Here is a 115343-nt window from a genome sequence, read left to right on the forward strand (position 1 = left end):
ATATTGATTGATGAGCCGGATGCTCATTTGCATACAAATTTGCAATATACACTTGTTCGTGCCTTACGAGAGATCCAAAACGAGCTTGATATCCAGATTATTATCTCGACCCACTCTGTACCTATGATCGAAGGAGCTGAACCCTCTGAAGTTGTGCCTGTTTATGCTCAAACTCAGCACTTGGAGCCTTTGATAAACAGATCACATGTTGATGAGGCAATTTCTGATCTGATTGACAACTACCATCTAGCAAAAGCCAAGATCAGCAAAAAGCTTGCATTCATAGAAGACTCAAACACACAGATCCTAGAGAGATTTGATGAGGTATTAGAAACGAATTGTTTTCGAGGAATAAATACTATTCCTATTATTCCAGGCAATGGTAGAGATAACAAAGCGCCTTCAATTGCAAAAAATATGCTAAAGAAATATCTTGGCAAAGATATTCAAGTTTACTTCGTTATAGATGGCGATGGAATGAGTCAGCAGTGGAGAGAGAGGATTGCTGACTATGCTCATCGTAATGAAATTGTATTGCATCAACTCATCAGGCATGATATTGAAAGTTACTTACTCAGCCCTGAGTTATTCTTAAGAACACTCCAAGAAGTTTATCCTAACAAAAAAATACCCACTATACAAGAAATTGAAGCAAAGATGCTCCAAATTATGAAGGATACTATTTCGCTAAATAAGTATGGTTTTGATCGAAAAATAGAAGGGCACATCTATAAGTCTGCTATGCTTATTGGGCTCGATGAATATCGAAATCCGCAAAAGTCTATAAGTGAGGCGATAAAGATAAGAGAAGTCTATGAAAATTCTTCGGATTTTGATCAACTAGTCGAGGTTGCTATAGGGAAAAAAGCTTATAGAGCAGTGCTCAATTGGTTATGTACCGAAGAAAAACTGAATATATCCGAGAATGATTTGTTACGCTATGTTAGGCAAAGTGACATACCAGAAGAAATCAAATTTATATTAGAAAGCATGCAAGCTGAGATTTAGAAAATATTATCTGCGTACGATGAAAGAAATCTAAGCCTTTAATATTTTTCGCAATAAGGCAATCTCTTCCTTCAATCTGAGAATCTTTTCATTATGAGGCCGTAGTTCATTCACGATCTCTTGCTGCCTTTTTTTATCAGGAAGAGGAAGAGAATGGTTTTTCACAGCCTGGAGGGTGAGATCCTGACGCCCCCCTGTAACCTCACGTCCCCAACGCCTTCTCATATAGGTTAGATAACAAAATAGATAAGAATGGTCAAGGGTATCTTCCTGAGGGTAGATGCAACAAACAGCCTGATTTATTGCAGCCGGGATGCCTAAAACCGCTGTTTTGCCAACAGTGCTTCCTCCTCCACAGATAGCAAGCACTATAGTGTTTATAGGTCGAACAGCACGCCTGGAACAAATATCATTTCTTGTTAGTATCACTGGAAGACGTCCTTCTGTCTCCAGAATATACTCCTGTTCTAAATCGCCTGCCTTCACCCAGGATATATACTCTCCCTCAGTCCACAATTCTGCTGCTTTTTTTTCTTTTTTTGTCGGTGTAAAACCACTATAAATATTAGCACATTTTTTTAAAGGAATTCTTTCCACGTCTAATGCAAAGAGCAAATGGGAAACCCTTTCCCTCCGTTCTATCTCCAAGGCGAGTTCCTGTCCTCTGCTCTTCTCTGAATTCTCCAGCAGAGCACGCAGATCCTCATCCAAATTATCCTTGCTCATATCAGATAGATAAATCTTGAGAATATCATCTGAGTGAACAGGTTCTTCAGATGGATAGTGAAGATGTTCCAATATCTTTAAGTCATTAGATGTTCGTATTTGACTGACCTCAGCTAGTTCCCTTTCAATAACATGCTGACTGCGATAATGGATATTTATCTCTTGGGAGACATATAAAACAGGGCGAAGATCATAATCGTTGGAAGATATTGCCTTGAGCGAAGCAACGCAACAGAAATCTTTAATTGTTTTTCTTAGGTTATATGCCTCAATTATCCTGTCACGTTCTTCCTTTTGGAGGTCTATTTTTCTACTAGTTCTAGATCTTTTCATGTAATTCAGAGCGTCAATAAAAAGAACTTTCCCTTTGTATTCTTGCCTTTTGTTAATATCGAAGATTAAAAGACAACACGGTGCCGCAGTGGTATAAAACAGGTTCCTTGGCAAGGAAATGATAGCATCGAGGATATCGTCCTCAATTATTGCCTTTCTTATGTTGCGCTCACTTTCAGGTGACTCGCTACCAGAACCACGAGATAAAGCTCCCAGATCGAGAATGACTGCTGCTCGCCCGTGATCTTTATTTAGGGATGCCAGTACATGTTGTACCCATCCCCAATCAGCATTTCTTGTAGGTGGTATGCCGTACGGAAAGCGATCGGGATCATTTATGTAAATTTCTCTATCGCATCCAGATAAGTTCCAAGGAGGATTAGCCATGACGTAATCAAAATTCTTGAGTTTTCCACTATTGCCGCGAAGCGGATTACGCAATGTGTCTTCCTGATAAAGTTCAACTGTCCATGAAAAACCTAAGTCCATTTTTGCTAGAGCTGATGCAATAGAAATTTTATCTTGGCCTACAAATCTTTTATCGGCCTCCTGCCCATTTGACAATCCTTTTAGATAGTGAGATAGTCCACTCAAACATCCTGACCCACAGGCAGGATCATAAAAATTGTCATTACCATTATATGTAGGCTTTATCATTTCTACCATCAAGCGTGCTACATCTCTAGGAGTGTAAAATTGATTCTGAGCAGCATTATGTGGATCAGGAAGATGCTGTAGTAAATACGCATACGTATTATCCCAAAAATCTATGTTTTTCGTGACATGAGCTAAATTATAGCAACTAATGATTTCAATCAGTTTCCTTAAGACTGTATCGTTTACTACACGCTTTCCATCTTTATATTCCCCATAATGTATAAATCCTAGAATTCCTTTAAGATTAGGATTGAGCGATATAGCTTCCCGTGTGATATTGGTTATAAAATCTCCTAACGTTCCATCCACTGGATGCGTCTGAACAGCCTCCCATCGACACGCTGGTCGTACGATATAGAACTCGTTATCTAGCAGAGATGGCTCGGAAAGATCTGAAAGATATTTATAGAAAAGCAATGATAGTATAAGCTCTTTTCCCTTCATAGGACTCACTACATTTTTAACAACACGAAGCATCTCATCTAGCCAACGCTCAAGCACACTTGCATCTGTAAGATCAATGGAAAGCAAAGGATTTAACAAAACTTGTTTAACTTCGCCGCTCAGATGAGATTCTCGTTTGTTATCTATATTCTTATTAGGCATTTTTGATCCACACCTTTTATCTGATAATCTTCTATCAAGTTCGATGCCAAGGAGACTATTTCCACATTTAATATGATCATCAAGAGGAAAGAGCGGTTTATCTCGCTCTAGAGTCTGTAACCATATGCAAACTTTGGATAATCCTACCGCCTGAGGGTTGAGATCCACACCATATAAGCTTTTTTTCGATACTTCTCGAAGTGCTGTGCGTTCAACATCTTTCTGCTGTTTCCTTCTATCTGAACGGATGGTGTCTAGACACTCAGCTATCCTTTGTGCAGCGGCAATTAAGAAAGTGCCGCTACCACATGCAGGGTCACAAACCTTTAGGTCAAGGAGTGCCTTCTCTGGGTCTAACCTAGCACAAGCGTTATCTAATATAGGATCAAAAGTCAAATCAAGAAGGAATTCGACCAGGCTAGACGGTGTATAGTATGAGCCAGACAATTTGCGCCCATTACTTCTAACTGTCTGGAAGCCAAAAGTCACAGATTCATCCTCCACTAAGGGTTGTGCTTCCAGTAATGACTCGTTGATATTACCTATTTCTCTTATTTTTTTGTTATCCATAGATATATCCTGTTCTTGCACAGAATCTAGCTCTTCTTGGAGCCTGTGTCAATGCTCTCGGGTTCTTGCTCCAGATATTGATGACAAAGTACTATAAACTACCCGATCTAGTTAAACGTCCCTCAGAGAATCTATCTAAAGACTCTACAGAGCAAGTTAAGGTAATCGTTGATTCTGCTTAGCTTTTTCAGGCTCTAAATGTACCTCCAGCAACCATCAAAATACTAGAACTAGTGTACCAATCTGCGAGGATAAGGTCAAGCAAGATATATAGCGAGGGATGATAGACATAGGATAATTGGACGTACGAATTAATTTTTATTCGGTATATATCTATAGTCAGGTGAAACAGCAAAGATTTTTCTGCAAAACTATACTGCCTCTATTTAATAGTCAATCCTGCTGGGGCAGGAAATTGTAGAGAGAGAACTTTTCCTTCAAGCTTATTTCTTCATAACTTTCTGCAAAACTATGCGTCCTCTACCCTGCAAAACCATGGGTTAAGTTACAGCGCTGTCATTAATACCGTAGTTTTGCAGATTCTGCAAAACTATGTTTCCTATTCGTAGTAAAGAAAAGATGAATTTTACTATTATGCAAATATGATCAACGAACTATGCAAACTGTGGAAGGGATATGGATATTTTTTCAAATGATCTGTCGGATAGCCCAATTCGTCCAGTGCTGGAATCTAAATCTTGCGTGCTTCCTTTAGTCGTAGTATATGCGAGTTGTTTAGCTGTTTCGCAACCTGGATAGAGCGAGGATAAATACCTTGTTGATGCAATACCACCACTACCTGATGAATCTCCTCCGTGCAGATTCGTGCCATGCGCTCTGCATGCTGTTTCCTCCGCTCCGCACGATTACGTAATGCAATCTCCTTATCTCCTGCGAGGGCTCGCTTCGTCAGCAGTTGATTGACAAGCATATGCGACAGGTTCACTCTTTTGGAGTGTTGAACGTGATGATCCATGTTCCTTTCTCCTGTTGTTTCTCTTTCACCAAAGTGCGGGAGCTCCTTATGTTGTTGAAGGTGTAAGTGAATTGTATAGGATCAGGCCAATTGCTATGACCGAACCCCGGATAATCTGGGGAGGTCAGGTGATAACGGTCAGACAGGCGCTGCAACAGCGGCTCATACATCCACGAAGAGGATGACAGGCCGTGAAGCAATAGCAGGGCAGGTGCGCCTTTCGGCCCGGCCTCTCGGTAGAAAATGAACGGGCTATCGACCTGCACGCTGCGATAAGACACAGGGTTGTTTATAGAATGTTCCTTAGCCTTCTTTCATTTGAAGGACGCTTACGCCTCGCATATCCAGCAAGTAGCGTCCCCTGGCATGTACGATGCGGATGAGCGCCATGTCACAGGAGGGGCAGCGTACGATGGTTCCCATCCCGTGCATGTAGGCTGCGGTCGCACCAATCACATTGGTGGTGCCGCAGCCTGTGCAGGTGACCTGCGCGAGCGTCATTTCAAAGGGGAAGATCTCTTGTAGCATGCCAGCGGCAGCGTTGCCATCCAGTGTATTCTCCATTATGCTTCTCCTGTCGGTCCAAAGCGTTCCGTCTTGATGCGTCCTGGTTCGTGTCCCAGTTCCACCAGACTTGCCGCCGCCGTTTCAACGAAGGGGGTGGGTCCGCAGATAAACGTCAGCGGGCGCTGCTCGACTAACCAGGCTACCTCACGCAGCATCTGGGCATCGATACGGCGAGAATAGCCCATCCAACCGGGCGGCTGCTTACGGGTCAGCGTCTGCACCACCTCCAGCATCGTGCTGCTCTTCATCAACTGGCCGAGTTCGTCACGGTAGATCACGTCCTCAAGGGAGCGCGATGAGTAGAGCAAACGGGTCGCAACAGTGCTGCCCATGGCGGCCCGGTGGCGCAATATCGCCATCAACGGCACAATGCCCGACCCTCCGGCGACCAGCAGGAGCGGGCCACCCATCTGCACCTCCCAGACGAAGTAGCCCCCTATCGGGCCACGTAGTTCCAGTTGATCACCGATGCGCAGTTCCTCGGTGAGGTATGGTGAGACCTCCCCATCATCGAGCCGTTCGACGGTGAGTGTCACGCGCGGTGCCTCCTCTGGTGGCGAGGCAATTGAATAGCTGCGCTCGGCCTGGTAACCGTCTTCTGCCGTGAGGCGCACATCCACATGCTGCCCCGCTCGATGCCCCATCCAGGCAGGGAGATCAAGCGTGATGCTTCTAGTGCGTCCCGTTTCTGGTCGGGTGGCGATCACCTCACCGATCTGCCAGTTCAGTCGCTCCAATAGCGTTCCTCCTTCCACGGATCACCATGATTGTTGTAGCCTAGCGATTCCCAGAAGCCTGGTTCATCGTGATCGAGCAGGCGCAAGCCTCGCACCCACTTGGCGCTCTTCCAGAAGTAGAGATGAGGCACCAGCAGGCGAGCCGGGCCACCATGTTGAGGTTCCAGAGGTTGGCCTTCATAAGTATCGACTATCCAAGCCTTCCCTCCCGCCACCTCTTCCAGGGGCAGATTGGTGGTATAGCCTCCATCGCTGAAGGCGAGCATGTAACTGGCCGCAGTATTGACCTGCGCGAGGAGGGTATCAAGGGAGACGCCTTCCCAGTGCGTGTCAAACTTCGACCATTTGGTTACGCAGTGGATGTCCTGGGTGATCGTCTCGCGTGGAAGCGTATGAAACTCGTCCCAGTTCCAACGTTTTGGCTGATCGACCTCCCCGGTAATGGAAAAATCCCAGTTTGCGAGTAGTGTGTGCGGTGTTGGCCCTGCTGAAAGGACAGGAAAGCCACGTTCGAGATATTGTCCCGGCGGGATTCTTCCGCTGATCTCACTCTTCTGGCGACGACCGCGAAACCCTCGTGAGATGAAACCTTCACTCATATCTTCACCTCCTGTATCGTGGATTAGCCGAACGTGAACGCGAAAGCTTCCACGTCCGCATCAAGAAACTCGATCTCAAATTGTCGATCGGCAATGGGCCCGGGTTGTCGGATCAGTTGATACATCCTCTGTTCGGTCACCATGCCGTTCCCCTGGTCGTCAATGTCAATGCCGTGAGCCTCGCCCGGCGACTCTCCATCGATGAGCACGCGAAATTGCACGGACGTTCCTCGCACTGCCGCTCCCATGATGAGATGAAGATCACGGGCGTGAAAGCGGTACACGATCTGCCCGTTGGCTTCGTTGAGCAGCGTAGCCTGTTGCCCCACCGTCCAATCCCCAAACAGTGCCCAATGATTGAGCGAGAAGCGCGTGGGGACAGTATAGATGTGACGCTGGTCCACGACTGTGCCACCGGGAGATGCAAAGTTCTCGGTGCGCTCATAGCCGACGTAGGTTTCTGGCGACATCAAGTTGCTCCAATCGGCGGCAGCTTCAGCCGCCTTCCCCTCGACCGCAACCAGTTCATGATCGAATCCGCTGCTTTCAGCCTCGGCCAGCAAGTGTTGAATGACCCGTTCCGACTGCTCGTATTCGCCCTCGCCGAAGTAATGATGTCGAAGCTGCCCCTGCGCATCGACGAAATAGAGGGCAGGCCAATAGTGGTTATTGAATGCACTCCAGATCGCATAGTCGTTATCGACCGCGATGGGATACTCGACCCGCATGTCCCTGGCGGCCCGGCGAACGTTCTCGATGTTGTGCTCAAAGGCGAACTCAGGCGTGTGCACGCCGATCACCACCAATCCATAATCCTGGTATTTCTCGGCCCACGCCCGCACATAGGGAAGTGTGCGCAGCCAATTGATGCAGGTGTAGGTCCAGAAGTCGATGAGCACGACGTTTCCGCGCAGGTCAGCCGCCGAGAGTGGCTGCGAATTGAGCCACGTGGTCGCGCTGTCGAGTGAAGGCAACTCACCTTCAAAGGGGAATGGAACCGCTGCCGGGTGTCTCGTCGCGAGCAAGAGTTGGTTTCTTTTCATCATGCATGCCTTTCCTCTGTTTGGATGTCTCAGCGATGCACGTCTGCACCATGCGGGACGGCAGCATCGATGTGCGTACGCCTCGCCACGTGACCTGGGAAGCGACCAGCCAGGTGAGAGGCCCAGCAGCGCTGGGAGGTGTCTGAGACATGAGCGTTCCTTTCCTGGATGCGTGTCGACCAATCTGTCAAGGAGATCGTTGACAGATCGGCCAACAAGTACATCTTTTCTGCTGTGCTGTAGGACGACGGGCACACATTATGTGCTTATCGCCCTCCTCTCCGATTAGCGCAGGGATCTGAAGCCCGCGCGAACCTCTTCTGAAAAGAGCTGCGGCTGTTCCCACGCCGCAAAATGCCCGCCTTTGTCGACCTTGTTGTAATAGATGAGCTTGGGATACGCCCGCTCGGCCCAACTGCGCGGAGCTTCATAGAGCTCTTTAGGAAAGACGCTCACGGCAGCCGGGATGGAGACGTTCTTGATGTCGAAGAAGCCCAACTTATTTTCCCAATAGAGACGACCTGAAGAAATCCCCGTGTTCGTCAACCAGGTGAGCGTGATGTTGTCGAGGACCTCGTCTCTTGTCAGTTCGCCTACGGGGTGTCCATCAAAGGCTGCTGAGATGTCCTCGTAACTGATCGCGTCGTGGTCAAGCATCCAGGCTGCTAGGGCGATGGGTGAATCCGCCAGTCCGTATAACGTTTGAGGGCGCAACCCCATCTCAACTGCGTAGCCGATGCCCTTGGTATAGACGCGGCTCAGCTGCTCGTACGCGTGGCTTTCGTCGACTGAGAGACCCGATGGCGGCGGGTCGCCGGACGGGAGCGTCTTTACAATATCGGGTGGAACAGCGCCAGGCATGTTGGTGTGAATGCCGAGCAGCTCCGCAGGCGTCTGTGCAGCCATCACATCCGTGATAATCGCCCCCCAATCGCCGCCTTGCGCCACAAAGCGCGTGTATCCAAGGCGCTTCATCAGCACGACCCAGGCACGTGCGATGTGGTCAGGGTCCCAGCCGGTCGTGGTCGGTTTGCCTGAAAACCCGTAGCCGGGTATCGACGGAATCACCAGATGGAAAGCATCCTCGACGCTGCCGCCGTGTGCCGTCGGGTCGGTGAGCGGGCCGACGACCTTGAGCATCTCGATGACCGAGCCAGGCCAGCCGTGCGTGATGATGAGCGGCAACGCGTTGTCGTGACGCGACTGGACGTGGATGAAATGGATGTCGAGGCCGTCGATCTCGGTCATGAACTGCGGGAGGGCATTCAGCCTCGCCTCGACCCGCCTGAAGTCGTAGTCGGTGCCCCAGTAGCGCGCGAGTTTCTGCATCGTCGTCAGTTGCACGCCCTGCGAAGGATCCGTGACGGTCTCCTTGTCGGGCCAGCGCGTCGCGGCGATGCGTCGGCGCTGGTCCTGGATTGCCTCTTCCTCAATGCTGATGTGGAAGGGGCGAACGTCGGTCGCTGTCGTTTGGGATTGCATAATAGTTCTCCTTCGTTGTGGTGCTTTTCAGCCTGGTTGTCGACGGGTCGGTTTCCCTTCTTATTGATAGGCATCCTGCTCATTCTATACTCGGGGTGCTGCCCCGCTCGCCCGACCCCCTCCTCTTACTCTGCTCCTCCTCCACAACCCGGTAAACCCATTCATTTCTACTCTCCCCATTCTCCGACCAGACCGCACTCACTTCAAAGGCGTCTTTGCGTGTATGGGGCGCGCCCGAAGAAACGAGCGTGGGTGGGTAAAAGCACGCGCTTTCCGAAATCCCATCAAGGGAAAAAGTGCATGTGCTGACGGTTCTCAGGCCCCTCACGCATGAGAGTAACAAATTTCGTCGAAAAGATTCCTCCAGGCGGCATTATCAAGTGGTAAAAAGCATGAATGGTGTGCCAGATGAGCAGTTCAATGGAACTCCAGAACTTGGAATGCCATTCAGGGTAAGTGCATATAGGAAGGTAATGTAGAGGTTAATTGCTACTATTTCTGAAGTTTTTCTGCAAAACTATGCTTCCTTACCAAGAGGCTCACGATGTGAAAATGCAAAACCGTCGTGAGCTGTCTTTTTTCTCAAGCTCAAACAGCACCAGTTCCCTGCAAAACTATGGCCTCACTAATCTGCAAAACCATGAGAATAATGACACGCGCTCGGCCACATCCGTGTGGTGAATGATCGTTCTTCCCAACACGACAATCCCGCTGTCCTGGTGCAGGACCAATCCTCTCACTTCTCGGCGCTTGAGATAAGCGTTGTGACGGTTCCGTCAGATGACCAGCGATAGACTCCCCCATTGAATCCAACAAACTAACGCATCCTGCCCCAAAAGCGGGGCAGGATGCGTTAGTTTGTTGGATTCAAGGAGCAGCTAGGACGAGACAAAGATTGCTCCTTTGTCTCCCACGGCGACAAAGCGCGAGCCGGACCAGACCACGTTATTCAGGCTCTGTGAGATGCCCGCGTTCTGATCGGTCCAGGTGATCGCATCTGGCGAGGCGAGGATCTGTCCACCCCATCCCACTGCCACGAACTGCGAGCCTGCTCGGATCACATCGGTGAGGTTGAACAGGTGGCTCACGTTCTGGGAAGTCCAGGCGATCCCATCGTGCGAAGTGAGAATAGCCTGGCCCACTGCCACGAACTGGGAGTTGGCCCAGGTTACGCTATTCAGGCTGCTCGAACTGCTCGTGCGCCGAGGCGTCCAGGTGATCGCATCTGGCGAGGTGAGAATGGTACCTCCAATCCCTACCGCGACAAATTGCGAACCGGACCAGGTTAGATCACCCACGTCTCCTGAAGTGCCATCGGAGCGGGTCGTCCAGATGTGTCCATCGGGCGAAGTATAGATACGGCTGAAAAAGCCCAGGACCACGAATTGCGAACCCGCCCAGATAATCTTCGTAAAGCTTGAAAAATTAGCGTCCACTGAACTGGCGAACTGCGCGTTCAGATTTGTCCAGGTGTGTCCATCGGGCGAGGCGAAGACCACGCTGTTGTGAGTAACATGTCCTACTGCGACAAATTCTGAGTGTGCCCAGATCACATCCGTCAGATAGGGGAGATTGGCAACATGCTGGAGAGTCCAGGTATGCCCATCAGGAGAGGTCAGGATGACGCCAGTACTTACCGCATCGCCCACACCATTCCCAGTGTCGTAGGTGCCTCCCACGGCCACGAACAGTGAACCGGACCAGGCCACGGCTGTCAGATTCTGCGAGATACCAGAGGTTGCAGCCTGCCATGCACCACCGGGCACGGAGGTACTCCCTGGCAGATTGTTCGGGAAGAATGTCGTCTCTGGTGTCCTGCCGGAAGCAGACGCGCCCCACGGCCATTGGCCTGTGAGCATACGAAACGTGCCCAGATATCCTCCTCCCAGCAGTAGCAGCAATGACAGCAGAATCGACATCATGACACCAGACGAGATTCGGAAAGCAGGAGACGGCGGCGGAGCCTGGTAAGCAAGCGTCGGCGTCTGGTGGAAGGGAGGGATCTGGTAAGCAGACAGTGGTGGAGTTCTATCGACCTGCACTTCTCCTGGCGTTTCAAGCACCATAAGCTTGAGGTAGAGATTGTTTCCTGCCGTGCTTTGACTGGGCAGCGTCAACACCTGGCCGGAGATCGCACCTGGAGGGATCTGGACGTTAATTATATGCCCATTGAGCAGGGTCAGGACGCGGATGCCGCCGTTACGCGCTTCCCACGTACTGATCGCCAGGGTTGTATATTCATTCTCACCTGGTGGCGGTGGAGGCGGAAGCATACGCATGACAGTTGTCCTATCGACTGCCTGGAAAGCCTCCTGAAAAGCCTGGGCGAACGCGGCTACCGAGGGGTAACGCTGTTCAGGCTTCTTCGCTAGTGCCCGCTGGAGTACCTCATCCACTGTTGACGGCAACAGCGGATTGCTCTTGCGCACCGCTACGGGCTGGGCCTGCATGTGGGCGAACATGACCTGCATAGGTGTGCCCAGAAAAGGAGGTTTCCCGGTGAGCAGTTCATAGGCCATAATTGCCAGGGCGTACTGGTCGCTGGCGAACACGGGGTGGCCGATACATTGCTCCGGGGCCATATAAGTGGGAGTGCCCCGCACCGACTGGCTGCTCCCAGAAGTCGCGCTGCTCAGGCGGGCAATGCCAAAATCGGTGAGCAGCAGATCAGGTGCCTCGTCAGCATCTGACCGGCTGCGGATCAAAAAATTGTCGGGTTTCACATCCAGATGCATAAATTGGTGATCATGCGCATATTGTAAGGCTCTGCCAGCTTGCTGAATGATGTGTGCCACCTGTTTCAGCGTCAACTGCCGGGTCTGGTGTGCTTGTGCTCGTTTGTGTAGCCAGGAGACCAGCGATCCTTCGGGGCGATAGGGCATAATCAAATACGCCTGGGGCAAGCCATCAATCGCAGCTTCACCGTGGTCGTAGAGTGGCAGTATGTTGGGGTGATCAAGCTGAGCAATGGCCGTCGCCTCCCGCCAGAAGAGGCGCATCGCGCTGCTCCCCGTCTCCTGGTTCCACCCCGTCGTCTCGATCCTGATAACCTTGACCGCCACCTGCCTGCGGACCTGGGTATCCTCCGCTAAATAGACCTCGCCCATGCCGCCCCGGCCAATGAGCTGAAGAATGCGGTAGTGGCTGAACTGTTTTCCTTCAAGTGCCATAAACTCTCCCTGCCTAGCAAATTACATCTCTTCTTTATAGCCTCTTCTTTCTAGTACGAAGACAGGTTGCAAGTTTAACGCCAGAGGGAGAATGTGTATTGATGCCAATGAAGGTTTCCAGGGAAAATGCCTTATTTCTCGGTCAACGCTGTATGTTCTTCGATAGCCTGCAAGATCTCCTGACAATACTCCTCGCAGCGGTAACGCACATCGGCTGTGATATTCTGTATACGAATATGCATGACGGGATTTCTTACCTCGGCGATCAGGTCTGCCCGCTGCTTCCAATACGTTTTATTTTTCAGATCTTTTTGAAAAATGGGACGAAAAATAGGCCAGTATTTCTCGAAGATAATGTCAAATATCATTCCTAAATAGGTGTAGTCCAATAAATTATCTGATGTGCCAGCTTTTCCTTTATCCTGGTCTTTCGCCTGAATATTTGTGTAGGTCTGGAAATCTTTTGGATAGCGTTTCTTTAAGTCTTCTAGCCAGAGATCCTTATATACTTTCTGTAATTCCTTTTTGATGAGCGTACGTAAGGTCAACTCTGTCTCTCCCAGAAGCGGAAACAGCTTGACTTCGCGCCCCAGATCATCTAAATATGCCTGGAAGCTCTCGGAAAAGCAGATATAGGCAGGAGCGAGCTTCGTTCCCAGAAGCGATTTCTGAGCGGCATTTTCTTTTATGAGTCCGTACGAGCGTAACTCGTTGATATCCTTCTGTGTGATATCGATTTTGGGGCCAAAGATTACCTGAAACAAGGAATTGATATTCTGATCTTCGCGCAAACGCTGAATAACATTATCAAAATAGTGATCACACGATGTCTGGATCCGATCGAGAATTTGCTCAATAGCCGGTTGCTGCTCTTGATAAGAGGCGGCGACGAGTTCACAACCAAGCATGCCCAGCAGGTAGGGATGACCGCCGCAATAAGAGAGAATCTGCTGCTTCATTTTCGAGGTAATCTGGATAGGAGTCTGTGCAAAAAGACCAAAATATTGTTGTAGGTCCTCATCATTAAAAGGCGTGACGTAATGTTTCGCGAAGATACTATCCAGGGTTGATCCCGCCATTGTCTGCAATTCGATATGCTTGACCGTTCGTCTTGAAAGCGTGATATAGTTCACGCCGCACTCTTGCGAAAGTTGCCGTAAACTCTCAAAACCCTGCTCATCTTTAGCAAAGAGAACACGGGCATAGTCGAACTCTTCCAGGATAAAAAGAAGGTGGATACCGGCGTTTTCAACTTCGGTAAAGAATTTCTTGATATTGCCAGGAAAAAGGAGTTCAAAAGAAGCCGCATCCGGTTGGTATGCTATCAGGCGCTCAATGCTGGCTGTGTCGAGATATTGGGCCTTGTTGATCTCTTTTAAGGCGGCATCGATCAAATGGCTGAAAAAAGCAAGGGAGTTCCTGTGATTCTTGAGGTTGATCCAGACTGGCACCCGCCGTTTGACAAAGAGGTCCACTTCATATGTCTTCAAAACATGTTTGACCAGACTGCTTTTCCCGATCCGGTGAATGCCCACCACTGCAATATTGCTAAGCGGCTCATCTTCTTCGGGGCTGACAAGCATGCCTGCTATTTTGATCATATCTTGCCTGCGCCCGAGAAAGTGTGGGCCGGTGACGATCTGAGTAAAACCGGAAAATGGATTTTTAAACTCTAAGGGCATGGATGCTTTCCCCTCTTCTTCAAGCATTCTCCAAAAGCCATTCTCTATAAAGATCTACCATAATCTTATATTGATATTGATTCTGGCCCGTATGCTTCACAAACGTCTCTCTTTTCTCAAGCACCTTTCTCATTACCAGATCCTCTAATACGTCGTTGAGATCGCACTTTGTCTGGCAATTGATATCCTCACGAGCGCAGAAACCGTCGCGGCTCTCCTTCGCAATATTTTTTAGAACCGCTTCTGCATCTTCAGGTGGAATAGCATCGGCAGAAACATCTCCTGATGTAATGAGGTTGTCAAATTGCGTATCCAGCCTTTGAACGCCTCTCACCATTTCTTCCTGGATGTTTTTGACCTCCGCCTGCGTGATGAATGGTTTCCGCTTGTTATTCATATATTCAACCAGACGTTTGCAAAGAATTTGAATGTAATAAGGGTTGCCTGCCGTTAATCTGAGAATATAATCAACGGCGTTTTCGCGGTAGCGGGTTTTCCCATCAATAAAGATCGGTTCTTCAATTAACAGTTCAGCATGTTCTTTGCTCAGATAGGTTACGAGGAACTTTTCCATGACGCCAAACTCATTAGAGAAACGGTCAATAAATTTTGGCATCACATCTTGCCCAACCAGGATAGCGCTAAAGAGGTTTTTCTGAAGAATAGCTTTCCAATACTGCATGAAATTTTCGGAGAGGCGTCCCTTAACGATATAACTATAAATATACTGGAACTCGTCGATACAGACGATGATTTTTGTCTGTTGCCACCCTGGGGTTTGGGTAGCCTGCTGGAGAAAGGTTTCCAACAATTGAATAAAATAGCGATGGGGTGTTGGATGGTCATAGAAGTCCCGCACATTTTTTGGCAGGTCAATCTGAAGGGGAGAGAAGCCCCGGCTGATTTTGGCGAGAATGGCGGCCTGGACCTTTTCAAGGATCACCCAGAGAATCTGGTTGAAGATAGAAACCTTTGTCTCCATGTCCTCGAGGCGGTATTCACCGATGCTCCCTATGTTCGCAATCAGAAAATTTGGGTCGGGTTTGAGCCTTTCCATCAGATGATACAGGATCGATGATTTCCCAGAACGCATTTGTCCATAGATGACAAACGATTTGCTCTGGGTTTCTGAAGCGTGGATTGCCGCAATCACATTGTCGATAAAAGTATCGCGCCCATAAAACATCTTATCCTGTTTAACAACGGCTCCCTCTGCATAAATGTAGGGATTACGAATAGGCTGAAATGCTCCAAGCTGAATAGAAAAATCAGTTGGTTCTGTCGTGCAGGTTTCCCCAGTATACGCTCGATACTGCACATGTACCGATAAAGAGAACACTTCCGCTTCAATGGCTTGCTCAGTAACCAGCAGAGAAACACATATTGGCTCGGATTCACCTCCGCGCAATAATCCTTCAAACCTCATCTCTTTGCAATGCAGTTCAAATAAGGCTGGATTGGGCTTCACAATCAGTTCCAAAGTATCAGCCGGGCCACAGCTAGCTTTGTTGGTCAGGAAAATCGGCACTTCGATGCTATGACCGAGCAGCGTAGGAGCATTCATACCATCCGGGATATGCAGGCTGATCTGAGGCATAAAGTTGATCTGGATCTCCTGACGACGAATTCCCGTTTGTTGCTGAAGCTCAGCGACAATTGGATAGATCTGCTCAACTGAAAGAATGGTCGGTCCCTGCTCGATATCCTTGAGCATCATTTGACACAGCGCCTCAATTTCATTACAAAAGCGCTCCTTTGTCTCAAAGGTTGTTGCTCTAGAAAGATGGTGCGCATGGTCCAGGATTTTCTGGAGCTGCTTGAGGCGCTCTCCATCCAGGTGAAAAGAGACTTTTGGCATGATTTCACTGATCAGCTTCAAAGCGTCCTCGATCAACGAAATAGCGGTGAGTTTTACCTTTTTGATCGACTGGAAGTGAGTAAAGATTGCCCGATTAATCTGGATTCGCTCTGCTTGCAAATCTTTCCAGTATTTCGTGAATGCACCGTAATCATTAACAGCAACCGGTTGCTGTTCTCTTTGTTGTAAAAACTGTAACGCCCTTTCGAGTATAATTGGAGAGTCGTACATGATGGGGAGTAAGATCTCAGCCGCATATTGACTGCGCGCAATCAGATAGGTAATAGCGTGGAAAATCCGCTCTGGTTCCTGGTGAGACGAGAGGGTGTATTCGAGTGCCATTGCGACTTCGGGAACGTCCTCCTTTTCCATTGGAATCTCTTCTCGCTTGCCAGTGCTGGCATAGAGAAAGCGCACCAGCGTAAACCTCGCTCCCTCGTCGTTGCCACGCGTCTTGTCGCCGCCATAGACACGCAATGCTTCACCATACCATTCGCAGGCGGTTTCCAGTGACTTTTGATTGATGACAGCATCATCTCCCCACGAGCTAAAGCTGCGGCAGAGATCCCTATATGCTCGATCAAGATCGGGTTTCTCTTTGCTCTCGAAAAGGACTTTCGCGGCAGAAAGAAAATATTCCGCGCGTTCCTGGGGACGCCTGATCCCTCCCGACCGGTTGCCCAATTCTTCTGGACCAAATGCATCGTTATTGATGAAGCTTTTCTCGCGGACCTTTTCCGGGGCAACACCTTTATACGAACATCGTTCCAGGAAGAAATCGGTAAATGTGTTGATCTCATTAGAAATCTTGACATCGCTAAAAATCTTGGCGACCTCCTGGGGAGTCATACCGAGGGTTCGGGCGTTTTCAATCTTTTCCAGCAGTTCCGTGACCCCTGCATCAGGGGAGAGGCTCTGGAGTCTTTCCGTGGCTTCGTCGAATTTTCCTTGCTTTAAGAGGCAGAGTGCAATGTTTCTGGTTGCTCCAATATGAGCTTCATTGATCTCAAGGATGCGTTCAAACCAGGTTTTTGCCTCTTCCAACTGATCGAGCTGCATGTAACAGATACCCATCTGCTGGTACATATATGCCTTTTTGCTTGGTGAGGCTTTCGTATCGAGATTTTTAATGCACCATCTCAACGGTTTGATTGTCTCTTCGTAGCGTCTCGTTTGCCAGTAGGCTTCAGTGAGAATCGTGTTGCGATATTCACTTTTCATTAAGCCTTTATAATCTTCTAACAGTTCGATAATATGTTCATGCTGGTTAATCTGAAAATAGAGTGATACTAACTGGCGAATGGCCTGCTCTGGTTTCTCGATCTTGTCGATTGCTTCGCGGAGGAGAGGAATCGCGCTTTCTCGATCCTTGCCTCGATTGATAATCTGTCTGGCCTGTTGTAAAAGAGCGGCCCCCTCGACAAAGCGGGCCTGTTGGGCAGGAGTCACTTTTGCCGCTTGATTGGACGATCCGCGCGCCGATTTCGTGGCCTCTTTTTTCTTCTGACCGCTCGCTTTTTTCGTACCTTGAGATGAGGTGTTTCCTGGTTTTTCTAAGCGTTGGATCGAACCTGTTTGGTCTGGCGCTGCTATACTCTGTGCCTGTTGCTCGCATGGCTGCCAGGTCGCGATCATGTCGAGAATGCAGGAAAAGGGAATACCTGATGAGTAGCGCTTGAGCGTTAGATGGGTTACACTGATCTCTTCGAGGCTCCCAACAACCTTCTCGCCATTTTTCAGCGAAATCTCAACACCGCTGCCCAAAGGAATATACCTCTGGATTGAACGGGCAATGTCACTCACCTATGTCAACCCCTTCATTACAGAACATCATAAGAGCTTGAAGAATATTGCTAGGTTTGTTTTTTCGGAAGCATGCTCTATTTGTGGATTGGTTGTATCTGTACGCAAAACTTCAATCACCGTTATAGTAGCATAGAGATTAAATTCTTGTAAAGCGTTCGTGGTACTTTTCTCTGCGAAAAACGGGTTGCTAACAGGCAAGGGCACAGGCGAGGAGTCTCTGGTTGCAGCTCGCGACGTGCCCGATAGCAAGGAGTATGTATTGGAGCATCTTACTCATCGAGTGCCTGGGAGATGGCCTGTTCCAATGTCATCGCGCGACCTTCAGTCCAGGCTGTATGGAAGGTTGCTTCATCGAGTTGAGTACGGATGGTGGCGATCATGTCGTCTATCTCTCGCTTGTCGTTGGGCTGGTGAAAAGCTCCCAGGCGTTCCAATGCTCTTTCTGATGCACCAAGTAAGCGCACGGCCTGTCGTGGTTGATCCAGTGCGCCGATTGCCCCGGCAAGCGTTGCCAGAGCTTGCGCTAGTTGCAACTGGTTGTTCGTGGTGTGGGCTAACCGTAAACCTTGTATCCCCAGGTCGCGCGCATGTTCTGCCTTGCCTTCGTGGAGAGCGATGAAGGCAAGGTTCTGATAAATAAAAACAATCCGACGCGTTTCACCGGTCTGCTGAGAGGCAGCGAGACATTCTTCATAAGCACGCTTTGCATGTTCATCAGCGCCACTGGCGCGCGCTATTTCCCCAACGATATTGAGAGCCTGCGCAATTCCTGGCAGATGATTCATTGAGTGGAATAGCGTCAGACTCTCCTCAACAAGAGGCATAGCGGCATGTGGCTCTCGCAGCATTGTATAGCCCAGCAAGGCAAGTGCCCACGCTATCTGAAGCTGATCTCCTAAATCACGAGAAATAGCAAGTGATCTGATAAAAAAGGGAGTCCCTGCATCAAGATTATAGAAGAGGGCCAGATGCCCGGCACTGAGGAGGAGCCTGGGATGATATATACGGGGAACTTCATTAAGCCGCTCCAGCAGTTGTTGCGTCCAGCGATGGCCTTCGACATGGTGTCCATTACCATACCAGAACAGGCCAAGTGCGCCTGCTAAGCGCACACCGAGCGTCACATCTCCATCGTTTAACGACCATTCCAGCACTGCACGGATATTCTCCAGGTCGAGTTCCAGTTGCCGGGACCAATGATTGTATCCTGCTAACCGCAGTTCTGGCTCCGCACGTTCAGCCAGAGAGACAAAATACATCGCATGCCGCCTTCTTATGGTTTCCTCTTCACCGTTGGTATGCATTTGCTCACGCGCGTACTCCTGAATCATTTCTAGCATGACAAAGCGCAATTCGTTGCCGGGCATCTCTTTCTGCTGCACGAGGTTTTTATCCACGAGCGAGGCCAGCCCATCTAGTACGTCGATAGACAGTCCTGCGCTACAGATGTCTTCGATTGCTTCCAACGAACGACTGCCTCGAAATACGCTCAGGCGGGCCAGTAATCGTTTCTCATTCTCATCAAGCAGGTTATAGCTCCATTCAATGGAGTCGCGCAGGGTCCGCTGGCGTGGGGGAGCATCACGTGGGCCGCCTGTGAGGAGGCGCAGAGGAGAGGTTTCCCTCGTTCCTTCCAACCGCTTTAATAAGGCCTGGGGCGTGAAGAGTTTGCAACGTGCCGCAGCCAGTTCAAGCGCAAGGGGTAATCCATCGAGGCGGGTACAGATTTGTCCAATAACTGGAGCTGTCAGTTCATTTGGCATAAAGCGAGGCGAAATCATTTGTGTATAGCGTACGAATAACAGCCCCGCCTCAGATTTGATGAGGCCCTGAACAGAGGATACCTCATCAGGCGGGAGTGAGAGCGGTGGTACGCAATATTCCTGCTCCCCGGCAAGGCGTAGTGGCTCTCTGCTGGTGACGAGTATTTTTAGATGTGCAGAAGCGGTCAGTAATTCGGAGATTAGTGGAGCTGCCTTGATAACATGCTCAAAGTTGTCAATCAGGAGCAACAATTCTCGTTGAGCGAGGACGCGTTTCAATGTATTCAACAGTGGTTCTGTAGGATGTTCAAACACGCCAAGTGCCCCGGCAATCGTTTGAGCTACCAGGATATGATCGGACAGCGGAGCAAGATCGCAGAAACAGACGCCATCAGCGAAGCTTGTGGTGATCTCTGTTGCCACGCGCAACGCTAGCTGCGTCTTGCCTGTCCCTCCGATACCGGTGAGCGTTAACAAGCGAGAAGTATGCAGCAGGCGTGTCACTTCAACCATTTCACGGTTACGTCCAACAAAAAGACGGGTTGGTGCTGGCAGATTGGACGTGGGTATCAGCGGTGGTGACAGAACGCTTCCGTTATCGATGCTCTTTACATATGTGATAGCCTGGGTTCGGCTTCTGACCCCCAGTTTGCTGTAAATCTGGCGATTATACCATTTGATGGTGTTCAGGCTCAGGAAGAGAGCATCGGCAATTTGTTGATCAGACAATCCCGCAGATAGTTGTTTCAAGATCTCTTTTTCTCGCTCATTCAAGAGATCTGAGGATGCCGCCTTTCCTTTCATAGTCCAACTTTCATTCAAATGATACGCCTATAGAAATAAAATACTGCTTTTGATAATATATTGCTAATTTTGGTTCGACTTGCCCAATATTTGCAGGTTAGATTTATAGTATTAACGCAGCAAGGGAGCTTTTTTGCCATGCTTTATTTCCATTAGAAAGAATGGAGACTTCTTCCCTGATTTTGATTATGCTTTAGGAAGATGAAACGAATAGAGATTTGAGTCTCTATCTTAAAAAGAAAGGTGAAGCATTATGACAATACATGGCAACGAACAAGGAAAGGCGGCAAGCCAGATTGTAGCCGAAGCACGCAAAGCCGTCCCCGAAATTACCGTTGCACAGGCAAAGGAGGAGCTGGAACAGGGACAGGCTGGCTTGCTACTTGATGTCAGAGAGCCATCTGAGTGGGAGCAGGGACATATTCCAGGTGCGGTACTGGCTCCACGCGGCATGCTTGAATGGTACGCCGATCCGACAACGCCTTATGCCAAACCAGAACTGACAACGAAAAAGGATGCTCACATCATTGTGGCGTGTGCATCTGGCGGTCGCTCGCTGCTGGCTGCTCAGACGCTGCAATCGATGGGGTATACAGATGTCGTGAGTATGGCAGGGGGCTTTAAAGAGTGGAGCAATAAAGCGTTTCCAGTCGAGGAGGAGGCTGGAGAGAGATAACACATCTGTAACACAAACAGAACAACAAAACATCATAGAGGCTGGCGATGGTAAGCATCCATCTGCCAGTCTCGTCTGACATACCGAGGCGTTATATTTTGCTTTGTTCGTCGCGTACTTACAGGTACGTGGGAACCGCAAGGGGATTACGCTCGGCGAAAGGCCGTTGATGCCAGTAAGGGTAGATGGTCGGGATTTCGCTGGCCTTGTCGAGTCTGGCTACCTGTTCGGCGCTGAGATTCCAGCCAACGGCACCCAGATTTTGCTTCAATTGTTCCTCATTGCGCGCACCGACGATGATGCTTGCCACCGTTGGACGCTGCAACAGCCAGTTCAGGGCGATCTGAGAGACCGACTTGCCCGTCTCGCTGGCAATCGCATCAAGGGCATCGACGATCTCATACACTTTCTCGTCGGGAATGCGTGACCCTTCGGAGCCTATCTGCTGGACGCGACTGCCCTCCGGGGCCGGTTGCCCACGCCGGATCTTGCCCGATAGCACGCCAGAAGCCAGAGGACTCCAGACAATAGTGCCCACCTTCTGATCGAGCGCCAGTGGCATCAGCTCCCACTCATACTCGCGGCCAACCAGAGAGTAAAACGCCTGATGCGCTACATAGCGGGTCCAACCGTAGGTCTGAGAGGTGGCAAGAGATTTCATCAGATGCCAGCCAGAGAAATTGGAACAGGCGATATAGCGTACCTTGCCGCTCTGTACCAGCGTATCGAGTGTGCGCAACGTCTCTTCAACTGGGGTCAGAGCGTCGAAGCCGTGCAGCGTATAAATATCGATATGATCTGTATTCAGTCTGCGCAGACTATCCTCACAGGCGCGAATCAGGTGATAGCGTGAGGAACCCAGATCGTTTGGTTCCTCGCCCATCCGAAATGTTGCCTTCGTTGAAATCAGGAGCTGATCACGCCGCCCAGCAATAGCTTTGCCCAGCACTTCTTCAGAGACCCCCCCTGAATAGACATCGGCGGTATCGAACAGATTGACGCCAGCTTCCAGGCATATATCAATCAGATGAGATGCTTCAGCCACGTCAGTTTTTCCCCAGGCGCTAAAGAAATCTCCCCGGCCACCAAAGGTTGCTGTTCCGAAGCTGAGCGCAGAAACTTTCAGGCCAGAGCCACCCAGTTGCCTATATTCCATTTGATTTTTCCTCTCTTCTCTTGCCTTTTAAATGGATGTTACATTAAGGGTGAACAGACGGCCCATCGTCGTTGCATCTTCCAAGAAATAGAAAATGCCCATTGAAAAATGACAATGGGCAGCCTGTTCTTTTCCCTAAAAATGAGGCCACTACATTGTATCTTACAACAAAATGAGACGACCCGCTTTATCGCATCTATTTAGTTATGTAGGAGATAGATGAAGCCTTATTTGTAACCGCATATCTCTTCCTTAGCTGGAAAAATATGTCAACCTTCTACAATAGAAGCTGAAGAAAGAAAAATTCCCTTTTTCTTCATGAGTTACATTATTCTTCTCTTCTTCGTGAAGGTATCACGGTATGCAATTTTTCATGTAGTTTTGCTGTGGTCTTGAAAGGAGTAATCCATATGGAGTGGACGACAAACCGTGTCATCGCCTTGATTATTGGCGTTGTCTTTACGATCATAGGGATCGTGGGCCTCTTTGTTACATCCAGTATGAGAGTTGGGAGTCTGATGGGGTTTGACGTGGATATTGTTCACAATCTGATCCACCTGATAACAGGTCTGATGGCCCTTGCCTCCGTGTTTCTGGGCTGGTTCCGGCGTTTCAACCAGGTCTTCGGGATCATTTACCTGTTGCTTGGTCTGTCCGGGCTGATCTATCCGGGACTCTACTTTAACCATCTGTTGATGGGCATAACTCATGTAAATGCTGCCGATCATGTCCTTCATCTCGTCGTCGGTGTTGTAGCAGCAGGCGTCGGGTTCTTTGCTCGCGACTATACCACCTCCCGTGCAACCCCAACTTTCTAATATAGTTGAGAAGGGATGAAGCAAGCTGCACTCATCCCTTCTCATCATATAGCTCCTTCTTTATTTATAAGAGCATACGGTTCTTGCCTGAAAACTGAGCGCGGCTTGCATCTTCTTGAGTAGTTTTTGAGGCGATGAAGGATATACTGAGGACGAGAGAAAGAAACTTGAAGCGAAGCACCTTGATAGATAAGGCTGCTCTTCACCAATGATGTTTTCTCTTGAAAAGGAGCATACGTTGATGCAAGCGATAGAACGTATTCCTCAGCTAGAAGCGCGGGCAAGAGTCCACCGGCAACAGATCGTGGTTGATAGCCTGCTGGCAATTATAGGTGTATTGCTCATCACAGGTTTCATGGTCGTTCTCCGGCTGTATCCTGCGATCTCCACCGTCTCGATTCTTTACCTGTTGCTCATTCTGCCGTTGGCGATGTGGCGTGGGCGTTATGCTGCTATACTTGCCGCCATTGTCGCTGTGCTGGCCTTTAACTTCTTTCTGGTTCCTCCTCTGTATACTTTGATCATGCCTACAAGTGAATGGCTGGCACTTGGCGTTTTTCTGCTGACGGCGCTTGTGACCAGTCAGCTTGCCATTATCAGCCGTAAAAGTGCAGAACAGGCCTGGTCGCGGGAACGAGAAACGCGCATTCTCTACGAAATGATGCACGCCGTCAATAGCCAGATGACCCTTGATGAGCAACTTGATGTGATAGCGCTTGCCACTGTCCGCATTTTTGCCGCCTGGGGCATGCGTGAATGCGCTTTGTTGCTTCCTGATGAGAAGGGACGCCTGCTGATCCGGGCCGAGGCTCCCATACAGATCGAATCTTTCACGCTCTCTCCTGAGCATCTGACGATTGCGCATCAGGTCTTAGTGGAAGGAAAAAGGAGAGTAGTATCTAATGTCGTGTTCTCTTCTGGAGAAAAGGGGTACTTGCACTTGCTTCCTCTGCAAATCGATGGACGTATTCTAGGCGTACTTGCGCTGCATATCCAGGCCGAAAAGAGGTTTCTCACGTTGGAGCAGGCGTTGGATGAGCAGGGACCCTTGGATGATCAGCGCGCATTTTTCTGGATATTCCTGGATCAGGTGGCTTTAACGCTTGATCGAACGCGTTTGCGGACGGCTACCCTGGGTTTATAGGTTCGTCATACAGGCGTCACGATGACGATGTAATGCCTGTATGACAGTCAGGCTAGCGACCAAACAGACGAGCAAATACCTGCTCTAAAGCCTCGTTTGCGGTTCCTGATCGCCAGGCAATAAAGCCATCGGGACGCGCCAGTACGGCACCATTGCTGGGGATATCATAGACATTGAAGGAGAATTTTATAAAAGATCAGGGAACAGAGAACGGTGTTCGTGGTCCTATGAAGAGGCAAACGGAGGGCGAAGGGTGGTTGTAGAGAGCAAAGTGATGGCTTTTTGCAAGGGAAGTGGATCGAGCAGCTGTATCAGGTTGTAGAGAGTGGATGTGTGCGTGGGGCCGCGCAAGACTCGCGCACCACGAGCGAAGTCGAAAGCTCTACATGGTTGGAGTCCAGAGGCAGACCTGCGATCAGACGCAGGAGCATACCGGTTGCCATGCGTCCCATCTCGATCAATGGTTGATGAATTGTCGTCAGTGGTGGTGCCATCTGAGCTGTATACATCACATCGTCGAAGCCGATCACGCTCATATCGTCGGGGATACGGATATTGCGCTTGTATAACGCCTGATACACACCGGCTGCCTGAGCATCATTGCCGGTGAAGATAGCAGTGGGAGGATCAGGTTGGTTGAGCAGCGTGAACGTTTGCTTAATGCCGTCACCCAACAAATAGTTTCCTTCGCAAATGAGCGCCGGATCGATGCCAATACCAGCACGCTCAAGCGCCTCCCGGTAGCCAGCAAGACGTGCGCGTGAAGTGGTCAGGTGTAGCGGACCAGTAATAATGCCGATGCGTCGATGCCCGAGAGAGATCAGATGTTCCGTTGCCGTATATCCGCCCAGCCAGATCGTCGAACCAATCGTCGGGAACGTCGTGGTTGGTTCGTTACGGTCCCCAATTGCTACAAAAGGGATATTTTGCTCCATCAACGCATTAGGAATTCCCACCCGCTCGTAGGGAAGTAAAAGCAGCACCCCATCTGTGGAACGATCAAGCAAACGGCGCAGCCAGAGACGCTCCGTGTCCTCATTTTCATGAGTGGCAAAAACTGTCAGGCGGTGTCCGCTTTCTTCAAGCGCATCCTGGACGCCGTGCATGATACCCAGATCATAGCCACCCTCCAGGCGCATAATCACCAGATCGATCGATCCACTCTGTCCCTTGCGTAGATGGCGAGCGGCATGATTTTGCACATAGTCGTTTTGCTCTATTAAGCGCTGGATACGTGCACGTGTCTGCGCACCAACCCCGGGAAGTTGATTCAAGACCTTCGAGACGGTTGTTGTAGAAACCCCCGCCTCCTTAGCGATTTCGACCATGGTTAAACGTTTACTCTGTTTCGACTCCTGCGCCATGCGCTTTCCCCCTGATGTTGGTAAACAATCACTCAAAGTGTTGTGTCAATCGTACCATGTTTTTTTTCAAATTGTCAACATTCTTCCCGCTAAAAGAGCTTATTCATGCGCTATTGAAGGAAGATGAGGCAGGAATTCGGGTGGAGAAACAACATTTTGGAAAAATGGCGCTCTACCCTTGACATTTGGAAATTTCTATGCTACCTTTTTTGCAGAAAGACAAGGTAAACGTTACCCTTAATTAACCTTTCGTCAGTGTTCGACGAGAATATCTTTGAGGAGGTGAACAAGCTATGGCGCTGTTTCCTTCAATGCAGACATACTACGAATTTCCCAACATTTTCTCGTTTCCCTCTGGCGTAATTGTCCGCACAGGCTCTGATTATTTGTGTCCTGTCCGCAGGTGATGCGCCTTTTCGCCGTTTTTTTACCCTTACTTCCGTCGTTTCGTCAGACCTGGAACTCATCACGTATTATCGATTACCAGCTCGTCATATCGGTGTTTTTATTTTTAACATACTCACGACATGACGTAAGAACGACATGCTCTTTTTAAGGAGGATTTTCATGAGTACGAACGCAAAGGCTGGACTGTTTCTCAATCGGCGACGTTTTTTACAGGGGGGCGCAGCTCTCGGTCTTGGAGCAATGAGCCTAGATGTGCTGGCAGCTTGCGGAGGTTCTGCACCAGCAACTCCTGGAGTAGTAACCGCAACGGTCAATACGCTGCCTCCCAATACCAATCCTGGAGCGCAGTATGTCTTTAAGCAAGTCATCAAGCAATTTGAGCAGAGCCATCCAAACGAAAAAATTGTGGGCAAAACCGCTCCCTATGATCCGGCAACCTTTTTCACTAGAGTAGCGGCTGGTCAGGCAGAGGATGCGACCCAGACCTATTTTACTGAACCTCCGTTGATGATCTCCAAACATGTGGTTGCAGATATTACCAGTCTGGCGAAGGGTTGGCAGTATTGGAGCAGCTACAATCCTGGCATTGCCTCGATTGTCAGCGATCCTACAACGGGGAAAATCTATGGCCTCCCTCAGAACGGGTATGCGCTGGGCCTCTTCTACAACCGCAAACTGTTCACGGCAGCTGGACTCAATCCCGATAAGCCCCCTGCTACCTGGGAGGAGTTTCGCAGTGCAGCCAAAGCTTTGACCACATCATCAGTTGCTGGTTATGCTGAGCCGAGTATCAGCAACCAGGGTGGGTGGCGCTTCACCAACTGGATGTACTCGGCTGGTGGTGATATGCAGTCTTCGGATGGCACGAAGGCGACGTTCAATAGCGAGAAGGGCACCTCTGTGCTGCAATTGCTCAAGACGATGCGCTTTACTGACAAGTCCTTGACCAAACAACAGGGCTACGTACAGGACAATATCCTTCAATTGCTGGCTACCGGGAAAGTGGCGATGGCGATCATGGCCCCTGATCAGTTGAATGCTATGAAGACGGTCTACGGGGCGGATCTCACCAGTTTTGGGATCGGAGCCATGCCACAAAATGGCGGTAATGCAGCCCTGACTGGTGGAAATATTTTCGTGTTCAACCCTAAATCGTCTCAGGAAGTGATTAAAGCCGCCTTCGACTATGTTATCTATAGCAACTTCGATCTGAACCTGCTGGAAAGCAGCCTTGCGCAACAGGCGGCGAGTGGGCAGGTCGTGGGCGCTCCGACCAGCGTTCTCTTTACTGGCGATTTCCAGAAGCAGATCCAGGCATTGAATGCTAAATACGCCACCGTGCCGCTGCAAAACTACACCTCGTTTATCAACTCGACTGTTGCGCTTCGTTCTGAGCCGCGCAAGGAGACGCAGAAGATGTATGCTGCGCTTGATCCTGCGGTGCAGGCAGTGCTGAGCGACCAGAATGCTGATCCGCAAAAGCTGCTAAACCAGGCCGCACAGCAATTCCAGCAGGTTCTCGATCAGGCTGCTTCCTGACGAGAAATGGTGAGGGGAAGCTGTATCCTGCTCAGCAGAATGCAGCTTCCTGAGAAGGAGCTTCGTATGCAACGTTCATCGTCCTCGCCATTCCCTTCGTCTCTACGGGAACCGGAATCTCTGGAACGGAGGAGTGAAGCGATGGCTTTTAAAGAGCGGCGCACCACTCAGAGGTGGAAGCAGGGTATTCAGCGCAGTCTCAGCGGCTATCTCTTTTTGCTGCCTGCCCTGCTGATCTTCGCGCTCTTTGTCTGGTATCCCATCATCTATGGCTTTTTGATGAGCTTTCAGAATGTGGATCTCATCAACTCTTCGCACTGGGTCGGCTTTGCCAATTATAAGCGCGTCTTTTCAGATCCGCTTTTTGGGATAGCATGGCGCAATACGTTGGCGTTTACCCTCTATGCGCTGCTCTTCGGCTATTTTATCCCGATCATTCTGGCCTTACTGATCAATGAAATGCGGCATGGCAAGGGCTTTTTTCGCCTGGCGTTCTACGTGCCGGTAATGTTGCCGCCGATTGTGACGGTCTTTCTGTGGCGTTGGATCTACAATCCCGACTCCGGCCTCTTGAATGCATTGTTGAGCCTGGTTCATCTGCCCGGCGGTTTATGGCTGGAGACGCCTGGAAGCGCGCTGCCTTCGTTGATGGTGATCGCTACCTGGAGTGCGGCGGGTTCGACGATGCTGATCTATCTGGCAGCTTTGCAGGGTATCTCGGCCTCGCTCTATGAGGCGGCGGAGATCGATGGCGCTGGTCTCTGGCGGCGTCTCTGGAATATTACGCTGCCAGGCATTCGTCCGATCATGTTGTTGATGCTCATTTTGCAGATTATCGGCACCATGCAGGTCTTTATTGAGCCATTTACGATTACCAGTGGTGGACCACAACACGCGACGATGAGCATCCTCCTCTTGATTTATAACTACGCGTTCCAGTATGCCGATTTTGGAGGGGCGAGCGCAGTTGGTGTGATCCTGTTTCTGGTGCTGGCCGTTTTTGCGCTGATTTATATGCGCATGACCAATCAGTTGATGCAAGGAGATTAATGTATGGCTCTCTCCCTCAAGCCAGGGGCGACACCACAGGACGAGAAGCCGGGGCGTCGCAAGCAAGCGCCTCTTGAGAATGCCGGCGAACGCACGCTCGTCTCGCCTCTATCATTGCGTCGTCCATCCGGGCGTGTTATCTACTGGCTGGTGTTTGCCTTGCTGTTGCTCAGCACGTTAATAACGCTGGGGCCGCTGTACTGGATGTTTAGTGGCGCTTTGAAATCCAGCAGCGAAATCGTGCAGACGCCGCCGACCTTCTGGCCAGTGCATCCCGGTTGGGAAAATTATGTCAATGCCTGGAATGTGCTGAATCTCCCTCTCTATTTTATCAATACGCTGCTGCTGGCAGGAGGGGCCGTACTCTTTCAATTCCTGGTATCAGCTACGGCGGCTTATGCGCTGTCAAAATTGCGCCCGGCAGGAAAAAATATCATTCAATTTGGTTTCTTCTGCACGCTGATGGTGCCGCCAGTCGTCTATCTGATCCCACAATTTGTGAATATCAGCTCTCTGCCCTTCATTCATGTTTCGCTGATCAATAACTGGTCCGGCGTCTGGCTGCCTGAAGCGGCGAATGCTTTTAATATCCTGGTTCTCAAAAGTTTCTTTGATAGTATTCCCAATGAGCTAACTGAGGCGGCACGTCTGGATGGGGCCAATGCCTGGCAGTTGTTCACACGAATCATTCTCCCGCTCTCACGTCCGGCACTGGCTGTGGTGACGATCTTTACCGTGATTGCGACCTGGAAAGACTTTCTCTGGCCGCTACTAGTGTTGACTGAGCCTGATGTGCAGTCATTGCAACTCGCGCTCTATTATGCGCAGGTCTCGAACGCAAATATGCCATTTGCCTATCTGATTGCAGGTCTGGCACTGGCGAGCATCCCTCCAATTGTGGTGTTCCTGCTTTTGCAGCGCCAGATCTTGCGCGGTATTAGCCTGACCGGTTTGAAAGGGTAATGATCCAGTTAGAGGTATATGCAATGATGTGAAGAGATGACGGGCAGGGAAGCACGTCTCTTATCTTTCCCTTCGCTCCCCTCTCTTTTCATGAAAAAAGCTGGTAGGTTGATTCCTGGCTGTTTTGAAAGGAGGAATGCGCTTTCTCTAGTTGTTGTGGCAGAGCTGCATAGCGGCGAGCTATGATACCGAGATTGTAGGCTACATACGCTGACAGGCTGGCGATGTGGCGCGTCATGAAGAGAGCCTGGAAAGGATTGATACAATGCAGGATGCAAAAAGTAAAAGGTGTAGCAGGATAGGAAGGGCATTGATCTTGCTCATCCTGGTGATTGGCACGGTAGGTATGTTTGCGCTGGTTTCTCGTCCAGTCAGCGCCGCGAACGTGAAGAGCGATGCGACGACAAATGCCGCGCTCGGTGGCACGGGAGCCACGCTTCCCTTTACCGAACTCAAAGCGCACGATGCCAGCACCAATGGCACCATTATTGGCCCATCCTATACACTGGGCAGCGTCGCGTTTGATGCTGTAGATCATAAAGCAGTGCAGTTGACCAAAGGGCAGTATGTCCAGTTTACATTGTCAGATCAGGCCAACGCGCTCAATCTGCGCTACAGCATTCCCGACTCGTCCAGTGGTGGTGGCATCAGTGCCTCGCTCAGTATCTATATCAATGGGACAAAGCAGTCGAAGGATCTGCAATTGACCTCGCAATACAGCTGGGTCTACGGACCGCCTGATTTCTCCAATTGTAACGGAACCGTCTGGTCGAACACACCTGGAGGTACAGCGGCTCATCAGTTTGATGAAATGCATGTGTTGCTGCCGCAGATGGCGAAGGGCGCGACGGTGAAGCTGCAAGTCGATTCGGAGAACACGGCTCCCTGGTATGCGATCGATGTTGCCGACTTCGAGCAAGTAGCAAACCCCCTGACACAGCCGTCTGGCTCTCTCTCAGTTACCGCCTCGCCATATAATGCCGATCCGACCGGTGCGACGAATGCGACGCAGGCTATCCAGAACGCTGTCAATGATGGCAAGGCGCAAGGGAAGACCGTCTGGATTCCACAGGGGACGTATTTAGTTACCAGCCATATCCTTGTTGACAATGTGACCGTAACGGGCGCGGGAGTGTGGTACTCGATTCTCACTGGTGCTCCAACTGGCGGCGGAAACGGCAATAACGTAAACAACGGGACCGGTGTTGGAATCTATGGCAACGATGCCTACGATGGCAGCACGAGCTCGAACGTCAATCTGTCGAACTTTGCTATTGAGGGCCAGATTTCCAACCGCGTTGATTGTCTTCAGGACAACGGCATTGGTGGCTCATTGAATAACTCGAAGATCTCCAATGTCTGGATCGAGCATACAAAGGTTGGCATGTGGTTTGATGGACCGTTTAGCGGCCTGACGGTGAGCAATGTGCGTATCGATAGCATGCTTGCCGATGGTCTCAACTTCCATCGCAACATCACCAACTCCAGCGTCTCTCAATCACTTATACGTGGCACCGGCGATGATGGCCTCGCTATGTGGTCGTCCTCCGATAACGTACCTGCAACCGGTGATAGCAACGATACGTTCGATCACAACACGGTGCAGTCGCCCTATGTCGCCAATGGTATTGCTATCTATGGTGGCAATGGCAACACTGTTACCAATAATGTTGTGAGCGGCTCACAGTATCGTGGTGGCGGGATTATGCTGGATTACCAGAATTTCGGCAATACTACAGTGCCTTTTGCTGGCACAACAACGGTCTCCAATAACACCATTCAGTACACCGCAGGCAATGGCGATCAGGGTATTCAGCAATTTGGTGGCCTCATGTTCTGGTCTGCCAGTGGCTCCATCAATGCGCCTTTTACTGTGACGGGCAACGAGATTGATAACAGCCAGTATGTTGCAATCTCCTTTGATGGCGGCAATCCAATCAGCACCATTGCCATGAATAATATCAACATCAGTGCCTCAGAGTTTGCCTTTTCCAATAAGGTCAGTACTATCACCGGATCGGCCTCCAACGTCACAGCGAGCGGGCTGTCGGTTGGTGGCATGCAGAGTTGTGAGGGATCGGGGTCGTGGAATGTGACGATGGGATCTGGCAATACCGGTTGGAGTCCCACTCCGCAAACCTGTGGTTTCCCGACGACTCCTCCGCCCTCGCCGACGCCAACAACTCCACTGCCGACGCCAACCCCCATCACACCAACGCCAACTCCGACGCCAACGCCCCCTCCCAGCGGCACCTTGATTACCGCGATTAATGCAGGTGGATCGGCGACAGGGAACTATGTGGCCGATGTGGACTTTAATCAGGGGAACAGCTTCTCGGATACATCAACCACGATCAATACCAGTGGCACCAGCAGCCCGGCACCGCAAGCGGTGTGGCAGACGTGTCGCTGGAATGCCTCTTTTACCTACACCATCCCCAACCTGACTGCTGGAACCACCTACACCGTTGCGCTGGATTGGGCCGAGTTGACCTGGCAGGCAGCGGGACAGCGCAAGTTTAACGTGGCAATCAACGGCTCAACGGTCTTGAGTAGCTTCGATGTCTACGCGACAGTGGGGTATAAGACAGCCTTGCGCAAGCAGTTCTCGACCACCGCCAATAGCAGTGGGCAGATCGTGATCGCTTTCACGCAAGGAGGAGCGGACAATCCCTTTATCAGCGGCATTGAAATCTATCAACCATCGGGAAGCGGGACGCCAACCCCGACGCCGACCTCGACTCCGACGCCAACATTAGTGAAAGCAATTAACTCTGGCGGTTCAGCGACGGGGAGTTTTGTGGCAGATACAGGCTTTGATCAGGGAAATAGCTATTTGGATACATCAACCGCGATCAATACTAGTAGCGTGAGCAATGCCGCGCCGCAAGCGGTGTGGCAGACGTGCCGCTGGAACGCTTCGTTCACCTATACCCTGACCGGTTTAACTGCCGGGAATACCTATACGGTGAAACTGGATTGGGCTGAGCTGACCTGGCAGGCGGCGGGACAGCGCAAGTTCAATGTGGCAATCAACGGCTCGACCGTTTTAAGTAGCTTTGATGTGTATGCCACCGGTGGCTATAAAACAGCTGTCCAGAAGAGTTTCACTGCAACAGCGAACAGTAGTGGGCAGATCGTGGTCGCTTTCACGCAAGGGGGAGCGGACAACCCCTTTATCAGCGGTATAGAGCTGTATAAGTAAGACAGGGAAGTCATCATTGAGGAGAGTATGCAAAGCGGAGAAAGGAGCGAGAGCTTTGCATACTCTCTACTTACATGGCACGCTCATCAATGCCGACTGCAACGGGTCGAGTAACATCATACGAAAAGTAGCCCCTCATGCTTTCCAACAAGTGGAGGGGGTAGAGGATGGGAAAGGCCACAAGCCAGTAGTCCATCCAGTGAGGTTGTCATTCCCCTCACGAAGCCAGAAGACTAGCAATGGTGGAAACAGCAAGCGATCAATAGAACGCTAGAAAACGCTATGAAACGCTATGTTTTTTGGAACTATTTTGACGCTCTTCTTTTCTTGAAAGGACTGTACACGTATGGAGATGGCACTGCCAGCAAGCGCAACCAACTGTAGATTTTCGTCTCTCTTCACTGGATATCAAGCTTTTGACGATGCGAGGATCATAGCAAAGAGCGACTCGCACGTGTGCTTGCGTGCTGGCTCAGCCACGATTGAGGTGACTGTGCTGGCTCCAGATCTATTTCGGGTTGGGATCTTCCCTGATGGGCGCACCGTCAATTATTATTCGGAAGCTGTTGTGGAGCGGAATTGGGATACAGGAGTTGTGAGGATAGAGGAAGGGGATGAGCAACTGACCATTATCACAGCGGAGGCCAGCGCGCATATCGCGCTCAACACTTTGCGTCTCAGTTTTAGCGATAAACATGGGCGCATCTTTGCCGCCGACGATCCTGAACTGGGGATGGGCTGGTTTCCCGAGTCTCCGACAGAGAAAAATGTTGATATGGTCAATCCTGGGGCGATCCTGGGAACGCCGGTACGTGTGTATAAGCAGCATCTTCCGGGCGAGCATTATTTTGGTTGTGGTGAACGCACCGGCGATCTGGATAAGACTGGATCTCATCAACTCTTCTGGAATATTGATCCCCCACGTGGACATACAGCGCTTCAGAACAACCTGTATGTTTCCATTCCGTTCACCCTGGTTCTGGATGATGGACGGGCCTGGGGATTGTTTCTCGATAGTACAGGTCAGGTTGAATTTGATCTGGCACGTGAAGATCACGAGCGTTCCTGGTTTGAGGTTGCTCATGGCGATCTGGTGTACTATGTGTTTTGTGGACCGACGCCGCGCGAGGTTGTGGCACGATATACCGATCTCACGGGCCATACGCCACTCCCGCCGTTCTGGTCGCTGGGCAATGGGCAGAGCCGTTTTAGCTATGAAACCGCTGAAGAGGTGCGCAGTCTGGCCCGGACGTTTCGCGAGCGTGATATTCCCTGCGATACCATCTATTTAGATATCGACACCCTTGATGGATACCGCGTGTTCACCTGGGATCAGACGCGCTTCCCTGATCCAGCGGGCCTCTTTGCGGAACTACGTGATCTGGGATTTCATATAGTAAGCATTGTCGATGCGGGGGTCAAGGTTGACGAGCAGTTCTCGATTTATACGGAGGGACGCGAGCGCGACCTTTATTGTAAGACCGTGCAGGGCACGGATTATGAAAATGCCGTCTGGCCCGGCGTCTGTGTATTTCCAGATTTTACCAACCCAGAGGCGCGCAGGTGGTGGGGCGAAAAGCATCAAGCCTTGCTCGGCGTGGGCGTTGCTGGTATCTGGTCCGATATGAACGAGCCGGCGCTCTTTATCCCTTTAAACTCGACCATGCCAGCCGAAGTAGTGCATCCGGGCGGCGGTCGCACCAGGCTCCATCTTCAGGTTCATAATGCCTATGGATCGTTAATGGTGCAGAGCGCACGCGAGGGACTCTTGCAATTGCGACCGGAACAGCGCCCGTTCATTATCACGCGCGCTGGATATGCAGGAGTACAGCGTCATGCCCTGGTCTGGACAGGCGATAACTCTTCAACCTGGGAGCATCTGGCTTTGAGCCTGCCGCAGTTGCAAAATCTGGGCTTGTCCGGTGTCAGCTGGTGTGGTGTTGATATAGGTGGCTTTTATGGAGATGCGACCGGCGAACTGATGGCGCGCTGGACCGAACTGGGCATCTTCCAGGCCTTTTGTCGCAATCACTCGGAGAAGCAGACGTTGCGCCAGGAACCCTGGGTCTTTGGCGAGCCATATGAATCCGTGTGCCGGGAGATGCTGAAGCTGCGTCAACGCTTGCTGCCCTATCTCTACAGCCTGTTTGACGAAGCTCATCGCACGGGCGCGCCTGTGCTGCGTCCGCTCTTCTGGGCGTACCCGGCAGATACGACGACCTATGCACTAGATGATCAGGTGTTATATGGCGATACGCTCTTGATTGCTCCCATTTTGCGTCCTGGTCACGAATACCGCTCCGTCTATATCCCAGCTGGCACTTGGTTTCACTACTGGAGCGGCGAGCGCATTGATGGTCCCGCGCATATCCTGGCGCATGCACCTCTAGGCCAACCAGCTCTCTATGTGCGAGCGAATACTGCATTACCTCTCTGGCCTGCCACCAGTTACGTTGATCCGGCGGCCTCCGACCTGTTGACGCTGCTGCTCTTTCCTGCTGAGGGGAGCGGTCAGGCGATGCTGTATGAAGATGCAGGGGATGGGTATGAGTATCAGCAGGGGGTCTATGCACGTCGCACGATTACCTGTGCGGTTGAAGCAAACGAGATCCGTGTGAGCATCAGTGCGCAGGAGGGGAGTTTCGTTTCGCCTCGCCAGCGTGCGCGGGTGGAACTGCACGCTATGTCCACCTCTCCGCAGAGTGTGCGCATCGATGAGCAGGAAGTTGCCTGGCAATATCACCCGGATCAGCGTTGTGTTGTGCTTGATCTACCTGCAATAGCAGACGAGCAAGAATTGGTTCTTTGCCTGGAAAAAGAAGCGTAGAGAGAAGCTGTTAGGCGGTTTCATAACCGCCTGCCTGTCTAATGAGATCCCTCTCTGATGTCTCGATATCAAAGAGAGAGTTCTACGTGACTTGCTGAGGCTGTCGCTTCAATGGATGTTTGTTTCGCGGCCCGTTGCTGTTTGTAGACCATCGCTACATAGATCATGTCGTAAACAAGAATGGATACATAAAGAAATGGCAGCAGGACCGAGTTATGAGAAATGGTTGTGTAGAGGAAAAAAGCGAGCGATGCCAGCGCTGTGCCGAGCAACTTGGTTACGGCTATGGCTATCGATTGACCGCGTAGCGAGCCTCGACGATAGAGCATCAAAATAAACAGTGCTGACATCATGAGATTTTGACCAAAGGCCGAATATGCTCCGCTGTCGTGGAATTCAAGTGTTACAAGCAGAACCGCGCCAAAGCTTGTTGCCAGCGTTAGACCAAAAGTGGTAAAAAATATCCATTTTGACAGATTTGCAAATTCGTTTCGCCCATATCGCAAAAAACATACCAAAATACCAGCATCCAGCACAAACCAGATAATATTAACGATCCGCTGGATGCTAGAAGAGGGTAAAATGAACGAGAAAATGAATTCCCATGAAATATTGGCACATAAGGCCGCCAACGGCATCCCATATGTGCGATCAAGAATGCTTCGGCGGATAATAAGGATATAGGTTATTGTCCAAAACAACCCGGAACCAAGCATAAGGAGTACAAACATACATCTGCCTTTCAAGATACATTATCTGTGAGCTTCTATTTATTACGACTTAAACTATGAAAAATCGTAACATCGATTGAAGCCAGTGCTGTTTGGGTATCATCACTGAACGGGCCTAGCCGTTCTGGATGGTTCTTCCTCATCATTAGTTCACAGGTGAAGTCTCTCTTTGAAAATTTGGGACTCGTCGAGGCTGATCGAAGAGATCAGCTCCAACAGCGCGCCCTGAGCGATATGCTGCGAGAAGACTTTGCTGCTGTAGGGCAGATGATGGATGCGAGTGATTGATATGTCCTAACTGGTTACACGGAACTTGTAGATGGCTTCGGGAATGGTAAACCAGACCTCGTTGGTCCATCCCGCGTAAATCATGTCATTGACAATAGAGCTTTCGGGCATCTTGAACAACTGCACATCGCCCTTCTGTGTCAGGATGCCTATTTGTGCTGTCGGGTTTATACTGGAGAAAGCGATGGCTCCGTTGCTCAGGCGCGCAAGTTGGTTGGGAACTACATGATTTGGCAGGTAGTAACGGGTGAGTTGACCGGATGTGGTAATACGACCAATACTATTGTTGCTTGATGCTCCGAGAGAGAACCAGACATCGTTTTCTGTTCCTGCGATGACATCGCTATTCAAGATCTCGGGTACAGCGTAGAAGGTGTAGTCGCCGGAGGTGGTGAAGCGCCCGATCCCATTCTGGTTTCCATTCGCGCCGACGACATCAAACCAGAGCGCCTCATCTGGCCCAAGTGCAAGGCTGTATGGTCCCCCATAGACGCTGCCGAGCGTGTACATGGTGAGATGCCCATCGGGAGTCATTCGGCCCAACGTTCCACCCGTCGTTGTCCCATTGCCAAACCAGAGGGTATCGTCCGAGCCTCGTACGAGCGGGCCGATTGCGATAAAGACGACCAGGTTATTGGGCAACTCATAAAGCGTCACCTTCCCACTTCCTCCAACAATGTATCCGATATAAAAGGGCGCGAAGAATGGAGTTTGATCAGTGAGCGGGTCATACCCGAACCATATTGCGTCGCCGGGACCATTGGCAATCCCGCGATTGGGCGAATAGCCTTCCAGAGGGAGGAGGTATTCAGTAATGGTCCCTTGCGTCGTAATTTTGCCGATGCGATTTGCGCTGGACTCCGTGAACCAGAAATCGGAACCGGTGTCCCCTTTGGCAAGACCGAACAGCCCGGGATTAGAGGTAGTTTTGACTGGATAGCGCGAGAACGCTGCTTGGGCATTGGCGCTCATAGGTGCGGCCTGTGTGTTCATTTTGAGTGGATAGGATTTGAGCGCAGCTTTGCCTTTCTTGCTTGTGAGCCATTGCTTCTTGATGGCGACCTGCGAAGTCTTGATTGTTGCCTTCAAATTTTGGGGTGGGACCGTCTGGGCGAAGGTTGAGAGGGCAGTGGCAAAATCGATAGATAGCCCCGCACCTGTCGCCAGAAGGCCCGAAAGTATTTTGCGCCTGCTGATATACATGTTATTTAGATCATTTTGCATATAGTAGTCACAGCCCTTTCCTTAAGATCAGCAAAATCCTTTTTCTTTCCCAATAAGTATACGACACTAATGTTGAAAATAGAGCGTTTTCTTGATTTTATAGCGTTTTATGACAGGGTTCCACCCCTAAAACTACCACCTGAGAAGTGAAGCTTTAGGGGTGAAGGGAAGGTTACTAGGATGAGCGTTTTGCTTTTGATTTCTGACGTTGCTGAATTGGCTCCGTTATCTCTCCTTCACTCCTTCCTGTAGCAAGAGATTTGGATGCATCAGTATCATGTAGAGAGACTTATTGAGAAGAGAAAGAGAGTAGTGGTATGCAGTTAACAGAGAGACACGTCATTAACCGAGATGATCCACGCTATCAGGTCATTGACGACGCAGCCTTTGCGTCGAAAAATCTGTATAATGCTGCTCTGTACCTCATTCGCCAAGCCTATATTTTCGAGGGCAGGTATCTTTCCTACACCACGACATACAAGCTCATGAAGTCGCATGAGGCCTATAAAGCACTCCCAGCAAAGGTCAGTCAACAGGTGCTCATGCAACTGGATCACGATTGGGACAGTTTCTTCAAAGCCTGTGATGCTTACCGTGAAGATCCCTCCAAGTTCACCGGGCGTCCCAAACTCCCGAAGTATAAGCACAAGACAGAAGGCCGGAACCTGCTGGTCTATACTCTTCAGGCGCTCAAGGGAGGACAGAGCAAGAAAGGGATACGAGGACGTATTCAGCCATCTGGTTTACCCATCATGGTGGAGACGAAACAAAAGCATATCGATCAGGTTCGTATTGTCCCTCGCAAGGGCTTTTACGTCGTGGAGGTCGGTGCGCCGCGTCACGCGGATAAAGATCGCCCTCGCAGAGGGCAACAACTAGGGAAACGTTGTTGGCTTCCGCATCTAACGTCAGAGGGAAACCAATGGCGGAAAGCAGCATGATGTGAAAGCGGATAAGATACAAAGGCATTGCGTATCGAAGGGCCGCAAAAGCCGTTGTCTAAGGTTAAAGCTAAACTGCTTAAAGTCTAGTCCTGTCCATACGCAGAACGACGTTGCTGGAAAAATGCCTGAAACCAGTTTCACCGTTTACCATCGGGTTGACGACTTGCCGGGGTAATCCCTAACGGTGATGGAGCTACCAACGGGGTACTTGAAGGACAAACGGACGACCTACGGACGACTCGAAACGTCTTTATCCAACGGAACGCGGGATGGCCTAAAGGGGGCGACCCCCAAGGTCACGGAAACCCCATAGTAATCGCGGAAGTCACGCTCCGCCACGGACATCGGGAAAACCGATGACAGGGTGAAGGGGGTTAGGTAGTTCAGATTGAAAGGAAAGAGGAAACGCGAGATGCGTACTGCCGAAACGATCCTAACAATCATCCAAGAACGCGGAAAACAAGGGTTGCCACTGGAACGAGTATATAGACTCTTGTACAACAAGGATCTCTACCTGCGTGCCTATGCACGCCTTTACGCCAATAATGGCGCAATGACCAAAGGAAGCACCGATGAAACTGTGGATGAGATGTCACAGAAGAAAATCGAACAACTCATCGTCTCACTCCAGGCGAAAACCTTTCGATGGACTCCTGTACGCCGGGTACAAATACCCAAAAAGAATGGGAAAATGCGCCCGCTCGGCATTCCATCCTGGTCGGATAAACTCTTACAGGAGGTCATACGCAGCATTCTCGAAGCGTATTACGATGTACAGTTTTCCGACTGTTCCCACGGCTTTCGGCCCGAACGAGGATGTCATAGCGCACTCCAAACGATACAACATCAATGGACGGGAACACGGTGGTTCATCGAAGGGGATATCGCACAGTATTTCGACACCATAGATCATGGTATTCTAATCGACATACTAGGCAAAACCATCAAAGATGAGCGGTTCTTGTGGCTGATCCAGGGGCTTCTACAGGCAGGATATTTAGAAGAATGGACGTACCATCCTACATTGAGCGGTTCACCACAAGGAGGGGTGGTCAGCCCGCTCTTATCGAATATCTACCTGAACGAACTGGACCAATATATTGTCCAAACACTCATTCCGGCATGCACACGGGGGAAAACCCGCAAGGAACACCTCCAATGGAAAAAGCTGACCAAGCAAATCGGGCGTATGAAAAAGGAAGAGAACCGAGAGGAAGTGAAGCGGCTCAAGCAGCAACGAAACCAAATCCCGGCGAAAGATCCGAATGATCCAAATTACAGACGACTCCGATATGTGAGGTACGCAGATGACTTCTTACTAGGATTTGCAGGTACAAAAGCCGAAGCAGAACAAATCAAGCAAGCCATCGGAGCATGGTTACATGAACACCTCAAACTAACCCTCTCCGAAGAAAAGACGCTCATCACGCATGCGGTAAGCGGGACTGCGCGATTTCTCGGCTACGACATCGTAAACCAACAAGAAAACAACCAGCATACCGCTGGACGCCGCCGAATTAACGGACGCATTGGTTTACGAGTACCAACAGACGTTCTCAAGAAGAAGATCGCCCGATACATGCGCAAAGGAAAAATCGTAGACCGCCGAGAACATCTCGTTCAAAGTGATTACACGATTGTAGCCCTTTACCAAGCGGAATATCGGGGCATCGTGCAATATTATCAACTGGCATACAATGTCTCGACCTTGTATCGGCTCCAGTGGGTGATGTGGGGATCGTTGCTGAGAACGCTTGCGAACAAGCACAAAATCAGCAGCAAGAAAATCCACCAGCGATATGTTACCAAAACAACCACACCAGAGGGGAAAACTCTCAGATGTTTGGAAGTCAAGGTCGCCCGCAATGGAAAACCTCCACTTATTGCGCGCTTTGGGGGTCTGTCACTGATACGAAAACCCCTGGCAATTCTTAATGACCAGCCGCCTAAAACCTGGAACCAGAGGACCGAACTACTCGAACGGCTACTAGCAGACACCTGTGAACTTTGCGGGAGCCGGGAGAAGGTTGAAGTCCACCATGTCCACAAACTAGCAGATCTGAACCAGAGAGGGCGAAAAACAATGGAGAACTGGAAACGCTACATGATAGCACGCCGGAGAAAAACCATTGTGGCCTGCCGGACCTGTCATCTCGCGATCCATCAGGGAACAATCGATCAACGACTGACGGAACGAGGCACATCTTGGAAAGAACTACTGGAGAGCCGTGTACAGTGAAAATTGTCAGCACGGTTCGGAGGGGGGCACACGGAAAAGGGCTGATACAGTACCTCGCCGGGGTGCCTACCCTACTCTACACAGAAGAAGAGAAGCAAGCGGAAGTGAACCTTGCCTCCTACGCTGGCATTGACATTGGTATGAACAATCTGGTAGCGCTAACCTCAAACAAACCCGGCTTTCAGTCGGTACTAGTTAACGGGCGTCCAGTGAAGTCTATCAACCAATTCTACAACAAGCGGAAGGCAGAACTCCAGAACCAGCTTCGACGCAAAGGGACAACGAAGCGGCTAGAGCGCATGACGAACAAGCGCAACAGACGTATTGACCAGTATATGCATACGACTAGTAAGCGGATTATTGACCTGTTGCTCAAAGAGGGAATTGGGATGTTGTGCATCGGGAAAAATGACGGGTGGAAGCAAAAGGTGAACATGGGCAAGCGCACCAATCAAAACTTTTGCCAGATCCCTCATGCACGTTTCATCGCCATGTTAACCTACAAGGCAGAATTAGTAGGCATCACCGTCAAGATCACGGAAGAGTCCTATACGAGTAAAGCGAGCCTGCTCGACCTGGACCCATTGCCAGTACGTGACCCAAACAAGAGCAATGAGAAGTACCGCTTTTCCGGGAAGCGTGTCAAGCGTGGACTGTATCGTGCATCTGATGGACGCGTGATCAATGCTGATATTAACGGTGCTGGAAATACAATCAGAAAAGTAGCCCCTGATGCCTTCAGGCTAAAGGCGGTAGAGGGTGGTAAGGCGGTGCTAGCATCGCTGGTAGTCCACCCAGTGAGGTTAGTCGTTACCCCCTCACGAACCCAAAAAGGGAAATCCTAGCTCGTGCTCTAAAACGCTAGAGATCACTATACTTTTTGGAACTATAAAAGCAATTACAGAGAAATACTATGATTTGAGCCTGTTGTATCGCAAATTGGATACTAAAGAGATATTGTAAATTTTACAGTTTCTAAGCAGGTGATCTTTCAGAGTCCACTTCACACGTATACCTTCATCCCCCAACTCGAGTTGCCTGCTGCTTGACAGGTGGGGAAATTACTGTATAGTGCGAGCTATGGAAACAAGCCAGTTTATGGTGCAAGCAGACCAGTGAAAGCGGGAGAAAGTATTTGATGGACGAAAAAAAAGAGACGACACGCGTTGAAGCCTTCAGCGATGGGGTTTTTGCTATTGCTATTACGTTGTTGGTGCTGGAGCTTAAACCTGCTATCGATCACGTGCTTGAAAGTCATCCCGAAATAGGGCTGTTTGGTGCAATGTGGGAGCAATGGCCGATCTTTTTAGCTTTTGTTATCAGCTTTGCCACTCTGGGTATTATGTGGCTGAATCATCATCGCCTCTTCAATCTTATTATCCGTATTGATCATACATTGCTTGTACTGAACCTCTTTGTGTTGTTTGCGGCGACGGTGGTTCCCTTTCCCACAGCTCTGCTTGGAGAGTACAGTAAAGACCCGATAAGTTTTCGCGATGCAACCTTGCTTTATGGTGGCGCCTTTGTACTGGTCGCTATTGCTTATAACGCACTCTGGCGTTACGCGACCTATCGCCATCGCTTATTGGAACAACATGTCGATGTGCAAATGGTTAAACGCATCAATCGACAGTATCTGCTCGGTCCCCTCTTGTATGTGATCGCCTTTGCTTTCGCCTGGTTGAGTCCAGCGCTAAGCCTGGGTATAGAGGCGCTGCTTGCCGCCTTTTACCTGCTGCCCGGTATTGAGTTGAAGAGACCAGGTGCAAAACAGAAGAGCGCGCAAGAAGTAGCATAAACTTGGCGGCAAGATTGCACACTTCTGGTCTGCAAGCGGTGACGTTTCTGATCGCTTCATTATGATCAGAAACGTCACCGCTTGCACTGGTTTTCCTGCATGGGAGAGGACGAACCCGGCTTCTTTTTCAAGAAGAAGAGCGTTTAGAAGGTGACTGGCAGGCTTCTGAGACCACGCAACATAGGATTGCGGGTCCACATAAGATCTTCGGCCTCGCTTGCTAGACGCAAATTGGGCAGACGTTGGATTAGAGTGGAGAAAGCGATCTGCCCTTCCAGACGCGCCAGTGGCGCTCCCAGGCAAAAATGAATGCCTTTCCCAAATGCCAGATGCTGGTTTTCACGGCGAGTAATATCGAGTGCGTCCCCGTTGTGAAACTGGTGGGAATCGGCATTTGCAGAGATGAGAGACGCTACCACTATCTGGCCTTTGCGAATGAGCTTCCCATGTAACTCTAGGTCCTCGTTGGCCCAGCGCTCATCGGAGAGGCTGACTGGAGCTGTGTAGCGCAGAAGTTCTTCGACCGCTGTAGGAATGAGCGAAGGATCATCCCTGAGCAACTGCAACTGATCGGGATGTTGCAAAAGTGCCAGTGTCCCGTTGCCCAGGAGATTGACCGTCGTTTCGTGACCGGCAACAATCAATATGAAGATCATTGAGACCAGCTCGATCTCATTCAGTTGATCCCCATTCTCTTCTACCTGTACCAGACGGCTGGTCAGGTCGTCGCCAGGATGGACCCGCTTCTCTTCCAGCAGCGCTCTGATGTAGCTGAAAAATGCTTCGAGAGAAGTCTCCTCCTCTTGCTGATTGACGATTGCCTGCGTCCAGGCGCGAAACTTCAGGCGATCTGTAGCGGGGATACCGAGCATTTCTGAAATCACCGTGATGGGCAGAAGGTAGGCAAAATCGGTGATCAGATCCATTGATCCCCGCTCTTCTACAGCGTCCAGAAGCTCTGAAGTTATCTGCTGGATGCGTGGGCGCAACTGCTCGATCATGCGCGGAGTAAATGCCTTTGAGACGAGCGAGCGCAGGCGGGTATGATCGGGCGGATCAACTTGCAGCAGCGTACGCATGCCCCCGTCCCCCCCTTGAGCAACCTTGCGATTATCTTTGGTGAAGCGTGGATCTTTCAAAAGCAAGAGCGCATCTTCATAGGTAGTCAAAACCCAGCTATTCATCTCTTCAACATAAAAGATCGGCTCTGTAGAGCGCAGGTGCGCGAAGAATGTATGGGGATCTCTTTTGTTTTCTTGTGAGAGCAGGTCATTCATAGTAATTTCAGTCATGGAAAAACTCCTTCAGCGAATAGGTCTTAGATCGGTTCTTCTTTGTGGATAGAATACAGCTATTAGAGGCTGTTGCCATGCTCATTTAGGGGCATTGGAGGGAGTATTTTGGCAGCAGTTAGAGCAGGTGAAGTTCGCGGGCGCGGATCACGGCCCCCAGGCGGTTAGGAACGGCAAGTTTGGCGAGAATATGTTTCACATGTCGTTTTGCCGTGTTGAGGCTGATCACTAACTGGTCCGCAATCTGCTGGTTAGAAGCGCCGGTAGCCAGCAGTCCCAGTACTTCTCGTTCGCGTCCACTCAGGGGATCAGGAAGTTTCTGAGACACTTGTGGAGGATTGAGCAGTGCTTGATAGCCAGATGGCAGCGCGCTCTGAATACGCTGAATATAGGCTGGTGAGGCGGTAGTATATGGAGAAATGTGGGCCAGCAAGTGCATCATGGGTTGACCTTCATCTGCAAAGAGGCGTATATAGCCCTCCGGTTCAGCCAGGGTAAGAGCGGCCCCAAGCGTGTTCAGCGCTTGTCTGGTATGGCCCTGTGCTTGCAATGTGAGTGCGGTAAGCATCTCGATTTCAATCAGCCAGCTCTGGAAATCGAGGCGTTGGGCAAGCTGACGCCAGTGTTCTAACAGGGTCAAGGCTTGAGAGAGCGTCTTATCTGTGGGATTCCTGCGTCCTTGTGCGATCAGGATGCGGGCCAGCGTTAGATAGGAGAAGATGCGTTCTCCTTGCTGAAGCGTCTCAGGAACATCATCGAAGTGGAGTCCGCAGGTTCTTTGCCAGCGAATAGCTTCATCAGTCTGTCCGTAGAGCAACTGGAGGCGAGCGATCAGCGCTGTCAGGTTGATCGGAGTTTGCTCTTTCTCATCTGGCTCTTGCAAGATCTCTGGCTGACTTTGTACCATCTCAAAAAAGGCTCTTGCTGCTTCAGAGCTGCCTTGCGCCCATTCGATACGTGCCTGTGCCCAGAGTCCGAAGATCAGCAGTTTTGGCCTGCTGGAGGATGGAATGATTTCCAGGGTGGCCGAGGGAAGAGCTTTTTGCACCTGCTGCATTATGCTAGTGGCAGCATCCAGGCGGTTCCATTCGTATAGTAGTGCTGCTTTGCGCATGAGTGAGTAACTGATCACAAGCAGCGGCATCTGTGGAATCTCTGCGTGCGACTCAAGTATCTTGTCTGGATAGTCATAGAGCGCTTCCGCCCTGTGTAGTTGCCCTTGCGCTTTGTAGAGTTCACCTAACAGAAACAAGGCTGCCAGATGGACGACAGAAAAAGGTGTCGTTGGGAGCAGCGTGCTGAGATCGAGCAAGGTCTGTTCCGCACTTGCCAGATCGCCGCTCACGCCATACATAATGCTCAAGGAGATTTGAAGGAAGCGCGAGATAAGCTGGCTCAGTGCGGTTTCGCGCTGCGTCAATGCGCGCAATGCTTTGCCAATCAGTGAGAAAGCATGTGAGAAATTATTGTGTGATATTGCTGTTATCGCATGAAGCAACGTCAGCACGCTCTGCGGCTCGACCCAGGAAGCAGCGTCGCTCTGCTGATGCTTCTGCATATGTCGCTCCATGTGTTTGAATGCCTGTTCCATGTGGTCTGATGATCCCTGGTGAAAGGGATACATCCAGGGCATGGCAATGGAGAGTTGAGGAGAATTGGCAATCAAGGCGGGTGGCAGTTGATCCAGCCAGTGGCCCAATTGTCCAAAGTACCCCTGCTCTATTAACTGAGGGAAAAGTTCTGTGAGCAGGGTAGCCGCACGTGGAAAATCGCCTGCAAGCAAGGAGTAATCGCAAGCCTCTTCCATATGCCCCTGTCGCTCATACCAACGACTGGCTCGCAGATAGAGTTCTGGTATCACGTCAGGTTCCAGTTTTTGCAGGCGCGTTCGCAACGTTTCGGCAAAGAGGGCATGATAGCGATACCAGATTTCAGCGTCATCGAGTACACTGACAAAAAGATTGGCTCGGAGCAATTGTGCGAGGCGGGTCTGGCCATTTGATAGCCCTGTGACGGCATCGCACAGCGGCCCGGTCATCTGCGCCAGAATAGAGGTATACAGGAGAAAGCGTTGTGTCTCAGGCGTTTGTTGTGCCAGCACCTCTTCACTGAGATAGTCCAGAAAAAAGCGGTGCGTGCCGCGAAATGTGTGCAAGAATGCTGAAGCATCCGTCTGTCCGTGCAGGGCCAGCGTCAAGAGCTGGATACCAGCGATCCACCCTTCTGTATGCAGTTCTAGCAAGTCTATTGCATCGTGTGAGAGCGCAAGGCCCATCGTGGTTGTTAGCGCTTCCACCTCATTTGAGGCAAAGCGCAGGTCTTCCGTGCGTATTTCGCTTAATTGACGTTGCATCCGCAGGCGTGCCAGAGGGAGAGGGGGATCAACACGCGTTCCAATCATCAGATACAGATATGCTGGAAGATGATCGAGCAGGAAGCGTAGCAGCTGGTGGACGGCATCGCTGGTCAGGAGATGATAGTCGTCCAGGATCACAACTGCCTCGCGCTCAAGAAGACGGCTGAGATCATTGAGAACGCCAGCGAGCGCCTGTTCAGGATGGTGTGCATTTGTTGGTTGATATACTGCGTCGATACGCTGGTCGAGGCTCACCAGGGCTGCCAGGAGATATGCGAGAAAACGTGCTGGATCGTTATCTGCTGTATCGAGCGAGAGCCAGGCCACCGGGAAATGAGCCGTGGCAGCCCATTCTGCTAAGAGCATCGTCTTGCCAGAGCCTGCTGGAGCCGACACCAGTGTTAAATGCCCTTGCATGCCTTGCTGTAAAAGTGCAAGTAGACGGGGGCGCGAAACATATTGCATGGGCAAGCGTGGAAGATGCAGCCTCGTTAGCAGGAGTGGTTGAGAGTGAGCACCCTCATTGATTTGTTGGGTATGAGATACTGTATGCTTCCTGGTAGCGAAGGGAAGATCTGACCCGGAGAGTGCTTGTTTCTCGTTGAGGATGAGCGCAACTTCTTCCAGGCGAGCAGGGGTCAGTTCGGTAGTGCGGGTGAGATAGCGCTTGAGCATTCGTCCATTGCTGCGCCGATAGGCATACCAGTAGGTGCCTCCTCGCTGGACAGCCTCTTTGCGAACTGTGCAGTTTGCCCCAGATCGGCTCTGAAACGAGAAAGAGGAGACCGTTTCTAGCCAGGCTAACCAGCGCTCGCCAAAGGGTTCGAGGTCCATCTGTTTTCCATCAAGAAAGACAGTATACATTTGTATTGAATCGGACCATTGCAACTGGTAGGGTATGCGTCTGGGCATGTTTCCCCCCTCATAAAGAAGTCGTTTGTTCTCCATGCTGCTACCTAACACCACACCGCTGTTGAATATTACGCTTGTTTTGACGCAAAGTTGTATCTCAGGAGGGATGTTAGGTAGCAAAATTCCCGAACGCAATAGAGAACAGGTTGCGACTGATTGGTATGCGCGTTCTGTTCACCGGGTTGGTACTATTCTCCCCATCACAAACAAGCAAGCTGGGAAATGACTACGCACAGGCTGATCTTCCGTCATAGAGAATAGAGAGATTTTTGCCCTCTTTCATCCGAGCGCCTGCACAGATTATATGAATCCGTTGATTGAGAGGGAACCCTGATGAAGCGTACAATTATTATAGGTAGCGTCTCCGTGGTTATTTTGCTGGGAATCGTCGCTGGTATTTTCATATTGCGTTCCGTGCCAACATCTACTGGCTACAAAGGGTTGCCAGCTACAAAGTCCACAACGCCAGTCAGTTCTCCCACTACCGATTGGTCTTTTGCGCCCCATCCAACGGGAACAACTCCTGCGGGTGCTACTGCAACGCCTATTCCCACCCCCAGAACCACAACCATTGCAACACCTCCCGCTGCCTTTCCCAGTCCGACCAAAGCTCCAACTCCACCCACTTCAGTTCCAGCCACACCTACTTCCAGTGGGGCCAGCAGCGGCACGTCGCAACTGGTACAAAAGCTCTTTCAACAGATCAATAGTGATCGCGCGGCTCAGGGGTTGCCGCCCTATACATGGGATGACAAAATAGCAGCTGTCTCTACAACCCATAGCAAGACAATGGGGCAAGGATGTGGACTCTCTCATCAATGTTCTGGCGAGCCTGCTCCTTGTGACCGTCTGACAAATGCAGGAGTGAGCTGGATGGCTTGCGGAGAAAATGCAGGGTTTACGTCACCAACGCCGGATCAGTGGGGTGCTGTCAAAGCCAATATCGAACAAGGAATGCTTGGTGAGCAGCCTCCCGATGATGGCCATCGTCGCAACCTGCTTAGTACAAGTTATCATCGCATTGGTATAGGTGTATATATTGATGTAAAAGGCCTGATCTGGGTGACTGAAGATTTCACCAACTGACGAATGTCATTAGAGCTGTGAAATCTGACATTCTAATAATCTCTATCCTCTTTTCCGAAGCGGTTGTCGGGCAGTTTGTGTATCATGTGGCTTCTTTTGATGATGGTGGTTTGCTGTAGATAGCGGAGAGCCAGACATTAGTGAGGACACGAATGACCTCTTGTTCGTCGCGAAAGTCCGGGTGTCCAATGGCGGCAAGATAGTAAATGCGTTCGCTCATCCAGGTCAGTGTGCTTGCGAGGGTGGAGGCATCCACTGATGTTTGAGGGGCGCGCCCATTCGCCCGATCGCGTTCGATACGCCGCGTAGCAGCTGCGGTAAAGCCATCCATCATTTCCATCCAGAGCGCCGAGAGCTGTTCGTTAGAGCGCCAATGCTCGACAATGGCCCGCAAGACTGGAGCATGGCTAAGCCAGAGGTGTAATCCCTGGCTCGTGCCTTCTTGTAGCGTCTGTTCTGGAGAGACATTCTCCTGCTCGACCCAGGGTTGGGCAGCACTTTGGGCCTCATTGACTGCGCGCCGAACCAGCTCTGCAAGAACCGCATATTTGCTCTCAAAATAGAAATAGAAGCTGGCGCGAGAAATCCGGGCAGCGCTCAAGATATCGGCGACACTCAGCTCGTCAAAACGCTGTTGGGCGAGTAACTGTTCGGTTGCGTCCAGGATAGCTTCCCGGATGTCGCGTTGCTCTTGCCCTTCTCGCCCCTGATGATCATCCCTTCTGCCAAAACGTCGTGACATAAAAGCCATCCTTCAAGATATTTCATGTACTGTACAACAGCTCTATGCCTTGTGGCAAGAAGCTGGACGAAGGAAACAGAAATTGCCTCTGCCTTGACATCTCTTTTAGAGATAGTATACACTGTGTCTGAACATTATGTATGGATTGAATGTATGCTTTAGTTGCGCTATGCGGAAAAGAGAGGAACACAATTAATGACTCAGTCTGAGATACAAGCGATTCCAGAGGGGATGCATACCATCACTCCGCATCTGGTTGTGCGAGATGCAGGGCGAGCTGCTGAGTGGTACAAAGAAGCATTGGGGGCGCAAGAGCGAGGGCGCGTACCCCTGCCTGGTGGAAAATATATGCAGATAGCCTTGTGGTTCGGCGACTCAGCGGTGATGCTAGCGGACGAGTTCTCTGAAGCTGGCATTCTTTCACCATTGGCAATAGGTGGCACTCCGGTTGTGCTGCATTTGTCTACTGAAAACGTCGATGCTCTCTGGCAACGTGCTGTTGATGCTGGCGCAACCGTGTTGCAACCCTTGCAGGAGCAGTTCTGGGGCGACCGGTATGGTCAACTTGTTGATCCGTTTGGATATCGTTGGGGGCTTGCCCAGCATGTTCGCGATGTTGACCCGGACGAAATTGCTCGTCAGGCCGCAGCTATGTTTGGCAGCGAGGCGTAAATGTCAGGTGAGCCGCGTAGTTACCATTAAGTAACCCTATCACTTTTTAGTGCCTTCTTATAAGATTGAGCTTCTTCGGATATAGTAGTGACAAGCTATATGTTTTCTGTTCCTTTCGGAGAACATCTATGAAGAGCAGCAATATATTATGAAAGAAGAATAAAAAGGAGAGCGTTACTATGAATGGACATGTAGAAGATCAGTCTTTTGATTCTACCTTCAGACCGGATTGGGTGGGGGCGTGGTATGCTGCCCCTATGGGAATGCAGCCAGCGCATTTCACAGGTCGCACGCTATACCAGATAGTGCAGTTGCATGCTGGTGGACGACAGATACGGCTCCGCCTGTCGAACCGCTACGGAGATCGTCCACTTGTTCTCGCTGATGTCTCTGTTGGACGCCCCCTCTTTGGCCTCATACAAGAGGGGGCCGCTTATCCCGTCCTCTTTGGTGGGCAGGAACGCGTCTCGATTGAGGCTGGCGCCGATGTGGTGAGCGATCCTATAGATGTGCGGGTTGAGGCATTTAGCAACCTTGCGATCAGTTTTGCGGTTGTGGAGGGAGATATCTACACTGGACATTTCATTGCTTCACAGACCTCATACGTGTCAACGCCAGGAGCCAGTAGTGCAAGTCGTATTGTGGCAATTGAGGAGCTACTCCCAGCCTATCCGCTTATGACGACCTCCTGGTGGGCGCTCACAGCTGTTGAGGTTTTGCCGGAACAGCCGATCAATGTAGTCGTGGCTCTGGGTGATTCGACGACGGACGGTGCTTTTTCCAGTACCGACGCAAATAGACGTTATCCAGACGTATTGGCTCGTCGTCTTGCTGCTTCTGACAAGGCTCCATTAACGTCTGTCCTGAACATGGGCATCAGTTGGAACGAATTGCTTGCGGCACGGTTTCCCCAAGCTGGAGAAAGCACGCTGCACCGTTTTGCCTGGGACGTATTGGGGCAGGCCGCAGTGACGGACCTGATCGTGCAGATTGGCATCAATGATCTACGCAATGATACTCAAGCCCCGGCAATTATTGCTGGTCTGCAACAGCTTGCCACCTTAGCGCGAGAAAATCATCTGCGCGTCTTCGGCTCAACGATTTTGCCCGGTTCGTATACGCCTGAGCAGGTAGTCCAATGGCGTATCGTCAATGCCTGGATTCGCGAGCAGGGAGCGCAATGGTTTGACGGCATCTTTGATTTTGCAGCCGCGTTGCGCCATCCAGAGGACGAGACCAAACTCAATTCTGCATTCAATTCTGGCGATGATATCCACCCGAACGATGCCGGATATCAGCGCATGGCTGAGACGGTGGATCTCACCCGACTGGCTGGCAACTCTGTTCTCTAATCAGGCTGAAAGGGAGAAGCTGTACAATGCAGCCTCTCCCTTAACTTTCCTGCTATAGCATCACGCAACGGTTGATCTGCAACTATGAAGCGTACAATGACGGTTTTTTGATGCCTTCTGTCAGTTCCTTAACTGGTCAAAGAGTTCCGTTCATGCCAAAATGGGCGTACATACATTGTTTCCATTCAGATGGACGGACAATGGAGCAAACAGGCCAGTAAACAACAGGAGGTTTTTCTTGAATACCTTGTTAGAACGTGTGCAAGCTGTCCTCTCTACCACCCCTGAGCGCTGGCAACGATTAGTCAGTACACTGCCCGATGATTTGTTAACCCGTGTGCCGATGACAGGGGAGTGGTCGGCGCTCAATTGTCTACAGCATTTGTTGGACGCGGAACGTTCGCTCTTCCCGGTCCGCTTCCGGGCGTTTTTAGCTGGACAGGATTTCGAGGCATATGATCCTCGGAAGCCTCACCCGGACCTTGATGCACAGCATCCTGAGCAACTGGCGGTAGCCTTTGCACAACAGCGTCGAGAAAGCCTTGTGCTGCTAGGTCAAGTGAGGGATGACGATCTGGAACGGACCGTCCAACATCCACAGTTCGGCACCGTCACCCTGGCGCAGTTGCTTCATACGTGGGCGGCACACGACTTGATGCACACCGTCCAGGCGGAACGGGCGCTGATGCAGCCATTTATGCTGAACTGCGGTCCCTGGCGCTCGTTCTTTCGCGATCACGAGATTGCGATTCAGAAACAAGAATCCTGATGCGCAAACAGAGATGGCCTGATAGGTTTTGAGCGTTCCTGCTAAAAACGCTCCTCCATAACAATTGCCATTGCTTTTTTTCTACTTTTCAGAGATTTTTTCCCTCCTTCCCTCTTTTAATTCGCTGCTATTCTGTTACTATTATCTCTGGACCTGGAAAATATCGCCTGCTTTTAAGCATTATATTTATTTTCATGTCACTCCATAATCTTATCCCTTTGTCGTCATGTTGTTATGTGGTCGTGATGAACTGGAAAAGGGACATATCAGGAGATAATGATGCAGAAAGTTTCCTGGAAAGGCCGACTCCGTCAGAAACGTGTTATCCTATTTATCCTGGCTGTTGTTGGTGTCAGTTGTCTTGTCAACCTTGCTCTTCTTCCACGCCTTATTTATGCCTCCACTCTACAGGATGACTCGCAGCCTATTTCGCGCAATCGCCCGGCTATTGCGTCATCAACGTTGTCAGTTACACGTTCTCCACAGGCAGCGGTTGATGGCAACTCTAAGACCCGCTGGACCAGCGCAACAGGCGCTGTACAATGGCTGGCAGTCGATTTTGATACCAGCGCAACGTTCCAACGCGTTGTGCTGCAATGGGATACCTCTTATGCTCGGGCGTATACATTGCAGGTATCCGATGATGGCTCTCGCTGGACTGTGATCTATACGCAGAACAATGGGCAGGGCAATACTGAGACGATGGATGTTGTTGGCAAGGGACGCTATATTCGTCTGGTGGCCACTAACGGTGTCACTAAAAATGGATATTCTTTGTGGGAGTTGCAAGTCTACGGTCAGGCAGGCACAGCAACACCGACTCCTACGGTGGAGGCGACCCCCACCGTAGAGCCAACGCCGACCGTAGAAACGACATCCACGCCAGATGTAGAGCCAACCGCCACATCTGGGACGGAACTGACCCCAACTCCAACGATCCCCGCTGATAGCAATGCATCTCCTTCGGGGGAAGCAATGCCAAAGGGGGATCTTCCAGGCTGGCATCAGGTCTTTACCGAAGATTTTTCTACAGATGTGGCGATTGGTGGCTTCCTGAACGCGTATGGCAAAAAGTTCACGGTCTATGATGATGGTTGGCCCGACACCGCCGGTTCGTATCACGGCGCACCCTCGCGCTACTATCCCTCAAAGGTGTTGAGCGCGAAGGGAGGGCTGCTTGATCTGTATCTCCATACCGAAAAAGGCACGCCGATGGCCGCTGCGATTTTGCCGATCCTGAAGGATCATATGTATGGCAAATACACGATCCGCTTTAAATCAGACTCGCTCAAAGGCTTTAAGACGGCCTGGCTACTGTGGCCAGATAGTCAGAATGGCGGAGAAGGGGCCGCTGATGGCGAGATCGACTTCCCAGAAGGACCGCTGGATGGAAATATTAACGCCTTTATGCATCCCAAAGGTGGCGGTCAGCAGGACGCTTTCGATTCCGGGGTTGCCTATACCTCCTGGCATACCGCAAGCCTTGAATGGTCGCCGGGCAAGGTGAAATTCATTCTTGATGGCAAATCAATTGGCACATCAACCAAAGGTGTACCGAATACGCCAATGCAGTGGGTGATCCAAACCGAGTCTTGTCTGGATGGTTGCCCCTCCCCCTCAACTGCTGGACATTTGCAGATTGATTGGGCGGTGGCCTACACCCCTGCATCTTGATTGTTAAGCATGGAGCTGCCGGGTGTGTTACCACCCGGCAGCGATTCCCTCCGCGCGCGGGTCTGATCCGCCCTGCATGACCCCTGTAGAGGGATCGAAAACGATGCCCTGCGCATATCCCATCGCCGTGAGCCACGCGTCTCCTTCTTGCACGAGATGGCCCATCTGACGCAACGTATGGATCGTTTCTGTAGGAAAGCGGCCTTCCACAAGGAGCGTCTCGGCACCAGTTGCATCGTATGCGTGACCATGTAGCCAGCGTGGTAGTTCGATGGCCTGCTGAATATTCAGCCCGAAGTGTGCGGCCGCCGTATAGACCTGAAGATGCGTCTGGGCCTGACCATCTCCTCCCATTGTCCCGAAGACCATTGCAGGTCGCCCATCTTTGAGCGCCATAGATGGAATGAGAGTGTGTAGCGTGCGCTTCCCGGGTTCCAGCCTGTTCGCGGCATTAGGATCGAGCGAGAAGTACGCGCCGCGATTTTGCAGCACAATTCCGGCATCGTCTACTACTAGCCCGCTACCAAAGCCCATATAGTTGCTTTGAATGAGCGAAACGACGTTGCCATCTTTATCTGCGGCACATAGATAGATGGTATCGCCAGTGAAACTGCCAGGGGCAACTGAGGGTTGCGCCTGCTCTGGATTGATCAGTGAGCGTCTTTGCGCGAGATAGTCCAGCTCAACCAACTGTTCCGGATGTATGCGCATGTGGAGTGGATCAGTCAGGTAAGTGGCACGGTCTGCAAAGGCCAGCTTCTTGGCTTCTACCGCAAGATGGACCGTTTGGGGAGAGAGTGGATCGTCGCCGAGCGGTAATGTGTCCAGAATACCGAGCATCTGTAGTGCTGTAATGCCCTGAGTATTGGGCGGCAATTCATAGATCGTGAGACCTTTGAAGGGAACGCTCAACGGCTGCACCCATTCGCTTTGATGTGCGGCTAGATCCTCGCGCGTGATCAACCCGCCTTCTCTGGCAAAAAAAGCTGCTATCTGCTCCGCAATTGCTCCCCGGTAAAAGGTCTCCGGGCCTTCCTTGACGATGGTGCGCAAAGTGTGAGCCAGGGTGGGAAAGCGCATCACGGCACCAATGGGCGGCACAGTGCCATCAGGGAGAAAGTGGGTGTGCCAGGAGCGATGCGTCTCAGGGTGGGCGCTGACGCGGGTGAGGGCAGCGTGCAGACCCGGTCCGATAGCGAAGCCCTCTTCTGCATAAGCGATGGCTGGAGCCAGAGCCTGTGCCAATCCTAAACGACCAAAACGCTGCGCAGCTTCATTCCATCCACTCACACAGCCAGGAACAGTGATGGTGTGGACGCCGTACGTGGGCATCGTCGTATAACCCAGTTCACGGTAGCGATCGATAGTCGCGGCCTGTGCTGATCGTCCGCTGCCATTGAGTCCATAGAGCTTGCCGCTGCTGGCTTCATAGATAATCATAAATATGTCGCCGCCCAGACCGCAGACAAAGGGAAAGACGACCTGAAGCATGGCATTGGCTGCGATGGCGGCATCAAGTGCGTTGCCCCCGGCTTTCAGAAGATCCAGTCCGGCTTCGGCGGCCAGATAATGCGGTGCGGCAACTATGCCTCGACGAGCCAGCGTTACCGGACGATGTTGAGGAAATGAGCGTCCTGCCGTTGATGGAGTCACCAGAAATCTCCTTCTTCAAAAGTGCTGAATGAGAGTCAATATTTCAGTATATCATTTTACTCGTGTAGGGCACTGTGCAATCATTGTCTTCAACGCCGTCAATGTGGCGTGTTGATGAAGCTTTCAGAAGAGAATGCCCCGGTTTGGCTCATTCTCTCAATCCGATCTCATTTGTCGGGAGAAGGGCTGATGAGGTGGATGTGGGTTCGCAGACGTGTTACCATGAAAGAGCATCAAGGTGTTTTTATGCGGAAGTGAGCAGTATTGCACGGGGGGAGAGTATTATGAAAGAAACCAGGACAAACACACCGGTCAGCGGTGATATTGAGCGCTATCGTGAATTTTATCTTTCTGAACAAGAGGGGGTCTATCTCTATCGTAAGCTTGCCGAGGTTGAGGATGATCGTCATCTGGCGGAACTCTATCGGCGTATTGCAGATATTGAACAGCGCCACGCCACCCTCTGGAAGGGTTATCTGGAGGAAGCTGGCATGGCCGTTCCAATGTATACACCGAACTGGCGAGTGCGGGCATTATTGTGGCTTGCGAAGCGTATGGGAACGGGAGCGGTCCTGTCTACTATCTCCTCTATGGAAAGAGGGGCTGTTCATGTGTATGATAACCAGCCGGACGCCGTGCAAGCGGGTCTCCCAACTGATGAGCGTTCGCATGCTCGTCTCTTTCGCTATTTGCAATCTTCGACGAAAGGAGGGATTGCTGGTCCACTGCTGGCCCAGTTTGAAGGTCGTCACCGTAGTGCTGGTGGGAATGAACTGCGTGCTGCCGTACTGGGGGCAAGTGATGGCCTGACCTCCAACCTGAGTCTGGTAATGGGCGTTGCAGGAGCAACATTGGCAGGTCAGGCTGTGCTTATCTCCGGTCTATCGGGGTTGCTGGCGGGAGCGTTTTCTATGGCTATTGGTGAGTGGGTCTCAGTGCAGAGTTCGCGCGAACTCAACATCCATCAGATAGCTATTGAGAGCGAGGAGTTGAAACATGCTCCCGATGAAGAGCGAGAAGAACTGGCCCTGATTTATCAATCGAAAGGGATAGATGAGAAAACCGCGCAGGAACTTGCAACCAATTTGATGCAACAGAGCCATACCGCGCTCGATACGCTGGCAAGAGAAGAGCTGGGGATTGATCCAAAGGAGCTTGGTGGTTCTGCGTGGGGGGCTGCCATCACCTCATTCTTCCTCTTTGTGATTGGCGCGATCATTCCCGTTCTCCCATTCATTTTCACTGGTGGATTTGTCGCCGTTGGTATCAGTTTACTGCTGAGCGTGCTGGGTCTGTTTGGGATCGGTGCTGGTGTGAGTTTGACAGCTGGTTCTCCACTTTGGCAAGCGGGGATACGGCAAATGGTGCTTGGCCTGCTGGCAGCTGGTATCACGTTCGGGATTGGTAGGTTGCTTGGCTCAGCAATTGGTTAAGGACTAATTCCACTCGCCAGCAATTCCAATGATCGCATCTAGAAAAAACGGCCAGGATCGAAGGCTTCTCAATGAGGGGACCATCTCCACAGGCGGAGTTGTAGGTCGCGTCTGTGGAGAGGAAGACTGTGTTAGCTAGCGGAGGATACACTCTTCAGCGAACAGGCGAACGCTGTCCAACTGTGCGGCATCCTGAAGGTAGATAATCACTTCTTGCGCACCCGCCTCTTCCAACTCGCGCAGACGTTGGCGGATGGCGGCAGGAGTTCCAACCAGTCCTTTCTCTGGCACGATGTTGCGTGCCTGGGCCTTTCGTAGTGCCTCATCCTCATTGCGATCAATCGCCACGCTGTACTCGACGGTGCGGCGGATCTCGTTGTAGTCGCGCCCCACACGCTCACAGTGTCCACGTAAAATATCCAGTTTGCGAACCAATGCCGCGTTGTCGTGGTTATTGATATTGCAGGCATCTGCGTATTGCGCCACCAGTTTGAGCGTGACCTGTTCGCCGCTCCCGCCGATGAGCAGAGGAATGTGTGGCTTTTGCGCGCCTTTGGGCTGGTTAATCGCGCCATTGATCTGATAATATTTGCCGACGAAAACAGCCTCTTCCTCGGTCCACATCTTGCGAATGATCTGTAGAGCCTCCCGTAAATAACGTAACCGTGTTGGTGCGTCGGGATAATCATAGCCATAGGCTTTATATTCGTGTTCGTACCAGCCAGCGCCAATTCCGAAATCGAGCCGTCCATGCGAGAGGACATCAACCGTACTCGCCATTTTTGCCAGCAGTGCCGGATTGCGGTAGCCGTTACACGTCACCATCTGGCCGATACGCACCCGTTTGGTGTCGCGTGCGAGCGCGGCGGTGCTGGTCCAGCATTCAAAGGTCAATTCCTGAGTGGGAGTGGGAACGGTATGAAAGTGGTCATAGAGCCAGATCGAATCAAAGCCGACTTCTTCAGCCAGTTGAGCAACCCGCGTCATCGTCTCATAGGCTTCCACCGGGTCTGCGATCCCAACTAGATCCATACGCCAGCCCTGGGGAACAATCAAGCCATATTTCAATGCCATAACTGTTGCTTCCTGCTTTCTAGATGAAAGAGACTATCGAGGATGAAAATCCCCATCCATTGTATTCAATGCGCCAGAAGATAGCAAGCTTGCTTCTCAGTACTCACAATAGCTTTAGGGAATTTTCGTTACCACCTCGATCTTCTCTGAACCTGCGCGAAAACTGGCGGAAGCATCATCTGGCACACTTTTGCTAGTGGATAGTGATCGACTCGTGCGATGGATACATACGAGCGCGTCACTCTCCGCGTGAGCGACGCATCTCGTTCGGGATCGATAGCCTATTGTTTCTTGAGTCGTACCTCTATGCCGAGTCCACTCGTAACAATTGTGCATTCGCCAAAGGCGCTCGCGGCGGCAAGGTGTTCGAACTGTTCTCTCGTGTAAGCGCGCCGCCTGAGCGACTCCAGCGCCTTCCGCGTCATAAAGGCGTTCAGAGGGTTGAGTCTCATCAGGGCCACTTCGTCGCGAATCGTTGCATTGGATGTATCTTTCCACATATCTTGAATGATTGCTGTGCCTCCACTGCGTAGCACCCTATGCATCTCGTTGATCGCCTTTCCAGGATAACTGAAGTTTTTAAACGCCGCCTGACAGATGATCAGATCGAAAGAGTCTTCGTCAAAGGGCATGTTGGCTGCGTCTCCCTGTTGAAAATCCACGTTCACTCCCATCTGTCGAGCGTTTTCTGTGGCGATTTCTACGAAGGTGTGGCTGATATCCAGTCCGGTCACATGGAACTGGTTGAGTCGTGCCATCTCGATTGCAAAGTAGCCTGGACCTGGGGCCACCTCAAGCACCGCAGCCCCTTCTGGCAAACCATTGGTGAGATTCTCAGCCTGCTTCTTCCTATCTTCGCTCTGATTCCCAGAGCTGCGAATCTGTGTATACCAACGAGCGATGATACCCTCCATCGCAATGCCTTTGTAGCCTTTCTGTTGCTTCGTCGTCGCTTGCATGCTGATTCCCTTTCGCAAGAATATATCATTGTGATCTATCACTTTAAGCTGTATCCTTGAAAGAGTATAGACGATGATTTTCGCTATGTCAATGGTTTTTGTCGTAGATTTGGAGATATTTAGCACTAAGAATGGAGATATTTTTTGAAAATCTGATGGAAATTTACCCTGTGAAAAATAATTGTTAATGATATGACGTTTTTTATAGATAGCTGCGACCTTAACCAGGGAATACCTTTATTGTTAGTAGCGCTGTCTGATAAGATGAACGGGCTATGGCTTTTGTCTTTTTGGCAAAAAGTGAATATAGTTTAGCGTAGACATATTTCTCTCAAGAAGGGGGAAGACGTTCATCCAATGAAAGAACAAAAGCCGCCCACTAGTGGCCATACCCGATGGATGGGGTGTCTTTTGCTCTTCCTCTTCCTGCTGGTGCTGGGCCTGCTCGTCGCTCATCGCTTCTATTATTTCCAATTGGACAGAACGTATGCTCAAGGAACCTGTACTATTGAGGCCGCGAGGATATACCATAAGAATTACGGCGATGGGCAAAATGAGGAGGCGACCCTTCCTGACTTCACCTATCAGGTCAAGACCCGGGATGGCCGACTGTTTGAGGCCAGCGGCTATAGCGGCCCACTTCATTACTATACGTTTCAACCACAAGAGGCACAGAAGATTGTCAGCGACTATGCCATTGGCAAACAGTATCCATGCTGGTACGATCCTTTCTTGCCTTCCCAGGCGGTTTTAGCATTCAATGGCCTCGATCAGTTTGCGCAAGTGGTGGTGCTCGGCAGCCTGATAAATCTCCTTGCGGGCTTGTTGATCGGGCTTGGGCTGCTCCTCCTCTTCAGTGTGTACCAGGATCTCATGGAGAGAAGAGGCAAGGTCCAGAGGCGAGGCAAGGTGATGAGATACCAGGATGTAATAGAGTGGGAGCAAATCTATACCGTTTCAGTCATTGTATTTCGTCTCTTCTGGCACCAGAAGACGTTTGAGCTTCCTGGTGTGCTTCCTCTCGGGAGTCGGGTGCCACTCATCTATCATCCCAGGAAAGATAGTATCCAGGTCGGAAGACTCCCTTCGCTGTTCAGGTTATTCTGCCTGCTGATCTGTGGTTGCGGCCTCATTCTCCTGACGATTGTGGGCTTTCGACTGTTTAATCTTACAGAGATGGACAGGAACTTCTGGGGATGGTCCTCCTCCCTCTTCAAGGAGATCACCCAGTATTTGCCGCTTGTGGGAGGCAGCCGGATACGCCTTCCTTGACGCACCCGGCCTGACTCATCCGTTTATCTCACTCCTGGCTGTGTCCGCTAGGGTGCGATGCTCCATTCCTGGCAGGTATTGTTGAGCCCCTGCCACAGGCGGGCCGGAGTTCCATTGGTCGTGACACAGTTCTGGTCGTCAAGCACCATGCCGCTGTTTTCGACGACAAGTTCATAGTGCCCGCCACCAGTTGGGATAACCTCCCACTCCTGGCAGAGATTGCCCAGTGAAGACCACAGATCTACAGATGTTCCGTCTGCCAATCCACAGTTGACAGCGTCGAGAACTTTACCGCTATTGACGTTGGTGATGGTGTATTTGCCGCTGCCGACGCTGGCAAACTTCCATTGTTGGCAGGTGTTGCCAAGCGACGCCCACTGATCGATTGCGGTTCCGTTGGCCGTTCCGCAGTTGACAGCATCGAGGACTTTACCGCTGTTGACGTTGGTGAACCGATATGCGGTGCCCGTGACCGGGAAGCTGATGCTGCTGCTATAGCCAACGGAGACGATGTTGGCCTGAACAGCATTATCAGCCGCGTCGGTTGGGTAGCCAGAGGTCATGACCCCTTCAAAGAAAGAGCCGACCGAGCCGTCGCTGTTGTCGCCACCAGTTCCCAGGACGATGGCTCCTTCCTGATGCATGGGCGAATAACCGCCAAGATTCGGCTCCGCTCCGCTGTACCATGTCGTCAGGCTGCCCGATTGCGCATTTCCCCCTTTGATGGCGTAGGTGGTCTGTCCGTTGTTTTTGAGGAGGGCTGTGACAAATGCGCTGGAGTTGCCCTTGTTGCTTGTGTTGGACCCATTTCCTCCAGCAAAGAGTCCATTTTCAAGATCGGCCTGCACCCAGGGACCAGACCCTGAACATGGAGAGAACCAGCATTCGGTGCCGAAGTTGATCGCATCCATGTGCCCGTTGCCGTTATCTTTGCTATTCGTCTCGGCGTTGCCGTAGTCAAAGCAGCAGCGATTGTTGACATGAGTGCCACTCGTCACCATGTACATTCCCTCGGGAGCACCATTCTTTGCGACGCCCGATGTGGAGTTGTCGCGGTAGCCGACGCCAGCTGAGACGTAGAGGCCGTAGACCTTATGTCCGCCAGCCGTAATAGGGAGCGCGGCGGCGTTCGCGCCGTAATCCTGGGCACCGTTGCCGCCCGGTCCCTCAATGGTGAGATGGTTGCCCTTGCCTGACTGGTCATAGATAATTGTGATGGTACATGAGGTGCCGGAGCAGAAAGAATCTTGCGCGGCGGCGTTGGCGTACCCTCCTGTGCTGAGGGTTCCGATGTCGGTAGTTGCGGAATCCGACCAGCGCTTGACCTGGTAGAGCTTTCCACTGTACGAGGAGAGGAGCGCGCGCGTTGTGCTATGTGCGGCGACACACGGCATCCCGGCAGCCGCATAAATGTCGCAGGGGAGCGATGCTGCTAGGGCAGGTGAGCTGGAAACGCCAAACGCGCCTGTGGTTATGATGATACCCGCAACGGCAATCAATGCCAGTACGAATCTCCATCCACGCAAACGCAGACAGTGAATGTATGAGGTAGATCGTTTCATAGAGTCCTTTCTCCATAGCGGATGTGCAAACATCAGTGTTGTCTGCCTCAGTTCCTCTGAAGCTTGAGCCATAAACGAGGTGAAAATACATGGAACAACGTTGCGATGGGCCTGCATAAGCCAGGATGCGAGAGAAACGAGCAACGAAAAGACATACACAGCTTTGAGAGAGCAGCTAGAGGGGATGTGATGAACGCTATTAAGATGCTTCCCTGCCTTAGCTGTTCTTCACGTGGTACGGGCGGCTCCATCCTCCCAGGATGATAAGAATAGTATAATGCGTGTTTCGCGCAATGTCAATGCGTGATTGGCTATTTATTTTCACGAAATATGCCTGTTTATGCATTTAGCATGTGCGTTTGGGCATTCACTGGTTGCTATGTCTCATGACCAGGTGAGAGTAGAAGGCGACGCATCACCTCCATAGTCTGCTCCACATTGACACGGTGATCGCTGAGGATGGACTGCATCGCTCTTCACTCTACAATGGCGAGTATAACCGTGACCAACCCTTATTCGAGCAGGGAGAATTACATCCCGTCGAAAGGAAGTCAGGACGCACGCCTAACTTTCAAACAATGAAGGTGAGAGAATGCAACGTAGCTTCTTGCGAGCAACTGCCAGTGATGCCCTCAGCAGTTGTTTATCAGATATATTGTCAGGCCAACAGACTTTTGCAACGTCTACTCCTTGCGCTTCTAAAGCGGTTAAGAGAGGCTCTGCATCTGCAAACCGATCTTTCAGGGCGCATACTATCGCCAGCTTTTGACGTGGAGGCAGCATGAGTATTGCTTGTGTTGCAATTTGCACAAAGGTTGCCATTGTCTCCATGTGTTCGATATGGCAGGCAAGATCCTGATGCTCTTGATCGTCATAGAGATCATCCACCCCTTGATCGAAGTGAGTGTAGATGGGTTTATAGCGGCGTTGTCTATCGATACAAACACTTGATACGATGGTAGTGGCATAAGCAGCGGGATTGGCAATATGGCCTTTCTGCAATGCTCGCCAGAGTTTGATAAGAGCTTGCTGGGCCATATCATCAACCTCATCAACTCTCTCTTCCAGAGGGTAACGGGTCATATTCCTCCTGGTCAAATCGGTAATATGTTTCATTTCCTGTTCCAATATTTCGATGATATGAGGATCGTTGGTTGTTGGCATGTGAAGCTCCTTTGCTTTTATATGCGAGGACAGGAAAAGATGGTATATGGGGACGCGATACAACCAGGAGAAATTTTCAGTGATGAAGTAGTGGTGGGAGGGAGGAGAAATCGCTTTTTCTCTCCGTATCTTTGTTTGACACACAAAACTCTATCAGGCATATATGTAATAAGAAGGACGTGTCCCAGCGGAGGAATCTTCAGACAAGATTGTGATTGCAATACAACATAGCTGCACAGGCAACATATAGAATTGCCCGCTAGCAGCGAATGATAAACCATATTCTTTCTCTCCCTATGCTAAAGACACTCACTAGGCTCACAAAAAAGCAGTGAAACTATGAATAGATATATGAGCCAAATATCAGTGAGCCAGTCGTCATAGACGAGATAAAAGAATATGTTTGATACACTATCGCGCCGAAATCTGCTATCTGTATGTTGTTTTGTGTTTTTGTTAGTTTGTTTTGTGTACAATAGAACTATACCATGAAACTCGTGAATATAAAGGTTAATTTTTTGCAAGAATGTGAGGCTAGCATCGCTGTATTTTCAGTAGGGGTATATCAGATTTTGAAGGCGTGCGTCCCTAAAAAATGGGATAATAGGATTTTTGTAGGATTAGCCCATTGTTTATGGTATAAATAGGTGGGAGGAGGATTTTCATGGGTCGAAAAGACAAAAGCGTGCGCGTAGGTGAGGGGGAAACGCTGCGCATCGGTCAGAGGATGAGGCTTGCACGGCAAAACAAAAAATTATCTCTCACCACATTAGCAAAACAATTGAACTATTCTAAAAGCTATTTGTCCACTGTCGAAAATGGGAAGGGCGTGCCTCCGCTGGAACTGGTGGATAAATATGAGCGTGTTTTGCAGTTGAGGCCGGGCATCTTGACAACTGGAAACGGCATAGGTGAGCCGCTTCCAGAGGATGCTCATACCGCCGTGCCCACGTTGAGCAAGGAGGTTCAGATCTTACCAGGCGATAGGAAAGGAACGAAGGAAGATAGAGGAGAGGCTCCAGGCATTACAAGCGTACGCGGAAGAAAACAAGAACTGGCCACATTAAAAACCTGGATCATCGATGATCGCTGTAAAATTGTTGTTATTTATGGACTTGGAGGGATTGGGAAAACAACGCTTGCATCATTAGCGAGAGAACGATTCAAAACAGAGTTTGAATATGTATACTGGCGTTCTCTCCAAAACGCTCCTCCCGCTGAATATATATTAAGAAACGCCATTAACTTTTTATCAGATCATCAGCAGGAAGCCATTCCTGAATATCTGAACGAACAGGTAGTGAAGTTTATTCAGTATCTACAAAGATACCGCTGCTTAATTATTTTTGACAACGTAGAATCAGTTCTAAAAGATGATGAACGTCCTACACACACGCAAATAAATTATGAAGCATATCATGCATTAGTGGAATATCTAGGAACAGCAGAACATCAGAGTTGTATTATTTTTACGAGCCGAGAAAGACCCAGAGAAATCATTCCTTTGGAAGGAAAAGAACAGTTAGTGAAATCCATGCAATTGCGTGGCCTGAATTTAGAGGAGGCGCGTGAAATCCTGGAATCAGAGAAGGCAATTCGTGGTAGTGATGAGATATGGGAAAAGTTCATCCGCTTCTATGATGGTAATTTGCTGGCCTTAAAGCTGGTCTCCGAATCTATTTACCAGTTATTTGAAGGGGATATAGAAACATTTCTCAAAGAAGAGAAAGGCATTGTTGGAGATGTTGATGAGTTGTTGCAAAAACAGTTTGCGCAACTAGCACAACTAGAACAAGCAATCATGTACTGGCTCGCAATTGAGCGAGAGCCAACTTCACGTAGAAGTTTGCTGAACGATATCATTGATGTAGAGCCGAAAAAGATATATGAAGCCCTCTCTTCGCTGTTACGCCGTTCGATGGTTGAAAAACATGAGAAAACAGGCCACTTCTTCCTTCAGCCCGTTATTGCTGAGTACATGACGAACAAGTTTCTTGAGCAAATCTATGATGAAATCAACAAGGAACAAATAGAGTTGCTGGCAAGCCATGCACTGATCAAGGCGCAGACTGACGACTACATAAGAATGAATCAGATCCATTTTGTACTTGAGCCACTGGCAAAACGTTTGCAAAACACATTAGGAAAAGAACAGTATAAGAAGATTGAACATATTCTTACCTTGCAAAGGACAATGGGATCTCAAGCCCACAATTATGTTGCGGGAAACATGCTTAATTTGCTGATCTATTTAAGGGCTGATCTTTCAAAGTACGACTTCTCTTCTCTCAATATTCGGCAGGCATATTTGCAAGGCACCGCGCTCCATGATGTGACATTTGCTCATGCTCGTTTTGAGCGGTCAATCTTCAACGATAACTTCGGTAGTATTTTTGTTATTGCGGTAAACGCCGATGGGAAACAATTGGCAGCTGGAACAACTGATGGTGAAATTCGACTATGGGATCTGGCTTCTGCAACTCCTATCGCCACTTTGAGTGGTCATACAGATTGGGTTCGATCTGTTGCTTTTCATCCAGATGCCACTCGACATCTGCTGGTGAGCGGCGGTGAAGATCAAACGGTACGCCTGTGGGATTTGCGCACGCAGACATGCCTCAAGGTATTACAAGGGCACGAGAGCCGCATCTATTCAGTTGCCTTCAGCCCTGATGGGAAGATAATAGCGAGCGGCAGTTATGACACAACGATTCGTTTGTGGGATGTTGAAACTGGGGACTGTCTCAAGGTGCTGCGAGGGCACAAGAGCCGCATCTATTCAGTTGCCTTCAGCCCTGATGGGAAGATAATAGCGAGCGGCAGTTATGACACAACGATTCGTTTGTGGGATGTTGAAACCGGGGGATATCTCAAAGCGCTAAGAGGCCATAAAGACGGGATCAGGGCTATAGCATTTCATCCTGATGGTTCAATGCTCGCCAGTGGCAGCGAAGATCGAACTGTACGCCTATGGGATAGTCATACAGGTAGATGCCGCAGCACGCTACAACTCCATGATGATAGAGTCTGGACAGTAGCCTTTGATTCATCAGGCAATGTGCTTGCCAGTGGGAGTGACGATCAAACGCTGCGTTTATGGAGTACTGCAACCGGGGAATGCCTCAACATTTTGGAAGGAACAGGGAGCAGAGTTTATTCAGTGGCTTTCAGTCCTGCTGATACAACTACGCTGGTGAGTGGCAGCGATCGCCAGATTATTCAGATATGGGATACAAAGACTGGAGTCTGCCTCAAAACATTGAGAGGATATGGGTGCAGAATCTATGCACTTGCTTTTAGTCCTCTTGAGAATACGCTGGTGAGCGGGAGTGAAGATCAGAGCATTTGCTTTTGGAATGTTGGTGCTGGAAAACAACAGAATATCTTATCGGGCCATACTCATTGGATCTGGTCAGTTGCCTTCAGCGCAGATGGTTTACGGCTTGCTAGTGGGAGCGAAGATTGGACTATTCGATTGTGGGATGGAACGGAAAGAACATATCTTGGTATGCTCAAGGGAGAGAAGAGCTATCGTGTGTACTGCGTGGCCTTTCATCCTGATGGAAACTTCCTCGCCAGCGGGAGTACAGATCAGGCGGTGAAGCTTTGGGATCTTTCGCATCAGCAATGTGTCAGAATGTTTTCAGGGCATACAAACAGAGTGAGATCAGTAGCTTTTCATCCAGGTGGGCATCTGCTGGCCAGTGGGAGTGATGACCAGACGATTAAATTATGGAACGCGGAGAGTGGAAAATGTCTTGCCACGCTTTCAGGGCATGCAGATAAAGTGAGATCAGTAGCTTTTCATCCAGGTGGGCATCTGCTGGCCAGTGGGAGTGATGACCAGACGATTAAATTATGGAGCCTGACCAGCAAGATATGTCAGAAAACACTCACTGGTCATACCAGCAGAATTACATCTATTGCCTTCAATCCACAAAACAATATACTCGCCAGTGGGAGCGAAGACGGGACTGTTCGCTTGTGGGACAGCGTAACTGGAGAATGTTTTGTCGTATTTCCCTGTGGAGCTGCGGTGTATAGTGTTGCCTTTAACTATGATGGAACGTTGCTTGCCAGCGGAAGTACCAACGGATTGATTGATATATGGGAAGTTGACAGGAAGACCCATATACAGAAGCTCAAAAGCGAGGGGCCATATGAGAGGATGGATATTACAGGGGTGGAGGGGATAACAGTTAGCCAGCGAGCTACATTAAAAGCACTTGGGGCAGTTGAAAAGCAGGAGGGAGAAAGCAAGCAGCAGAGAGAGTACGATCTATCTGGAAGATAAGCTCCTCTGGCAATATATCCAGGATATATTGTACTCTCCTACTTGCTCTTTAGAGCATTTCTGGTTGTGCAGCCTTTGTTTTGTCCCTGTAAATAGAAATATTTTTGAGTCCGAGGCGGTAAGCTTGGAGAAAAATATCAACGACATCGCTCACACGCGTATCATATGGCAGATTCACTGTTTTTGATGCCGCTTCATCTACTACACCCTCTACACCGGCGATCTCTGCTGCCATTTGTAGATGGGCCATTGGCTCTATTTCTTTTGCCGTTTTCAAGCAAGCGCGAATAGAAGCTGGTAACAACTCGCATTGCTGGAAACTTCCAGAGAGCGTAGCCATTTGACATACCTGAGCTACTGTATCGGCGTTTCCATTCAACTCGTCCATGAGAAAATTGACTATTCTTGGTTGGATTGTTCCGTCATGTGAGAAAATACTGAAGAGGGGTTCAATCGAAGATGTCGCGTCTAGCAAGAGAGAAGACCTTCCTGATGGTGCCAGCGCTGTAACAGATAGATTGCGCAAATTTTTGCTGTTGCGAATGTCACTGGCTAAGCATGCCCAATCGTGGGCTGAGACAGTGTGGGTGGGTTTCTGCGCATATTTCTCTTCCAGGAAAGATCCATGCACATATTTATTGGCGGGAAACTTCATAGCCGGGCACGACTCCCGTTGACGGGCCAGATCTATTGAGGCACATTTGGCTGCATAGGTAATGAAAGAGAGAAGATCTCGTGCAAGTGTTCTCGCTTCGGCTGAAGCGTAGGGCAGTTTATAAGCAAGAAAAACATCTGCTAACCCGCACACGCCTATAGCGATACGTCTGGTCGTTCGAGAAATAGAGGCGCTGAGAGGTGATGGATAACGCGAGAGACTATATTCAATGGCGTTATCCAGCGCTCGTGTGAGTAGGTGAGTGATTTCCCTCATTTTGTTGTAATCAATATGAATATCTCCTCTCCTTCTCAGGATAAAACTTCCCAGGTTGATATAGCCAAAATGACACGTTTCTTCTTTTGCCAATCCTAGCTCTGCGCATGGCGGAGTTGTGACATACGCATATTCCTCTCTATCTGCTAAGGGGTTATCGCGGTTCATTCGATCTAAAAAGATAAGACCCGGGTCTCCATGAGACCAGGCATTTTCTGCTATCGCGTACAAAAGGGCGTCAGCCTGTACTTGCTTTCCATTCGAGAGTGAGAAGAGATCTTTATTTGCCGCTCTTTCCATAAATGTCTCCGAAACATTTATGGAAATATTGAAGTGCTTCATCTCTCTATCTCTCTTTGCTTTAATAAATTGATGGATAGAAGGGTGCGTGATAGGTAATAGCCCCATATTACCTATATAGCGGTCATAGTTACCTGTCGCGGTTTCTCTCGCCGCGAGGTTGTTGATCTGGGTGAGTAGAGCGACTGGATCGTTGCAATCGTTGAAATCGAATCCGGCCCCCATATTCTGTTTGTAATGAGAGAGAAGCTTTGTTTCTGTTGCTTCATCTAATGTGGAACCGATCACTGGTATCATTGCGCATGAAGATAATGAGCGGTTCTCGTCGCGCCCGGCATTGGTAAGTAAAGGTGTTCCTGGTATGGCAGCGCCGGAAACGATACATTCTGCGAGTGCTGTTGCATACTTTTTGCTGTCGGCAGGTGGTGTGCCAAACATTTGCTCTTCTACAGAGAAGAGCGTGGAAGTGACCCTCTCGATCAAATGCTGTGGAGTCTCTCCTTTAGAAAGAATCCCGCCTTGTACTAAAACGTGTAATGCCCTCTGAGATGGTATGTAGGCAGGAAAGTCACTCCCTTCGTGTACCCCTTGCTGGTCATTGATTATCATTGTTGCACCACTCTAACGCAGTACTTGAACATCTGACATGAAATATACTCTATATTAGATGTTTGAAAAGAAATAAAAGTAAGATGGGTGTTTTCGCTGAAAATAAGATTGATAGACAGCACTGTGTAAAGCTGGCTGTCTGACAAAGTGGCTTATGTTATGGCACCAATGTTTTCACATTGCATTGCAAAACCATAGCGTGAATTTACACCCCCTCCAACATCTTAGCAACAATGTAAATCTATGTCTATAAATAACCGTATACAGCGGCTAAATGGCTAATGGGAACTGGCTCGTAAAGCCATTTGCATTGATGACTTAAAACAGGGCTAGGCAGTTTGAGCAATGATGTAAAGTAGAGAGGTGGTCAGCAATGGGGTGGCGAGTAAGGGCAAGATCATGTCAAATTCTCTGCTGTTAGCCATCTCTCCCACTTGTTCTTTCTTCTCTAATAAAGTGTACTCATGATAAAAAGCTCTTGAATAGATCAGCGCTGGCTGCTCATTGCTCAGGTCGCACCATCGTGAAAAATCGTATGGTAGAGCATCGTGGTCATGGAGGTGACGACGGCATCGGACTCGTGCAGCGGAACATCTGCCAGTCGCCAGAACAACACACTGACGATTCCGGCCAGTGGCGCGATATCTACATCCTCTCTTGCCCCGGGCGTTTGCAGCAAGACGTAGAGCATTTGCTCGATTTGCTGCCCTGTCCATTGCTCGATCTGCTCATGCAAGGTGCGCAACGCTCCATTAAGCGCTGTGGCCTCTCGCCATGCCCGGTATGCTCCAGCATAGGTCCGGTCGATGAGCAGCCCTTGACGAACCACCCGCTCGATAGCGCTCCGAACCTCTTGCGGATTGTCTAGCGGAGTACATTGTTGAGAAAGATCTGCAACTCCATCCAGTAAGCTATCCATCAACACAAGCAGGAGTTGCTGCTTGGAGGCGAAATGTTGATAGAAGCCTCCGACAGCTACCCCTGCTTGATGGGCGATCTCTTCGATGGTTGTTGCTTCATAGCCTCGCTCTGCGAAGAGGCTCAGTGCCGCTTGCAACAACGCATCTCGTTTTTGCTTACTCCTCAGTTGTTGTGGGCGTGGTGGAAACTGCTGACCCGCCAACAAATTCGGACGCAACTTCGCTTCGCTCTTGTCTATTGGACCCGAATGCACGTGACTCACCTACAAATTCACGAATTTTTTGAGCAAGGAGGATCGGTTGATCTTCCGGTACGAACGCACGCGATTGCGAGACAAATTCCAGTCTCGCATCAGGAAATTCCTGTTGAAGCCGCCTGGCGTTGCGGGCCGAGAAGAACAGGTCGTTCTTGCCCCAGAGAATCAATACAGGATGCTGGAACTGTGGAAAACTTTTTGCGGCTTCTATTGTATAACGGTTCGAGACTTGCTGAAGGAACTGGGTGAGGTCGCGTCTGATTGCCCTATCGCCACTGCTAAGAGCGGAGAAATAGGCGTCAAGTGTCTCGTCTTCGGCGCGCCGAAGAGAGACCGTCGCCATAAGCAGTCGTTGGGCGCGTTTCGTCTGCAATGTCCAGGTGAGCAGATCGGCGAAACGCGTTCCTAAGAGTCGCGCTCCATAGCTAAACGGGAGCAGCAGCGGCGGAAAAAAGTCCTCGAAAGCATCACAGTTGGTCAAGATCAATCGCGTGATTCGCTCATGATGATTGGCAATCGTCAATTGGCAGAGCGCGCCCCCGGTATCGTTTCCGACAAGGGTAACATCGTGGAGATCTAAGGTCACCAGGAAATCAGCAATGAGGCGAGCAACGCCTGATGGACTCAGATCAGCATCGGCGTTCAGCGGAACCGTATGCGCGCCGAGCGGTAAATCCAGCGCCAGACAACGAAACTGTCCCGCAAGGCCAGCAATGACATCACGCCAGAGAGCGCTATTGACCAGTAAGCCATGAACGAAGACCAGAGTCGGTCCCGTTCCCTCATCCCGGTATCGGACAACTCCTTGTGGAAGAGTAACCTCGCGATTCGTATGCAGTGAAGCAGCCATGCTTTTTTCTCCTTTTATGAATTTGAATACATATTCATGTTAGCGCGTGGAAGAAGGAAAAGTCAAGAGGGAAGCTGAGCAAAACCCCATAACTATTCATCTCTGAATGCTATACTAAGAGCATGTGTGCTCGCTCATGCTGGACTTGCCTGTGTGTAGCATATGATGGAGGCGAGCAGGATGAGAGATATTTCTACAATTGGGAGATCATGCATGAATGAGTATTTTCAGCGCGTTCGTTCGAACTATGATGTGCTGGCAGACACATACACCGCTCACCTCTACAATGAGCTTGCTCACAAGCCGCTGGATCGCGATTGGCTCGCGCGGTTTGCAGCCTCTGTGGGAACGCCCGGTCCTATCTGCGACCTGGGGTGCGGACCAGGACACGTGGCGCGCTTTCTACATGAGCAGGGAGCGCATGTGTTGGGGATGGATCTTTCGCCATGTATGATCGAGCTGGCGCGGCAGCTCGACCCTGATATTGAGTTTCGAGTGGGGAATATGGCGAGGCTGGATGTGCCGACAGAATCCTGGGGTGGTATTACAGCCTTTTATTCGATTATTCATCTTCCTGCAACAGAACTACCAGTGGCTTTCGGTGAATTCTGGCGCGTGCTACGACCATCCGGTGAGGTGTTGCTGGCCTTTCACGTGGGAGAGGAGGTACGTCATATAGACATGCTTTGGGACCGTCCCGTCTCCCTCGATTTTCTGTTCTATCCACGTGCGCAGATAGAAGATCATCTCCGCGCGGCAGGTTTTGCGGTCGTGGAGAGCATTGAGCGAGACCCGTATGAAGACGTTGAGGTGGCGACACGGCGCGCCTATATTCGTGCCCGCAAGCTTGAGCGCACCACTTGACGAGCCATGTCCCGCTTGTTGCCACATCTCTCAATGAGTTTCTTTGTACTTGACAACCTATATAACTAGATGTATCATAGATATATCGAAGATATGTCATTTGATATAAAGGAGGACATCATGGAGATGATGGGAACAAGGCCAGCATTCTGGTCAGGTATGCCGCGCGGCTTGCGTATGAGCCGAGAGCGGGGACGAGAGAAATTTGGTGGTGAGCATGCGCGGCATCATGGAGGACGGGGAGAGGGCCGCTTCGCTTTTGAGGGCAGGCATGGAGGTCACTTTGAAGAGGAGCCAGGGCTTGAGCCGAGAGGTCATCATGGCCGTCGTCGTGGACGCGATGGTGCGCGGGTTGGGCGCGGAGATGTGCGCGCCGCTCTTTTACTATTACTGGCAGAACAGCCGTCGCATGGGTATCACCTGATGCAGCGTGTAAGTGAGCGGAGTGGTGGTGTCTGGCAGCCGAGTCCGGGATCGGTCTATCCGGCGCTGCAATTGCTGGAAGATGAGGGGCTTGTGCGTGTTGAGCAGAGCGAGGGGCGGCGTGTCTTTCACTTAACAGAGAGCGGACAGGCGTATGTGCAGGAGCATCGCGAGGAACTGACCAGAGCCTGGAGCGCTGTGGTAGGCAGCGTCGATGATGGAGAGCAGGAGTTGCGAGGGCTTTTCCATCAAGTTGGGGCCGCCCTCAAACAGGTGATGCATGAAGGAACAGCAACACAGATTGCCTCGGCGCGCACCCTGCTGGTGAATACACGCCGCCAACTGTATCGTATCCTCGCTGAAGAGGAAGGTTCCGACGTCAACTGATGGAGAGGCAACCATCAGTCAAAAGGTGATTGTATCATTGTCGTGAGCATTGAGGGGGGGAATGTGCCGCAACTTCTCAGGGTTGACAATCATATCGACCTCCTGAATCTGCGTATCAGTACATGTGCAAACGATGGCAAACACTGCCTCTCCCTTTTTGAGCGCATGCTGATACCAGCTAAGCTGTTGCTTGATATATTCGCGGCTCTCCAGTTCAAGGTGAAGCAACTGCTTTTCATCCAGAGCCTCTTCCAGATAGCCGACCAGCCCTGGCTGCCTATTGATTATCATTGGTTGTACCGCCAGTTTGAACAAAGAGAGAAATTTCTGCTTCAGCCCCAGCAGATAACGAGCGACGTGATCTGGTCCATAGAGCGGATTGCGTGCGGCTCTGACTTTGCCTCCACTATCAGCATACAGGACGATCTCGTCTGCAAGCACATGTAGTAACCCATCCATATCACCATTGATTGATGCCTGGAGAAACTGTGTGAAGACCTGCTGTTGTTGAGCAGGAGGAGTCTGCGAGACGTTGCTCTGCGTGGGAAGATGCCGTCGTGCGCGATGCATGATCTGCCGACAGTTCTCCGCACTTTTGCCTACAATGGTGGCGATCTCCGCATAATCGTAGTCGAACACCTGGCGCAACAGAAAGACAGCCCGCTCGATCGGTGACAGATGCTCCATCAGCAGGAGAAAGGCCATCGAGAGGGATTCAGTTAGCTCCGAGAGGTAGGACGGATCTGCGGTTTCGATCAGGGGTTCAGGGAGCCAGAGTCCAACGTAGGTTTCTCGTTGGGCGTGTGCGGCGCGTAGCCGATCAATGCATCGGCGCGTCACCAGCGTACAGAGGTAGGCTTTGGGATTATCTATCGTTTCTTGCTGGTCAGCGGTATACCACTGCAAAAAGGCTTCTTGCATACAATCCTCGGCATCCATAATGCTGCCGAGCATAGAATAGGCGATGGAAAAGAGTAATGGCTTATACTCCTGGAATATCTTTTCTTGCTGTGTGTTTGATGTATTCATAGTCACGCGTATCTTTTGCGGTTGTTTCGCTCACGGCTGCGAACGGAGAGCGAAACAACCGGGGTACAAGTTTTTCACTATTTATTGTATAACGCTGGCGCGTGAGACGCTCTGTTGCCTGGCGAGATCAGATATGATCAACCGTGCCGCACTGCTGGCGCTGGCAAAACAGGCGTCTGCCAGCGTTCCCTCCATACCAACCCAGTCACCAGCAACGTATAGATGAGGCAGACCGGGAACTGCTGGACCGGGCCGCCCTGCTAAACCACCTAACTGAGCCTGGACAATTGCGTTGGAGGCGATCATATGCGGCAGGAAGTACTGTTCCACAACCTCCGCGCGCCAGCCTGGTTGCAGGAGATCCATGATCGCCTCCATCTCTTGCCGGGTTGCCTCTGGTTTCGGGGATTCATCTGGCTGAAGGTAGTGCATGATATGGACCAGGGCGCTTCCCTGCGGCGCTAAGTGGGCAGAGGCGGAATGCACCGAATAATAGAGAGGACGATCAATGCCGAGTGCGAAGAGGTTCTGCGCTCTGGGCAGGCGGCGCAACCCGATATCGAAACAGGTTGCACGTGCTGGAATTGCCTGAGCCGCCCAGCGATGTAGCGCTTCATGTGTTCCATTCAGCACTAAAGCGGAGGCCATCTCGGGATCGGTGGCAAGCAGAACCGCGCTTGCTGCATGGCTCGAACCATCTGCCAGCTGGATGCTATATCCTTCACCTGCAACTTCGATGGCCCTGACCCTGGCCTGGGTTCTGATCTCTGCGCCCGCCTCCTGTGCTTTGTGTTGCAGCCCATCCACCAGAGTCTGCCATCCTCCATCCACATAAAGTACCTGGGCGTTCAACAGAGAAGGGAGCAGGGCTGCCGAAAGGAGATCGGGTGCGTTGCTATAGGTGGCGAGGCGCGCACCAGCCAGAAGGAACTGGCATACCTGTGGGTGTTTCACATGTGCTGCAAGCCAATCCTGCAAGCTGACATGCTGGAGTTTCGCAGTATCCATATATTTTATGCGCGCAAACAGGCCAGCTAACTCTGCTTTCGCGGCAAATGACAGAAGATGAGTTTCTAACGTCGATGCTACGCTAGCTGGCAATGGATAGAGCTTCCCTCCCTCAAGTGCGAGGTATCTTGAGCGGGCAGGCTCCAAACCGCTATACCGGACGCCAAGCTCGTTCAGCACTTTTGTACCAGCCCCATGTAGATAGAAGGCATGCGCCCCCTGATTGAAGAAGAAACCGCTCTGCTGGCTGGTTCTGGCACGTCCGCCGGGAGTGCTGGCCTTCTCAAAGAGCTTCACTGCATGTCCGGCCTTCGCCAGCAACGCGGCAGCTGAGAGACCTGATAGACCACCACCAACAATGATCACTGGGAGTTGCGTAGATGTATGTGTCGTCATACCTATATCCTTTGCTCGTTGTTTGCTGTTTGAGAGGGTGGACAAACGCTAGCTGCATGGAGCCATTGCAACCGTTCCATGCATTGGTGCCGCGCCCTCTCACTTCACTGTTCAAACACGAGTCGAAAGAGGCGATGTATTTGTGACACGAACAAAGTCTTTGCTCTGTCATTGCTGGATCTTTCAGGACAAACTTCGGAGAGGACGTCACGTCGCGTCGCGTTGCTCCACGTTTTCCAGGGTTTTGACCATACGGACATACTGGCGTTGATAAAGGAACGTCTCCTGTGTGACAACATAGTGTTGATGTTGATAGAGGGACAGCGCCTCTTTGTTGCCCAGAGCCACGTTCAACGCGATTTTGAGGTAGTGCTGTTGTCGTGCCTGCTGCTCAGCTGTTTGCAGCAGACGGGAGCCGATCCCCTGATGGCCCGCATCTCTGAATACAGCGAGCGCATCGACGTACCATTCGTCGTCATGTGCCTCATGTTCGAGCCAACTCCCGATGGCAGCGTTGAGCCGCGCTTCATCGCGCCCGCCGAAGCTCAGAAGCAGTCCAACCACCGCTGAGCGCTGTTCAGCAATCTGGATGTATTGATAGCTAAAGCGATTGCCATCCTCGCGAAAGAAATGTTCTAGGTGTCTGATAAATGTATGTGAGAGATCTTCTTGTGGAGGATACGTCATCTGGATATGATTGTACGCTGAGTAAAGGAGAACCGCAGCTCTCTCAGCATCGGCTGGCCGTGCTGGTCGTATCTGTATATCTTCGTTCATAGTTTCTCATCTATTGAGAGATCTGGTCGGTTTCAAGCCAGTGGACCATTCGGCAGAATCAATGCTTTAATGCTCTCCTGCCGTTCCGCCGCTAACAACGCCTGATCAGCCTGTTCTAATGGATAGCGTCCATTGATCATAGAGCGCCAGGGAAAACGTTCAGCGTGTCGGGCCATCGTGCGGACCGCGCGATACACATGGCCCAGGTCGCTTCCCCAGCAGCCGCGCACCTGAAGATGTGGACGGTTGAGGTCCAGGTGCGGATTGAAACTGACCGTGCCATGATCGGTATATTGTCCGACGACAACGAATGTTCCCGCATCACGTGTCAGACGCATCCCCTCGGTAACAGCAGCAGGGACGCCGGTTGCTTCAATCGTCACATCTGCACCACGCCCGCCAGTTGCATCGCGTACCATACGGAAGCGCTCTTCCGGGGAGTGTTCAGCGATATCGATGGTCAAATCGGCTCCGAATGTTCGCGCGATTGCCAATCGATGTGGAGGGCCGCCAATCGCGATAATCTGACTGGCTCCCTGGAGTTGGGCCAGCGCAATGCTGCATAATCCGACAGGTCCGGCTCCCTGCACAACAACTGTATCGCCAAAGGTGATATCTCCGCGCTGGACGGCGTGCAATGCTGTGGGAAGTCCGCATCCTCCCGCCATAAACACATCGGCGGGAAGCGATGGCGGCAATTTGATGATATGGACGCCGGGGAGAAGGAGAATGCGCTCGCTCCACCCACCTAACAGTCCCTCATTGGCCGAATATGTTATGCCATAGACGCGGCGTTCGGGGCAGCGCGTGGAGGCCTTTGCTACCTGGCAATACCAGCAGCGCCCGCAGGTGCGGTGGACATCGAGAAAGGTTACGATTTCGCCTTTTGTGATTGCTGCTCCCTCGACATCGCGGACATCTCCCTTGACCTGTAGGACTCGTCCGACGCTGACATGCCCCGGAATGATAGGATACGGCACACCGCTGAGGTGTCCATGGTGCAGATGAACATCGGTGCCGCAGACCTCGGAGGCGATGGTCTCCAGGAGAACTGCGCCATCTTCTAGGACTGGAACTTCAAACGCGCGGAGGACAGGGGGCGTGTCGGGTTCAGTGAGTACTACAGCGCGTATAGACATGTTTGCTCCATTCTATGGTTCCATGAAAAAGTCTGCATTGTGCTGCTTCTAGTATAGCAGGTTCCGGCGAGAGATGAGGCATGTTTCAATCGACAATTGCTTGATAGATCATTGCCAGGAAATCTTCGCCGAGCTGGGTATAGAACGGATTTGCGCCGATGACCTGGAACAGCAGGGTCGCCATCAGGTCTTCTTGTGGATCGCAGATCCAGGTGGTGCCATAGGCTCCAGGCCAGAAAAAGGAGCCTATGCTCGGCCCTAAGCCGATCCGCCTGGTTCTAACAGCCACGCCATAGCCAAATCCCCAGTTGTCCCATATACTGGCGGAAGGATCAGTATCGACACGATCAAAGGCAAAAGAGGAATGAGTATGCTGTTCCGGGGTGAGATAATCGGTCGTTATTGCCTCCACCGTTTTGCGCGAGAGGATACGAACCCCATCGAGTTGGCCTTTGTTAAGTAACATGCGCCCGAAGCGTTGAAAATCGTCGGCGGTGGAGACGAGGCCGCCACCAGCTGAGGGGAAAAGCGGCTCATGTGCCCAACCCGTATTTGCCGGATGGTCCCGTACGGTCAACTTGCCCGTTGGCGTTTGTGCGTAGAGCGTCGCAAGCCTGTTGCGTTTCGCTGGTGGCACCACAAAGCTGGTATCAACCATCCCTAGAGGCTCGAAGAGGCTCTCACGCAAAAATGTTTCCAATGGCTTGCCTGTAATGCGAGCGATCAGAACCCCCAGGATTTCAGAGGAGATATGGTAGAGCCAGCGCGCTCCCGGTTCGTAGAGCAGAGGCATCTCTCCCAGGCGTGCGATCCAGGCGTCAGGAGCGAGTTGTTCAACATTTGGGATCTGGAGTGTTTCGGCCACCGGCGAGGGGTTCATGGCGAAGAGGCGAGATCTCAGGCTGGATGTTCCCCAGCCGATGCCGATGCGATACGTCAGCAGATCGTGCAAGGTGATTGAGCGCGGAGATGGATAGACGTTGTTGGGCGAGCCGTTCGGATTGTGCATCACCATACGCTGTGACAGTTCTGGGAGCCAGGCGTCCAGTGAATCGTAGAGACGAATCTTGCCCTCTTCTACTAGCGTCAGGGCGGCGGTGATGGCTATTGGCTTGGTCATTGAGGCAATACGGAAGATCGTCTCCCGCTGCATCGGCTGTCGCGTCTCTTTATCCTGCCAGCCGATAGTCTCGATGGCAGCTTCTTCATTACGGCGATGAATGAGGGCGACGATCCCAGCAACCTCGCCTCTCTCAACGTAGCCCTGTAAAACGCTGCTCAAGCGGCGCAGGCGGTCCGGTGCCAGTCCACTGTGCCCGGTCGTGCTTGTTTTCTGCATACAATGCTCCTCTCTATATACTTTGTTTCTGCGTCAATTTGATAGATCCATGCTTTGTTTGAAGTATAGCAGAGTCGTGTGACAACAGTATGGCAGTGGCACCTGCTTAGAAAAAAGATGTTGTTCTATCGTCGTTCGTTTGCAATCTATCTATTTCATAAGTATGAAGAATGTATTTTATAACCTTGATAAATGATTTGGGAAGATGCTATCATAGATGACATAGTTGATCGATAAAGTCATTAATGCCAGATGAGTACATACTAGCTCAAGGCATCTATTATGGTACACACCTACCAACAAGAAGCTCCAGGTACTCTATAGAACAATCTGTCAGGTGCCTCGCTTTATTTTGAAGAGTACGGGAGCAAAGGGGTAAAAATAAGATGGCAAAACAACAAACTTCCATTGAGCAGCAAACACAAAAGAGGCGTGGGACTGGCTTGACTGCCTATGACCCGGAGAAGGTCTATCATGGATATACCCTTTTTACAACTCTCTCCGGTGATGGAACCGTCTATCTCATTGACCTAGAGGGAAATGTTGTACATCAGTGGAAATTACCATATCCTCCCTATTATGGGTATTTACTTGAAAACGGGAATCTGTTCTACAACGGTTGGACCCCTGCTGCAAGCGATGATCTCCGCTTTCCTCACTGGCCACTCTACAAGGCTGGCGTCGTGCTGGAGGCGAATTGGGAGGGAGATATTCTCTGGGAGTATAAGAATCCAGACCACCATCATGATGCACGCAGAACGCGCACTGGTAATACGCTGCTGTTAACCATCGAAAAGACTCCCGAGGACGTGGCGCAGAAGATTCAGGGTCAGATCGCAAAAAGTGGGATCTGGAGCGATAGGCTTATCGAAGTTGCGCCATCGGGACAGATTCTCTGGGAGTGGCATGCGTGGGAGCATCTGGATGAACTGATTGATAGGCCAGTACACTCATCTGAAGATCCTCATCACTGGCCACATGGCAATGGTATTGAGGAACTGCCGGACGGCGATATTCTGGTGAGCTTTCGCGGCATCAGCACTGTTGTCATTATTAGTAAAAAGACCGGCAAAATTGTCTGGCAGCTAGGACATGATGTGCTTGCTCAGCAGCATAATCCAACCTCTTTGGACAATGGCAACATTCTGATCTTTGATAATGGCACGCAGAGATTAACCGATCCGCATACCTATTCGCGGGTAATCGAGGTTAACCCCAGGACGAGTGAAATTGTATGGGAATATCGCGATACACCGGCCTACAATTTTTATAGTGCCTTTATTTCGGGGGCACAGCGATTGGCGAATGGAAATACACTCATTACGGAAGGGTTGAACGGAAGAATATTTGAAGTGACTTCAGAAGGAGAAGTCGTCTGGGAGTATGTGAGTCCTTATTTTTCAGAACTGTTAAATGGTAATAGAGATAATACTATTCCAGCTGATGTGTACCAGTATTGTGGCGGAGCAACGATGAATAGTATCTTCAGAGCATTTCGTTACGCGCCAGATAAGTTTCCACAGCTTAAAAAATAAGTGAGATAATTCCAGTGGTTCAACGAACCTCTTTTGACCGACAGGAAAACCGTCATTCTCTTCTTTCGTTATGAATGGGAATGACGGTCATCCTGATAGGGTGCCCAGATGTGATCCAACTGTATTCGCAAAATTGTAGCTGCTGGTGGCATCCCAGTTGATAGACCATGTCATCGCGCCGCGAATGTCCGGGTAGGTAGTCGATGGCTTGAACGATCCGCAATTCTTCCCTGCGGCCAGACAACTTAACGCGTCATTCACGACTGATGGCGCAACATATCCACTCCCTGCGGCGGATGCTATCGCTGGCAGGCCCAACCCGATCTGGTCTGGACGCAACCCGCCCTGGAGCTGGATACATGCTTGCGCGGTAAGGAAGTCAACGGTTCCTTGTGCGTAGACCTTTCCATCGCAGCCAAGCATTGTCCCGGAGTTGTAGAACTGAGTGTTGACCACCGTAAGGATATCTTTGATATTTAGAGCCAGTTGAAAGTAGTCATGCCCTGTCGACTGCATGTCCAGCGTTTGTGGTGCCAGGGTGATAATCAAATCTGGCCCAGCCAGAGCCGAGAGTTGCCGTAAAGCGCTAGCCATCGAGTTTGCGTTGATCCCCTGCTCCAGGTCGATATCAACGCCATCAAAACCATAGGTCTTCATTAGCTCATGGATACTGTTGGCAAAGTTTGTGGCTGTATCTGCGCTGTTCACACTGACACTGCTATTCTGCCCACCGACTGAAATAATAACCTTTTTGCCCTGTGCATGCAGCGTCGTAATATCATTGATAAATGCATCTTGACTATAGCCGCCCAGAGCGCTTGATAGAGAAGGATCGATGCTGAATGTTACCGTGCCCGGTTTGCCTGGATCGGTGTTGGTAAAGGCCACGATGATGAGGCTATAGTTAGCATTGATATTGTTCAAGCGCAGAGCCGTCGAGCCATTGGTAAAGTTATGCCAGTAGCCTGCCAGTATATGGTGCGGTAAGCTACCACCTCCACCACAGTTTGAGCACGGCGTTACTGAGGTGCCTGGGGCTGTCGAGCTAGTCGGCGTTTTGGTTGCAGGCGGGACATACACAGCTGGCGTACTCGTATCACCAGCTGGTTGTTGTGTCCCGCCCCCTCCCGGGTTCAGGACGGAAAAAGTGTAAGAGCCTGCCAGCAGGACTGCGACCAGGAGACCACCCCCAATTTTTGAAGAAGTTTGAGCCATTATTCCTCTCTCTTACGACAAGCCTCTCATAGATGGAGTGCGTGGCGGTGATTTGGCAGTGTTTCCCATGCCAAACGTTATGGTATAGCTACAATCCTTACAATGGTAGGTGCTGGTCCCATCGTCGTATGCATAGCTATATGACTCTTTACAAACTTTCTTGAAAACCTTGTCGTAATTTACGGGCCAGTTCTCCGCTTTACAGGTCTGGGGGCTATTGTAAGCTCCTCTACAACAATACTGATCAGTATTGAAGGCATTGCACGCGCTATTACAGGCAACGACCTTCCCACTCGCATTCTTCACCTGGAGTTCAGCGGGACAGTTAGCATTGATATCGAACATACAGCCGGTCTCTGCGCATGTGTAGGGGTCAGCGTTAGCAGGTGTGGTATTAGACGTGTGGATTGTCGTGGGAATATTGTAGCCATCAACCAGGCTCACATCATAAATATCAATTCCCCCTATGGACTGCGCATCCAACGTGAACTCTGCTAACGTTGTCGGGGGTACTCCTCCTGCCCCATTACACTGTAAACGGTGTCCACAATCGCCAGTATCACAGGCACCATTTCCTGCGCTATCGAAAGTACAGCCTGTTCGTCCCCAAAACCGTCCTTGCCAGCCTGTAGGGAGGTTTAAAGTAGTGGTGGCACCAGCAGTCATTGCCCAACCACCATGATTTGGCAATTCAGAACCAGGATTGTTCAATGCGCCAACCCAGATCGTCTCCGAAGAATTGTTGATAAATATAAATGCACGCGTGCCTGGTGTTGCAGGGGAGGTCTCTTTAGAGTTGGATGAGGAGGTAGTAGTGGGAGTGGGAGATACACGTGGGACATACACAGCCGGAGTACTCGAATCGCTTACCGGTTGTTGTGTCCCGCCTCCACCTCCTGGGTTCAAGACGGAAAAGGTGTAAGAGCCTGCCAGCAGAACCGCGACCAGGAAACCGCTACCAATTTTTGAAGATCGATTCACTGTTCATCCCCGTTGTCAATGACTATACCTATCTGTAAATGAACCTGTGTTCATACCAAAAGTGTAACCAGAAGAATGGGAAACAACCGGGGGGAAGAAGGGAAAGAAGTGCTTATTGATGGAGATATGTTGGACGAGAAGGCGATTAATGGCTACCCCTGGTGTCTGATGTATTTCTGGTTTGAAATCGTTCCATTTTTTTGCGAAAATCATCAATCATCGTAATAATTTCTTTATTTTTCGGATAGAGTGTGCCGAGTTGCTCTGGTGGCGTGGTAACGTCTGCTGGTTTCTGCTCGTGTGCAGACCTGTCGGCATTATTCTTCTCACCCTGTATGGGAGGAGTGGTTGCTGGAGCAGGAGTGAGTGGTTGTGTCTGCCTCTCTCTGTGTAGGCTGGCCGGGTAAATGGTATGAGAATGTTTACTGATGGCTTGAGAATATGTCGCGATAAACTCTCCTGCCGTCTGGAAGCGGTTTTGCGGGTTGCGGTGGAGCGCCCGATCCACCACTAACTCCAGCACGGTGGGTAAATCAGGGCAAAGCGTTCGCAATGAGGGGAGGGGTTCGCGAATGTGTTTGAAGGCGGTATCAGGATAGTTCTCGCCAGTGAAAGGAGTTCTACCGCTTAACATTTCAAACATGATTACCCCGAGCGAGTAAATATCCGAGCGAGGATCGGGTTCTGAAGCTCTTACCACCTCGGGAGCCAGGTACTCGGCCATACCTGAATAAGAGCCAGCGAGACTTTTCAGGTGCGAAAGCGGTGTGGAGGTAGTAGACTCCCCAGATGATATGAGTGAATCATCAGCCATAAGCATTTGTACCAGACGGAGATCAGTAATCTGTGGGGGCATTCTTTTCTGAAAGAGGATATTGGCGGGATGAAGGAACTGGTGAACGAGCCCCTGTTTGTGTATGTAGTCAAGCGCCTGGGCAACAGGTGCGAGGATTTTTAGCGCGTCTGTTGGTCGCCAGCGAGGTTGCTGTTTAAGGCGGTCTGCCAGGGTCAGGACAGAGGTGTTGGGCATCAAGATATAGCAATAGTCTTCCTGTACGCCGTAGCCAAATAAAGGGAACAGCGAAGAGTGACGCAGGCGTATCAGCTTGTTTGCTTCGTGGGAGAAGCGGATAAGAAAATTTTCCTGAACGTGCTTAGGGAGAGACTCCGGTATGTGAATGAGCGCGATCGCGATTTCTGGAAGGAGCCAGAGTTCCTGTGTGCGCCCTCTGTAAAGCGTCATAAGTTTTTCATATCTTAATGCCTCTTCCAGATGGTATCCCCGAACCATCTGACCTAGATAAGGATCGGCGAGATTATCCATAAATACAGCATGTCCTTTCTCAAAAGCAGGTGAGTGAGAATAGGGTGGCGCTTCCTATAATAGGTGAAGCGAAGGAAAGATGTTATGGCCTGGAGTACTCGTGTCCCACATATCACAAGCAGCTACCTCTATTCTATTAGAGACGCTTATGGCCAATCCTTTGCTACACGTAATATGGACCTGCTACCAGGTTTCTGGCAGTATCAGGTATCCGTAGTTAAGCACACAATATAAATACAGGCCTGTTCCTCGCATTTTACCACGTATATGGTCGATGTGCTTATCCATCATGACACGAACCGTGTCATCTACCTCGCACTGATAAACGTGATAGGCCAGATCAGTATACGTCACGGCGTGGCCATGACGTAGCGGAAAAAGTAATCGGAATTCCGTTGGAGTAAGTTTTATAGTTCTTCTACCAATCGTAATGACGTGCTTACCTTCATACCACCGTATGTCCTTTGTGTTCATCGGTAGAGTAATTTCATGGCTCAAGGTCTGCATGATGTGAAGAGTCCTTTCTTTCTGTCTTCTCAAGGCAGTAAGTCTAAATGCACAATTAACGCTCCAAAAGTCTTATATGGAATAAATGCTACCCATAAGGCTATAGACGAAATACTCTCTGTGTATAGATAGCAGTTTGAAAAGTGTTTTCTTTTCTTATTACAAGTATGGCAGGAAAAGTAAACGAGGGGCAATGACAGGGAACCGTCAAGTAGAGGACAACTTGGACATTCTTCAGGTTTGTGGCTTGTATCTTGTCCTGGCGTTAGCGGCGGTTCCAGCCTGGAACCGCCGCTAACGATGAAGAAATCTTTTCCATGCTGTCTAGATAAAACGACTAGACCATGTTATAGGCCGTTGCGCCAACCGCTGTCACCACGCCTCCGGCGATTGAGCCGGCATTAGTGATGGCCCTGGCCGTAGAGGTACCCAGAATAGAGGGGGCACGCACCGTCATCCAGAGCACCAGAATAGGCGGTAACTGGGTCAACAACCCTTTCATCAAGCCGAGACTGTCGGAAGGGATTGCTGGTAATACCGGAATCACCAATGGCAGCGTAGTAATGACAAAGACCTGGACAATTTGAATGAGCAGGGTGGAGAAAAAGCCTTTGGCCCACTGGTTGACCACACCTTGTCCGAATCCCCCAGGTAAAGCCCAGCAGCCAAAGGCGATGGGGCACAGCAGAATGTAATAATTTAAGAGAACGATCCGCACGAGCACTTGCGCCCAGAGCATAATGGAGAGTACCAGGAGGATGAACTGGCCCAGATGCTTGATCAGATCGAAAAAGTTGGCGATGGTGGCGACAAGATGGATTAAATTGCCAAAGATCGGGATGATCGAGGCCAGCACATCTGTGACAAATTTGGCCGCCAGAATCTTCATAAACTCGTTAGCGGCGCATCCCCACCGGCTCATAGGAACTACCATCCCACGATATGAGATCAGGTCATTCTCATTGGCGAGCGTATAGGCAACCGGCTGGTTATTCACCATCGCAGTGGGAAATCCCCCCAGATCTTTATGGAGCAGGATAAGGCCACCTGTGATGTTGTTGGAGATCGCAATCAAGGTCTCGGTCATGGTAAAAGCGACCACAATAATCGCTATGCCTAACAAAAGACGTGGAATGGCTTGCAGGGCGTTGGCATAGCGAAAGGTAATACTGCCCAGAAGCACTTGATAGCCGATCAGGACAATGACTGGTGACAGGAAGATCAGTCCGATGCCCAGAGTATAAGGCATGAGCTTTGTGACTCCATCGAGCTTGAAGGTATCTTCGGGGAACGTATAGAAGAAGCGTCCTCCCTCGCCCGCAGTGGGTGTCGTCAGCTCCGCGCTCGATAACACGCCTGGATGATTGCCTGAAAGCCAGTCCTTTTGAATAACGGACACATTGGGGAGGCCATCACTGACATCTGAGCAAGGAAAGATCCAGTTACTATTATTAGGCTGGCATTGGAGCGGATCAAAGAAGTCTACTGTTTCAACTCCATATGCTGTGAAGGCCACCTTATAGCCTATAGGACAGATCCATGTTTTCCCTGCAATACCAGCAACATCGGCGCAAATTGGTAAAACATCAGCGTCCTTCGTTTTGACAAACGCATCAAAACTGTATTTCGCGTTGGGATTACAGCCATCAAGACTGGGGTACGATATCTGGGTCGGGTCGAACCAGGGATTTGCTAAATTGCCAGCACCGAAACAGACCACATAAAAGTGATCTTTATCTTTTGGCACTGACCCTGGAACATAGTCGTCAACCGTGCTACCCCCATGCTGACAGGCCCAGTGTCCGTTCTGGCATGTCGGTGTCGGGCTACCACCCGCAATATACTTGCTATCCGCAGGGGTTGAGGTCGCCGTTCCATCTGAATTGGTCGTTGTCGTTGTACTCGTGGTGCAATCGAGCAGATTGGAGAGCGTTGTATCCACTCCCCCAATAACTATGGAAGGACTGCTTGCCGCGTGTTGGTTTTGACTGTGAGTGGTTTGTTGAGAAGAGGCTGAAGCCGAAGTTCCTCCGATGAGAGAAAAAATGCTGGTGATCAGGAAAATGAGCAGATAGAGCATAAGAGCGACGGGCAAGAATCTGCGTTTTTTCCTCCCCCACTTCCTCTGAGGAAAGGGGAGCTTTGCGAACAAAAATGCCATGTATTCTCTCATGTCCTGTAGCTTTAATCTCCCGTCTTTTGTGAGCCAGGCCTGGTTGCCAGGTTTCTCTTTCGGCCTGTCGTAAGAATGACAGGTTGTCTCACTTTCTCTTTCAGGTAGTTCGTGTGTTGTATCTTCCACTGTAAATAAATCTCCTTTTTCTGAGACTGCCTTTCTTATTGGGATGTATCCTTACAATTACTACTGGTTGATATGGAACTCTCTATCTTCTCGCTGGTAATCTGCGGAGGAGATAGAAGAGAGGATGATAGCGGAAAGGAATGCGTAGAGACCTCTATCTGCTGCTGATCGCCACGAAGTTCAGCAACAGCGGCCAGGTGTTGCAAAATAGTCATTTGATCAGATAAGTCGGCCAGTTCGATCGAGGCTTGTAGAGCTATGTCCAGATAATAATGCGATTGTAGATAGAGACCGTGTACGCACATAAAAGGGAAAAAGGCTAACGTCCCCTGAATGACTTCCGGGAGCATATCCAGGGCTATAGCGGTATCGAGAGCCGCTACAATAGTGGCGATCTCGGGACGAAGAGCAGCGTCATCGGAGCGATCAGCTTCAAGCAGAGAGAGGACATAGTGGACCAGCCGCTTGCGGGCTTCAGTATCGTCATAGAGAAGGTGTGAAAAGTCGGAGATAGTCCGATGCAGCGTATACCGTCCTGGTTCGCTGCTTTCCAGAAGCCCGGCATCCCAGAGGTCATCAAGCGCTTCCACAGGTTGCTGGCTGATCGAGAGCGCGGCGCTTTCTGAGAAGCTCGCGGGTTTGGGAGGGAAAACCGCCAGCGCGCAAAGGGCAGCGCGTGCCGACGAGCTTAGTCGCTGTGTACTGCTGGCAATCGTTGTATAGATCGAGATTGGGGCCGAACCGGATTGACCTGAAGAACTTTCAGCAAAAGCGACGGGCATGCTCACGTGGAAACGCTGCTCGACGGATTGTAAGCGGGTAATGGCGCTTTGCAAGCGGCGTGGTTGTCCGGTGAAGGCTTGCCTGGCTAGATACTTGCCTATCAGTGTCAGCGCCAGTGGTATACCCGCTACTGCACGTACCAGTGTCAGAACCTCTTCAGAGGTTTGTTGCCCCAGCAAGGGGACAAAACGAGCCAGCAGAGCCAGTGCATCGGCCTCTTCAAGTTCGGATACCAGGATAGCACCGTCCTGAGCAAAAGCGAACGCAGCCTGGGGTTGCCGTGTGGTCAAAATGTGAGCGCAGTAAGCGCCCCCTACCTGGAGAACCGGAGTATCTTCGGCGCTCCACGCGTCATCGATAATGATTAGCAGGCGGCGTGTGCCTATGTGCATGCGGAGCGCGCGTCTCCACGATGCGCTGCTATGCACATTTTTGACTTCATCGGGGGAGATGCCCAGCAAGTCACCCCAGCGCATAAGCTGATCCAATACGTTCGCACATGGCCCCAGGCTGCCCCAGAGTATACCATCGCAGAAGCGAGCCTGAATCTGTTGATCCATCGCCAGAGCAACCGCGAGAGCGGTTTTACCAACGCCGGGTAAACCATGAAATGCGATCACAGGAAAGCGGTTATTTTCAAGCAAAAACTGTTTTGCCTGTAGCAGCAGATCATCACGTCCAAGTAGATCACCTGCTCGGCCTGGTATCTCGGGAATGGCAGGATCAAGCAGATAGCTTGATCCTGCCACCGTCTGTTCACCCGGTGTGGTAATGGTTGTTTCTATAAGAGCATGGGATTCAGCAACGCTCTTATTTTCATCGCTCTTCGTGGAAATACCAAGTTCAAGCGCGTCTTTGCCGAAAAGAGCACAGAGCTGTTCGCGGTAATGCGGGTAAGGGATAGCTTGCCCTTGTTCCCAACGACCTATAGTGCGAGTGGTCGTGCCAAGTATTTTTGCGACTTTTGCCTGTGACCAGCCGCGCAATTCGCGTTCAACTTTCAATGGATGGGGCGTCATAAAGTATATCTTCCTGTTCAGAAAATGATTGCTGCCATCGCTTAATTTCCTCGCTTCTATCCGCTGGCAAGGCTGAGGCAAGGTTCAGGCTCTCGCGTCCCAGTCGATAGGCTTCGGCCCTGTTGCCTTGCAAGGCGGCAATGCGAGATAGTCCATAGAGAGCTATAGCAGTCCAACGAAGATCATGCTCTTTGCCTGCATCAGCGGTGATTGCGAGATGAAATGCCTTTGAAGCGTTATCTAATTGTTGATTTTTAAGATAAACTTCCCCCTGGTTGATAAGGATATCGCAGATAAGCCAGGTTGCACCCAGCTGGCGGGCGATTTCTAACCCTTCCTGAAGATAAGCCAGCGCCTGGTTAAACTTGCGTAAGAGACCCTCAACTTGACCAAAACACATCAATAGGAAGGGTAACAGAGGAGAAAGTTTCAGTTGGCGCGCCAATTGGAGACCTTCATCCAGGTAACGCTCAGCCTGGGCATACTCGGCTCGTTTGATTGCCAGCACACCAGCGTTGGTGAGAAGATCGCAAACCTGGGCCAGGCGCCCTGCACGGCGTGTAAGCGTCAGACCTTCTTGAAAGTATCCTTCTGCCAGGGCATAGTTGCCCTGATGAGTTGCAACGCAGCCAAGTGTACTGAGTAAGATACCCAGTTGCTCATGTTGTCCGAGACGGCGTGCCAGCACCAGTCCCTCCAGAGCATGCTGTTCGGCTTGATCATAATTTCCTCGCCGGATGGATAGTGCCGCGAGGGAGAGCAGAAGTTGGCTGAGAGTCTCCTGAGAGTCTGTCTGGCGAGCGAGAACAAGACCCTCCTGAGCATAGATCTCAGCCTGGGCGTATTGGCCCTGGTAGCGAGCAATTCTGCTCAGGTAGGCGAGCAGGATACTTGCACGCTGGTAGTTTTCTTCCTGGCGTGCCAGACGTAGCCCCTCAGTAAAAGATGTCGAGGCGGCCTGATGCTTGCCGCAATGAAAGAAACCGCATCCCAACAGCGTTAATATGCCGCTCAGATCTGCAAATAATTGATGTTGTCGTGCCAGCGACAAGGCTCGTCGGGCATATTGCAAGACCTGGGTATAATCACCTCGTAACTCGGCGAAGGTCGCCAGGTCGCGTAAGATCACGATCTGCCCGCTGGGGTCTGCAATCTCAAGCGCTGCCTGGAGCGCGGATCGAAGATACTGGTCTGCTTGATTGTAGAGCCCTTGCGTGCGCATGATCGTAACCAGAGAAGTGATGCTCTGGACCATCTCCTGTTGCATTCCCAGCGCCAGGGAGGTATCAAATGCAGCATAGATATTTTTCAATTCAGGCTCTAACATCTCATAATTGTGAACATGTTCCAGGAGATAGTGAAGCATATAGGATACAAAGCGCCGTTGCGATTCGCTATCAATGGATTGAGTGCGTGCGTAGCTGGCGACAACCTGGTGCAGCATATAGCGTCCGGGTCTATTACTTTCCAGTAAGCCAATATCCCAGAGTTCATCGAGTGTTTCTACATCTGCCTGGCTGACTGTTAGCGCGGCTTCCTCCGAGAAGTTATTGGGTTTGGGTGGGAAAATTGTGAGCGTGCTGAGGACATGGCGCGCCTGGGGGGATAGTTGTTGCACGCTCATGGCGACAGCCGCGTAGAGCGGAGAGAATGGAAGTGGATTCGCCTGCTCCTCAGTGAGAGGTTCATCCGATAGCGGCTTGTGCTCACGCAAATGCAGTTCTGTGCGATGCAGGGTACTCAGAACATCCTGAAGCTGATAAGGTTGCTTGCTATGAGTTTGCGTTGCCAGATATTTCCCCATCAATACCAGCGCCAGTGGCAAACTGCCTACGGACTGTACCAGTGCCCGAGCGCCCTCGGGATCTTGCTCCACCATTTGTGGGATAAAGCGAGCCAGCAGGGACAGACCATCGGCTTCATTGAGTTCGGGAACCAGAAAGGTTCCATCCTGAGCGAAGGCATAGGCGAGTTGAGGTTGACGGGTGGTTAATAAATGGGCACACTGCCCTCCTCCAACTTGAAAGGCCAATGCATCTTCAAGTATCCAGGCATCGTCAATGACCAGTAACATGCGACGTGAACGGATTACTGTATGGAGCGCCTTGCCCAGCTCCTCGCGGTCGTTGGCATTCGCCGCCAGTGAATGAGGAATGGTTAAAAGCATACACCAGCGCGTAAGCAAGGCATGCACATTAGGGCGCGGTCCGAGCCCAACCCAGAGAATGCCGTCACGAAAACGCGCCTGGATCTCCTGGTCGGTTGCCAATGCGACCGCAAGGGCGGTTTTACCCACGCCAGGCAAGCCGTTGAGCGCAGTTAATGCCGCTCGATTATTATGCAATAGCCGATGCTTTACCTGGGCCAATAGTGTTTCACGGCCCAGCAAGCTAGAGGCGCGCTCTGTGATATCTGGAATCTGCGGATCTACCAGGAGAGGGGTGTGCTTGAGAATTTTAGACTGGAAGAGTGGGGCTGCACGAGGCGTTTCCGCCTCAACACTTTTTTCCGCGCTATCAGGCAGAATACCCAGTTCACGCGCATTCTTTTCAAAGAGAAGACAGAGCCGTTCACGATAAGTAGGAGATGGAGTTGCCTGTCCATTTTCCCAGCGACTCACCGTGCGCACGTTTGTATCCAATATCTCCGCCATTCTGGATAAGGACCAGTTACGCGCTTGGCGCTCTCTTTTCAATGGATGGGATTTCATTCGATATATCTCTCTTGTAAACATTTTAGGATGGCGTGCCGGCTCATGACTTTCTCCTTGCGGGAACTTTTCAGTGACTCTGCATCTCCATTTGCCTCGAAAGACGTTTGCGACACTACGTTATATTATATCTATTTTCTTTAAAGAAACATTGATTATAGGAAAAAATTATAAAACCCGGGCTTCTTATTTATGAAAAAAGCCAGGAATAGCCGGTAATATATGATTCCATGAGAAAAATGCAGCAAGGAAAGCAATTAATATTAAAAGCAAGATAATGGCAGGTATGAACATTGCTATAGCATTAGTTGTGATAATGGCTTTTGAGGTGTGATTGTAACCTGTGCGCACCATCAAGCTTCCTCTATATTTCCAGCACCAGAATGAGATCATATCGCCCAGCGAGAGATTAGCGCCGCGCAAATTCCCTTGTATGCGCACATCCCTTTTCTCGCCACTCTGCAAACGCACCCGGACGGTTGTGACCAGGATGCGTTCACCTTCTTTGTGAACAGGTTGATTAGGCACAAGCCAGATAAATTCGGTTACGAGATCTACCAGAGCTCTGAGAAGGTTTGGATAGTCAGGAAATTCTTGTGCTGACTGCACATGTATAATGATGCCAGTGACATCTGGTCTGCGTCTCGGCAACCAGATACTACGAGGAAATTCTTCAGGTAACCTGAAAATTTTAGTTTCCTTAATAGGTATGGTAGGAAAAATCTGTTCCTGACCGCCGTACCCGGCGTTTTGGTAGGGCGTTGGTGACATCTGGGATCTTTGTACCGGGAGGTTATTGTTGCCATGTTCTGGATGATCCGGCACAACAACAGGGAGATGCTTAGATCTCCCTCCTGATGATTTGGGAGGAACAATGGCTTGCTGTTTATCGGTATCAGATGAGAGGCGCTCATCCTCCGCTCGATTTTGCTCTATGTTGGAGCGATAGAGGGTCAACGATGCACCGCAGTTGGCGCAGGTAGTGGCAGGGCCAACATCGCGGTACTGGCAGATTGGACATTGTATGGTTGGCATGCACGTCCCTCCCAATATACAAGCTATGAGCGAGAAAAAACCTATGCGGTTCTCGTTCCACTGCGGATAATACTATTCAAAGTGCTATCAACACTCTGATCAAAGGTATTCTGGGCCATCTGGAAATTTGAAACGAGAGCCATGCCAAACATTTTCCATGCGAAATCATTCATAGCTTTACGGGCCAGTTTGACTCTCTCAAGTTCATGTGCACGTGTCCTTTCCTCGCCGTATGATTTCGTGAATCCTTCGACAAAGTTTTTCTCCAGATCACCGCGATTATCAATCATTTTCGCTTTATCGCTCATGTCTTCTGTCTCGTCAATCAGCTTTTGAATCTCAAATCGTGCTCGTTCGCGTGCATATGTTGTGAATTCAGCAGCATTGTCTATCGCCGATTTTGCTCCTGTGGGTTTTGGTACAAACTCCTTTGGCTTCACACGATACATCTCTTTATCATACTCATGCTGGCTCGCAACCTGTTCTGCTTTTTGCTCCTGTGAGAGTTTGCTGGCATCTGTTATCATATCATCCAGGTGCATCATTCTTACCGATTTAAGCCGGTCGATCTCTGTGCTCTTCATTACCTCGGTTCTATTTCCACTATCATCTATTCCTCTCTCAGTCACTTCATTCTCTAAAGCATATTTCGCTCTCGTTATATTAAAACGAACGATAGCAGCATGATATCGCTCCTCATAGAGAGCCAGTCTCAATTCATTCGGGTTCTTTTTCGCTTCGGCCTCGCTATGTGCCTTCGTGATATGATCAACACGTGCGTTCTCATATTCTTTTCTAGCTCTTACTAATTCGCTGTCTCCATGTTCAATATTCACCCTTTGTAGTTTTTCAACAAGCTTTTCTATCTCAGCGCTCCTTTTTACTCCATCCAATTGCTCCAGCGCATCAATCTCAGTGATTTTACGAATATGATAAGAGTTCCTGGTGAATGGCGATTTACTCTTTCTTAGCCTCTTTTCAAGCTCCTTGAATTCTTTCGCCTTTTTATCTTGTTCCGCGCATTCAGCTTTTTTATCCTCAAAATCTTGTTGTACTACTTCACGTCTTTGCCAATCAGGATGAGTCCTGGCCGCAATATTCAGTTCACCTGGAATTTCTCTTAGTCTTCTATTAATAAAATTTTGGCGGCCTAGAAGTTCCTCGTATGAGAGGCCGTTAGCTTTTGCCCATTCTTCTTTCGCTGTATTCAAATTCGTATTATTTCTCCGTCGTGCTTCACCATTTTCCCTCAATTGGTCTTGTATTGACGCCAATTCTCCTGGGATATTCTTCAGCCGCTCTTCTATTGACGCCAATTCCCCTGGGATTTTCCCCAGCCGAATTTCTACTGGCGCCAATTCCCCTGGGATTTTCCCCAGCCGCTCTTCTACTGGCTTCAATTCTTCCGATATTTTCCCTAGTCGCTCTTCTATTTCAGTCAATCTGGCCTGAGTAGCCTTTGGTTCGGCTGAAGTAGAGGAACCTTCTTTATCAGCGGGAGGAGTAGAGGAGCCTTCCTTATTGGCAGGGTCAGATGCCTTACTCTTGAGGTCTGTTTGCTCACTCTTGAGCCTGCCTTCCTCATTCTTGAGGTCTGTTTGCTGACCCTGGAGCCTCGTTTCCTCATTCTTAAGGTTAGTTTGCTGGCCCTGGAGCCTGCCTTCCTCACTCTTGAGGTCTGTTTGCTGGCCCTTGAGCCTGGGTTCCTCTTTATTGAGGTCTGTTTGCTGGCCCTTGAGATTGGTTTCCTCTTCCTGGTATCCCCTCTCCCTCTGCCGGAAGGGGTTCAATCTCCTTTCAATTTCAACTTGCATACCCGCATAGACGGTACGCCGATGCTCCCGCATATTCCTCTCTCTCACGAGTTCCTTAGGATTCTTTAGCTCTATTTCAATGTCAGCCAGTCTTCCATTAATTTGATTTCGCCGGTCTGCAAGTTCCCCGTATGAGCGGCCACGAGATTTCTTCCATTGTATATCAAATACCTCCCATTCATGCCGATTTTTCGCCCATGCTTCACTAAGCTTCGCCCACGGGTCGTCTTCTGCTGGCTTCAATTCCCCTGGGATTTTCCCCAGCCGCTCTTCTACTGGCTTCAATTCTCCTGGGATTTTCCCCAGCCGCTCTTCTACTGGCTTCAATTCTCCTGGGATTTTCCCCAGCCGCTCTTCTACTGGCTTCAATTCTCCTGGGATTTTCCCCAGCCGCTCTTCTACTGGCTTCAATCTTTCCGAGATTTTCCCTAGTTGCTCTTGGATTGGCTTCAATTCTTCTCGGATTTTCCCCAGTCGCCCATCAGTTTCAGCTAATTCGGCCGTATTGTCTTCTCCTGCCTCCCTTGAGAGCAGGGTATCCTTCCGACCTCTGAGGCGAACCCGCTCATTAAGGAGGTTGCTTTGCTGTATCTTATATTTAGTTTCTTCATTCTTGAGGTTGTCCCGCCTACCAGTGAGATTAGCTTCCTCTTTCTTGAGGTTGCCCCACTCACCATTGAGATCGGCTCCCTCTTTCTTGAGGTTGTCCCGCCTACCAGTGAGATCGGCTCCCTCTTTCTTGAGGTCGGCTTGCTGATCCGTAAGCCTGCTCTGCTCATACTGGAGACTGCTTTGCTTCCACTTGAGATCGGTTTGCTCACTGATGTTGATATGCTGCTTCTTGAGTCTGTCTTCCTGTTCCCGGAACGCAGCGTCATTCTGCCAGATTTGGGCTGTTCCCTCCTCGTGTTCCTTTATCTGCTTATTGAGGCTGCCAAGCTCTTTCTCTAGACTGGCTTTCTCTTTCACCCGCGACTCCACAAGACGGGATGCCTTCGCATCAATGTCTTTTAGCTGATTACCGAGGCTTTCGCGCTCAATATTGAGTGCGGTTGTATGTGCGTTGAATTCAGTTTCTCTGGCTTTTTGCTTATCATATCTTGGTAAGTCTGTGTCATTTTGTAGCTCGATGCCATCGTTAGTTCCTTTTATCGTTTTCACCGTCTCGGTCTCACCAAATTTGCCAAATGTTTGCTTCTCTTTATCAATATCTGCCAACGCACTCCTTTTTAGGGCATGGGCAAACACTCTGGATGCGTCATTTAGCGCCTTCTGACGTATGTGGAGCAAACCACTGGTGGCATCATTTCCAATTTCCCTTACTGACTCCTTAAAATGATACATGGTAACGCTATCTTCTGCACGCTTCACTTTAGCTATATCCTCTCGGACCTTTATTATAGTGCTATCGTTTGTACGTATACCTGACAGAAGTGCATGCATATCAGAGAGGGTTGAGCTTCCTGCATAGGATACTTTTTCTAACATTTCCATCTGTGCCAGGCGATACTGCTTGAATGCGTGTTCTTGCTTCTGCCTATTCCTCATAGCAGCGGCGTCAAATGACTTGGCGGCTTCCTTCAGATCAAGAGTCGATCCATCCTCAAACAGGGGCGCATCCTGTTTGAGGTGAAGCTTGGTCGGCTCTTCTTCCTTACTTTTTGTCCAGTCAATGTCTTTGAGGTCGATCATCGTCCCATTCGCTAACTCAATTCTGTTGGTCTGGAAGTTGATGAGATGCTGTGTCGTCAGCATCGTTCGAGTATTGCGATTCTCGACGACCTCCGTGCCACCTTCTGGAAGTGCTATTGTCCAGGATGTATCCTTGTTGCCATGAGAGGAAAGCTCACTATTAAAGGAGGGTGCTTTACTCAGGCTACGATGCCTGGAGCCACGAGCAACATCAGGGGAAAGGGGACCTCTCTCCATAGAAGTACTACCAAGAACAGTACCGCCCTTATTAACAGTAATATCTCGAATTTCGTGCAATTTTATAACGGTATTGCTCCCGTTCAGCGTGACGGTTCCCTTCTCAATATCGACCACGCCATGCGCTCGCAGATGGGATCTATCAGTAGCATCAAACCTCTTTCTTATGCCCTGCAGTCCTTTTCTGACACCTGGTAGATCTTTTCTAAGCGCTGCATTTTCTATCTCACGAAACTCTGGTTGTGCCGAAATCGCTTGCTCTGTTTCTCTTTTAAACAAGCTGAGCGCATTTAATTTAGCATACATATTATGCGCTGTACACTTGTCTTTATCTTTATCTCTCTTTTCTGCCGTAACAGTGGATGATACCTCGGTCTTTAAAATTTTTGAATGAACTTTCGGCTCTTTCGTCGTTTGAACATCCTTGATCATCACCCTTACCATAGACTCAACAAGTTGCTTATAGGTACTTCGTAAATTTCCCCTCTTAAAAAAATATTCAGCTTTATTCTTTCTTTTCTGTTCATGTAGCTTTCCAATTTCTCGGTTCGCCCGATGCCTTGCCCGAAAATCCCTCAGACTTCCCACGTTACGCTCAAAATTCGCATCCTTATCATTCAGCTCTTGATTGGTGAGAGATGCCAGCTCTTTGGCCGTCATTTTCTGGTTCTCGAAGGGGGCCAGCTTGATTTTAGCGGGATCAAGCTCTTCTGTCTTCGAGAAGCCGCTATCATGCCTGGGCGGTGCTTCAGTTACATCAACACCTGAGTCAACCGAACTCACTGATGATCTTCTAGAACGCTCAGGTGATTTAAGCGGTTTGTCATCCTCATTACCACCAAAACCTGAGTCAACCGAACTCACTGATGATCTTCTTCTTCTAGAAAACGCCCCTGTATCAAAAGCTTGCGAATCTTCTTTTGAGAGTATAGCACCCGCCATCAGGTTGCCTGATTCCGCCGCGCGTCGCTTTCCAAGAGCCTTAGAGCTGAATGCCTGTGCAGCAGACTTATCAGGGTTAGCTGATGGTTCTACATATTTTTTCCCATCATTATCAGGAGCGTAAAAACCTCCATATTGACTAAGCATTTCTGGGGATATAGGAGCATCATATACAGGAGAGGGGTGAGAAGGAAAGGGGGGAGAAACATCTCTTAAATCACTGGATTTTTCACCGTATTGTATCTCAGAAGAAGAGCCAGCACCCTGGTTTGATAATGTATGAACGTCCTTTCTACGACCTCGCCGATGCTCGTCTCGTGTTACGTCCAATTGCTTCCGGCTCCAACCGGCTGATGTTGATGATTCACCTCGTTCTTGAGATTCAGTCCGTGTAATGAGAATGGATGGCCGTCTTGCTCTTTTATCTTTCTCTCTCTGGCTTTGATCTTGGCTTTGATCCTGGTTTTTATCTCGGTTTTTATCTCCGGGAGGAGGAGGAGTAACATCTCTTCTTGAATACACGGCCTTTTCCTTTCCTGGTAGTATCGACACTTGCTACGTCATTAGTACGTTTTTCACATGCCTACAAATCAGTGTAGAGAGAACATTCCTCAGATGCTAGTCGGAAAGAGGGAATGTCTCCTCTTCCTCCTCCTCCTCTTCCAGGTCCTCCTCCTCTTCCAGATTCTCAGGGAAAAAATGCTCTTTAAAATTCATACCTAGAATGGCTTGCTCGTACTCTGTATAATCAGAGGTTGCAATAGTGTGCAAGGAGGCACAGAAGGCAACTTCAGGCATCTGTGCTTGAGGGTCAGCGGTTTCCTCAATGTCTTTGCCAGCCCAGTTCCGAACGATATGCATTGTGACCTCTGCTACAGCCTGATAGCGCTCATCTTCCGTGCCATGAGCACTACTGCTTAGTTCATCAGAGATCCAGGTGCGGTTTTTCTGTGAGAGGAGCGTACGCACTTCTGAACGATACAGGCAGCGTGCTGGACAATAGGAACAACCGGCAAAAGGCCCCTGACGACGTTTCATGAGTAGCTTATAGCGGTTGGCAAACTGCTCAAGATAGTTCCCTGCTTGTATCATGCCATCCCGGAACTGAGCCTCTATATCGTCTGGTTCAAGGTCGGGGGCGGCTTCCTCTGCTGCGGCATAGGTACGTATAAATTGGCTCAAGCCAAGCGTCAGAAGGTGTGAGAGTTCTTCAGTTTGTTCGTAGGTCCATCCTGCCTGTGCGCCCCGCTGTTGCATAAGCTCAAAGCTGCCGCGCACCAGCACCATTTGTAACACGGCATTATGCTGTTCTGGTAAGAGAAATGACATATCCTCTTCTACCTGCTCTGAGAAGCGTAACAGGATATCAAAGGTATTCGCTGGGCTGGCAACGATGCGCAGAATGATATTGGACCATAGCCACTTGCTTTTTTCAGAATCGAGCAACTTGCCTGCTGCCTGGTAGATTGTTGGGTCCGGTCCTCCGGTGGATGACATAGGCAATTTGTATTCGTCGATGTCGAGGATGGCCTGATATGGTTGGACGGAGGCATACTCTTGACTGAGACGTTTGAGATCTCGATCTAACAGGGGCGAAATGTTGCGTTTATAGTTATCGATGCGCACAAGATAGGCATGGTCATTTCCTTCTGCGTAGACCGCTGCCATACCTGGGACCAGCTTGCTCAGGTGATTCTGCTGCTCTTCCGTGAGGCTCATAGTCTGCCCGATGCTCTGGCGGTCATCGCTGGCGATCAGGCGATGGGCAATTTTCAGGTTGGTATTTTTCAAAACATCAGGTGCGAGCTTGCTTGGAATTTGCTCGGCGACCAGAACGCCCTGACCATAAGCTCGCACCTCTGAGAGCATGTTGGTGAACGTCTCAATCGCCTGGGCACGAGGATTCGAGCCTTCGTCGTTGACCTGTGTGCTGGTATTTTTGAGCAGGCGATGGGCTTCCTCAAAAACAAGCAAGTGTTGAAAGCCAGGAGGAAGCAAACCTGTAGCAGCCTGGAGGCGACGAAATTCATAGAGCCTGGTAAGGAAGAGGCCCATTAAAAACGTTTTTTCATCGTCGTTTCCAATGTTTTCTAGTTCCAGGATAGTGGGAGTGCTTAATAGATCGTGCATAGAAATGCCACGTGCAGTATCCAGCATCAAGCCTTTGGAGCCGATGCGCAGCGAACCAATCCGGGATTTTAGCGCCGCCTTCACATTACTTTCGATTTCATGATGATAGCCGAGGCGTACTGTGACTTCTTCAACCTTATAATACAGGTCAGTCATTGTCGGAAAAATTGGGTACTCGTGGCGCTGAGACCAGTCGGTCAGACGCTGATTGACACCACTGGTAAGATCCCACCCTTTATCCTCATAAATTTCATGCAATGCAGTTTCCAATACCTGGGGCATCGGAGCGTAAAGAGGAAAGGCCGCGTTAAAAACGGCTTTCAGGGAATCGATATGACTCAGAAGGGAGACACTGCCAGGCTCGTCGTCAGTTTCAAACTCAAAAGGGTTCAGGCGAAAGGGCGCGATCATTTCACTGCCCAGCGTATAAATGCGCATCGATGTTTTTTGGGAGAAGATACGATGGAGGGAGCGATACTCTGTTTTCGCTGGCTCAATAACCAGAAACGGTTTGTTCGCTTCCACCACGCGATCAAGCAGGTTCATGACTGTTGTTGTCTTGCCACTGCCGGTAACGCCAATCACAACAGCATGTTTTGTTAAATGCTCAAGCGAAATATTATATGTTTCAGGTGTATTTTTCCCATTTTGTTGAATGTGGCCGAGAGGCAACTCCACCTGGTCAATGGACTGGAAATCAACGTCAAAATTCACATGATCATGGATCGCGTATCCCTGGACTTCTTCACGTGGGAGCCGGATTAACATGCCCACCTCATGGGAAGTCAGATACGTATGAAAATCCTTGAGGGGGGTGCCGTTGGTCTGGCAGATAGTAGCGCGCAGTGGTTCTGGACGAGAGTCAGTCCCCGCCAGGACGCCAAGCAGCAGCGATCCCAACCGTTGGGCATCGTTCAAATTGCCGGCACCAAAATACGCTTTGACCGTCCACTGACCCGCGGCCATCGCCTGGTCGTGCCGCTCCAGATCATGCTCCAGCAGTTGAATGAGATATTGTGCGCGGTAGTTAAGCAGATCGCCACTAAATGTCTGTGAGGAGCCACCAGACTCGCTGGTGGTAAGCTGCTCATTATCTTGCTTCATGCTGGTCCATTGCGTCCGTAGCTTCTGGTAGACCTGTGTCAGGAGATCAATAATGCGCATCCGCGCTTCGATAACCTTGAGTCGTGGACGGGGATGAGCCTGTATGATATATGCCCAGGACGCGCCATGCATACCGCGCAGCACACGTTCTAACTGTATTTGATCCAGATTGAATGGAGCGTTCCCGGATTGTTGTGCATATGCCATCCTTTGAACTTCGGTTCCTGTGCCAAATGATTTATTGCTAGGGATACCAGTAATAATACCTTTTTTCATGAAATGGTCAGGGAGCATGGCACTGATGTCTCCCGCTGAAAAACGTTCCATCTGTATCCCGGGAAAAATGCCTTCCAGAATCGTGCGTGTTGCCTGCTCGCTTCCTAGAGAGAGGTAGACCGTCGTTTTATGAGGAGCGCCTAGAATGACCAGTGTCAGATCGGCCAACTGCTGGTTGTGAGCCGCAATTACCAGGTCAGACATGTATTGTCCAAAATTGACATAGGGGTTTGTTGCCCCAGGGTTACGAGCAGATGATAGCCAGAAACTTGCCAGTCCACGAATGCGAAAAAAGACCTGTTCACTACCAACAAATAGATCCTGGGGATCAAACTCCTGTGGTGTTGTGCCTTCCAGGTGGAAGCGCTCAAATTGTCCAATGAGTCGACCAAGAACATTCGATGTCTCAACATCAAAGCCGGGAATCATCTTGATACCTCGCCCTCTATCGTAATTGGCTCATATCACTTCAGTTATGTGTGGAGGACTATAGCATCAGATTACCATGATAGGCAGCCAACTTTAGGGAGGAGAGAGGGATGATTTATTGTAATATTCAGAGCAATATACTCATAAGACAATGCAGAATTATCTTCCCTCCTTCCCCCTCATTATCCTGTTCATAGTTTCTTATTCTGATAAGTAAGCAATAAAAGATTGTCTGCTGTTGATGAAGAAAGCAAATAGAACAGTTTTGAAAACAGATAGAGGAAACGAAAGGATGGAATATGCTTGTATCAGCAATAAATGAGTGGGCGACCATCGGCGTGATTCGTGCCAGTCTCTTGCTCGCGGATGGATTAGAGCAAATGCATGCTGTTCCGGCTCTGGCCTTCTTTATAGGATTATTTCTCCCACCAGGGCTGAATCCTGCTGCTGTAACACCAAAATGCGACGGAGACTTAGTACAACAGATAAAAGATGGAGCAACCACCATCATTAGCGTCTTAACCGGCGTGGGCATTTTTATTACGGTCATTGGCATTATTATCGGTGGATTAATGCGCGCGACTGCCTTTGGCAATGAGCGGAGAATAGCGACTTCAAATACCGCTATTACTGGAGCTATTGTGGGGATTGTCATTGTCGTGCTGGCAGTTTCAGCGGGTCAGACTATTCCCACATGGTTTGTAAAAGGTGCCACATGTACGCTATAGGGTAACATCCATGAAAAAAGAAGAGTTTCCCACCTTTCTCAATGAACAGCCCACTGTCGCTTTTGGGCGGACAACGCGTGAACTGGTGCTGATCCTTCTTGGCGTATCACTGACCTATCTGGTCTGGCTTTTACTGGGACATATCATTCCTGGAGATGACCTTGCGGCCAAGATTCTGAAAGGCATAATTGCTGTCATCCCTCTCGCGGGGCTGATAACAGTGGCTTTCGTGCAGATTGCTTCTCGGCCTCTGGAGATATGGGGTGTCATTGGCCTGATGTACTTTTTTACGCCCAAAGTGTTTACCTTTGACCCCACAGAAGAACTTGATCAGGATGACGACGACGCGATCGATATGGAGCTATATCAGCTTGTTGCTCGGAGCGAAGCAAAGAATGATTGGTAAAAAAAGACCATCGAAAGGAGCAATTCATGCGGCGAGCAGCGCCAGTACCACCAAGTTTACTTTTTACAACCCCGATGAGCATTGTAAAGAACTTTATCCGGCTGCGTGAGGTAGCTGGTGACGTTGTTTGCCTGGACCTGGGACGTAAAAATTATGAATATCGCGGCATCCTCAAAATCGACGCCATTAACTTTGCATTTATGTCAGAGGAGCAGCAAGAAGGGGTGATTGAAGGGTTCAAGGCTTTTCTCAATGGAATTTCGTTCCCTATTCAAATCCTGGTCAGGAATCAGGCTTATGACCCGGAAGCATATTTGAGTCGCATCGAGTCCATTGAAGGAGACCTGGCCGAGATCGCCATTGATCATGCTCAATTCATACGCCAACTCGCTACCTATAGATCGCTGATCAAACGTGAGTACTACATCATTGTCCCTGCGGACTATCAGAACACGAAACACAAGACCGAAGCGTTGATCAATGGGCAGTTGCAGTTACGGACGCGCATGGAAGAGCTTTTGCGCCAGCTAGAGCGTGTGGGCTTGAGTGGCAGGCGTCTCAATGCGATGGAGATCATAGCGCTCTACCAACGTTGTTTGACACCTATGGAGGCGCAGTTGGGATCAATAACGGATGGTATGGTGAGAGGTGTAAATAGTATCATGGAGTCTGCCTACGAGGAGGATCGCAAGCCCCGGTCACACGTGACTTCTTTGAGTCTGGCAGAACAGGAACAGGAATTGTTAGAGCTGGCGGCACATTATCAATTGTTCGATGAGAAGGATAAGAAGAAGAAAAAGAAGAAAGATCAAAAAGAGAAGGTTCCAGGTTTCGTCTCGTTGCCCGCGCTGGTGACACCAAGCAGCATTGAGATTTTCCCCAACTATGTACGCGTTGATGGTGAAGTTGGACATGACTATTTGCGCACCCTGACGATCACGAGTTACCCTCGTAGTGCTTATCCAGGATGGTTTGAATCGATCATTCAAATTGATGAGCCATATGTTGATTTTAGCATTCACATTACCCCCTTTCCTCCTGAAAAGGTCAATGCACGTTTAGGCAGAAAAGCAGTCGAGTTTCGCGGCTCAGTGCTGGTAGCCAGACGCCAGGGGCGAACGCCAGACCCCTCAACAACGATTGCATTAGAGGATGTGGATCAACTGCGTGAAAGCCTGGCACGTGGTGATGAGCGTGTTTTCGGCATAACTGCATGTATCCAGGTGCGTGCAGAGGACCGCCAGAAACTTCTGGAGCGCAGCAATCGTCTGGTGTCAACAATTCGTAGCCTGGATTTTCGCGCGTTGCCAGCGCACTGGCAACATCACCTGGGTATGCTCAGCTGCTTACCTGATGCTACGAATGTTATAGAGAGCGGTCGCTTGTTTGGAACTGGAGCGGCTTCAACCTTCTTTCCTTTTGCGGGAAGCGATATCGGCATGAATTCAGGAGTGATGTTTGGCATTCATCCTAACGGGAGCCTGATCCTGATTAATCCGTTTGATAGCAATCAGTTAGAGAATGCGAACATGGTCGTTTTCGCAAAATCGGGAGCTGGGAAGAGCTTCTTTCTGAAGACCGTTTCCAGCCGACTTTTGCCAACCTGTAATGTCTACGTCATCGATCCCGAAGCGGAATACAGCAATCTGTGTGAGCGTGTCAATGGACAGTATATTCGCCTGTCGTCTGATTCGTTGCAGATCAATCCGTTTGAGTTATATGGACAGGGCAATAGCGTCGGTCCAGCTGGAAAGGAAGAAGGCGGATTTTTTCGCGAGAAACTGCTCAATTTGATTACGCTGCTTGAATTGCTGTTGTCTGACGATGGAACTCTCCCGCAGAAGGAAAAGGCGTTTCTCTATAGATGCCTGGTGAAGACTTATGACAATCGTGGCATTACGATGGACCCAACGACGCATGGGCGAACGCCTCCCAATATGCAAGAGTTCTTTGTGATTATGTCAAGCGCTTTGCGTGGTGATGATCGTTTTGGAATTTCTGAAGATGTCTACGGATTGAGCGAGCGCCTGGAGCGTTACCTGCATCTCTTTCCAACCAGGACAAAACTCTCACTTGATAATCGCTTTGTCAATTTCAACATTCGCGAACTGGTAGATACCTTAAAGCCGGTAGGTCTTTTTATCATCACAGAGTTTTTATGGACAAAAATGCGCCAAGCCCGCCGCTCACAAACTGTGCAGGACAACTCTATTGTCTTGATAGATGAAGCGTGGCTGCTCATGAAGTTTAGCCAGGGAGCGAAATTCCTGGAAGAGTTTGCGCGTCGTATTCGTAAGTATGGCGGCGGCCTCTGGTGTACTACTCAGAACTCCGATGACTTCCTCGGCTCCGATGAGGGCAAGACGATCCTGGCAATGTCAACCATGAAGTTTTTGATGAAGCAGGATTCCAGTACCATTGACTCAGTGATGCGTACATTCAATTTGAGTGCCAGGCAGAAAAGCTTTTTATTGGGAGCCAAGCGTGGCGAAGGATTGTTTGCTACTAAAGGATGGGCGCAGATGGAGGTGGTTGCGTCGCCAAAAGAGGCTGAGATGGCGAATACAACGGTGGTCTCTACGCTTTCTTTACAATCCGGTGAAAAGGAGAAAGAGGCCACTAGCGAACATACAAACAGCAAGCGCTCTCTGGGGTCGTCTACGACGCCGCTTATGATCGATTCTCCGGCCAAAGAGAGACGCTTTACAAATAGCCAGAGTTTGAAGCATGAGCGGAGAAGTTGAGCATTGCGATGAAAGTAATATCATCTGGAGATTCTCAGGAGTCGCTACCGTCTCTCAAGGAGCATATATTGCGTAGTAGCCTGCTGCTGTTTGTGGCCGGGCTGCTGTTATTATGGTTGTCAGGGGGCATTCCGCCAGCCCCCTGGTTACTGCTTATTCAAGCCATTATGCAGTTTGGCGCACCCTGGGGACAGCCAGAAAGCGCGATACAGTGGCTCTTTATACTTTTAATAGTCCAGTCGCTCGCATTAGGTGCTGCCTGGTTCTTTTTTGTATGGGCCATTATCCGCGAAACACGTTCTATCTTAAACATACGTGCCAGGCTACAACAAACGGTGCCTATTACTGTGTCAACAGGGATCAAATTGAGAAATGCGTCTTCTCTCTCCTCTACTCCTGCACAGCGATCAGGTGCCAGACGAAGAGATGAACAGGATTTCTCATCTGAATGGGGAACTGGCGCCCCTCAAGCAGGGACATTCCCTGAAAATCCTTTTGAGGAGCCAGGGCCGGGCCAGAGCGATTATCCATTAGTACAGAATGCTCATAATAGCCCATTTGATATTCAAGGTGATGTGTATTCAGTGTTTAGGCGTCCTTATTCCTATGGGGCAAATTTAGATGTATCAGAAGAAATCCAGGAGAAGGAAGAAGATGACATCAGAGAGGAAGAATCTCCATTCCGCTATGGGAATCCTTTTGAGGGATCTCTTCCCGAAGTCTTTAGCTATGATGTTGATCTTAGACGCTCCATTTTGGAGGTAGAGGCGGAGATTACACAAATAGAAATCGACTCACCTCGGAAAAATCAGCTGGAGGTGAAAGCAGATAAGAAAGGCCCCTCTGCGCATCCCTGATACGAAAACCATTTCCCGTACATCGTGTGAATAAATAAATAGTACTTTTATGACGTATTCAGGGAATGCTTAACATAAGACCGCAGGCAGCATTTATAATAGAAAGGAAGAATGCATATGCCATTTGGTATGATGTTAGCCGCAAGACTTGCCAGGGGAGCTTTTTCTGTTGGGGAAAGTGGTGGCATTGAGGGGGGAATTTTTTCATCTCAAAAAAGTGGAAAATCTTTCGATGTAGTACGTTCAACACTTGTCTCAGATCAACCGGCAGATCCTTTGGATGTTTCAAAGTCAGGATTTAATGCTACGAAGGGTCTATCAGGCAAGGATACTATATTGTCGAAGAGCGATTCAGAATCAGTATTTGGCAGCGAATCGTCTTCCGAATTATTTAACAGAAAATCGCCTTCCGATCATTCTCTGCTTGGTGAAACTGGGTCGATAACTTCCAGATCATCCGATGGGTCGATAAAGGCAACAGGCGAGACAGATAGTAATGATTCTAAAGAAGATTCTAAAACAAGTGATAAAATAAAAAGCAAAAATAGTACCTGGAAACGGCTTATGAAGGGAGTCAGTGAATATTATTATCCGACAAAATTTGATGGACGTATTCTTGCTATGAGAGGGGTAGATAATGGATTGGGGCAGCAAAGCAACTCAATAGATGCAGCCACTACAAGGGTAATACGTGGAGACTCCTCAACTTCTATGAATGATTTTACGGATAGGCCACTTAACAACCAGCAGAATAGTATAATGAGCGATATGTTGATGATGCACCTCTTTGCAAAATCGCAGCAAAAAGCTCGCGAAGCCGAGAATCGTGAATTGGCGAATACAGATAACTTCAATAAGGAATTTAACAGACGTATGGATGAAGAGGCTGCAAAGTTAAGGGAAAATGTCAGCGCTAACACCAATGCTACCAGGCACTCTGAAAGCTCCAGAGCGTCTGATGTCACCGGGCATTCTGAAAGCTCCAGGGATTCTGGGAAACAGGATCTCACCAGGAGGAGAGGAGCAAATCGGTGATGGTTATAGCAGTGAACGACAAGGAGAATAGGCGTCTTCATGGAAAGATTTCATGATTATGGCATTATAGAGCAGCTTGGTGATAAGCCATTGCGACGGGTGTATATGGCAAATCCGCTGGCAGAGCCGGAACGCAAAGTGGTGCTCAAGGTCTTTGATGCGGCATGCCTGAACCGTGATTATGAATATGAGACCTTTATTGAGAGAAAAGAATTTATTCAACAAATCAGACATGATCATCTGGTCTCTATTATCGATATGGGGATCGAGGATGAACAGCTGTATGTAGTTACCTCCTATATTTCTGAGGATTCTTTACTCCATCGACTGAAAGACACTGTGTCAGCGAGTTGGGATATTTCCGACGTTCTTCATCTCTGTATACAACTCGGACAGACGCTTAACTACGTGCATTCCTGTGGCCTGGTCCATGCCAATATCAAACCCGAAAATATTCTTTTTGATCAGGATGGGAAGGTGATGCTAACTGATTTCAGCCTGGCCGGACTGATCGATGAAGATAAACTGGAATATAAATCTGATAGCCACACAATCAGGTATATGGCCCCGGAACAGGATGTGGAGCAGGGCAGTGAAAAAAGCGATCAGTATGCTCTGGGCTGTATTGGCTATGAATTGATTGCTGGGAAAACCCCTTTTAGCGCACAGAATTTTTCGCTCCTTCAGATCAAGCATGCCACAGAAACACCCACAGCTCTTTCAGAAATCATTCCAGAAGTTCCTCCCCGGGTAGAGCAGGTGTTTATGCGTGCCCTGGACCGTGATCCTGCTGAACGCTATCCGAGTATGGCGGCTTTTGTTGAAGCCTTGCAAGCGGCCTTACGGGCGTTTCCTTCATCGCCATCTCTTCAGGTTTTGCCTGAGACACAGCATGCTTTAGAAGCGTATGTGCTAGAAAAGGAGCACATGGCCGATGTGGAGGAGATTGCTGAAGATGCTCCTGCGAACCCGTATACATTAGACCATTCGCTTATAGACGCGCTTACCAATGAGCAAGGATTTCCTCCAACTTTTGAAGCTGAAGGCTTCAACATGGCCTCCGAGCACAAACCACCTGCATTCCCCTTTGGCCCAGAAAAATCGCCAGGCCACAGAAAATTCTCCCACCTTATAACGGATGAAGTCCCTGATGTTGCCACCCCCTCTTCGGTGAAGCAGACCTCTGAGGAAGAAAAGGATGAGATCCCACAAGAACCTGAGGAGGCAGAAAATGATATATTAGATGAAATTGTTGTGCCAGCCTTCAAAGAAGACGAAGAACTCTTGCCAGATCTAGTCGATACTATGGTGTTGCCACCATCAGAGTCCATTTCCCAGTCTCCAAATCAGGCGAAAACAGGGCAGGATGCATCATCGCCTATTGTGGGAAAAGAGCCATTCAGGTTGAATTTACACACACCACGTGGCGCGCCTGGAAAGCTAGCGAAGAGACTGTTCCCGTTTGAGAGGCACACTGGTATATTACTTGTGCTGGCAATTTGCTTATCTCTGGTTGGTTTATTGACTCCCTATCTGGCAAGTGTTCTTCAAGCAAATCAGAGGGCACAAAGGCCAGCGCCAACGCCAACGCCAACCTTGATCCCAACGCCAACACCAACTGTGATCCCGACGCCAACCCTGACACCAACTCCAACCCCCAAACCGACTCCGAAACCGAAACCAACTCCCAGGCCAACGCCGAAGCCGAAGCCAACGCAGATTCCAACGGCAATTCCTAATCTAGTTCCAACGCCGACGCCAACCCCCAGGCCGACGCCGAAGCCGACACCAACGCAGATTCCAACGCCGACACCAACACCAACTATGATCCCGACGCCAACGCCGACACCAACGCTGGTTCCGACACCAACGCCAACACCAACGCTGGTTCCGACGCCAACGCCGATCCCAACGCTGGTTCCAACACCAACGCCGACACCAACGCTGGTTCCGACGCCGACGCCGATCCCGACGCCAACCCTGATACCCACGCCAACGCCACAACCGCCGCTGATCACGAAGGATATGACGCCGCAACAGATTTACCAGACGGCTACTTCAGGACCGATCCTATATAGTTCCTCTCTGGCGGCTCAAGACGCAGCTTCGTGGAATCTGATAAATTTTACCGGCGGTGGAAGTTGTCATTTTGCTAATGGTGGCTATCAGGCGGAGATGCCGCAAATCAACGGCCTGGCATATTGCAAAGCTGATGCGGTGGATGTTAGTAATGTGGCAATCCAGGTAGAGATGAAAGTCACTTCAGGGTCGAACAACGATGGCGGGGGGATTTTCTTGCGTGACGGTAGCGGTGGTAGTTACCGCTTCCGCATTAACCTGGATGGATCGTGGGACTTCGTACCAGGAGACTTTAAAGGAAACAGTCCTGCCATCTTGAAAGGTCTTAATCAGACCAATGTGCTGACCATTGTAGCCCAGGGAGCAGATCTCTATCTGTTCATCAATCAGCAATACCTGACGCATATCGTCAGTTCTACCTATACCTCTGGACGTATTGGCTTTATGGCCATCTGCTGGAATAGCGATACCAATGTTATTTTCAACAATATTAAGGTCTGGAGGTTACGTTAGCACATGATTACGAGAACAAGTAGTATTGTTTACATGGTATTTAACATAAAGTTCGTGATTTATTAAAACTATTTTAACGCAGTAATGTTATTCTAGTCATTGCGGAGAATAACAGGAAACTAATAGTCTCTTCCTCATCACAATATGACGAGGAATGCAGAGGGCATGTTGCAATAGAATATATGCAGCATGCCTTTATAGTTGCTGGTTCTACATCCTGAAGTATCGCGCTCTTGCCTTGAGCAGTATTTGATGAGAAGAAATGTTAAAAGGATAACTGCAAGAGAAACAAACAAATATCTCTACTAGAGGCTACAATATAGAGATGATAACACTTCATTCAGCGCGTTCGGCTCGGATAAAGATCCTCTCTCGATTAAAGGAGAAGTAGGATGATATTACCTCTAAATGTATATATGGTTATATTCTGGGCGCTGGCAGTCTTTTTCGGTGAATGGATGATACTGCACTATTTACATCGTCGCGCCATAAGCCAATTTGTCGTTCTGACCTCAACTTGCCGGGCTTTTCTCCAGGGTGATAAGAAGCAACGCGTCATTGTGCAGGGGAGCAACGAAGTGCAGGCTCTGGCTCGTGTGATCAATGAGTTGATGGATTTGCAACAGAATGTAGCTCCACCTCAAAAAAATGTTGCTGCGGAACAGGATATTGACATTGATATTGCCCGGATTCATAGACAGCTTCGACAATTGGTTAATGAACTGTATCCAGCCCTTGAGGGAGATTTACGCGTCCAGGCTGTTCTGTCAGAAGGATTGGTCGGGGATGTGGCAGATTTTTGTAATACACTGGTCGAGAAGATGGTACAGTTTACACGTTGGACTCTGTATGCTTCTGAACAAACGCTTACCAACTCCCGTCTTTTGCTGGAACGCTCTGTAACGCTGGCAAAAGCAACGGAGGCCGAGATGATCACACTTTCCCAGGTAACAAGATCGACGGAGCAGATAGTCTCCTCTATTCAACGGATGGGAAGCACACTTCAACTGGGCCTTGATGCGATTCGAGAAACCGCTGGCTGTTTGCAGCACGTTACAGTCTCTCAGACAGAACAGAGGCTTCAGCCAGCTCCACTGCAGTCGAGCGGTGTAGAACACCCGGTACGATTGCTGGAGGATGTTGTGCGCTTGATACCTGAAACGGTCCATGTCGCCGAAATAATGATGAATGATCTTTATACGCTTGTGCAACAGATGCACCAATCCGGCACTGCTATTTTACAGACGACCGAACAAACAGAGTTTATGGTTAATCTCGCTGAAGAGTGGCAAAATCTGGTCAGGGGGGTACAATTGCCGGAAGAAGAAACAGCAAGTGTAGAGTCATCGCGATGGATATTATAAGTTTATCCTCATCTAAAAAGCACCTCCAGCAGTGAACATCACCACTGGAGGCGAATAACTTAACGATTTATGATACGTGAAATCACGGCTGAGTCCAGGTATACCAGACAGTATCGTACTGACGGTAGTCATAGCTATAGGTAAAGCTGTATTTGAGTACCTGGCCTGATTGCATACGGCTGGTATCGAAACCCCAGCGATCACTATCGCCAGCGTAGGTTGTATATACATTCTCTTGCACCTGACCAGGAATAATATAGTGCAGGATGACGTAATCCGCCGACCAGCCACAGGACTGGAACCAGGGACGTAAGTTTGTTGAGCTATGCGCATCCACCCCGTAACTAAAACTATGTACGTTGACGCCTACGCTTGGCGTCAGGCCGCCTGATGTGGGAGTAGGACACGATGTGGGCGTGAGTGTCGGGGTGGAGGTAGAACTTGGTGTAAGGGTGGGCTTCGAGGTAGGCGTAGGCGTGAAGCTTGGCGTAGGGGTGGGAGTTGGTGTAGGAGTGGGAGTTGGTGTAGGAGTGGGAGTTGGTGTAGGAGTAGATATGGTAGTAGCTGTAGGAACAGAATATGCGCCAAAAATGACATCGGAACAACTATAGAAGGCTTCCGGGTTGTTTGTATGCTGCCAGATAGTGTAGATGATATGGCGTCCCGTTTTCCCTGCTGGTAGTTTACCATTCCACTGATACGAGCCATTGATGATTGGAGGATCAGAAACAACCAGGAATGGTTTGTCTTCCAGATCGGACCATTTCAAAGGCTGGGTTGGATCGTAGCCATCTTTTGTTACATAAAGCTCAAAGGTACCCGCCTCAGTCGGATGTGCTGCATACTGAAATGTATGCTCTTCTCCAGCTGGGAGAGGAGTTGCCGGCCAGTCGGCACTGGCCTCATTGTAGGCGGCATATTTTGCCTGGCCTGCTCCGCAGAGTTGACCATCGTGAATGTACTGGCGGGGTTGACCATTTGCATTATCTACACTGATTTCAGACCAGTCGTAGAGAGGTTGTGTGCCACCCTGCGCAACAGCTTTCTTGCACACGTCGCTATCAGGACTGTCCGGGCCTTCTAAAAAACAAACATAAGTTCGTGTGGCGGGCGATGTCATACCACCACCATCATGAGTTTGTGCCTGTGCAATGGACGAAGGGGCGGAGAGGATAACAACTACAGAAACCACAAAGGTTGCTATGAGCAACAGTGATGTTCCTGACGCAGTCCATTTTGGCCGTCCGTTGATACGGTATGTAGCTTTTTGTGTCAAGACTAACGCTCCTGTCAAAAAAATGCATGTGTCGTCATGTTGCTATTTCCTATAGCACAGAATACATACCTTTTGTGTGTTCGCAAAAGCTTTGGTGTCGTGACTTTGCAGGTCATATGCAGGACGGCTCCGACATAATCGGCTCTCAACTGCGTCCTCGTTTGCAGTGGGGTTAAACGCAAATCCTTTGCTAGCTTTAGCATAAATAAAAAAAGCTTGCTACATAGGTGGGAAATAGGGACAGCTTTCTAGTTCTTGAAAACGTGTTGAGCAGTGGCCTTCTCTTGTCCAGTGTTTTGTTGATAATGTTGATAAAGATTGTTATTATTAAGAAGGAGTAGTTACTATTCAATTCGTTTTTTCAGAGGAAATCTATTATTATGCGTCTATTTAAGTTCAATCTTTTTATTGTAGCGTTGATTCTGGCGACCGTGCTGACAGCCTGTGGGGGAGCCAGCGCGAATCAAAGCGGGAGTGGAGATCAGACATTGAAGGTGGAGCCTCTCCAGTTCCGCATGTCGAAATTCTCAAGTATATTCGAGATAATCTTGCATCCAAAGAAGGATTAAAGCTCCAGATTATAGAATTTAACGATTATGTCCAGCCCAATCTGGCGCTCCAGGATGAGCAGATCGACGCGAACTTTTTCCAGCATATTCCGTATATGGAGGACTTTGGCAAACAGCATAGCATTGATATGGTAGCAGTGGCTAAAGTCCATATTGAGCCACTTGGCCTCTATTCAAAGAAAATCAAATCTCTCAGTGTGGTGCCAAATAATGCGGTTGTCGCCATTCCTAATGATGCCACTAATGGAGGGCGCGCACTGAATCTTCTGGCTGCCAACGGTTTGTTGACGTTGAAGACAGGCGTTGGAACGCAGGCAACCGTGAAGGATATTGCCAGCAATCCTAAGAATTTGCAGATCAAAGAACCGGAAGCCGCTCAATTGCCGCGCTCGCTGGATGACACAACACTCTCCGTCATCAATGGAAACTATGTCCTCGCCATCGGTATAAAGCCAACCAAAGATGCATTGGCCCTTGAGAAGGCCGAAGGGAATCCGTACGCGAACGTGCTGACGGTATTGAAGGTGCATGAGAAAGATTCTCGCATACAAAAGCTCGCAAAGCTGCTGACCTCGCCAGAAGTCAAGAAGTTTATCGAGGATAAATATCAGGGAACAGTTATTCCTGCTTTCTAAATGACTTATGAAATAACCGAAAAGCAAGCAACCTCCTTTATATTGGAAAGGAGGTTTGTTTTTGGTGAAGCACTCCATACATGAATACGGGGATTTTACGCAGCAAATAGATAAATAGAGGGATTGTATGGTAACGATCAATAATTTGCGCAAGGTCTATGGACGGGGAAAGGAGGCAGTGGTTGCGCTCGATGACGTAAGCCTGGAGGTGCCACAGGGAGAGATCTTTGGAGTGCTCGGCCAGAGTGGAGCGGGTAAAAGTACGCTGATTCGCTGTGTGAACCTGTTGGAGCAACCAACGTCAGGGTCGGTGATAGTGGACGGTCAGGAGATGACGACTCTCAATGACGCAGCTTTACGCAGGGCGAGGCAGCATATTGGCATGATCTTCCAGCATTTTTACCTGCTCAACTCGCGTACCGTTGCTGAGAATGTGGCTTTTCCCCTGGAAGTCATTGGCTATAAAAGGGCGGACAGAGAGGCGCGCGTGCAAGAACTGCTATCACTGGTTGGGCTGGAGGAGAAAGCGCGAGTCTATCCTGCGCAGTTGTCTGGCGGGCAGAAGCAACGCGTTGGTATTGCACGTGCTCTGGCAGGATCTCCGAAGGTTCTGCTTTCGGACGAGGCCACATCTGCCCTCGATCCACAGACAACGCGCTCGATTCTGGACCTCTTGCGGGATCTCAATCAGCGTATTGGTCTGACGATTCTTCTCATTACGCACGAGATGAGTGTAGTACGACAAATCTGTCACCGTGTCGCCATTCTGGAAGAGGGTCGTATCGTCGAACAGGGATACGTGAATGAACTGGCTGCATTACCTGAATCGCGCCTCTTACAGGCATTTTTCCCGCAGGTGCGAGATATCCAGGCCCGTCCAGGTGCCACTATCGTCACGCTCGCTTTCTCTGGCACCGTCGCCGAGCAGCCGATGGTTTCCACGTTGATTCGTCGATTTGGGTTGGATGTCAATATTCTGAGCGCTAATATAGAAGAGGTTGGTGATCAGCGCATCGGTCAATTACAGGCCGAACTCGTTGGTGAACAGATTGACGCCGGACTGAGTTATTTGCACGATCTTGGGGTGCATGTGAAATTACATCAGGAGGTACATCTCTAATGGAAGACTGGTCTATCCTTTTACCCGATCTCTGGCAGGCCACTCAGGATACGTTTCTGATGGTTGGCGTTTCTACGCTCTTCACCGTGCTGGTCGGGTTGCCTCTGGGTGTGTTACTGGTGACGACCGACCGGGATGGGCTGCTCGATATTCCCTGGCTGAATCAAATCCTGGGGGTGATCGTGAACATTGGACGGTCCTTACCCTTTATCATCTTGTTGGTTGCCATCACTCCCTTTACTCGACTCGTGACAGGCACCACTATTGGCACAGCGGCCGCCATCGTTCCACAGACGGTGGCCACTATTCCCTTCTTTGGCCGTGTGGCCGAGACCTCGCTACGAGAAGTTGATCGAGGTGCTGTCGAGGCGGCGAAAGCAATGGGCTGTACCCACTGGCAAATCATCGCCAAAGTACTATTGCCAGAGTCCCTATCATCCCTGGTGCTTGGTATCACCATTACCATTATCAGCCTGCTCGGCTATTCGGCTATTGCCGGTGCAGTTGGCGCTGGAGGTCTAGGCGATCTGGCAATTCGCTACGGCTATCAGCGTTTTGAGACTGGTGTGATGATTATCACGGTCGTTCTTTTAGTCGTGCTGGTACAGGGCATTCAGGTGCTCGGCAACCTGCTTGCCAGGCGGATAGCAAAACGCTGATCGTTTATTTCAGACACCGAGTGGTACAAAAACCTATCCCTCAAGAGCAAGCGACAAGGAAACCCTTTTCAGTTCTCTTCATTCGATAGCAATGCGGCCTCTTGTTCACCACCAGGCCCAGGCGTTTGCTTTTTCGCCTGGAGCCTCTGAAGAAGCGGAAGAGCGATCCATATACAAACAACGGCGAGGATAGTAATGAGCGAAGCTGAGATATATACTTGAAAATGCCCCCACGTTGTGTATATGAAACCGCCAATAAGTGGTCCGACAACCCATCCAAGCGATTGCAACGATTGCGTTGCCCCACTCACACGACCTTGTTCGTGCCGTCCAACCAGTTCAGAGATGAGACCTCGCAGTGCGTTTTCAACAAGGCTCCCTGAACCTGCAAAGAGCATAATACCGACAAGCAAGAGAATTGGTGTGGCGAGAAACGCGATGGAACCAAGCACAAAGTAGCTGATGCCGACCAGCACTAAGGCTATGAGAGCAAGCCGGATGTTTCCCAGCCTTGTAAGGAACCAGCTCACCAGTACACCCTGGACGAGAATGTCTACCGCGCCGAGTACGGTGACCACGAGGCCAGCCTGCGTGGCATTGAAGCCAAGGCTGTCTTTCATCAAGACGGTGAGCGTCGTCTGCAACATACCCACTGGAAAAGCGTACAAGAACCAGGCCAGCAATAACCACCGTACGTTTGCCCAACGAAACGCGAACGCCAGTTGTTTCAAGGGGTTCAGTTCATTGACCGAAATGGAGGTGATGCGGTGCTCTTTGTCCAAACTCTCTGGGAGCAAGAAGTACCCCCAGACGAGGGTAAGCAGGAGAAGGCCAGCAGCGGCAATAAACGGGACGCGATCGTTGATCGCGGCTAGTAGTCCACCAAGCACAGGGCCAATGAGAGTACCGACACCGGCCGCACTGCCTAGCAGACCAAAGTACTTGCCACGGTCCTTTGGTTCCGTGATATCAGCGATGTAGCCAAACAAGACACTGATGTTGTCGCCTGTTAAGCCATCGATGATGCGTCCGAGGAAGAGCAACCAGAGCGCACCGCCAAGGCCCAG

78 protein-coding genes and 2 pseudogenes (2 of these 80 only partly in view) are annotated in these 115343 nt (G+C 50.0%); 35 read left to right on the forward strand and 45 right to left on the reverse strand.

Annotated elements, in window-relative coordinates; all coding sequences use genetic code 11:
- A protein-coding gene (locus K3T83_RS31815; protein WP_220206946.1) for an ATP-dependent nuclease crosses the window boundary here: on the forward strand, positions 1-1008 show its 3' portion. Its footprint begins 789 nt before the window's first position; 1008 of the gene's 1797 nt are visible here — the last part of the coding sequence; its start codon lies beyond the left edge, outside the window; the stop codon is at positions 1006-1008.
- A 30-nt stretch (positions 1009-1038) separates the two neighbouring features.
- On the opposite strand, the gene K3T83_RS31820 is transcribed toward K3T83_RS31815, so the two are convergent.
- The 13 genes and pseudogenes from K3T83_RS31820 to K3T83_RS31880 form a co-directional block, all read right to left on the reverse strand.
- Positions 1039-3921 (reverse strand): N-6 DNA methylase, encoded by a 2883-nt coding sequence (locus tag K3T83_RS31820; RefSeq protein WP_220206947.1) that lies wholly within the window; start codon positions 3919-3921, stop codon positions 1039-1041.
- A gap of 670 nt (positions 3922-4591) precedes the next feature.
- Complete coding sequence (locus K3T83_RS31825; RefSeq protein WP_220206948.1) at positions 4592-4876, reverse strand: hypothetical protein; 285 nt, start codon at positions 4874-4876, stop codon at positions 4592-4594.
- Between the two features lie 47 nt (positions 4877-4923).
- A pseudogene (locus K3T83_RS56455) lies at positions 4924-5169 on the reverse strand (alpha/beta fold hydrolase); the annotation flags it as partial.
- Positions 5170-5179: 10 nt separating this feature from the next.
- Positions 5180-5440, reverse strand: coding sequence for a DUF6510 family protein (locus tag K3T83_RS31835; RefSeq protein WP_220206949.1), 261 nt, complete (start codon positions 5438-5440; stop codon positions 5180-5182).
- Complete coding sequence (locus tag K3T83_RS31840; RefSeq protein ID WP_236065028.1) at positions 5440-6180, reverse strand: ferredoxin reductase; 741 nt, start codon at positions 6178-6180, stop codon at positions 5440-5442. The genes K3T83_RS31835 and K3T83_RS31840 overlap by 1 nt, the downstream gene beginning before the upstream one ends.
- The gene (locus K3T83_RS31845; RefSeq protein WP_220206951.1) at positions 6168-6779 is read right to left on the reverse strand and encodes a sulfite oxidase-like oxidoreductase; all 612 of its coding nucleotides are present in this window, start codon (positions 6777-6779) and stop codon (positions 6168-6170) included. The genes K3T83_RS31840 and K3T83_RS31845 overlap by 13 nt, the downstream gene beginning before the upstream one ends.
- 23 nt (positions 6780-6802) lie before the next feature.
- The gene (locus K3T83_RS31850) at positions 6803-7825 is read right to left on the reverse strand and encodes a thioredoxin family protein (protein ID WP_220206952.1); all 1023 of its coding nucleotides are present in this window, start codon (positions 7823-7825) and stop codon (positions 6803-6805) included.
- On the reverse strand, positions 7761-7973 hold the full coding sequence (locus K3T83_RS31855; RefSeq protein ID WP_220206953.1) for a hypothetical protein: 213 nt from the start codon (positions 7971-7973) through the stop codon (positions 7761-7763). Before K3T83_RS31855 ends, K3T83_RS31850 begins: the two co-directional genes overlap by 65 nt.
- 134 nt (positions 7974-8107) lie before the next feature.
- A complete protein-coding gene (locus K3T83_RS31860) occupies positions 8108-9304 on the reverse strand; it encodes an epoxide hydrolase family protein (protein WP_220206954.1) in 1197 nt (398 codons plus the stop codon).
- Between the two features lie 878 nt (positions 9305-10182).
- Positions 10183-12474 carry a protein kinase domain-containing protein gene (locus K3T83_RS31865; RefSeq protein ID WP_220206955.1) on the reverse strand — a complete coding sequence of 764 codons (2292 nt, stop codon included), beginning with the start codon at positions 12472-12474 and terminating at the stop codon, positions 10183-10185.
- 131 nt (positions 12475-12605) lie between these two features.
- Positions 12606-14156, reverse strand: coding sequence for a Swt1 family HEPN domain-containing protein (locus K3T83_RS31870; RefSeq protein ID WP_220206956.1), 1551 nt, complete (start codon positions 14154-14156; stop codon positions 12606-12608).
- Positions 14157-14175: 19 nt separating this feature from the next.
- Positions 14176-17817 carry an ATP-binding protein gene (locus K3T83_RS31875; RefSeq protein ID WP_220206957.1) on the reverse strand — a complete coding sequence of 1214 codons (3642 nt, stop codon included), beginning with the start codon at positions 17815-17817 and terminating at the stop codon, positions 14176-14178.
- Between the two features lie 272 nt (positions 17818-18089).
- Positions 18090-20387: a LuxR C-terminal-related transcriptional regulator gene (locus tag K3T83_RS31880; RefSeq protein WP_268963491.1), complete on the reverse strand. Its 2298-nt coding sequence runs from the start codon at positions 20385-20387 to the stop codon at positions 18090-18092.
- A 253-nt stretch (positions 20388-20640) separates the two neighbouring features.
- Between K3T83_RS31880 and K3T83_RS31885 the strand changes: the two genes are divergently transcribed.
- A complete protein-coding gene (locus K3T83_RS31885) occupies positions 20641-21063 on the forward strand; it encodes a rhodanese-like domain-containing protein (RefSeq protein WP_220206959.1) in 423 nt (140 codons plus the stop codon).
- Positions 21064-21181: 118 nt separating this feature from the next.
- On the opposite strand, the gene K3T83_RS31890 is transcribed toward K3T83_RS31885, so the two are convergent.
- Positions 21182-22219: an aldo/keto reductase gene (locus K3T83_RS31890; protein WP_220206960.1), complete on the reverse strand. Its 1038-nt coding sequence runs from the start codon at positions 22217-22219 to the stop codon at positions 21182-21184.
- A 410-nt stretch (positions 22220-22629) separates the two neighbouring features.
- Between K3T83_RS31890 and K3T83_RS31895 the strand changes: the two genes are divergently transcribed.
- Together K3T83_RS31895 and K3T83_RS31900 are read left to right on the forward strand one after the other, a co-directional pair.
- Positions 22630-23037, forward strand: coding sequence for a DUF4383 domain-containing protein (locus tag K3T83_RS31895; RefSeq protein WP_220206961.1), 408 nt, complete (start codon positions 22630-22632; stop codon positions 23035-23037).
- Between the two features lie 241 nt (positions 23038-23278).
- Entirely contained in the window at positions 23279-24181 is a 903-nt protein-coding gene (locus K3T83_RS31900; RefSeq protein WP_220206962.1) for a DUF4118 domain-containing protein, read from the forward strand.
- Positions 24182-24233: 52 nt separating this feature from the next.
- Here the strand turns inward: K3T83_RS31900 and K3T83_RS58035 are convergent, their stop codons facing one another.
- The gene (locus K3T83_RS58035) at positions 24234-24371 is read right to left on the reverse strand and encodes an aromatic-ring hydroxylase C-terminal domain-containing protein (protein WP_373324624.1); all 138 of its coding nucleotides are present in this window, start codon (positions 24369-24371) and stop codon (positions 24234-24236) included.
- A 121-nt stretch (positions 24372-24492) separates the two neighbouring features.
- Entirely contained in the window at positions 24493-25545 is a 1053-nt protein-coding gene (locus K3T83_RS31905) for a LacI family DNA-binding transcriptional regulator (RefSeq protein WP_220206963.1), read from the reverse strand.
- Positions 25546-26112: 567 nt separating this feature from the next.
- Here K3T83_RS31905 and K3T83_RS31910 point away from each other — a divergent pair.
- The 5 genes from K3T83_RS31910 (at position 26113) to K3T83_RS31930 (ending at position 35537) form a co-directional block, all read left to right on the forward strand.
- Entirely contained in the window at positions 26113-27492 is a 1380-nt protein-coding gene (locus K3T83_RS31910) for an extracellular solute-binding protein (protein WP_220206964.1), read from the forward strand.
- A 66-nt stretch (positions 27493-27558) separates the two neighbouring features.
- Positions 27559-28542 (forward strand): carbohydrate ABC transporter permease, encoded by a 984-nt coding sequence (locus K3T83_RS31915; RefSeq protein ID WP_220206965.1) that lies wholly within the window; start codon positions 27559-27561, stop codon positions 28540-28542.
- A 3-nt stretch (positions 28543-28545) separates the two neighbouring features.
- On the forward strand, positions 28546-29505 hold the full coding sequence (locus K3T83_RS31920) for a carbohydrate ABC transporter permease (RefSeq protein ID WP_220206966.1): 960 nt from the start codon (positions 28546-28548) through the stop codon (positions 29503-29505).
- A gap of 265 nt (positions 29506-29770) precedes the next feature.
- Complete coding sequence (locus tag K3T83_RS31925) at positions 29771-32710, forward strand: malectin domain-containing carbohydrate-binding protein (protein ID WP_220206967.1); 2940 nt, start codon at positions 29771-29773, stop codon at positions 32708-32710.
- Positions 32711-33056: 346 nt separating this feature from the next.
- Positions 33057-35537: a glycoside hydrolase family 31 protein gene (locus K3T83_RS31930; protein WP_220206968.1), complete on the forward strand. Its 2481-nt coding sequence runs from the start codon at positions 33057-33059 to the stop codon at positions 35535-35537.
- A 68-nt stretch (positions 35538-35605) separates the two neighbouring features.
- Here the strand turns inward: K3T83_RS31930 and K3T83_RS31935 are convergent, their stop codons facing one another.
- Together K3T83_RS31935 and K3T83_RS31940 are read right to left on the reverse strand one after the other, a co-directional pair.
- Positions 35606-36268 (reverse strand): transmembrane-type terpene cyclase, encoded by a 663-nt coding sequence (locus K3T83_RS31935; protein ID WP_220206969.1) that lies wholly within the window; start codon positions 36266-36268, stop codon positions 35606-35608.
- Positions 36269-36562: 294 nt separating this feature from the next.
- The gene (locus K3T83_RS31940; protein WP_220206970.1) at positions 36563-37780 is read right to left on the reverse strand and encodes a Vgb family protein; all 1218 of its coding nucleotides are present in this window, start codon (positions 37778-37780) and stop codon (positions 36563-36565) included.
- Between the two features lie 317 nt (positions 37781-38097).
- On the opposite strand from K3T83_RS31940, the gene K3T83_RS31945 reads away from it, so the two are divergent.
- From K3T83_RS31945 to K3T83_RS31960, 4 genes are all read left to right on the forward strand, one after another.
- Positions 38098-38721 carry a hypothetical protein gene (locus K3T83_RS31945; RefSeq protein WP_220206971.1) on the forward strand — a complete coding sequence of 208 codons (624 nt, stop codon included), beginning with the start codon at positions 38098-38100 and terminating at the stop codon, positions 38719-38721.
- A gap of 415 nt (positions 38722-39136) precedes the next feature.
- Complete coding sequence (locus tag K3T83_RS31950) at positions 39137-40963, forward strand: reverse transcriptase domain-containing protein (RefSeq protein WP_220203951.1); 1827 nt, start codon at positions 39137-39139, stop codon at positions 40961-40963.
- A complete protein-coding gene (locus K3T83_RS31955; protein WP_220206972.1) occupies positions 40960-41808 on the forward strand; it encodes an RNA-guided endonuclease InsQ/TnpB family protein in 849 nt (282 codons plus the stop codon). The genes K3T83_RS31950 and K3T83_RS31955 overlap by 4 nt, the downstream gene beginning before the upstream one ends.
- A 293-nt stretch (positions 41809-42101) precedes the next feature.
- Positions 42102-42761: a TMEM175 family protein gene (locus tag K3T83_RS31960; RefSeq protein WP_220206973.1), complete on the forward strand. Its 660-nt coding sequence runs from the start codon at positions 42102-42104 to the stop codon at positions 42759-42761.
- Between the two features lie 143 nt (positions 42762-42904).
- Here K3T83_RS31960 and K3T83_RS31965 read toward each other — a convergent pair whose 3' ends face one another.
- Both K3T83_RS31965 and K3T83_RS31970 read right to left on the reverse strand, forming a co-directional pair.
- On the reverse strand, positions 42905-44053 hold the full coding sequence (locus K3T83_RS31965) for a cytochrome P450 family protein (RefSeq protein ID WP_220206974.1): 1149 nt from the start codon (positions 44051-44053) through the stop codon (positions 42905-42907).
- A 118-nt stretch (positions 44054-44171) separates the two neighbouring features.
- Complete coding sequence (locus K3T83_RS31970) at positions 44172-47321, reverse strand: winged helix-turn-helix domain-containing protein (protein WP_220206975.1); 3150 nt, start codon at positions 47319-47321, stop codon at positions 44172-44174.
- 333 nt (positions 47322-47654) lie between these two features.
- Here K3T83_RS31970 and K3T83_RS31975 point away from each other — a divergent pair, with 333 nt between their 5' ends.
- Entirely contained in the window at positions 47655-48407 is a 753-nt protein-coding gene (locus K3T83_RS31975) for a CAP domain-containing protein (protein ID WP_220206976.1), read from the forward strand.
- 82 nt (positions 48408-48489) lie between these two features.
- On the opposite strand, the gene K3T83_RS31980 is transcribed toward K3T83_RS31975, so the two are convergent.
- On the reverse strand, positions 48490-49149 hold the full coding sequence (locus K3T83_RS31980) for a TetR/AcrR family transcriptional regulator (RefSeq protein WP_220206977.1): 660 nt from the start codon (positions 49147-49149) through the stop codon (positions 48490-48492).
- Between the two features lie 195 nt (positions 49150-49344).
- Here K3T83_RS31980 and K3T83_RS31985 point away from each other — a divergent pair, with 195 nt between their 5' ends.
- The 4 genes from K3T83_RS31985 (at position 49345) to K3T83_RS32000 (ending at position 53616) form a co-directional block, all read left to right on the forward strand.
- On the forward strand, positions 49345-49821 hold the full coding sequence (locus K3T83_RS31985; RefSeq protein ID WP_220206978.1) for a VOC family protein: 477 nt from the start codon (positions 49345-49347) through the stop codon (positions 49819-49821).
- 179 nt (positions 49822-50000) lie between these two features.
- Positions 50001-51173, forward strand: coding sequence for a GDSL-type esterase/lipase family protein (locus tag K3T83_RS31990; protein ID WP_220206979.1), 1173 nt, complete (start codon positions 50001-50003; stop codon positions 51171-51173).
- Positions 51174-51411: 238 nt separating this feature from the next.
- Positions 51412-51942: a DinB family protein gene (locus K3T83_RS31995; protein WP_220206980.1), complete on the forward strand. Its 531-nt coding sequence runs from the start codon at positions 51412-51414 to the stop codon at positions 51940-51942.
- Positions 51943-52218: 276 nt separating this feature from the next.
- On the forward strand, positions 52219-53616 hold the full coding sequence (locus tag K3T83_RS32000; protein ID WP_220206981.1) for a discoidin domain-containing protein: 1398 nt from the start codon (positions 52219-52221) through the stop codon (positions 53614-53616).
- A 27-nt stretch (positions 53617-53643) separates the two neighbouring features.
- Here K3T83_RS32000 and ggt read toward each other — a convergent pair whose 3' ends face one another.
- Entirely contained in the window at positions 53644-55269 is a 1626-nt protein-coding gene (ggt, locus tag K3T83_RS32005; RefSeq protein WP_220206982.1) for a gamma-glutamyltransferase, read from the reverse strand.
- A 284-nt stretch (positions 55270-55553) separates the two neighbouring features.
- Between ggt and K3T83_RS32010 the strand changes: the two genes are divergently transcribed.
- Positions 55554-56702: a VIT1/CCC1 transporter family protein gene (locus tag K3T83_RS32010; protein WP_220206983.1), complete on the forward strand. Its 1149-nt coding sequence runs from the start codon at positions 55554-55556 to the stop codon at positions 56700-56702.
- A gap of 135 nt (positions 56703-56837) precedes the next feature.
- Here the strand turns inward: K3T83_RS32010 and K3T83_RS32015 are convergent, their stop codons facing one another.
- Positions 56838-57776: an LLM class F420-dependent oxidoreductase gene (locus K3T83_RS32015; RefSeq protein WP_220206984.1), complete on the reverse strand. Its 939-nt coding sequence runs from the start codon at positions 57774-57776 to the stop codon at positions 56838-56840.
- A 121-nt stretch (positions 57777-57897) separates the two neighbouring features.
- Between K3T83_RS32015 and K3T83_RS58040 the strand changes: the two genes are divergently transcribed.
- Positions 57898-58029 (forward strand): restriction endonuclease, encoded by a 132-nt coding sequence (locus K3T83_RS58040; protein WP_220208338.1) that lies wholly within the window; start codon positions 57898-57900, stop codon positions 58027-58029.
- Positions 58030-58057: 28 nt separating this feature from the next.
- Here K3T83_RS58040 and K3T83_RS32025 read toward each other — a convergent pair whose 3' ends face one another.
- Positions 58058-58735 (reverse strand): class I SAM-dependent methyltransferase, encoded by a 678-nt coding sequence (locus K3T83_RS32025; protein WP_220206985.1) that lies wholly within the window; start codon positions 58733-58735, stop codon positions 58058-58060.
- 357 nt (positions 58736-59092) lie between these two features.
- Here K3T83_RS32025 and K3T83_RS32030 point away from each other — a divergent pair, with 357 nt between their 5' ends.
- Entirely contained in the window at positions 59093-60007 is a 915-nt protein-coding gene (locus K3T83_RS32030) for a DUF3592 domain-containing protein (protein WP_220206986.1), read from the forward strand.
- 47 nt (positions 60008-60054) lie between these two features.
- Here the strand turns inward: K3T83_RS32030 and K3T83_RS32035 are convergent, their stop codons facing one another.
- Together K3T83_RS32035 and K3T83_RS32040 are read right to left on the reverse strand one after the other, a co-directional pair.
- Positions 60055-61569 (reverse strand): arabinofuranosidase catalytic domain-containing protein, encoded by a 1515-nt coding sequence (locus tag K3T83_RS32035; protein ID WP_220206987.1) that lies wholly within the window; start codon positions 61567-61569, stop codon positions 60055-60057.
- 564 nt (positions 61570-62133) lie between these two features.
- Positions 62134-62733, reverse strand: coding sequence for an RNA polymerase sigma factor (locus tag K3T83_RS32040; protein WP_220206988.1), 600 nt, complete (start codon positions 62731-62733; stop codon positions 62134-62136).
- 664 nt (positions 62734-63397) lie between these two features.
- Between K3T83_RS32040 and K3T83_RS32045 the strand changes: the two genes are divergently transcribed.
- Positions 63398-67027, forward strand: a complete 3630-nt coding sequence (locus K3T83_RS32045; RefSeq protein ID WP_220206989.1) for a WD40 domain-containing protein — start codon at positions 63398-63400, stop codon at positions 67025-67027.
- Positions 67028-67076: 49 nt separating this feature from the next.
- Here the strand turns inward: K3T83_RS32045 and K3T83_RS32050 are convergent, their stop codons facing one another.
- From K3T83_RS32050 to K3T83_RS32060, 3 genes are all read right to left on the reverse strand, one after another.
- Complete coding sequence (locus K3T83_RS32050; RefSeq protein ID WP_220206990.1) at positions 67077-68741, reverse strand: ribonucleotide reductase barrel domain-containing protein; 1665 nt, start codon at positions 68739-68741, stop codon at positions 67077-67079.
- Between the two features lie 634 nt (positions 68742-69375).
- Complete coding sequence (locus K3T83_RS32055; protein WP_220206991.1) at positions 69376-70005, reverse strand: TetR/AcrR family transcriptional regulator; 630 nt, start codon at positions 70003-70005, stop codon at positions 69376-69378.
- The gene (locus tag K3T83_RS32060) at positions 69944-70894 is read right to left on the reverse strand and encodes an alpha/beta fold hydrolase (protein WP_220206992.1); all 951 of its coding nucleotides are present in this window, start codon (positions 70892-70894) and stop codon (positions 69944-69946) included. Before K3T83_RS32060 ends, K3T83_RS32055 begins: the two co-directional genes overlap by 62 nt.
- 213 nt (positions 70895-71107) lie before the next feature.
- On the opposite strand from K3T83_RS32060, the gene K3T83_RS32065 reads away from it, so the two are divergent.
- Both K3T83_RS32065 and K3T83_RS32070 read left to right on the forward strand, forming a co-directional pair.
- Complete coding sequence (locus K3T83_RS32065; protein ID WP_220206993.1) at positions 71108-71758, forward strand: class I SAM-dependent DNA methyltransferase; 651 nt, start codon at positions 71108-71110, stop codon at positions 71756-71758.
- Positions 71759-71884: 126 nt separating this feature from the next.
- Positions 71885-72568, forward strand: coding sequence for a PadR family transcriptional regulator (locus K3T83_RS32070; RefSeq protein ID WP_220206994.1), 684 nt, complete (start codon positions 71885-71887; stop codon positions 72566-72568).
- A gap of 18 nt (positions 72569-72586) precedes the next feature.
- Here K3T83_RS32070 and sigJ read toward each other — a convergent pair whose 3' ends face one another.
- The 5 genes from sigJ to K3T83_RS32095 form a co-directional block, all read right to left on the reverse strand.
- On the reverse strand, positions 72587-73597 hold the full coding sequence (sigJ, locus tag K3T83_RS32075) for an RNA polymerase sigma factor SigJ (RefSeq protein WP_220206995.1): 1011 nt from the start codon (positions 73595-73597) through the stop codon (positions 72587-72589).
- A gap of 81 nt (positions 73598-73678) precedes the next feature.
- The gene (locus K3T83_RS32080; protein WP_220206996.1) at positions 73679-75001 is read right to left on the reverse strand and encodes a phytoene desaturase family protein; all 1323 of its coding nucleotides are present in this window, start codon (positions 74999-75001) and stop codon (positions 73679-73681) included.
- A gap of 207 nt (positions 75002-75208) precedes the next feature.
- Positions 75209-75778: a GNAT family N-acetyltransferase gene (locus K3T83_RS32085; protein ID WP_220206997.1), complete on the reverse strand. Its 570-nt coding sequence runs from the start codon at positions 75776-75778 to the stop codon at positions 75209-75211.
- Between the two features lie 32 nt (positions 75779-75810).
- On the reverse strand, positions 75811-76917 hold the full coding sequence (locus tag K3T83_RS32090; RefSeq protein ID WP_220206998.1) for a zinc-binding dehydrogenase: 1107 nt from the start codon (positions 76915-76917) through the stop codon (positions 75811-75813).
- An 85-nt stretch (positions 76918-77002) separates the two neighbouring features.
- The gene (locus tag K3T83_RS32095) at positions 77003-78256 is read right to left on the reverse strand and encodes a serine hydrolase domain-containing protein (protein WP_220206999.1); all 1254 of its coding nucleotides are present in this window, start codon (positions 78254-78256) and stop codon (positions 77003-77005) included.
- Between the two features lie 386 nt (positions 78257-78642).
- Here K3T83_RS32095 and K3T83_RS32100 point away from each other — a divergent pair, with 386 nt between their 5' ends.
- Entirely contained in the window at positions 78643-79791 is a 1149-nt protein-coding gene (locus tag K3T83_RS32100) for an arylsulfotransferase family protein (RefSeq protein ID WP_220207000.1), read from the forward strand.
- An 87-nt stretch (positions 79792-79878) separates the two neighbouring features.
- Here K3T83_RS32100 and K3T83_RS32105 read toward each other — a convergent pair whose 3' ends face one another.
- From K3T83_RS32105 to K3T83_RS32145, 9 genes are all read right to left on the reverse strand, one after another.
- On the reverse strand, positions 79879-81006 hold the full coding sequence (locus K3T83_RS32105) for a chitinase (RefSeq protein ID WP_220207001.1): 1128 nt from the start codon (positions 81004-81006) through the stop codon (positions 79879-79881).
- Between the two features lie 12 nt (positions 81007-81018).
- Complete coding sequence (locus K3T83_RS32110; RefSeq protein ID WP_220207002.1) at positions 81019-81987, reverse strand: thaumatin family protein; 969 nt, start codon at positions 81985-81987, stop codon at positions 81019-81021.
- A 145-nt stretch (positions 81988-82132) separates the two neighbouring features.
- Positions 82133-83311, reverse strand: a complete 1179-nt coding sequence (locus K3T83_RS32115; RefSeq protein WP_220207003.1) for a serine/threonine-protein kinase — start codon at positions 83309-83311, stop codon at positions 82133-82135.
- Between the two features lie 844 nt (positions 83312-84155).
- Complete coding sequence (locus K3T83_RS32120; RefSeq protein WP_220207004.1) at positions 84156-85913, reverse strand: hypothetical protein; 1758 nt, start codon at positions 85911-85913, stop codon at positions 84156-84158.
- 242 nt (positions 85914-86155) lie between these two features.
- On the reverse strand, positions 86156-87922 hold the full coding sequence (locus tag K3T83_RS32125) for a helix-turn-helix domain-containing protein (RefSeq protein WP_220207005.1): 1767 nt from the start codon (positions 87920-87922) through the stop codon (positions 86156-86158).
- Positions 87897-90656 (reverse strand): helix-turn-helix domain-containing protein, encoded by a 2760-nt coding sequence (locus K3T83_RS32130; protein ID WP_308441697.1) that lies wholly within the window; start codon positions 90654-90656, stop codon positions 87897-87899. The genes K3T83_RS32125 and K3T83_RS32130 overlap by 26 nt, the downstream gene beginning before the upstream one ends.
- Before the next feature lie 162 nt (positions 90657-90818).
- Positions 90819-91667: an alpha/beta hydrolase family protein gene (locus K3T83_RS32135; RefSeq protein ID WP_220207007.1), complete on the reverse strand. Its 849-nt coding sequence runs from the start codon at positions 91665-91667 to the stop codon at positions 90819-90821.
- Positions 91668-91708: 41 nt separating this feature from the next.
- Positions 91709-96874: a coiled-coil domain-containing protein gene (locus tag K3T83_RS32140; RefSeq protein WP_220207008.1), complete on the reverse strand. Its 5166-nt coding sequence runs from the start codon at positions 96872-96874 to the stop codon at positions 91709-91711.
- Between the two features lie 96 nt (positions 96875-96970).
- Positions 96971-100291 carry an ATP-binding protein gene (locus K3T83_RS32145; RefSeq protein ID WP_220207009.1) on the reverse strand — a complete coding sequence of 1107 codons (3321 nt, stop codon included), beginning with the start codon at positions 100289-100291 and terminating at the stop codon, positions 96971-96973.
- Between the two features lie 299 nt (positions 100292-100590).
- Between K3T83_RS32145 and K3T83_RS32150 the strand changes: the two genes are divergently transcribed.
- From K3T83_RS32150 to K3T83_RS32180, 7 genes are all read left to right on the forward strand, one after another.
- Positions 100591-101019, forward strand: coding sequence for a hypothetical protein (locus tag K3T83_RS32150; RefSeq protein ID WP_220207010.1), 429 nt, complete (start codon positions 100591-100593; stop codon positions 101017-101019).
- A gap of 10 nt (positions 101020-101029) precedes the next feature.
- Entirely contained in the window at positions 101030-101425 is a 396-nt protein-coding gene (locus K3T83_RS32155) for a hypothetical protein (protein ID WP_220207011.1), read from the forward strand.
- A gap of 26 nt (positions 101426-101451) precedes the next feature.
- Positions 101452-104169 (forward strand): VirB4 family type IV secretion system protein, encoded by a 2718-nt coding sequence (locus tag K3T83_RS32160; RefSeq protein WP_220207012.1) that lies wholly within the window; start codon positions 101452-101454, stop codon positions 104167-104169.
- A 68-nt stretch (positions 104170-104237) separates the two neighbouring features.
- Complete coding sequence (locus K3T83_RS32165) at positions 104238-105026, forward strand: hypothetical protein (protein ID WP_220207013.1); 789 nt, start codon at positions 104238-104240, stop codon at positions 105024-105026.
- 117 nt (positions 105027-105143) lie between these two features.
- Positions 105144-106061 (forward strand): hypothetical protein, encoded by a 918-nt coding sequence (locus K3T83_RS32170; RefSeq protein ID WP_220207014.1) that lies wholly within the window; start codon positions 105144-105146, stop codon positions 106059-106061.
- A 39-nt stretch (positions 106062-106100) separates the two neighbouring features.
- Positions 106101-108653 (forward strand): serine/threonine protein kinase, encoded by a 2553-nt coding sequence (locus K3T83_RS32175; RefSeq protein ID WP_220207015.1) that lies wholly within the window; start codon positions 106101-106103, stop codon positions 108651-108653.
- A 392-nt stretch (positions 108654-109045) separates the two neighbouring features.
- Positions 109046-110017: a methyl-accepting chemotaxis protein gene (locus tag K3T83_RS32180; protein WP_220207016.1), complete on the forward strand. Its 972-nt coding sequence runs from the start codon at positions 109046-109048 to the stop codon at positions 110015-110017.
- 82 nt (positions 110018-110099) lie between these two features.
- On the opposite strand, the gene K3T83_RS32185 is transcribed toward K3T83_RS32180, so the two are convergent.
- Complete coding sequence (locus K3T83_RS32185) at positions 110100-111293, reverse strand: lytic polysaccharide monooxygenase auxiliary activity family 9 protein (protein WP_220207017.1); 1194 nt, start codon at positions 111291-111293, stop codon at positions 110100-110102.
- A 380-nt stretch (positions 111294-111673) separates the two neighbouring features.
- On the opposite strand from K3T83_RS32185, the pseudogene K3T83_RS32190 reads away from it, so the two are divergent.
- From K3T83_RS32190 to K3T83_RS32200, 3 genes and pseudogenes are all read left to right on the forward strand, one after another.
- Positions 111674-112497 (forward strand): annotated as a pseudogene (locus tag K3T83_RS32190) (MetQ/NlpA family ABC transporter substrate-binding protein).
- Positions 112498-112624: 127 nt separating this feature from the next.
- Positions 112625-113617 carry a methionine ABC transporter ATP-binding protein gene (locus K3T83_RS32195; RefSeq protein WP_220207018.1) on the forward strand — a complete coding sequence of 331 codons (993 nt, stop codon included), beginning with the start codon at positions 112625-112627 and terminating at the stop codon, positions 113615-113617.
- Positions 113617-114276 carry a methionine ABC transporter permease gene (locus tag K3T83_RS32200; RefSeq protein ID WP_220207019.1) on the forward strand — a complete coding sequence of 220 codons (660 nt, stop codon included), beginning with the start codon at positions 113617-113619 and terminating at the stop codon, positions 114274-114276. The genes K3T83_RS32195 and K3T83_RS32200 overlap by 1 nt, the downstream gene beginning before the upstream one ends.
- A 68-nt stretch (positions 114277-114344) precedes the next feature.
- Here the strand turns inward: K3T83_RS32200 and K3T83_RS32205 are convergent, their stop codons facing one another.
- On the reverse strand, positions 114345-115343 hold the 3' portion of the coding sequence (locus K3T83_RS32205; RefSeq protein WP_220207020.1) for an MFS transporter. Its footprint extends 237 nt past the window's final position; only the last 999 of its 1236 coding nucleotides appear in the window; its start codon lies beyond the right edge, outside the window — the gene reads right to left on this strand; it ends in the stop codon at positions 114345-114347.

This window comes from Reticulibacter mediterranei (assembly GCF_016587455.1).

Excerpts from the sequence above, each read along its gene's own strand:
- K3T83_RS31825 (WP_220206948.1), bottom strand. The coding sequence starts at position 4,876 with ATGGATCATCACGTTCAACACTCCAAAAGAGTGAACCTGTCGCATATG.
- K3T83_RS31835 (WP_220206949.1), bottom strand. The coding sequence starts at position 5,440 with ATGGAGAATACACTGGATGGCAACGCTGCCGCTGGCATGCTACAAGAG.
- K3T83_RS31845 (WP_220206951.1), bottom strand. The coding sequence starts at position 6,779 with ATGAGTGAAGGTTTCATCTCACGAGGGTTTCGCGGTCGTCGCCAGAAG.
- K3T83_RS31850 (WP_220206952.1), bottom strand. The coding sequence starts at position 7,825 with ATGATGAAAAGAAACCAACTCTTGCTCGCGACGAGACACCCGGCAGCG.
- K3T83_RS31855 (WP_220206953.1), bottom strand. The coding sequence starts at position 7,973 with ATGTCTCAGACACCTCCCAGCGCTGCTGGGCCTCTCACCTGGCTGGTC.
- K3T83_RS31860 (WP_220206954.1), bottom strand. The coding sequence starts at position 9,304 with ATGCAATCCCAAACGACAGCGACCGACGTTCGCCCCTTCCACATCAGC.
- K3T83_RS31865 (WP_220206955.1), bottom strand. The coding sequence starts at position 12,474 with ATGGCACTTGAAGGAAAACAGTTCAGCCACTACCGCATTCTTCAGCTC.
- K3T83_RS31870 (WP_220206956.1), bottom strand. The coding sequence starts at position 14,156 with ATGCCCTTAGAGTTTAAAAATCCATTTTCCGGTTTTACTCAGATCGTC.
- K3T83_RS31880 (WP_268963491.1), bottom strand. The coding sequence starts at position 20,387 with ATGAAAGGAAAGGCGGCATCCTCAGATCTCTTGAATGAGCGAGAAAAA.
- K3T83_RS31885 (WP_220206959.1), top strand. The coding sequence starts at position 20,641 with ATGACAATACATGGCAACGAACAAGGAAAGGCGGCAAGCCAGATTGTA.
- K3T83_RS31890 (WP_220206960.1), bottom strand. The coding sequence starts at position 22,219 with ATGGAATATAGGCAACTGGGTGGCTCTGGCCTGAAAGTTTCTGCGCTC.
- K3T83_RS31895 (WP_220206961.1), top strand. The coding sequence starts at position 22,630 with ATGGAGTGGACGACAAACCGTGTCATCGCCTTGATTATTGGCGTTGTC.
- K3T83_RS31900 (WP_220206962.1), top strand. The coding sequence starts at position 23,279 with ATGCAAGCGATAGAACGTATTCCTCAGCTAGAAGCGCGGGCAAGAGTC.
- K3T83_RS31905 (WP_220206963.1), bottom strand. The coding sequence starts at position 25,545 with ATGGCGCAGGAGTCGAAACAGAGTAAACGTTTAACCATGGTCGAAATC.
- K3T83_RS31910 (WP_220206964.1), top strand. The coding sequence starts at position 26,113 with ATGAGTACGAACGCAAAGGCTGGACTGTTTCTCAATCGGCGACGTTTT.
- K3T83_RS31915 (WP_220206965.1), top strand. The coding sequence starts at position 27,559 with ATGCAACGTTCATCGTCCTCGCCATTCCCTTCGTCTCTACGGGAACCG.
- K3T83_RS31920 (WP_220206966.1), top strand. The coding sequence starts at position 28,546 with ATGGCTCTCTCCCTCAAGCCAGGGGCGACACCACAGGACGAGAAGCCG.
- K3T83_RS31925 (WP_220206967.1), top strand. The coding sequence starts at position 29,771 with ATGCAGGATGCAAAAAGTAAAAGGTGTAGCAGGATAGGAAGGGCATTG.
- K3T83_RS31930 (WP_220206968.1), top strand. The coding sequence starts at position 33,057 with ATGGAGATGGCACTGCCAGCAAGCGCAACCAACTGTAGATTTTCGTCT.
- K3T83_RS31935 (WP_220206969.1), bottom strand. The coding sequence starts at position 36,268 with ATGTTTGTACTCCTTATGCTTGGTTCCGGGTTGTTTTGGACAATAACC.
- K3T83_RS31940 (WP_220206970.1), bottom strand. The coding sequence starts at position 37,780 with ATGCAAAATGATCTAAATAACATGTATATCAGCAGGCGCAAAATACTT.
- K3T83_RS31945 (WP_220206971.1), top strand. The coding sequence starts at position 38,098 with ATGCAGTTAACAGAGAGACACGTCATTAACCGAGATGATCCACGCTAT.
- K3T83_RS31950 (WP_220203951.1), top strand. The coding sequence starts at position 39,137 with ATGCGTACTGCCGAAACGATCCTAACAATCATCCAAGAACGCGGAAAA.
- K3T83_RS31960 (WP_220206973.1), top strand. The coding sequence starts at position 42,102 with ATGGACGAAAAAAAAGAGACGACACGCGTTGAAGCCTTCAGCGATGGG.
- K3T83_RS31965 (WP_220206974.1), bottom strand. The coding sequence starts at position 44,053 with ATGACTGAAATTACTATGAATGACCTGCTCTCACAAGAAAACAAAAGA.
- K3T83_RS31970 (WP_220206975.1), bottom strand. The coding sequence starts at position 47,321 with ATGCCCAGACGCATACCCTACCAGTTGCAATGGTCCGATTCAATACAA.
- K3T83_RS31975 (WP_220206976.1), top strand. The coding sequence starts at position 47,655 with ATGAAGCGTACAATTATTATAGGTAGCGTCTCCGTGGTTATTTTGCTG.
- K3T83_RS31980 (WP_220206977.1), bottom strand. The coding sequence starts at position 49,149 with ATGTCACGACGTTTTGGCAGAAGGGATGATCATCAGGGGCGAGAAGGG.
- K3T83_RS31985 (WP_220206978.1), top strand. The coding sequence starts at position 49,345 with ATGACTCAGTCTGAGATACAAGCGATTCCAGAGGGGATGCATACCATC.
- K3T83_RS31990 (WP_220206979.1), top strand. The coding sequence starts at position 50,001 with ATGAATGGACATGTAGAAGATCAGTCTTTTGATTCTACCTTCAGACCG.
- K3T83_RS32000 (WP_220206981.1), top strand. The coding sequence starts at position 52,219 with ATGATGCAGAAAGTTTCCTGGAAAGGCCGACTCCGTCAGAAACGTGTT.
- K3T83_RS32010 (WP_220206983.1), top strand. The coding sequence starts at position 55,554 with ATGAAAGAAACCAGGACAAACACACCGGTCAGCGGTGATATTGAGCGC.
- K3T83_RS32015 (WP_220206984.1), bottom strand. The coding sequence starts at position 57,776 with ATGGCATTGAAATATGGCTTGATTGTTCCCCAGGGCTGGCGTATGGAT.
- K3T83_RS32025 (WP_220206985.1), bottom strand. The coding sequence starts at position 58,735 with ATGCAAGCGACGACGAAGCAACAGAAAGGCTACAAAGGCATTGCGATG.
- K3T83_RS32030 (WP_220206986.1), top strand. The coding sequence starts at position 59,093 with ATGAAAGAACAAAAGCCGCCCACTAGTGGCCATACCCGATGGATGGGG.
- K3T83_RS32035 (WP_220206987.1), bottom strand. The coding sequence starts at position 61,569 with ATGAAACGATCTACCTCATACATTCACTGTCTGCGTTTGCGTGGATGG.
- K3T83_RS32040 (WP_220206988.1), bottom strand. The coding sequence starts at position 62,733 with ATGCCAACAACCAACGATCCTCATATCATCGAAATATTGGAACAGGAA.
- K3T83_RS32045 (WP_220206989.1), top strand. The coding sequence starts at position 63,398 with ATGGGTCGAAAAGACAAAAGCGTGCGCGTAGGTGAGGGGGAAACGCTG.
- K3T83_RS32060 (WP_220206992.1), bottom strand. The coding sequence starts at position 70,894 with ATGGCTGCTTCACTGCATACGAATCGCGAGGTTACTCTTCCACAAGGA.
- K3T83_RS32065 (WP_220206993.1), top strand. The coding sequence starts at position 71,108 with ATGAATGAGTATTTTCAGCGCGTTCGTTCGAACTATGATGTGCTGGCA.
- K3T83_RS32070 (WP_220206994.1), top strand. The coding sequence starts at position 71,885 with ATGATGGGAACAAGGCCAGCATTCTGGTCAGGTATGCCGCGCGGCTTG.
- sigJ (WP_220206995.1), bottom strand. The coding sequence starts at position 73,597 with ATGAATACATCAAACACACAGCAAGAAAAGATATTCCAGGAGTATAAG.
- K3T83_RS32080 (WP_220206996.1), bottom strand. The coding sequence starts at position 75,001 with ATGACGACACATACATCTACGCAACTCCCAGTGATCATTGTTGGTGGT.
- K3T83_RS32085 (WP_220206997.1), bottom strand. The coding sequence starts at position 75,778 with ATGAACGAAGATATACAGATACGACCAGCACGGCCAGCCGATGCTGAG.
- K3T83_RS32090 (WP_220206998.1), bottom strand. The coding sequence starts at position 76,917 with ATGTCTATACGCGCTGTAGTACTCACTGAACCCGACACGCCCCCTGTC.
- K3T83_RS32095 (WP_220206999.1), bottom strand. The coding sequence starts at position 78,256 with ATGCAGAAAACAAGCACGACCGGGCACAGTGGACTGGCACCGGACCGC.
- K3T83_RS32100 (WP_220207000.1), top strand. The coding sequence starts at position 78,643 with ATGGCAAAACAACAAACTTCCATTGAGCAGCAAACACAAAAGAGGCGT.
- K3T83_RS32105 (WP_220207001.1), bottom strand. The coding sequence starts at position 81,006 with ATGGCTCAAACTTCTTCAAAAATTGGGGGTGGTCTCCTGGTCGCAGTC.
- K3T83_RS32115 (WP_220207003.1), bottom strand. The coding sequence starts at position 83,311 with ATGGATAATCTCGCCGATCCTTATCTAGGTCAGATGGTTCGGGGATAC.
- K3T83_RS32125 (WP_220207005.1), bottom strand. The coding sequence starts at position 87,922 with ATGACGCCCCATCCATTGAAAGTTGAACGCGAATTGCGCGGCTGGTCA.
- K3T83_RS32130 (WP_308441697.1), bottom strand. The coding sequence starts at position 90,656 with ATGTTTACAAGAGAGATATATCGAATGAAATCCCATCCATTGAAAAGA.
- K3T83_RS32135 (WP_220207007.1), bottom strand. The coding sequence starts at position 91,667 with ATGCCAACCATACAATGTCCAATCTGCCAGTACCGCGATGTTGGCCCT.
- K3T83_RS32145 (WP_220207009.1), bottom strand. The coding sequence starts at position 100,291 with ATGATTCCCGGCTTTGATGTTGAGACATCGAATGTTCTTGGTCGACTC.
- K3T83_RS32150 (WP_220207010.1), top strand. The coding sequence starts at position 100,591 with ATGCTTGTATCAGCAATAAATGAGTGGGCGACCATCGGCGTGATTCGT.
- K3T83_RS32155 (WP_220207011.1), top strand. The coding sequence starts at position 101,030 with ATGAAAAAAGAAGAGTTTCCCACCTTTCTCAATGAACAGCCCACTGTC.
- K3T83_RS32160 (WP_220207012.1), top strand. The coding sequence starts at position 101,452 with ATGCGGCGAGCAGCGCCAGTACCACCAAGTTTACTTTTTACAACCCCG.
- K3T83_RS32170 (WP_220207014.1), top strand. The coding sequence starts at position 105,144 with ATGCCATTTGGTATGATGTTAGCCGCAAGACTTGCCAGGGGAGCTTTT.
- K3T83_RS32175 (WP_220207015.1), top strand. The coding sequence starts at position 106,101 with ATGGAAAGATTTCATGATTATGGCATTATAGAGCAGCTTGGTGATAAG.
- K3T83_RS32180 (WP_220207016.1), top strand. The coding sequence starts at position 109,046 with ATGATATTACCTCTAAATGTATATATGGTTATATTCTGGGCGCTGGCA.
- K3T83_RS32195 (WP_220207018.1), top strand. The coding sequence starts at position 112,625 with ATGGTAACGATCAATAATTTGCGCAAGGTCTATGGACGGGGAAAGGAG.
- K3T83_RS32200 (WP_220207019.1), top strand. The coding sequence starts at position 113,617 with ATGGAAGACTGGTCTATCCTTTTACCCGATCTCTGGCAGGCCACTCAG.